Source organism: Photobacterium kasasachensis, assembly GCF_050336885.1.
GTDB lineage: Bacteria > Pseudomonadota > Gammaproteobacteria > Enterobacterales > Vibrionaceae > Photobacterium > Photobacterium kasasachensis.
Genome location: NZ_JAKJSH010000004.1, coordinates 576,715 through 692,057 on the forward strand (window position 1 = coordinate 576,715; position 115,343 = coordinate 692,057).

The 115,343-nt window shown below is 45.4% G+C and carries 93 protein-coding genes and 2 pseudogenes (1 of these 95 running past the window's edge); 40 read left to right on the plus strand and 55 right to left on the minus strand.

Annotated features, from left to right (window positions below):
- Positions 1-16: 16 nt before the first annotated feature.
- Complete coding sequence (locus L4D19_RS02435; protein ID WP_428451024.1) at positions 17-433, plus strand: universal stress protein; 417 nt, start codon at positions 17-19, stop codon at positions 431-433.
- A gap of 22 nt (positions 434-455) precedes the next feature.
- Here the strand turns inward: L4D19_RS02435 and L4D19_RS02440 are convergent, their stop codons facing one another.
- Positions 456-731 carry a nitrogenase-stabilizing/protective protein NifW gene (locus L4D19_RS02440; protein ID WP_160652885.1) on the minus strand — a complete coding sequence of 92 codons (276 nt, stop codon included), beginning with the start codon at positions 729-731 and terminating at the stop codon, positions 456-458.
- Between the two features lie 253 nt (positions 732-984).
- On the opposite strand from L4D19_RS02440, the gene L4D19_RS02445 reads away from it, so the two are divergent.
- Complete coding sequence (locus L4D19_RS02445; RefSeq protein ID WP_428451025.1) at positions 985-1,383, plus strand: NUDIX hydrolase; 399 nt, start codon at positions 985-987, stop codon at positions 1,381-1,383.
- A gap of 113 nt (positions 1,384-1,496) precedes the next feature.
- Here L4D19_RS02445 and L4D19_RS02450 read toward each other — a convergent pair whose 3' ends face one another.
- Positions 1,497-2,054, minus strand: a complete 558-nt coding sequence (locus L4D19_RS02450) for a TetR/AcrR family transcriptional regulator (RefSeq protein WP_428451026.1) — start codon at positions 2,052-2,054, stop codon at positions 1,497-1,499.
- A 140-nt stretch (positions 2,055-2,194) separates the two neighbouring features.
- Here L4D19_RS02450 and L4D19_RS02455 point away from each other — a divergent pair, with 140 nt between their 5' ends.
- Positions 2,195-2,539 (plus strand): hypothetical protein, encoded by a 345-nt coding sequence (locus L4D19_RS02455; protein ID WP_428451027.1) that lies wholly within the window; start codon positions 2,195-2,197, stop codon positions 2,537-2,539.
- Positions 2,540-2,706: 167 nt separating this feature from the next.
- Here L4D19_RS02455 and L4D19_RS02460 read toward each other — a convergent pair whose 3' ends face one another.
- On the minus strand, positions 2,707-3,612 hold the full coding sequence (locus L4D19_RS02460; protein ID WP_428451028.1) for a LysR substrate-binding domain-containing protein: 906 nt from the start codon (positions 3,610-3,612) through the stop codon (positions 2,707-2,709).
- 213 nt (positions 3,613-3,825) lie between these two features.
- On the opposite strand from L4D19_RS02460, the gene iadA reads away from it, so the two are divergent.
- Positions 3,826-4,962, plus strand: coding sequence for a beta-aspartyl-peptidase (gene iadA / locus L4D19_RS02465; RefSeq protein WP_428451029.1), 1,137 nt, complete (start codon positions 3,826-3,828; stop codon positions 4,960-4,962).
- A 10-nt stretch (positions 4,963-4,972) separates the two neighbouring features.
- A complete protein-coding gene (gene dcuC / locus L4D19_RS02470; protein ID WP_428451030.1) occupies positions 4,973-6,436 on the plus strand; it encodes a C4-dicarboxylate transporter DcuC in 1,464 nt (487 codons plus the stop codon).
- Between the two features lie 64 nt (positions 6,437-6,500).
- Here dcuC and L4D19_RS02475 read toward each other — a convergent pair whose 3' ends face one another.
- Both L4D19_RS02475 and L4D19_RS02480 read right to left on the minus strand, forming a co-directional pair.
- On the minus strand, positions 6,501-7,874 hold the full coding sequence (locus tag L4D19_RS02475; RefSeq protein WP_428451031.1) for an SLC13 family permease: 1,374 nt from the start codon (positions 7,872-7,874) through the stop codon (positions 6,501-6,503).
- Between the two features lie 22 nt (positions 7,875-7,896).
- Complete coding sequence (locus tag L4D19_RS02480; protein ID WP_075766609.1) at positions 7,897-8,541, minus strand: TetR/AcrR family transcriptional regulator; 645 nt, start codon at positions 8,539-8,541, stop codon at positions 7,897-7,899.
- A gap of 419 nt (positions 8,542-8,960) precedes the next feature.
- On the opposite strand from L4D19_RS02480, the gene L4D19_RS02485 reads away from it, so the two are divergent.
- Together L4D19_RS02485 and adeD are read left to right on the plus strand one after the other, a co-directional pair.
- Positions 8,961-10,349, plus strand: coding sequence for an NCS2 family permease (locus L4D19_RS02485; protein ID WP_428451032.1), 1,389 nt, complete (start codon positions 8,961-8,963; stop codon positions 10,347-10,349).
- Between the two features lie 14 nt (positions 10,350-10,363).
- A complete protein-coding gene (adeD, locus tag L4D19_RS02490; RefSeq protein WP_428451033.1) occupies positions 10,364-12,148 on the plus strand; it encodes an adenine deaminase in 1,785 nt (594 codons plus the stop codon).
- 129 nt (positions 12,149-12,277) lie between these two features.
- Here the strand turns inward: adeD and L4D19_RS02495 are convergent, their stop codons facing one another.
- From L4D19_RS02495 to L4D19_RS02505, 3 genes are all read right to left on the minus strand, one after another.
- Positions 12,278-13,837, minus strand: coding sequence for an alanine/glycine:cation symporter family protein (locus tag L4D19_RS02495; RefSeq protein ID WP_428451034.1), 1,560 nt, complete (start codon positions 13,835-13,837; stop codon positions 12,278-12,280).
- A 386-nt stretch (positions 13,838-14,223) separates the two neighbouring features.
- Positions 14,224-14,679: a methylated-DNA--[protein]-cysteine S-methyltransferase gene (locus L4D19_RS02500; RefSeq protein ID WP_428451035.1), complete on the minus strand. Its 456-nt coding sequence runs from the start codon at positions 14,677-14,679 to the stop codon at positions 14,224-14,226.
- Positions 14,676-16,052: an AlkA N-terminal domain-containing protein gene (locus tag L4D19_RS02505; protein ID WP_428451036.1), complete on the minus strand. Its 1,377-nt coding sequence runs from the start codon at positions 16,050-16,052 to the stop codon at positions 14,676-14,678. The genes L4D19_RS02500 and L4D19_RS02505 overlap by 4 nt, the downstream gene beginning before the upstream one ends.
- Positions 16,053-16,739: 687 nt before the next feature.
- On the opposite strand from L4D19_RS02505, the gene L4D19_RS02510 reads away from it, so the two are divergent.
- From L4D19_RS02510 to L4D19_RS02590, 17 genes and pseudogenes are all read left to right on the plus strand, one after another.
- Complete coding sequence (locus tag L4D19_RS02510) at positions 16,740-17,183, plus strand: PTS sugar transporter subunit IIA (RefSeq protein ID WP_428451037.1); 444 nt, start codon at positions 16,740-16,742, stop codon at positions 17,181-17,183.
- A 13-nt stretch (positions 17,184-17,196) separates the two neighbouring features.
- On the plus strand, positions 17,197-18,603 hold the full coding sequence (locus L4D19_RS02515) for a PTS mannitol transporter subunit IIBC (RefSeq protein ID WP_428451038.1): 1,407 nt from the start codon (positions 17,197-17,199) through the stop codon (positions 18,601-18,603).
- A gap of 46 nt (positions 18,604-18,649) precedes the next feature.
- Positions 18,650-19,921, plus strand: a complete 1,272-nt coding sequence (locus L4D19_RS02520) for a zinc-binding dehydrogenase (protein ID WP_428451039.1) — start codon at positions 18,650-18,652, stop codon at positions 19,919-19,921.
- Between the two features lie 58 nt (positions 19,922-19,979).
- A complete protein-coding gene (locus tag L4D19_RS02525; protein WP_428451395.1) occupies positions 19,980-20,498 on the plus strand; it encodes an MltR family transcriptional regulator in 519 nt (172 codons plus the stop codon).
- Positions 20,499-20,507: 9 nt separating this feature from the next.
- Positions 20,508-21,242 (plus strand): nucleoside/nucleotide kinase family protein, encoded by a 735-nt coding sequence (locus L4D19_RS02530; RefSeq protein ID WP_428451040.1) that lies wholly within the window; start codon positions 20,508-20,510, stop codon positions 21,240-21,242.
- Positions 21,243-21,280: 38 nt separating this feature from the next.
- Entirely contained in the window at positions 21,281-22,027 is a 747-nt protein-coding gene (locus L4D19_RS02535; protein WP_428451041.1) for a phosphatase, read from the plus strand.
- Positions 22,028-22,054: 27 nt separating this feature from the next.
- Entirely contained in the window at positions 22,055-24,061 is a 2,007-nt protein-coding gene (gene tkt / locus L4D19_RS02540) for a transketolase (RefSeq protein WP_428451042.1), read from the plus strand.
- A 552-nt stretch (positions 24,062-24,613) separates the two neighbouring features.
- Positions 24,614-25,504, plus strand: a complete 891-nt coding sequence (locus L4D19_RS02545; RefSeq protein WP_428451043.1) for a site-specific integrase — start codon at positions 24,614-24,616, stop codon at positions 25,502-25,504.
- Positions 25,501-26,554, plus strand: a pseudogene (locus L4D19_RS02550) (IS91 family transposase). The gene L4D19_RS02545 and the pseudogene L4D19_RS02550 overlap by 4 nt, the downstream one beginning before the upstream one ends.
- An 867-nt stretch (positions 26,555-27,421) precedes the next feature.
- On the plus strand, positions 27,422-30,901 hold the full coding sequence (locus L4D19_RS02555) for an nSTAND1 domain-containing NTPase (RefSeq protein WP_428451044.1): 3,480 nt from the start codon (positions 27,422-27,424) through the stop codon (positions 30,899-30,901).
- 97 nt (positions 30,902-30,998) lie between these two features.
- Positions 30,999-31,482, plus strand: a pseudogene (locus tag L4D19_RS02560) (transposase); the annotation flags it as partial.
- Positions 31,483-31,780: 298 nt separating this feature from the next.
- The gene (locus L4D19_RS02565) at positions 31,781-32,362 is read left to right on the plus strand and encodes a hypothetical protein (protein WP_428451045.1); all 582 of its coding nucleotides are present in this window, start codon (positions 31,781-31,783) and stop codon (positions 32,360-32,362) included.
- Positions 32,363-32,366: 4 nt separating this feature from the next.
- The gene (locus L4D19_RS02570) at positions 32,367-33,824 is read left to right on the plus strand and encodes a hypothetical protein (RefSeq protein WP_428451046.1); all 1,458 of its coding nucleotides are present in this window, start codon (positions 32,367-32,369) and stop codon (positions 33,822-33,824) included.
- A 21-nt stretch (positions 33,825-33,845) separates the two neighbouring features.
- A complete protein-coding gene (locus tag L4D19_RS02575; protein ID WP_428451047.1) occupies positions 33,846-34,625 on the plus strand; it encodes a hypothetical protein in 780 nt (259 codons plus the stop codon).
- A gap of 11 nt (positions 34,626-34,636) precedes the next feature.
- Complete coding sequence (locus tag L4D19_RS02580) at positions 34,637-35,275, plus strand: HNH endonuclease (protein WP_428451048.1); 639 nt, start codon at positions 34,637-34,639, stop codon at positions 35,273-35,275.
- Positions 35,276-35,930: 655 nt separating this feature from the next.
- Complete coding sequence (locus tag L4D19_RS02585) at positions 35,931-36,647, plus strand: hypothetical protein (RefSeq protein WP_428451049.1); 717 nt, start codon at positions 35,931-35,933, stop codon at positions 36,645-36,647.
- A 2-nt stretch (positions 36,648-36,649) separates the two neighbouring features.
- Complete coding sequence (locus L4D19_RS02590) at positions 36,650-37,219, plus strand: hypothetical protein (RefSeq protein ID WP_428451050.1); 570 nt, start codon at positions 36,650-36,652, stop codon at positions 37,217-37,219.
- A gap of 664 nt (positions 37,220-37,883) precedes the next feature.
- On the opposite strand, the gene L4D19_RS02595 is transcribed toward L4D19_RS02590, so the two are convergent.
- From L4D19_RS02595 to L4D19_RS02710, 24 genes are all read right to left on the minus strand, one after another.
- Positions 37,884-39,224: a hypothetical protein gene (locus L4D19_RS02595; RefSeq protein ID WP_428451051.1), complete on the minus strand. Its 1,341-nt coding sequence runs from the start codon at positions 39,222-39,224 to the stop codon at positions 37,884-37,886.
- A gap of 59 nt (positions 39,225-39,283) precedes the next feature.
- Positions 39,284-40,516 (minus strand): DNA/RNA non-specific endonuclease, encoded by a 1,233-nt coding sequence (locus tag L4D19_RS02600; protein ID WP_428451052.1) that lies wholly within the window; start codon positions 40,514-40,516, stop codon positions 39,284-39,286.
- 394 nt (positions 40,517-40,910) lie between these two features.
- A complete protein-coding gene (locus tag L4D19_RS02605; RefSeq protein WP_428451053.1) occupies positions 40,911-42,023 on the minus strand; it encodes an endonuclease/exonuclease/phosphatase family protein in 1,113 nt (370 codons plus the stop codon).
- Positions 42,024-42,842: 819 nt separating this feature from the next.
- Positions 42,843-44,354 (minus strand): IS66 family transposase, encoded by a 1,512-nt coding sequence (tnpC, locus tag L4D19_RS02610; RefSeq protein WP_428451054.1) that lies wholly within the window; start codon positions 44,352-44,354, stop codon positions 42,843-42,845.
- Positions 44,355-44,413: 59 nt separating this feature from the next.
- A complete protein-coding gene (gene tnpB / locus L4D19_RS02615) occupies positions 44,414-44,767 on the minus strand; it encodes an IS66 family insertion sequence element accessory protein TnpB (protein ID WP_428451055.1) in 354 nt (117 codons plus the stop codon).
- Complete coding sequence (gene tnpA / locus L4D19_RS02620) at positions 44,764-45,090, minus strand: IS66 family insertion sequence element accessory protein TnpA (RefSeq protein ID WP_428451056.1); 327 nt, start codon at positions 45,088-45,090, stop codon at positions 44,764-44,766. Before tnpA ends, tnpB begins: the two co-directional genes overlap by 4 nt.
- Before the next feature lie 949 nt (positions 45,091-46,039).
- Positions 46,040-46,639 carry a type I-F CRISPR-associated endoribonuclease Cas6/Csy4 gene (gene cas6f / locus L4D19_RS02625; protein ID WP_428451057.1) on the minus strand — a complete coding sequence of 200 codons (600 nt, stop codon included), beginning with the start codon at positions 46,637-46,639 and terminating at the stop codon, positions 46,040-46,042.
- Positions 46,640-46,642: 3 nt separating this feature from the next.
- On the minus strand, positions 46,643-47,671 hold the full coding sequence (gene csy3 / locus L4D19_RS02630) for a type I-F CRISPR-associated protein Csy3 (RefSeq protein ID WP_428451058.1): 1,029 nt from the start codon (positions 47,669-47,671) through the stop codon (positions 46,643-46,645).
- Positions 47,672-47,684: 13 nt separating this feature from the next.
- A complete protein-coding gene (locus tag L4D19_RS02635) occupies positions 47,685-49,760 on the minus strand; it encodes a type I-F CRISPR-associated protein Csy2 (protein WP_428451059.1) in 2,076 nt (691 codons plus the stop codon).
- Between the two features lie 2 nt (positions 49,761-49,762).
- A complete protein-coding gene (locus L4D19_RS02640) occupies positions 49,763-50,974 on the minus strand; it encodes a TniQ family protein (protein ID WP_428451060.1) in 1,212 nt (403 codons plus the stop codon).
- Between the two features lie 89 nt (positions 50,975-51,063).
- Positions 51,064-52,026, minus strand: coding sequence for a toll/interleukin-1 receptor domain-containing protein (locus L4D19_RS02645; RefSeq protein ID WP_428451061.1), 963 nt, complete (start codon positions 52,024-52,026; stop codon positions 51,064-51,066).
- Between the two features lie 20 nt (positions 52,027-52,046).
- Entirely contained in the window at positions 52,047-52,265 is a 219-nt protein-coding gene (locus tag L4D19_RS02650) for a hypothetical protein (RefSeq protein ID WP_428451062.1), read from the minus strand.
- 40 nt (positions 52,266-52,305) lie between these two features.
- The gene (locus L4D19_RS02655) at positions 52,306-52,683 is read right to left on the minus strand and encodes a hypothetical protein (RefSeq protein WP_428451063.1); all 378 of its coding nucleotides are present in this window, start codon (positions 52,681-52,683) and stop codon (positions 52,306-52,308) included.
- Positions 52,684-52,698: 15 nt separating this feature from the next.
- A complete protein-coding gene (locus L4D19_RS02660) occupies positions 52,699-52,908 on the minus strand; it encodes a hypothetical protein (RefSeq protein WP_428451064.1) in 210 nt (69 codons plus the stop codon).
- A 142-nt stretch (positions 52,909-53,050) separates the two neighbouring features.
- A complete protein-coding gene (locus L4D19_RS02665) occupies positions 53,051-53,917 on the minus strand; it encodes a hypothetical protein (protein WP_428451065.1) in 867 nt (288 codons plus the stop codon).
- Positions 53,918-55,582, minus strand: coding sequence for an AAA family ATPase (locus L4D19_RS02670; RefSeq protein ID WP_428451066.1), 1,665 nt, complete (start codon positions 55,580-55,582; stop codon positions 53,918-53,920).
- Entirely contained in the window at positions 55,579-57,261 is a 1,683-nt protein-coding gene (locus L4D19_RS02675) for a restriction endonuclease subunit S (protein WP_428451067.1), read from the minus strand. The genes L4D19_RS02670 and L4D19_RS02675 overlap by 4 nt, the downstream gene beginning before the upstream one ends.
- Positions 57,262-57,263: 2 nt before the next feature.
- Positions 57,264-58,772, minus strand: coding sequence for an N-6 DNA methylase (locus tag L4D19_RS02680; RefSeq protein WP_428451068.1), 1,509 nt, complete (start codon positions 58,770-58,772; stop codon positions 57,264-57,266).
- An 85-nt stretch (positions 58,773-58,857) separates the two neighbouring features.
- A complete protein-coding gene (locus L4D19_RS02685) occupies positions 58,858-59,457 on the minus strand; it encodes a histidine phosphatase family protein (protein ID WP_428451069.1) in 600 nt (199 codons plus the stop codon).
- Between the two features lie 17 nt (positions 59,458-59,474).
- Positions 59,475-60,815, minus strand: a complete 1,341-nt coding sequence (locus tag L4D19_RS02690) for an MATE family Na+-driven efflux transporter (protein WP_428451070.1) — start codon at positions 60,813-60,815, stop codon at positions 59,475-59,477.
- Positions 60,816-60,826: 11 nt separating this feature from the next.
- Positions 60,827-62,095, minus strand: a complete 1,269-nt coding sequence (locus tag L4D19_RS02695; RefSeq protein ID WP_428451071.1) for a hypothetical protein — start codon at positions 62,093-62,095, stop codon at positions 60,827-60,829.
- Between the two features lie 93 nt (positions 62,096-62,188).
- Positions 62,189-64,633 (minus strand): EcoAI/FtnUII family type I restriction enzme subunit R, encoded by a 2,445-nt coding sequence (gene hsdR, locus L4D19_RS02700; protein ID WP_428451072.1) that lies wholly within the window; start codon positions 64,631-64,633, stop codon positions 62,189-62,191.
- A 132-nt stretch (positions 64,634-64,765) separates the two neighbouring features.
- Positions 64,766-66,163, minus strand: coding sequence for a DEAD/DEAH box helicase (locus tag L4D19_RS02705; protein ID WP_428451073.1), 1,398 nt, complete (start codon positions 66,161-66,163; stop codon positions 64,766-64,768).
- Positions 66,157-66,705: a hypothetical protein gene (locus L4D19_RS02710; protein ID WP_428451074.1), complete on the minus strand. Its 549-nt coding sequence runs from the start codon at positions 66,703-66,705 to the stop codon at positions 66,157-66,159. Before L4D19_RS02710 ends, L4D19_RS02705 begins: the two co-directional genes overlap by 7 nt.
- Before the next feature lie 100 nt (positions 66,706-66,805).
- Between L4D19_RS02710 and L4D19_RS02715 the strand changes: the two genes are divergently transcribed.
- On the plus strand, positions 66,806-67,123 hold the full coding sequence (locus L4D19_RS02715; protein ID WP_428451075.1) for a helix-turn-helix domain-containing protein: 318 nt from the start codon (positions 66,806-66,808) through the stop codon (positions 67,121-67,123).
- Here L4D19_RS02715 and L4D19_RS02720 read toward each other — a convergent pair.
- The 6 genes from L4D19_RS02720 to L4D19_RS02745 all read right to left on the minus strand — a co-directional run bounded on the left by L4D19_RS02720 (position 67,112) and on the right by L4D19_RS02745 (position 72,933).
- Positions 67,112-68,173 (minus strand): ATP-binding protein, encoded by a 1,062-nt coding sequence (locus L4D19_RS02720; protein WP_428451076.1) that lies wholly within the window; start codon positions 68,171-68,173, stop codon positions 67,112-67,114. The genes L4D19_RS02715 and L4D19_RS02720 overlap by 12 nt on opposite strands.
- Position 68,174: 1 nt before the next feature.
- Positions 68,175-70,067 carry a Mu transposase C-terminal domain-containing protein gene (locus tag L4D19_RS02725; RefSeq protein WP_428451077.1) on the minus strand — a complete coding sequence of 631 codons (1,893 nt, stop codon included), beginning with the start codon at positions 70,065-70,067 and terminating at the stop codon, positions 68,175-68,177.
- Entirely contained in the window at positions 70,054-70,677 is a 624-nt protein-coding gene (locus L4D19_RS02730; protein WP_428451078.1) for a TnsA endonuclease N-terminal domain-containing protein, read from the minus strand. The genes L4D19_RS02725 and L4D19_RS02730 overlap by 14 nt, the downstream gene beginning before the upstream one ends.
- A gap of 125 nt (positions 70,678-70,802) precedes the next feature.
- Complete coding sequence (locus L4D19_RS02735; RefSeq protein WP_075766619.1) at positions 70,803-71,117, minus strand: heavy metal-binding domain-containing protein; 315 nt, start codon at positions 71,115-71,117, stop codon at positions 70,803-70,805.
- Between the two features lie 70 nt (positions 71,118-71,187).
- The gene (locus L4D19_RS02740) at positions 71,188-72,171 is read right to left on the minus strand and encodes a Gfo/Idh/MocA family protein (protein ID WP_428451079.1); all 984 of its coding nucleotides are present in this window, start codon (positions 72,169-72,171) and stop codon (positions 71,188-71,190) included.
- A 48-nt stretch (positions 72,172-72,219) separates the two neighbouring features.
- Entirely contained in the window at positions 72,220-72,933 is a 714-nt protein-coding gene (locus L4D19_RS02745) for a dienelactone hydrolase family protein (protein WP_428451396.1), read from the minus strand.
- A gap of 226 nt (positions 72,934-73,159) precedes the next feature.
- On the opposite strand from L4D19_RS02745, the gene L4D19_RS02750 reads away from it, so the two are divergent.
- The 4 genes from L4D19_RS02750 (at position 73,160) to L4D19_RS02765 (ending at position 77,252) form a co-directional block, all read left to right on the plus strand.
- Entirely contained in the window at positions 73,160-74,131 is a 972-nt protein-coding gene (locus tag L4D19_RS02750; protein ID WP_239412127.1) for a glycosyl transferase family protein, read from the plus strand.
- 186 nt (positions 74,132-74,317) lie between these two features.
- Positions 74,318-75,046 (plus strand): beta-ketoacyl synthase chain length factor, encoded by a 729-nt coding sequence (locus L4D19_RS02755; RefSeq protein ID WP_428451080.1) that lies wholly within the window; start codon positions 74,318-74,320, stop codon positions 75,044-75,046.
- Positions 75,047-75,195: 149 nt separating this feature from the next.
- On the plus strand, positions 75,196-75,456 hold the full coding sequence (locus L4D19_RS02760) for a phosphopantetheine-binding protein (protein WP_075766624.1): 261 nt from the start codon (positions 75,196-75,198) through the stop codon (positions 75,454-75,456).
- 248 nt (positions 75,457-75,704) lie between these two features.
- The gene (locus tag L4D19_RS02765; RefSeq protein ID WP_428451081.1) at positions 75,705-77,252 is read left to right on the plus strand and encodes an HAL/PAL/TAL family ammonia-lyase; all 1,548 of its coding nucleotides are present in this window, start codon (positions 75,705-75,707) and stop codon (positions 77,250-77,252) included.
- A gap of 127 nt (positions 77,253-77,379) precedes the next feature.
- Here L4D19_RS02765 and L4D19_RS02770 read toward each other — a convergent pair whose 3' ends face one another.
- The gene (locus tag L4D19_RS02770; protein ID WP_428451082.1) at positions 77,380-79,401 is read right to left on the minus strand and encodes a methyl-accepting chemotaxis protein; all 2,022 of its coding nucleotides are present in this window, start codon (positions 79,399-79,401) and stop codon (positions 77,380-77,382) included.
- Between the two features lie 554 nt (positions 79,402-79,955).
- On the minus strand, positions 79,956-80,714 hold the full coding sequence (locus L4D19_RS02775; protein ID WP_428451083.1) for a TIGR01458 family HAD-type hydrolase: 759 nt from the start codon (positions 80,712-80,714) through the stop codon (positions 79,956-79,958).
- A 118-nt stretch (positions 80,715-80,832) separates the two neighbouring features.
- On the opposite strand from L4D19_RS02775, the gene L4D19_RS02780 reads away from it, so the two are divergent.
- Complete coding sequence (locus L4D19_RS02780; protein ID WP_428451084.1) at positions 80,833-82,158, plus strand: tetratricopeptide repeat protein; 1,326 nt, start codon at positions 80,833-80,835, stop codon at positions 82,156-82,158.
- 137 nt (positions 82,159-82,295) lie between these two features.
- Here the strand turns inward: L4D19_RS02780 and L4D19_RS02785 are convergent, their stop codons facing one another.
- Positions 82,296-82,721 (minus strand): MerR family transcriptional regulator, encoded by a 426-nt coding sequence (locus tag L4D19_RS02785; protein WP_428451085.1) that lies wholly within the window; start codon positions 82,719-82,721, stop codon positions 82,296-82,298.
- Positions 82,722-82,770: 49 nt separating this feature from the next.
- Between L4D19_RS02785 and L4D19_RS02790 the strand changes: the two genes are divergently transcribed.
- The 3 genes from L4D19_RS02790 (at position 82,771) to L4D19_RS02800 (ending at position 88,123) form a co-directional block, all read left to right on the plus strand.
- Positions 82,771-83,673, plus strand: coding sequence for an oxidoreductase (locus L4D19_RS02790; RefSeq protein WP_428451086.1), 903 nt, complete (start codon positions 82,771-82,773; stop codon positions 83,671-83,673).
- A 164-nt stretch (positions 83,674-83,837) separates the two neighbouring features.
- Positions 83,838-85,310, plus strand: a complete 1,473-nt coding sequence (locus L4D19_RS02795; RefSeq protein ID WP_428451087.1) for a helix-turn-helix domain-containing protein — start codon at positions 83,838-83,840, stop codon at positions 85,308-85,310.
- A 134-nt stretch (positions 85,311-85,444) separates the two neighbouring features.
- Positions 85,445-88,123, plus strand: coding sequence for an alpha-amylase family glycosyl hydrolase (locus L4D19_RS02800; protein WP_428451088.1), 2,679 nt, complete (start codon positions 85,445-85,447; stop codon positions 88,121-88,123).
- Positions 88,124-88,211: 88 nt separating this feature from the next.
- On the opposite strand, the gene L4D19_RS02805 is transcribed toward L4D19_RS02800, so the two are convergent.
- The 8 genes from L4D19_RS02805 to L4D19_RS02840 all read right to left on the minus strand — a co-directional run bounded on the left by L4D19_RS02805 (position 88,212) and on the right by L4D19_RS02840 (position 98,725).
- On the minus strand, positions 88,212-90,542 hold the full coding sequence (locus L4D19_RS02805; protein ID WP_428451089.1) for an immune inhibitor A domain-containing protein: 2,331 nt from the start codon (positions 90,540-90,542) through the stop codon (positions 88,212-88,214).
- 512 nt (positions 90,543-91,054) lie between these two features.
- Positions 91,055-91,312, minus strand: coding sequence for a hypothetical protein (locus L4D19_RS02810; RefSeq protein ID WP_428451090.1), 258 nt, complete (start codon positions 91,310-91,312; stop codon positions 91,055-91,057).
- Between the two features lie 1,197 nt (positions 91,313-92,509).
- Entirely contained in the window at positions 92,510-92,722 is a 213-nt protein-coding gene (gene cspE / locus L4D19_RS02815) for a transcription antiterminator/RNA stability regulator CspE (RefSeq protein ID WP_005372751.1), read from the minus strand.
- A 254-nt stretch (positions 92,723-92,976) separates the two neighbouring features.
- The gene (gene cspE / locus L4D19_RS02820; RefSeq protein WP_428451091.1) at positions 92,977-93,189 is read right to left on the minus strand and encodes a transcription antiterminator/RNA stability regulator CspE; all 213 of its coding nucleotides are present in this window, start codon (positions 93,187-93,189) and stop codon (positions 92,977-92,979) included.
- A 599-nt stretch (positions 93,190-93,788) separates the two neighbouring features.
- The gene (locus tag L4D19_RS02825) at positions 93,789-94,295 is read right to left on the minus strand and encodes a GNAT family N-acetyltransferase (protein ID WP_428451092.1); all 507 of its coding nucleotides are present in this window, start codon (positions 94,293-94,295) and stop codon (positions 93,789-93,791) included.
- Between the two features lie 86 nt (positions 94,296-94,381).
- On the minus strand, positions 94,382-96,400 hold the full coding sequence (locus L4D19_RS02830) for a HAMP domain-containing methyl-accepting chemotaxis protein (protein ID WP_428451093.1): 2,019 nt from the start codon (positions 96,398-96,400) through the stop codon (positions 94,382-94,384).
- Between the two features lie 830 nt (positions 96,401-97,230).
- On the minus strand, positions 97,231-97,755 hold the full coding sequence (locus L4D19_RS02835) for a P-loop NTPase family protein (RefSeq protein ID WP_428451094.1): 525 nt from the start codon (positions 97,753-97,755) through the stop codon (positions 97,231-97,233).
- A gap of 70 nt (positions 97,756-97,825) precedes the next feature.
- Positions 97,826-98,725, minus strand: coding sequence for a LysR family transcriptional regulator (locus L4D19_RS02840; protein ID WP_428451397.1), 900 nt, complete (start codon positions 98,723-98,725; stop codon positions 97,826-97,828).
- Positions 98,726-98,830: 105 nt separating this feature from the next.
- On the opposite strand from L4D19_RS02840, the gene L4D19_RS02845 reads away from it, so the two are divergent.
- Positions 98,831-99,295 (plus strand): DMT family transporter, encoded by a 465-nt coding sequence (locus L4D19_RS02845; protein WP_428451095.1) that lies wholly within the window; start codon positions 98,831-98,833, stop codon positions 99,293-99,295.
- Between the two features lie 2 nt (positions 99,296-99,297).
- Complete coding sequence (locus L4D19_RS02850; protein WP_428451096.1) at positions 99,298-99,741, plus strand: DMT family transporter; 444 nt, start codon at positions 99,298-99,300, stop codon at positions 99,739-99,741.
- A 111-nt stretch (positions 99,742-99,852) separates the two neighbouring features.
- On the opposite strand, the gene L4D19_RS02855 is transcribed toward L4D19_RS02850, so the two are convergent.
- Positions 99,853-100,929: a DUF4331 family protein gene (locus tag L4D19_RS02855; protein WP_428451097.1), complete on the minus strand. Its 1,077-nt coding sequence runs from the start codon at positions 100,927-100,929 to the stop codon at positions 99,853-99,855.
- A gap of 203 nt (positions 100,930-101,132) precedes the next feature.
- On the opposite strand from L4D19_RS02855, the gene L4D19_RS02860 reads away from it, so the two are divergent.
- The 4 genes from L4D19_RS02860 (at position 101,133) to L4D19_RS02875 (ending at position 109,353) form a co-directional block, all read left to right on the plus strand.
- Positions 101,133-102,137: an AraC family transcriptional regulator gene (locus L4D19_RS02860; RefSeq protein WP_428451098.1), complete on the plus strand. Its 1,005-nt coding sequence runs from the start codon at positions 101,133-101,135 to the stop codon at positions 102,135-102,137.
- A gap of 275 nt (positions 102,138-102,412) precedes the next feature.
- A complete protein-coding gene (locus L4D19_RS02865; RefSeq protein ID WP_428451099.1) occupies positions 102,413-105,514 on the plus strand; it encodes a WGR domain-containing protein in 3,102 nt (1,033 codons plus the stop codon).
- A 2-nt stretch (positions 105,515-105,516) separates the two neighbouring features.
- Positions 105,517-107,160, plus strand: coding sequence for a hypothetical protein (locus L4D19_RS02870; RefSeq protein WP_428451100.1), 1,644 nt, complete (start codon positions 105,517-105,519; stop codon positions 107,158-107,160).
- Between the two features lie 375 nt (positions 107,161-107,535).
- Positions 107,536-109,353, plus strand: a complete 1,818-nt coding sequence (locus L4D19_RS02875) for a reverse transcriptase family protein (protein ID WP_428451101.1) — start codon at positions 107,536-107,538, stop codon at positions 109,351-109,353.
- A 97-nt stretch (positions 109,354-109,450) separates the two neighbouring features.
- Here the strand turns inward: L4D19_RS02875 and L4D19_RS02880 are convergent, their stop codons facing one another.
- Positions 109,451-110,437, minus strand: coding sequence for a zinc-dependent alcohol dehydrogenase family protein (locus L4D19_RS02880; RefSeq protein ID WP_428451102.1), 987 nt, complete (start codon positions 110,435-110,437; stop codon positions 109,451-109,453).
- Positions 110,438-110,552: 115 nt separating this feature from the next.
- On the opposite strand from L4D19_RS02880, the gene L4D19_RS02885 reads away from it, so the two are divergent.
- A complete protein-coding gene (locus L4D19_RS02885) occupies positions 110,553-111,470 on the plus strand; it encodes a LysR family transcriptional regulator (RefSeq protein WP_428451103.1) in 918 nt (305 codons plus the stop codon).
- On the opposite strand, the gene L4D19_RS02890 is transcribed toward L4D19_RS02885, so the two are convergent.
- The 4 genes from L4D19_RS02890 to L4D19_RS02905 form a co-directional block, all read right to left on the minus strand.
- Positions 111,447-112,253: an SDR family NAD(P)-dependent oxidoreductase gene (locus tag L4D19_RS02890; protein WP_428451104.1), complete on the minus strand. Its 807-nt coding sequence runs from the start codon at positions 112,251-112,253 to the stop codon at positions 111,447-111,449. The two genes, L4D19_RS02885 and L4D19_RS02890, sit on opposite strands and share 24 nt — an antisense overlap.
- Positions 112,254-112,467: 214 nt before the next feature.
- Complete coding sequence (locus tag L4D19_RS02895) at positions 112,468-113,772, minus strand: sensor histidine kinase (protein ID WP_428451105.1); 1,305 nt, start codon at positions 113,770-113,772, stop codon at positions 112,468-112,470.
- Complete coding sequence (locus L4D19_RS02900; RefSeq protein WP_428451106.1) at positions 113,773-115,152, minus strand: sigma-54-dependent transcriptional regulator; 1,380 nt, start codon at positions 115,150-115,152, stop codon at positions 113,773-113,775. It abuts the gene before it with no gap.
- Between the two features lie 29 nt (positions 115,153-115,181).
- Positions 115,182-115,343, minus strand: partial view of an ABC transporter permease gene (locus L4D19_RS02905; RefSeq protein ID WP_428451107.1) — the end only. 2,247 nt of this gene lie beyond the right edge of the window; only the last 162 of its 2,409 coding nucleotides appear in the window; its start codon lies off the right edge, out of view; it ends in the stop codon at positions 115,182-115,184.

The window sequence follows — 115,343 nt, forward strand, 5'->3', positions numbered from 1 at the left end:
GCCAGAGAGGTTGGTTATGTTTAGCAAGATTATGGTGCCTGTAGACTTAAGGCATGAAGAACAGCTCACTAAATCACTGGATGTGGTCACCAAACTGGCAAAAATCTATAGCGCCAAGGTTGTCTTTGTCGGTGTTTCATTGGCCGCTCCGACGGAGATATCTCGTAACCCCGAAGAATACAAAGCTAAGCTCGAACTTTTCACTCAGGAGCAATCTGATCTCCACGACATTGATGCCGAGAGCCACCCGATCTTCAGCGTCGACCCTACTGCCGACCTCAACAAGAAGCTCCTTGATGCCATCGATGAAATTGGCGCAGATCTCATTCTCATGGCAACCCATATCCCCAATGTCAGCGATTATATTTTTGCCAACCACGGAAACTACATTTCGGATCATGCCGATATCTCGGTGTTCCTGATTCGTGGCTAGCGTTATGAGAATTTAGCGACGATTATCGACGCTGACACGAGGTACAGCCTCGACAGGCGGATCGGGTATGTGGGTCCAGGCGACTTCGCTGTACCTTGCAATAGGCATTTTTGAGTGCGCGGCGGGCCGAAAACCAATCGTCCGGTTTTGAAATCAACAGGTATCCGTTAAAACGCTTCACCAACTGTGTACGGTACTCATTGATAAAACGACTATCAAAGTCGATTTCGAAATACTCAAGCGCCTGTTCTATAGAGGTAAAACTGGCTATTTTTTGATGAATGTCGGTCTGGCTCATGCTCTAAACAAGTGGAATGGTTTCCGCCAGTTTAGAAGAGCAGCCCAGTTCAATCATTGATGTAACACGGATTTTGCGCAGCTTTATCATCTGATGGGTTAAAAGAAATGTGGAGCAGACTCAGCACCTGCCACCACAGTAACAATGTCAGAAGAAGCGATTAAATACTGACAAACCTCTATAACTCATTGTAAATCAACAATACAAGCTGCAATACTACGTCACGCCATATACACCAAAAGGACTCTTCACAATGGACGTCAATGAATGTGTTTCATTCTTACTGGTTGACAGCAATAAGGTATTGCTGGAAAAGCGGGCAATGAACAAGGCCACAGATCCGGGGCTAATCACCATTCCCGGGGGCCATATTGAAAATAACGAAACCAGAGAACAGGCGCTGTTGCGGGAGATGAAAGAAGAATTGGACATCACTCCGGCCAGTTACACCTTCCTATGTACTTTGTACCATCCAACCGAAGAGCTACAGCTCATTCATTATTATGTTGTGGACGAGTGGACAGGTAACATCCAGAGCCAGGAGGCCGAGCAACTCCTGTGGTGCGACCTTGATGGTGAGCTTCCTGTCGGTATCGAGGCCGACAACGTGGCAATAGGTGAATATGCTCGATTATTAAATAGATTAAAGTGAAGGGCTGATTAATCGATTTGTTTTGCTATTCGCTCAAGGTTATTTCAAACACAGGTGCAAGCAGAAATGAGGGCATACCCTCTGAGCTCCTGCTTGCAAACCTGTTAATTGACTCAAAAGATTTCTTTTAGATACATTTCTTTCGCAATATCAATAAGCTGAGTGTCTTTGCTTATAGGTAGTGTCGCTATCAACCCACTGAAAATGAGTTCAGCTTTCGTTGCTTTCTGTTGAGCATCATCAACATCATGTCGAGCGAGCATTTCTACTATCAACTCAACCCGATCATGACTGTATTGAGTACATATCGACGTTATATCTTCATCCTTGTTACAAAATTCACTATAGGCAAGCTGGAAATAACACCCATAGAACTGGTTCTCTGTCACCAGCTGGCGAAGTTTTTCAAACCTCACATCGATTTTTTCTCTCAACGATAATTCCTTATCATTGATAAGCTCTATTAAAGCCTTCGTATGCATCTTCGAGTAATGTTCAAGAGTTGCAGCGATCAAGCACTCTTTTGACTTGAAATAGCGGTAAATCGTCGCTTTCGAGAAACCTGTTTTTGCCGTAAGTTCATCAACGCTCGTACCCTGGTAGCCATTTCGAATACAGAGATCAGCTGTTACTTCAAGTATCTTCTGTATCTTCTCGTCTTTCTTGCTCATGTTCAGTCTCCCGGTAACTCTATACCTAAAAATAAACTAAACCGTTTCGTATTAAAAGTGTTGACATATTATTTTTGTGAGCTAATCTTAACAACAAATGAAACGAAACAGTTTAGTTTAGAAGACAAAGGGGAAACATCATGACTATTAAAACTATCGCTCTATCTACATTGCTATTAGCTTCTGCCTCAACAGCTATTGCAGCACCTGGCAATGATCATGATCGCATTACTGACCGCTCGGCCAAAGAGCTACGTCTGCAAGCTTTAGACAATGCACCGGCTATTCACTCACAGGTCGCTCCGCTGAAATATATCGATCGAGACGAACCGACCTCAACACGACATGCGACTGAATTACGTATACAAGCCTTGTCGTCACCATCGCGCAATGCTGAACCATTTGTGCAACGTGATCGCGACGAGCCAGTATCCACCCAGCACGCAACCAAGCTACGCTTAAAAGCTTTGGAACAAAGCAGCTAAACACTAACAAACAATAGTTAAGTTAATTGAAGATAGACTTCTTCAAATACGGGCTTGGGGGATAGCAAGATCAGTGTCAATATTCATAGGACGAATTAAAAGGTCGCTTTTGGGCGGCCTTTTTATATTCAGCAACTTACAGTACTTAATCAGTCAACAATAGTGTTTCATTCTTGCTGAGCGACAACCTCGTTGATCCCTTGCCAGAACTGCTCTACTGCAGGGCGATTCGCCCCTTTTGAGCGGTAGCAGACAATATCCAGTGAAATAGCCAACTCAGGTCTTTCCGCAAAGGCTTGGACCAACAGGCCTTGCTCCAACTCTTCCTCAATCGCATGTAACGGCGCCCACGCGATCCCCATACCACTGACAGCCATTTTAATCAGCGACTCGCTCAAAGTCGTTTCAAAAACAGGCTCAAGCGGCAGCCCTACGCTTTCGGTTAGGGGTGCGACGACGTTAAACAAGAAAGTATGCTCGGAATAAGCCAGATAAGGGTAGCGACTCTCTTTGGGATGATTTTCCAGCAGCTCAGGAGAGATCACCGGAATGATCTTTTCCTTAAACACCAGGCACCGTTCAACCTTGTCTTCAAGCAAAAAGGAAGGGCGCATTCCCTTGGTGTTATAGGCAAATAAAATATCGTTTGAATTATCTAGCAGCGCCTGAAAGTGGTTATCAATTCCCTGCACCGAGGGATTGAGCGCGAGATTGAGCCCTTCTAATAACGAACCGGCCTGGCGAAACAATCGCGGCATCAAGTTCACGGCGAAGGAATGCAGACAAACGATACGCACCGTATTGTCTGTTTTAAGGGATTCGCGGGAGAAATCTTCCTTGGTAACTTTAACCATTTCGAGCAGATTTTCGACATAGGGAACAAACTTTTCACCCTGCTCGGTTAGCGTTATTGGATATGAGGTGCGGTCGAATAACGGTACTCCAACCCACAATTCCAATGCCTGGATCCGGCGGCTAAATGCTGACTGGGTAACATGCCTTGCTTTTGCCGCGGCAGAAAAGTTACCCAATTCCATCAGGCTCATAAAGTCATCTAACCACTTGAATTCCATGAAAATACCCTCAAACATCCCTATCTATGATCTGAGCGAATACTATCATTCAAAATCAGCAATGGAAATCAAAATACTCATAGGAAAAGTAGGGGTATGCTCATTTTCGTTGATTGACGCAATGTTAGGCAATGCTGTTTTACGACGTATTTCGACACCTTTTCAATGCGTATTACCAGTAACGATTATCCAATAAAATACCAAGAGGAAATCATGTTTACCCTACTGAAAAATACCGATCTCTATAGCCCGCACCATATTGGCAAAGCCGATATCTTAATTGGACAAGGAAAAATCCTCACCATTGAGCCTGAGCTGAATCTTAGCGGTTTAAATGATGTCACGATAATTGACTGCCAGGGAAAAATCGTAGCACCAGGACTGATAGACCAACACATCCACCTGACCGGCGGCGGTGGCGAAGCCGGGTTTGCCAGCCGGACGCCGCAAGTTACGCTGAAAAAACTGATCCAGGCCGGAACAACCACAGTTGTCGGTGTGCTAGGTACTGACGGGATCTCCCGCTCACCCAAAGATCTCTATGCCAAAGCCGCGGCCCTCACGGAAGAAGGCATCAGCGCATTTATGCACACAGGATCTTATGAGGTGCCGACCAAAACCATTACCGGGTCGATCCGCGATGATCTTGCTTTCATTCCTGCCGTGCTCGGAGTGAAAATCGCATTGGCCGATCACCGTTGTTCGTTCCCTACCCTCGAAGAACTGGCACGGATCGTCTCTGACATCCGTATCGCCAGCATGCTCTCAGGAAAGCGAGGGTTACTGCATGTTCATATGGGCGGTCTGCCTCAACCATTTAGCCTAGTCAACGAGTTACTCGATATGGGGCTGCCTATCCACCACTTCTCCCCGACCCATGTCGCCCGGACAGAAGCCCTGTTTGACGAAGCCATTGGTTTTGGCCTGCGTGGCGGGTGTATCGACATCACCTCCGGCGGCAGCCGATTTACGCCACCAGAGCAGGCAGCCAAAATGGCGCTCGAATCAGGGGTTGCAGCCAATCTAATCACCATCAGCTCCGACGGTAACGGTAGTTTGCCTAAGTTCAACTCACACGGGGAACTTACAGGCCTGACGGCAGCTAATGTTGACAGCAACCTGTTGTTGCTACCCAAACTGATCGATCAAGGAATAGCCCTGGAGCTGGCAATCGCCATGATGACCGCCAATGTTGCCGATTCTCTCGGGATCAACAAAGGACGCATCCAGCCTGGCAAAGATGCCGATATCTGTATCTTCAACGACGATTTCAGCCTGCATGGCGTGATTGCCAAGGGGCAGAGATTACAGCTGGACAACGAGCTTCTGGTCACCGGTAACTTCGAATAAAGGATTAATTATGAGTTTACTAATCGCCTTGATCGGGCTGGTGTTTGCCGGTCGCCTGATCCTCAAAAACTATAACCCCCAGGCAGTGCTGTTTCTGACCGGTATTGCCATGATGGCCATCGCCATCTTTACCAACAACGCGGTCTTTGTCGAAAAATCAACTGGCTGGGTCGGCTTTGATATCTTCGAATACATCCGCAATACCTTCAGCAACCGCGCCGGTGGGCTTGGTCTCAAAATTATGCTGATCGGTGGCTTTGCCATGTTCATGTCGGCCATCGGTGCCAGTCAAGTGATGGTTAAAGTCGCCGCCAAACCGTTAATGAAACTTAACTCGCCTTACCTGATGCTGGCCATGGCTTTCATCCTGGGACAAGCACTGTCACTGTTTATCTCCAGTGCAACCGGACTGGGGCTACTGCTGATGGCAACACTTTACCCGGTATTGATCCGCCTTGGTTGCAGTAAAGCCGCTGTTGCCGCGGTGCTCGCCAGCACATGTGCCATTGAATTCGGACCGGGATCCGGTAACTCGATTCTTGCTGCACAGACTGCCGGAATAGACATTACCGAATTCTTCATCCATGAACAGCTGCCGGTGATCAGTATTCTGATTGTTGCTGTTGCCGCCATCCATGCGTTGGTACAGCGTTATTTTGACCGTAAAGAAGATCAGGCCGAACAATCAGTTTCGCTTCAGGATGAAGTACAAGATACTGAGGCTGATGCACCACTTTACTACTTGCTGCTACCTATGCTGCCGCTGTTCTTTATGCTGACATTCAGCAAAATGGGCGTGGGTACCATCAAGGTGGGCATGGCCACAGCCATTTTATTGAGTATCTTTATCGGCCTTGTTTGCGAATACGCCCGCCATAAGCAAGCCAAGCCGGTTTTCGAAAAGCTACAGGGGATCTTCAATGATATGGGCAAAGTGTTCGCCACTGTCGTTACCCTGATCATCGCCGGTCAAACCTTCGCCATGGGACTTAAATCCATCGGTGCTATCGACGCCCTGCTACACATGGCCAGCAGCGCCGGCTTTACCGCCAGTGTGATCGTGCTCTTTATGGCAGTGCTGACCTTTTCCATCTCGGCCCTGATGGGTTCGGGCAATGCTGCCTTTTTCTCCTTTGCGCCTATGGTGCCACAGATAGCAGAGAAAATTGGCACCAATGTGGCTGACATGATCCTCCCTATCCAGCTATCAGCAGGCTTTGGCCGTACGATTTCCCCGATTGCCGGGGTGATCATCGCCGTGGCGGGTATCTCGGGCTTGTCACCTTTTGACATTGTTCGCCGAACCCTTATCCCAATGCTAAGCGGCTGGCTCATCATGCTGGTTATCACCTTTACTCGCAGCGGTCAGATCATGCAGCTGTTACCGTTCCTGGCCGGGATTATCGCGCTAATCGCCGTAATCACTGTTCTCATTAAAAAGAGAGCACAGCAGCAAATTGCTCGCGAGGCATAAACACAAGCAGTAACATTCAGTAAGCCAACTATCAATGAGTTGGCTTACTGTCTATTGACGCCAACTACTGCCAAAACAGCCAGGCGAAAATAGCCAGGGCAATGATACAGGCAATATTGACAATCACCCCCACTCGCATCATCTCACGCTGCTTTATGTAACCCGAGCCGAATACGATCGCATTGGGCGGGGTTGCCACCGGCAACATAAAGGCACAGGAAGCCGCAACACCAATCAATGCTGCCAGAATGACAGGTGGTATTCCCAATACCTCTGCGATAGAGGCAAATATCGGCACCAGCAGGGCTGCGCTTGCAGTATTACTGGCAAACTCTGTCAGGAATACGACGAAAGCAACCACAATAAGAAAGACGAAGAACAACCCAGCCTGTTCAAGTAGCCCACTCAAGCTGTGAGCCAGAAAGACACTGGTCCCGGTCTCCTTGAGAATATTACTCAAACAGATCCCACCGCCGAACAGCAGCAAGACGCCCCAATCGGTGGTTTTATCGATATCTTTCCATTCGACAACCCGGGCAACTCCCAGCATCACAATCGCCGACATTGCAACCAAACTATCAAACTTGCTGAAGCCACCCAAAAAAGCATTAAGCGGCTTACTGAAAATCCACAAGGAAACGGTAATTGCGAAAATAACCAGGGTAGTCAGCTTGGCATTATCCCACTTGACCGGCTCATGGGTGATCTCAAACGTATACTTCAGGTTTGGCTTTAACATCAGATAGAGCAGTGCCACCACCATCGGCAACAGCATCAATGTGATTGGCAAACCCAGCGCCATCCACTCGGTAAAGCTCAATCCGACCTCAGTAGCGGCAATCGCATTGGGCGGACTGCCGACAATCGTCGCGATACCGCCGATGCTCGCGCAGTAGGCAATCCCGAGCAGAATAAACACATAGGTATTATGCTCTCGCTTAGCATCCACCTTGTTCAGTATTCCCAGCACCAGAGGCAGCATCATGGCCGTCGTTGCCGTGTTGCTGATCCACATCGACAGCACTGCCGTAACCCCGAATAACATCAGGGCGGCAATGGCCATATGTCCGTTGGCCAGCAACAGAACCTTGTCGGCAATCGCCTTGTCCAGCTCTTGCCGATGCATGGCGGCTGCCAGCGCAAAGCCACCAAGGAAAAGAAAGATGATCGGATTGGCGAAATTGCTAAGGGCTTGCGGGGTCTCGAAAATCCCCAGCCCAACAGCCAAAAGAGGCACAAACAGAGCTGTAATGCTGATATGAATTGCTTCTGTCAGCCACAAAATAGCAATGAAGATTAATAAGCTGAGCCCAAGTACGACATCAGGCTCAAATGGCAGGGTATTTAGCATCAGCACCAACAAAGCCACATCGGCAAGAAAAATGATGCTGTTACGGTCAAACAACCATTTTTTAATGGCGAGGCTTAAGGTTGTCATACGCCTTCCTTACTGGTAGTCCTTAATCCACGGCGCAACCATAAAGAAACAACCGGATATTTTGCCGGTACAGACTTTCCAAATACCCAATGGTCTCTTCTTCCGATTGGCCTTCCCTTTTTAGCGGATAGAAGAAAAAAGGCATCATCACCAGCGCATTGAAGCTGTCTTTTAACAAGGAGACATCCAGGCTGGGATCAATAAAGCCTTTTTCCTGCAAAGTCGTAAATATCTTGATATGAAAAGCATCGGTATAGGACAGGATAGATTCATCAATATAGCTCCGGCGCGGTCCTTCATTAAGCACCAGCGTTTTATAGATGATACCCAGCAGCTCCGGATACTCGATATCCAGATAAAAGATTGTCATAAACAGCTCTTCAATCGTATTTCGGTTTGAAGAGGCTTTCTTGAGCTGGTCCAGTTTTTCAAAAAACGGGGCGTAAATATCGTCAAACACCGCTTTGTACAGTCCGGCCTTATTCTCAAAATAATAGCTGATTAAGGCGACATCGACCCCAGCTTCCTCTGCGATTCTCCGGGTAGTGACCTTGTTATAAGAATGCTTCATAAACAAACGCCTGGCTACATCAAGAATAACCTGCTGGCTACTGGGCAGCTCGGTTTCTTGCTTCGGACGACCACGGGATTTGGTTAAGGCATTCATGTTGTTACGTTTCCACTCAAATTTCAGGCACTACTATAATTAGACCTTAACTAACAATCCTAAAACTAAGGGGCTGTTCAAACTTCCAGTATTAAGTACCCAATTCTTCTAGAGAATTTGACACACATCAATGTTGCTATTTTCGTATTCATCAAAAGCCAGCCTTTGCGGAATAATTTACCCGGCCTAATGAGACCTGCATCAACCCCATCTCCCCACTTGCTTCCTTAGAATAAAACTGATCAAAAAACATACAACCCAAAAATCATAAGTCGTCCGCGCCTTGGAATCAGTCCCTTAGGGCTGTGAACTCCCTACAGAACAAAAGAAAGGCAGCACAATCGATTAGCAACACCTCGGGACAAGATGGTTACAACAGGCGCTCATCTACTGGATGGAAGACGGAAAAGGAATCATTTATGACTACACCGAGCAATGAAAACAGTGCCCCCATCAGCGATCTCCCCAAAGACTCGCTGACTCAATCTCAGCCCGTGCCCCAGCAGGGTTTCCTCGAGCGTTATTTTAAACTTGCCGCCCATAACACAACGGCGTCAACCGAGGTTATTGCAGGTATCACTACCTTTATGACCATGGTGTACATTGTGTTTGTTAACCCGCAGATACTGTCTGCCGCAGGGATGGATCCCAGCGGGGTCTTTGTCGTAACCTGCATGATCAGTGCCATTGGCTGTATTGCCATGGGCCTGATTGCCAACCTCCCCATTGCCCTGGCTCCCGCCATGGGGCTCAATGCCTTCTTCGCCTTCTCGGTCGTCGTCGGCATGGGCATCAGCTGGCAGGTCGGGATGGGAACCATCTTCTGGGGCGCGGTCTGCTTCACCCTGATGTCTGCACTTGGTATCCGCTCCTGGATCCTCAGCAACATTCCCACCTGCCTGCGCATAGGGATCCCCAGCGGTATCGGCCTGCTGATAGCACTCGTCGGCCTGAGCAATGCCGGTATTGTCGTTGCCAGCCCGGCTACCATGATCACTGTCGGCGATCTGAGCTCAATGCAGTGCGTGCTGGGTGCCCTCGGTTTCTTTATCATTGTGATCTTATCTTCACGTAACATTCATGCCGCAGTACTGATCTCTATTGTGGTCGTCACCTCCATTGCCGCCCTGATGGGAGATGTCGAATACACAGGTATCATCTCTATGCCGCCAAGCATTGAGAGCACTTTCGGCCAACTCGACCTAGCAGGCTCGTTTGATATCGCCTTGGCTGGCGTCATTTTCTCCTTCGCTCTGGTCAGCCTGTTCGACAGCTCGGGCACTATGATTGGCGTCACCGAAAAGTGCGGTATTACCGACGAACGTGGCCGTTTCCCGCGCATGAAACAAGCCTTGATGACAGATTCCATCACCTCTGTCACCGGCGCTTATATGGGCACCTCCACCGTGACAGCCTATATCGAAAGCTCCGCCGGGGTTGCCGTTGGCGGCCGCACCGGGCTCACCGCCATTGTGGCCGGGTTGCTCTTTATTGTAGTGATCTTCTTCTCCCCGCTGGCTGCAATGGTACCAGGCTACGCCGTGGCCGGTGCACTCATTTATGTCGGGATCCTGATGTCCTCCGGACTGGCCAAAGTTAACTGGACTGATATGACCGAAGCCGCCCCGGCCTTTATCACCACCGTCATGATGCCGTTTAGTTTTTCGATCACAGAAGGGATCGCGACCGGCTTTATCACCTACTGCGTTATGAAAGCAGGTACCAACCGCTGGCGTGAAATCCATCCCGGCGTCGCTATTGTCGCCCTGCTATTCATCATCAAATTTGTCTTTGTCGACGGTCATTAATCAGGAATAAAAGGATGTCAAACCTCCAACACAAACATACCCAGCAACTTGACCGGGAACAGCTTGTTCACCTGCTGGCCGTCTTACGGAAAGAGCAAACCGCCGATCTCAAGCTGACCAATATCTCGGTACTTGATCTCGTCAACGGTGAGTTATCTCCCGGCCCCATTGTGATCGATCAGGGCTATATTGCCGCTATCGGTCCTGAGGCTGAGGAGCTAACGGCTACACGAACCGTCGACTGCAAGGGTCAAATTGCCGTACCGGGATTTATCGACGGCCACATGCATGTCGAAACCTCTACCATGACGCCATTCGAGTTTGAGCGCACCACCTTGCCGCTCGGCACAACCAGTATCGTCTGCGATCCCCATGAACTCGTTAACGTAATGGGAAAACCGGGGATCGAGTGGTTCCTTCGCTGCAGCGAGATGATGCGACAGAACATGTTCGTTCAGGTGAGCTCCTGTGTACCGGCCGTTGCCGGACTGGATATCAACGGCAGCGACTTCACAGTGGAAGAAATGCGCGCCTACCTCGACCACCCGCATGTATTGGGGCTGGCCGAAGTCATGGACTACCCGGCGGTTCTTAATGGTAGTCCTATCATGCTAGATAAGCTTGAAGCATTTAGCTCGTTGAATATCGACGGGCATTGCCCCTTGCTCAGCGGACGGGAACTCTCGGCCTATGTCGCCAGCGGGATCCAGAACTGCCATGAAACCACCAACTTCCAGGAAGGAAAAGAAAAGCTGGCCAAAGGCATGGCGGTGATCATGCGCGAAGGATCGGTAGCCAAAAACCTTGATGCACTGGCCCCACTGATCACTGAGTTCAGCTCTCCACTGTGTCTGCTTTGTACCGATGATCGTAATCCTCACGAAATTGCCAAAGAAGGTCATATCGACTACATGGTCAGACGGCTTATCCAGCACCATAAGATCAAGCCTCATTTGGCCTACCGAGTCGCGTCATGGTCAGCAGCCCGGCATTTTGGTTTACAACGATTGGGACTGCTGGCACCGGGTTACAAAGCTGATATCAATTTGGTCAACACACTTGAGCAGGTTGATATTCAGCGGGTACTGATCGGCGGACAGTTTGTCAACGAGCTGCACCTGGCCGAGTCGGTGGCGGCCAAGCTTGATGCCTCCGCGCCCCCTTTGCAACCTACCCTGAAACATAAAGCGGTAGCGGATGACGAACTGGCAATTCCCCTGACAGAGGGTGACTACCATGTGATTGAGATCATCAAGAATGAGCTGCTGACCAATCACCTCGTTTGTCACTTTGACGGTCAGCAGTTTGATTATGAAGGCGTTAACAAGCTGGCTGTCGTCGAACGCTATGGCCACCAGCTACCACCCGCCAAGGGATTGGTAACAGGATTTGGCCTCAACCAGGGAGCGATTGCAACCAGCGTTGGCCATGACTCGCACAACATCGTTGCTATTGGTGCCGATGAGCGCAGTATGGCAATTGCTATCAATCACTTGATCGCAATCGGTGGAGGCTATTGTGTGGTGCAAGGCGGGAAAATCTCTGCCGATCTCAAGCTTCCGCTGGGGGGGATAATGAGCCTCGACAGCTCAGAGGTCATAACAACGCAGATTGTTGCCCTCAAGCAAGCCGCGCAAGCAATCGGCGTCGAGGTTGCCGAGCCGTTTGTTCAAATGAGCTTCCTCGCCCTGCCGGTGATCCCGTCGTTGAAGATTACAGTAAAAGGTCTGGTAGATGTCGATAAGTTCGAGCTCATCGACCTTCGACTGGAAGCACCGCAAACCGCTGCCACTCACTAGAAACATAAATCAGTGACATGCATTAATAACCTTCATAGAAGGTCGGAGAACAAGAAGCAGTAAAAGAAAACAGGTCAGCCAATATCATTGGCTGACCTGTTTAATACAGACTTCTAATTTTAGATTAGCTTAGTTTGTCTCAGTTCCTTTCGAGAAAGCCAATCCCTTCTCGCCTTCTTTGCTGAAATCCTTGATTTCACCCGACTGTACACGAGCAATGAATGACTGCAGCTCTTTCTTCACAACCGGCATCAGGAAGTACAGACCGATGATGTTGAAGATAGACATAGCGAAGATAGCCGCATCCGAGAAGTCGATTACCGCACCGAAGCTAACGCTGGCACCGACAACCACAAAGCAGCAGAACATTACTTTGTAAGCCAGCTCAGTACCTTTGCCTTCACCGAACAGGTAAGTCCAGGCTTTCAGACCATAGTAAGACCAGGAAATCATGGTTGAGAAGGCAAACATCACGACCGCTACAGCCAGAACATACTGGAAGATATCAGCCGTTTGGGTAAATGCCGCCGCTGTCAGGTTAACACCACTCAGCTCACCGTTATTCATACCCGAAATAGTGATAACCAGTGCTGTCATTGTACAAATCACAACCGTATCAATGAATGGTTCCAGTACCGATACCAGACCTTCAGTTACAGGCTCTTTAGTTTTAACCGCCGCGTGCGCAATTGCTGCCGAACCCACACCCGCTTCGTTAGAGAAAGTTGCACGTTTCATACCCTGGATAAGCGCACCGATGAAACCACCTGCTACACCTGCTCCTGTAAACGCACCTTCAATAATTTGACCGAAAGCATCGCCAATCAGTGAAGCATTGGCCACAAGAACAATCAGCGACATACCAACATAAATCAGGGCCATCGCTGGAACCAGCTTACCGGTTACTCGAGCAATCGACGGCATACCACCAATGATTACTGATGCCACCATACCCGCCATAATCAGACCTGTTACCCAGCCATAACCTTCCGGCACACCAAGCGTCTGGACAATCATGGCATTGGCCTGGTTACCCTGGAACATGTTACCGCCGCCCAGTGCGCCCAGAATGGTCATAATCGCAAAGCCAACAGCCAGGCCTTTACCCAGACCACCAAAGCCACGCTCTTTCAGACCTCGGCTCAGGTAGTACATTGGACCACCCGACACATCGCCATTTGGCAATTCATTACGGTATTTAACACCCAGGGTACACTCACAGAACTTCGAAGCCATACCCAATAGGCCACACAGGATCATCCAGAAAGTCGCACCCGGACCACCAATCGCCAGTGCCGCACCTACACCGGCAATGTTACCCAGACCGACCGTACCAGACAGTGCCGTTGCCAGCGCCTGGAAATGCGAAACCTGACCCGGCTCCTTGTTGTTCGGATCAGTAAAGTCTCCTTTGACGATTTTCACCGCCAAGCCAAAACGCTTGAACTGCACAAAACCGAAATACAGCGTGAAGATAATCGCAGCTACGAACAGCCAGCCAACGATGACCGGAAAGTTAGCCCCATTAACAGGCACCGATGTAAAAATTGTGTTCGCGAACCAACCGAGGTATTCGCTAAAAAAGTGATCGATTGCCTTATCAATTCCAACTTGCTCCCCCGCTGCGTACGCCGAAGAAGTAAACATGGTTAACGCTACAGCAAGATAACAACTAATTTTTGATATCATATTCCGTTCCACCTGTGTATTTATATTTTGTTGGCGGAACACAGCAGAATTTTTCACCATTCAGCACTGTGTTTACCTAATCACCAACATTTCCCTGTGGCGAAAAAAATTAGCAATAAGGAAACACGAACTCAACATACCGAGCACTTAGGAAACAGGTTTTCCTACTTCATAATGGAAAGCTTTGGAGATATATGACTGGTTTTAAGTAACCAGCCAGCCCACATTGTTATCTATTTGACTACAAGTAGTGATTACCGATCTAATTACAAAGCGTTAACATTTCGTTAACCCAGTCACCTTTTGATACAATTATCACTACTTCAACGTCGATGTAGTCAGTCACAAACACCAAAATATCCCTACTTTTTGGCAGACTTTTGTCCTCAGTCACCGCACTTTTCATGCTCCAGTAACCAGACTTTCAAATCCAGCCCGCCGGCATAACCGGTTAGCTTACCGGAACTACCAATAACCCTATGACAGGGAACAATGATCGGGATCGGGTTTCTACCGTTTGCGGCTCCGACCGCCCTCACCGCCTTGGGGTTACCGATGCGGTTGGCGATATCGCCATACGAACACGTTTCGCCATATGGGATATGGTTAAGCGCCTGCCAAACCTGACGTTGAAAATCAGTACCATTCATTTTAAGCGGCACGTCAAAATCTTGTATTTCACCGTTAAAATATGCCACTAACTGCTCGCAACATTGGCGAGAAACAGCATTGGGTGTTTCGCTGCTATCCGGATTGGCATCAAATTCAATGGCCACCACCGCCGATTCATCGGCAACGATATTCAGCCAGCCGATTGGTGTCTGCAACAGTTGGTTGTTCATGACAAAGTGCTCCATAAATACAAAGTTAAATAACTACGCCACGGGGCGGCGAGTGAATCGTCAATAGGGTTGGGTAATACGGCCAGCGCTTTCTTTATGCCCAAATCACTGACCAGATAGATATCAGGCTCGCTGAGTCCTCGCATCCTCATATAATCCACCGTCCACGGTCCGATACCCGGCAAGGCCAGCAAGCTTTTGGCGTCATCTAGCGGATTGCTTTCGGCAAAGGCCGAGAAATTCCTCAACGTATCCCGCCTGCGTTGTGGCATACCAAGCTGTTCCAAATCAAACTGGCTCACCTGGGCCGGTTCGGGAAAATAACGATAATCGCCATCATTGCGAGGATTAAAGTCCACGAACCGACTCACCAGATTACGTGCCGCCTTGACTGACACCTGCTGGCCGAGTATCGCCCGAATCCCTGCCTCATACGAACTCCAGATCCCCGGCAGGCGAACCCCAGTCATCTCAAGCTGTTCGCAATCCAGAGCCTGTAGCAACTGCTGCTCTATCAACAACGAGTCCGCATCCAAATCGAGGCAGCGGCGAATCGTCTTGATCACCCGGGGAAGGTATTTCAAATCGCTAAGGTGTATCTCGACATGAAATACCGATTTCCCTTCATCATGCGTTGCGGTGAAGCGACCGGTACAGTCATCGTATTGAAAGGTCCGGCCGTAGCTTTTCTCATCCAGCCACTCCAGACCGGGGATCAGACGTGATGCGTAAAACTGCTGCAGATAGTCCCAGTTATACGGCGGGCGGTAGGCAAGCGACAGGCAGATCCCTTTCCCCGCCTCAAGCGTCGACTTTTGCTGCTTGCGGATCTGGGACGGAGTCAGGGAAAACTGCTGCTTGAAGCAATCATTGAATCGACGAATGCTGTTAAAACCGCACGCCAACGCGACATCCGTTACCGGCATACGGGTATCATGCAACAGCTTTTTTGCCAGCAGGCATTGCTGATACAAACTGTAGGATTTGGGGGACAGGCCAACTTGCTCAACAAACAACTGGCGAAGATACCGCTCGGTGATCCCCAACCTGTCTGCAAGATGAGTCAGCGGTTGCTCCGTCAGCGCCCCTTCATCTATCAGGCGTAGTGCCCGGTTTAAGGTCGCATTCTTGCCCAGCCAGGCCGGCGAGCCTGGCGCACTGTCTGGTCGACAGCGCAAGCACGGCCGGTATCCCGCATTGGCCGCAGCAACCGCTGTCGGAAAATATTCGACATTCTTTTCTTTGGGTGCAGGAGCCGGGCAAATTGAACGGCAATAGATACCTGTGGTTTTCACGGCGGTAAAAAACAAACCATCATAACGGGTATCTCTTGCTAATCTGGCCTGCTGACATTGAAGTGGGGTCATATCCATGACTGAACTCTCGACGACTTATCTACTGCTAAGTCTAAAGACTTTCGAGAGCAAGACTAGCCAGAATCGGAACTGAACCCTGATTTAGTGCCTACGATGAAACACCAGCAAAATATACAACCAAACTCCTTTTTGAACATAAGCGCGTTATAGCTATTGCTCTATTTCGTTTCGCCCCCACTGTTATTTTCCCTTTGTCAGAGAATAGTGAAAAAGCTTATCAGGCAGCAGAACCACCTAGTTTGGCCAATTAGGTAGGGGAAGGGGCCATTTCGCCCTGCAGCTAAATAAATTTCACAAATTTGGTTATTAAATAACAGGTGATAATTTCCTCGCTGAACCTTAGCTAAACAGCATATGAAATCCGTTGAAAACTTCTAAAATCCGCAATAAAACAAATCGAACTACCTCAAACTTTCAACCTGCACAATTAGCAAAACAAGACATCAATCACATTGAGCGAAATAAATTAAATTCCCAGTAATTTGATCAACTTCTAATTTCACCTATTGATTTGTAACTCAGATAAAAAATGAAAATTAATTTCCTTGTCAATTTGAGATCAGACAAATAAAAGCCCTATTGACACCAAAATTAATTAGATCTGAGTCACAAAAATCGGCCATTTGCTTCTTTAATCCGCTTGTATTGATAATAACCCCAACAACGAAAAACAGGGTTAAAGACATGCTATACGATTTAATTGATCACGAATTAGTGGATGTCATCAATGACGGAACATACCAATGGCAAGAAGCTGTAAGGAAAACAACTGACTACCTTGAGCAACGTGGCTACGTATCTAATCAGTATGCCGATGCCATTATCCAATCGACAAAAGAAAATGGTCCTTACTACGTTTTATGCCCAGGCCTAGCAATGCCTCATGCCCGACCTGAAACAGGGGTATTGAAAACAGGCCTTGGTATTCATGTTTTCCCGTCCCCTGTTGATTTTGGCTCTGACCTCGGTCCTGCCAATGTCCTTATCACTTTAGCAGCAAAAGACTCTGATACCCACATTGAAGTGATTCAAGCCTTGAGCGAGATGTTTGTGGATGAAGAGAACATTGAAAAACTAGCCCAAGCTTCTTCCAAAGAACAAGTGCTGGACATAATAAAAGCGTACTAAGAAGGAACATAACGTGAAAGCAAACATGCGAGCTAATGTGCAAGCCTTTGGGGGTCACTTGACCGCCATGGTATTGCCAAACATCGGGGCCTTTATTGCCTGGGGCTTTATTACCGCACTTTTTATCCCGACAGGTTGGATGCCGAACGAAGCCTTTGGTGAACTTGTTGGCCCAATGATCACCTACTTGCTTCCCCTACTGATTGGTTACACCGGTGGTCAGATTATCGGTGACAAGCGCGGTGCGGTAGCCGGTGCCATTGGTACCATGGGTGTTATCGTCGGTGCAGACATCCCAATGTTTGTCGGTGCGATGATCATGGGTCCACTGAGCGCATGGGTCGTGGTGCAAATGGATAAGCGTATCCAGCATCGCATTCCTTCGGGCTTCGAGATGGTGGTCAACAACTTCTCACTAGGTATTGTCGGCATGATCCTGTGCTTGTTCGCCTACGAGATTGTGGGCCCTGCAGTCACAGCCGCTAACCTTTTTGTTAAATCAGGCATCGAAGCGCTAGTTGCAACCGGCTTCCTACCACTACTGGCGATTATCAACGAACCCGCCAAGGTACTGTTCCTGAACAACGCGATTGACCAAGGGATCTATTACCCACTGGGTCTACAAGCAGCAGCAGAAACCGGCAAATCTATTTTCTTCATGGTGGCATCTAACCCAGGCCCAGGTCTCGGTATGTTGCTGGCTTACGCGAAATTCGGCCAAGGCCTAAGTAAGCGCTCAGCACCAAGTGCCATCATCATCCACTTCTTCGGCGGTATCCACGAGCTTTACTTCCCATACGTGCTGATGAAGCCAATCATGATTGTGGCAATGATTGCAGGTGCTGCAACCGGTATCGCAACCTTCAACCTACTAGATGCAGGTCTGGTAGCGGGACCTAGCCCAGGCTCTATCTTCTCTTACTTGGCACTGACACCAAAAGGCAGCTTCATCGCAACCATTGCCGGTGTGGTATCTGCAACAGTGGTTTCCTTCCTAGTCGCCAGTGCGATTCTGAAGATGAGCAAGTCAGAAGATAAAGAGAGCGAGTTCGAACAATCTGTCACTGACATGAAAGACATGAAAGCTGAAGGTGCGGTAAAACCAGCGGCAACAGCAACAACAGCTCAAGCAGAAGCTAAGCCAATCCAGTTCGTCGCCTTCGCTTGTGATGCGGGAATGGGCTCCAGTGCGATGGGTGCCTCAACCTTCAAACGCAAACTAACCAAAGCGGGAATTGATATTGAGGTGAAGAACTTCGCTATCGAAAAAGTCCCAAGTGACGCTGATATCGTGGTGACCCACGAGAGCCTTGAGAACCGAGCGGTCAACGCAACAGGGCTACCAGTCATCACTATCAAAAACTTCCTGAACGACCCTGCTCTTGATGAGCTGATGGTAACTATCGAACAACAAGCTTAACAATTGCATTATAGGGCGGTCCGCCGCCCTACTTTGGAGAGAAATCATGGTACAAACAACGGCAGCGGTTATCTGTGGCGAAAAAGATGTTCAACTAAGAACGTTTGAATTACCAACCATTTCACCAGACGAACTACTGGTAAAGAACATTTCCAACAGCATCTGTCTATCGACTTACAAAGCGGCTCTACTAGGTACTAAGCACAAGCGTGTACCAGAAAATATCGCTGAAGTACCAGTGATGACAGGCCACGAATACGCAGGCATCATTGTTGAAGTGGGTGAGAACCTAAAAGACAAGTTCACTGCTGGTGACTCCTTTGTTCTTCAGCCTGCGATGGGCCTGCCATCTGGCTACTCTGCCGGTTACAGCTACGAGACCTTCGGCGGCAATGCCACCTACTCTATCATTCCGAAAATCGCTATCGACCTAGGCTGTGTCCTGCCATACAAAGGCGAGTACTTTGCTGATGCTTCACTGGCTGAGCCGATGTCTTGCATCATCGGGGCTTACCACGCCAGCTACCACACTACGCCGTATGTTTACGAGCACGAGATGGGTATCAAAGAAGGCGGTTCACTTGCCCTACTTGCCTGTGCTGGCCCTATGGGTATCGGTGCGATTGATTACGCCATCAATGGCCCGGTTAAACCAAGAATCATTGTAGTGACCGACATTGATCAAGCCCGTCTTGATCGCGCTGAAAGCCTGATCCCTGTAAGCAAAGCGCAAGAAAAAGGCATCGCGCTGCACTATGTGAATACCGCGAAAGTGGACGATCCTGTTGAGTATCTGAAATCGCTCAACGACGGTCAGGGCTACGATGATGTGATGGTATACGCCGCCGTTTCGCAGGTATTGGAACAAGCCGATGAGCTCCTAGGCAACGATGGCTGCCTAAACTTCTTTGCCGGCCCAACAGACAAGAAATTCAAAGTCCCGTTCAACTTCTACAACGTGCACTACGAAGCAACTCATATTGTGGGTACCTCGGGCGGTTCGACAGGCGATATGATTGAATCAATCGACTTGTCTTCTGACCACTTAATCAACCCATCATATATGATCACTCATGTTGGTGGCCTACAAGCGGCACCGCATACGATTTTGAACCAACTGGAGATCCCTGGCGGCAAAAAGCTTATTTACCCGCACATTGATCTTCCGCTGACTGCTATTGACGACTTTATGTCACTTGCTGATCAAGACCCATTCTTCGCTGAATTGGACGCTATTCTAAAAGCCAACAACTATGTGTGGAACGAACACGCAGAAAAAGCGTTACTAGAGTTTTATGACGTGAGCTTAGCGGTTTAGTTACAACGAATTTGTGTGGTAGCCTTTGCGCTGCCACATAATGAAGAGGTCACAAACGTTGTCACGTGAACATGAATTACTAAAGAAACTGGAAAAGTGCGATAACGCTACTTCGTTTCTTCAGATTTCGAACAAAATAATAAACCTCAAGTTAAAAGCATTGCTCCCTAAAGTCTTCGTCCAGGACGAATTAGTGATGGAGTATGCTGTGGAGCCATTACTACGGGAAGACGGCCCGTTGGTAACCACTGATGTCGTCTCTAAACTAATGTTCGCTATGGGTAAAATTTCTTTAGAAACCTATGCCGATATTGGTTTGTATAACCAAACCTTGGAGTATGCCTCGTCTGTTTCAGACAAAATCTCTTACGGTGATGATGTTATTTACGACTTCATAAAAAGCCAATCGGTGATCTCGACACAGCAAGACGGCTTTTATCTTGAGTCCATTAACAAATTAAAGTTTTCTTCTTTCGAAGCCTTTTCGCAGATGAGATATGAATCTCTGATCAAAACAGTGCTTAACCTTTCTTGTGAGCTGTTAATTGAAAATATCGAAAGAGAGATAAAACAGTGAGGCTTCACAATGAAAGTAAATTTAAACATCAGTGGATTCGACACCGAAGCCGTATTTCCCGATAAAGATATCGAAACCATCCACCAGCCACTAGTTGAAAAATTCACTCGCCTTTATAAAGAAACGCAACAACGCGTTGTTATTTTTCTCAGTGCGCCTCCAGGAAGTGGAAAATCAACACTTGCCGCCTTTTGGGAATATTTATCAGAACAGGATGAACACCTGGAACCCTTGCAAGTATTGCCTTTTGATGGCTTTCATTACCCCAATGAAATTCTCGACAACAACAGTATTGAGCGAAACGGAGAACGTGTTTCCCTACGCAGTATTAAAGGCTCATACGAAACCTTCAATTTGACCGAGCTTATCGACAAGCTGAAACAACTTAAAATCAACGACCCCAAGTGGCCCTACTACGACCGGAACCTGCATGATCCGGTTGATGATGCCATTGAGGTCACGCGTAATATCATTGTGGTGGAAGGTAACTGGTTGTTGCTGGATGAGCCAGTTTGGCAAGGACTGCATAAGTTCGCCGACTTCTCTGTATTCCTCGACACCAAAGCGGAATTCCTGCAAGAGCGCTTGGTCAACAGGAAGGTTCGAGGCGGCAGTTCGCCAGAAGATGCCTTGGCATTTTACCACCAATCAGATGCGGTCAATGTCGAAAAAGTTCTCAACCATTCCATCAAAGCCGATTTGAATTTGTTTATGAACCGCGACGGTTCATTTGAAATTCAATAAGCAGTCCACCTCTGAAAGCCCCGAACTAGGAGATCACTATGGATATCGTGATTGATAGCCACACCCATACCATTGCCAGTGGACATGCTTACAGCACCATTATTGAAAATGCCCAAGCCGCGAAAAATAAAAACCTGAAATTGCTTTGCACCACCGACCATGCCCCGGAAATGCCTGGCGCTCCCCACTATTGGCATTTCAATAACCAACGGATTTTGCCCCGCTTCTTGCATGGTATCGGGATCTTGCGTGGTGTCGAAGCAAATACTCTCAATATGAAAGGTGAAATCGACCTGCCACCATCGACAGACCAGCACCTTGATTGGGTTATCACCAGCTTCCATGAACCCGTATTCAAGCCAGCGACAGAGGCTGAGCATACGGCAGCACTAGTCAATGTAATCAAAAGTGGCCGAGTCGATGTACTGGGACACTTAGGCAATCCCAATTACCCATTCGACATTGAGCAGGTGCTAAGTTGTGCCAAGGAGCATAACGTGGCGGTTGAGGTCAACAACACGTCACTGACCGGCAAGAGCCGCAAAGGCAGCGACGTTCGTTGCAGCAACATTGTCGAGATCGGCAAAGAGATCGGCGTATATTTCACGACTGGCTCCGATGCCCACTTCAACGAAGAAATTGCCCGGCTCGATCTCGCCATCGCCTTGTTGGAAAAGCACGGTGTTAATGAAGAACAGATCCTGACGACATCGACCAGCCGCTTCCTGAACTTCCTTCTACTTCGCGGCAAACCAGAAATCACAGAATTCGCAGCTTTATACTAATTTAGATTGATCGATTGAGACCTAGAAATGAATAACACAAACAAACGTCTGGCTAATGCAGTTCGTGCCCTGAGCATGGATGGGGTACAACAAGCTAACTCTGGCCACCCGGGTGCGCCTATGGGTATGGCTGATATTGCCGAAGTACTGTGGCGTGGCCACATGAACCACAACCCGCAAAATCCTGAGTGGGCTGACCGCGACCGTTTCATACTATCTAACGGCCATGGTTCAATGCTGATCTACTCTCTGCTTCACCTTACTGGCTACGATCTGTCTATCGACGATCTGAAAAACTTCCGCCAGCTTCATTCGAAAACACCGGGTCACCCTGAATACGGTTATGCTCCGGGTGTTGAGACCACCACTGGGCCTCTAGGTCAGGGCATCACCAATGCAGTAGGTATGGCAATGGCTGAAAAAGCCATGACAGCCCAGTTCAACCGCGAAGGCCACGACATCGTCGACCACCACACTTACGTGTTTATGGGCGATGGCTGTCTGATGGAAGGTATCTCTCACGAGGCATGTTCGCTTGCCGGTACCCTAGGTCTTGACAAACTGATCGCGTTCTGGGATGACAACGGCATCTCTATCGACGGTGAGGTTGAAGGTTGGTTCTCTGACGATACGCCTAAGCGTTTCGAAGCATACGGCTGGCATGTGATCCCAGCAGTAGACGGGCACGATGCAGGCGCTATCAACGCGGCGATCATCGCTGCCAAAGCGGATCCTCGTCCAACACTTATCTGTACCAAGACCATCATCGGCTTTGGCTCGCCAAACAAAGCAGGCTCGCACGACTGCCACGGTGCACCACTAGGCCATGATGAAATCGCAGCGGCACGCGAGTTCCTCGGCTGGAACCACGGCCCATTTGAGATCCCATCTGATGTGTATGACCAGTGGGATGCCAAAGAAGCAGGTGCAGCCAAAGAAACAGAGTGGAATGCAAAGCTAGCAGCTTATGAAGCAGCTTACCCAGAGCTAGCGGCTGAGTTCAAACGCCGTATAAACGGTGAACTACCAGCGCAGTGGGAAGAGAAAGCGAACGCAATCATCGCAGATCTACAGGCAAATCCTGCCAACATCGCTTCACGTAAGGCTTCTCAAAACGCTCTAGAAGCTTTCGGTCAGATGCTTCCTGAGTTCATGGGCGGCTCTGCTGACCTTGCGCCTTCTAACCTGACGATGTGGTCTGCTTCTAAGTCGCTGGAAGCGAACGACTTCTCGGGTAACTACATCCACTACGGTGTCCGTGAGTTCGGCATGACCGCAATCATGAACGGTATTGCGCTGCACGGTGGTTTCGTACCATACGGCGCGACTTTCCTAATGTTCATGGAATATGCCCGTAACGCCATGCGTATGGCGGCACTGATGAAGGTGCAGAACATCCAGGTTTACACCCACGATTCTATCGGTCTGGGTGAAGATGGCCCGACTCACCAGCCGGTTGAGCAGATGGCATCTCTACGCCTAACGCCTAACATGAGCACATGGCGTCCATGTGACCAAGTTGAATCTGCCGTAGCATGGAAACTGGCTATCGAGCGTAAAGACGGCCCAACGTCTCTGATCTTCTCGCGCCAAAACCTAGCGCAGCAAGAACGTGATAAAGAGCAATTGGCGAACATCGCCAAGGGTGGTTACATCCTGAAAGACTGCGAAGGCAAACCAGAGCTTATCCTTATTGCTACTGGCTCTGAAGTGGAGCTAGCGGTAGAAGCGGCTGCGCAGCTAACCGCAGAAGGTAAGAAAGTACGCGTTGTTTCAATGCCATCTACCGATTTGTTCGACAAGCAAGATGCGGCTTACCGTGAAGCAGTTCTACCATCAGACGTCACTGCTCGTATTGCTATCGAAGCAGGTATTGCAGACTTCTGGTACAAGTACGTTGGCTTTGGCGGCAAGATCATCGGTATGACAACCTTCGGTGAATCAGCACCTGCAGATGAACTTTTAGAGATGTATGGTTTTACAAAGAGTAATGTACTAGACACCGCTAAACGGCTATTAGGCTTAAACCCCTAATTTAAAATATAAATATTACCTCGCATGAAGATGGCTAACTGATATACCGCCTTAGCCTCCCCTCGTCCAGTGCAACCAAAGCCCCCGGTTACCGGAGGCTTTGAAACGTAGTCTTTGCGTTATAACCGTGCGTGATTATTTCTTACGGCCTGCCCGGCAGGTCTTATTTCAGTGGTTGTGATGCGTGCAATAAAACATCAACATACTCCAATCAAACTATCAATAAGTTATGTCTAAAATTGCAGCAATAGTTAGCATAAGATTGCAGTAATAATTAGCAAAATGTTCATTCTACAAATAGAACTGTTGTAAATTTACCACTTTTAGAATTCATGCCTGAAGCTGTGATAATTTCCCTCAAGACTCCTCACATCTCAATTTGAATGAAGTAATTTAAATTAGAGCGATCATTGTCAACACTGCTCGCTTAACACACTTCTGGACATTTCTGCGCTGAACGAAGCCGCTGCGCGGCAGAATCAATGATCGCTGAAAGAACCTTACTCTTCAGTAACACCGCTATTCCAGCGGTGATTAACTGGAGACAGCATTATGACCCCTTCCGAAAGACAACGATTCGATGACTTATACCAACAACACCTCAACCAACTAAAACTGCAGAGCAAACGCCCAAAAACTATCGTAGCCTATTCCCTGGCTGTCCGGCGCATCACTGAGTATTTTGATCGCAGGCCCGACAAACTGACCATCGATGATCTGAGGCGCTACTTCAGCCAGCTCATCGGTACTGTATCCTGGAGCACTATCAAGCTCGACCGTTGCGGGCTGCAGTTTTTCTATAAACACACTCTGCATAAACAGTGGGAATGGATAGGTATTACCCCCCCCCCCAAAGTCACTCGGCTACCCAACATCATATCCCCAGAGCAAGTCGCCAGTGTGATTAACCACACGCGAGAGCCACGCTACCGGGTGTTATTCCTGGCCATCTACACCATGGGGCTACGGATCAACGAAGCGCTCAATATCACCATCCCAGATATTGATAGCCACACAATGCAAGTTCATATCCGCCATGCCAAGGGTGGAAAAGATCGGCTGGTGCCGCTGCCCACACGAACTCTTCATGCACTTCGCCGTTATTGGTGCACCCACCGCCACCCGACACTCATCTTCCCCAGCAAAGGGAAGTGCTGCGATAACGTCATGAACGACATGGGCCCCCAGAAAGCCCTAAAGCAAGTCCTCAAAGAATGCAGGATTTATAAGAGAATCACCCCACATTCGCTGCGACATTGTTTTGCCACCCACCTGCTTGAACAGGGGCTTGATCTCCGCTCCCTGCAAATCTTGCTTGGGCATAGCAGCCTGAATACCACAGCCCGCTACACACAAATGACCCAGCTTAAAGTGAACGATGCCAGGCAGGCCCTCAACCTGTTGGCTGACAGGCTCCATCTGGACTGGAAGCTGACACTATGAGCACCTTCATTGATTTACTCCGCCAATACCGCCATGAGCTCGAAGAGCAATACGGCAGTCGCTTCAGTAATGATATCCGCCGGGCTATCACCGCCATGCTGCAGTGTAAAACAGAGAAGCAGGGACTCTCCCAGTGGTATTGTTCACACTGCAATCATCATGACAGGCTGGCCTTATCCTGCGGCAACCGGCACTGTCCCCAGTGCCAGCACCGCACTACATCCGACTGGCTGGACAGGCAACAGCAGAAACTCCTGCCCGTTCAATATTACATGGTGACTTTCACCCTGCCTTATGAACTGAGGAGTCTTGCCCGATCTCACCCCAAGCCCCCTGTACCAGGCCATGTTCTCCGTTGCCTCAAACGTTTTAAAAGACTTCGCAAAAAGGCAGCGCAAAGGGGAGCTGGGGTTTACCATGGTTCTCCATACCCATAGCCGGCAACGCAACCTTCATCCTCATCTCCATGTTATCGTTGTAGGAGGACAATACGACTCAAAAAGATATCAATGGCATAAAGAGCAGAAGCGTTACCTGTTCAATGCCTTCGCACTGGCCAAGGTCTGGCGGGCCAGGTTGTTGGAAGTGATCAATCAAAATACACAAATGGCGTTGCCCCGGAACTTACCTGAAAAGTGGGTGGTTGACTGCCGGTGTGTCGGGTACGGTCTCCATGCGCTTCAGTACCTGTCCCGTTATCTCTACCGTGGCGTCCTACCAGACAAGGATATCAGCCGGATCAGCGATAGTGATGTCACCTTCCGTTACCTTGACGGTCGAACCAATGAAAGAAAGACACGGACACTGCCGGTACTGAAGTTCCTGTGGCTTATCCTGCAACATGTCCTCCCTAAAGGCATGCAGCGCGTGAGGGACTATGGCTTCCTGAGAGGAAACGCCAGGCAACTGCGCATCCAGATCCAGTTGCTCTTTTTACCTGGGCTATATCTCACCCCATCAATGGGGAAAACGGTGAAACAAAAAACAATGCGGCCGTGCCCTTGCTGCCAACATGATATGGCTTGCGTGGGGATCAGCCGACCGAGTTAGCCGAAAGGCAGGCATAATAAGAATAATGGCTTCAATATGAAACCTAGGAGGTGTACCAAATATGCTTAAAAGTCATAGCATTACGGGCGTGATACTACTCTGAATCACGCCAGGACTCTGTTCGTCCTTAAAAAACGGTTAATCCCGTCCCCACCCAGCAATCAAAACTGGAATTTACTATAAAGAAGCTGCTCGGGCTTGTTCAACTCTGAATAAAGCTGTCGGCTACGCGACAGCTATTCTTATTTGTTAGTGCTTTTGATCTAACTTGTCCACTACCGATGAGAAAAAGTATCTTGAAACCTAGCAACTCCCTTTTTCGATCAGTAAAGTGATAGGAAAATCGGGAATTGCAACTCTATAAGTCAAACATCGCATACCCCTCACCCTTGATGGGTTGACTACCAGCTGTGGCACTATTCGACTTAATTGGTTGTTTTTCGAACGAACACTTCTCTTCTCATTCGTGGTGCAATGTGGCAACGAAACCCTAAAGCACCATTTTTCCAAAATGATCGCGGAGAGCCTTACGGGCTATCTCCGAGAGTGAAGGGAAGTAGTGATTTTCTACCGCGCCCTATGAACGATAAATTTAAAAAATGGTCGCAAAAACATCGTTACATCAGTCGACTCTGATTAAGCAGAAGATATCTATCTAGAGCTAATTTCTGTTCTAAATCAATTAAATTGAATTCAGCTATGATAGTGTTTATTGCATAATTCGCTTTAGATGACGCTGTTACTTAACCATTCTGATTAAATTATATAAACGACAGATATAAAGTCTGTCAACATGGTTTCAGCGTTTAAAACAAAAAAGCCAGTTCGCTAGTTTTCTTATCTGTGAATAACCGGAAAGGAATAACGATGTATATCCTTCTGTCGAGCCTTAAGACAGTTTACCAGGTTACCACTCGCGGCCAGCGCCCATCAGGTAACGATGTTTCAACTCCAGCCCAAGCCAGCTTCTATCCACAACTGACAAAAGTATTGGCGCAGCAGCGGCAATTCGAATCACAGCAAACACACCTTAATGCTGCAGCTCAGGCCGCCTTCGCTGCACTGAATCCGCTGGATCGGTTAGTTCGTAAATTTAAAATCAGTCTGGACCTTACGTCATCCAATGATTCCGGTATTAGCTTTGAAGGATCAAGCAGTAGTGCTGGTCTGGGTTATGCCCTAGCTCTGGCTTTGGCTTATCGCGAACAGTTGGGTAAGACACATGATGTAAACCCTTTTGTGTTCGCCACTGGGGAGGTTTATGGCTCCGGTGAAGTTCATGCCATTGGTCATCTTGAAACTAAGGTGAAAGCGGCCTGCCACTTTATGGCTCAGCTTGAACACTTCGGAGAGACTTTTGTCATTACTTATCCTAAAGCTAATGATGCCGAACTTTCAGACGATCTCAGACAAATGGTAGAAGCACAAGGCGGTAAGTTACTTCCTATTACTCGTATACAGGAAGTGCTTACTTTCTTGCTAGGAGATGAATACGATGGTGAACCGGAAGGGCACTGTGAACCCTTTAAAGGTTTAGCCAGCTTTGAGTTTCGTGATCAGTTCCGATTCTTTGGCCGTGACCGGGCTATTGAAAAACTCAAAGGTGATTATGATACCAGTGAGGGGTTACTTATTGTCACTGGTGTATCTGGATCCGGTAAATCCAGTCTGGTTAAAGCCGGTCTGCTCCCTGCGCTGAAAAAAGAAGCCTCTAATACTAACTGGTTGATCACTGAACCTAAATTGCACAGCTCTAGAGTAGGTTTGCTCTCTTATCTGCTGGAAAGAACTCCTAAACTTGTATTGGAGCAAAAGCCAATGGAGTTAGCAGGGACTCTTCTGGAGCAACCAGAAAAAGCTCAAACGTTAGTAACATATAAAGACGTGGAAGAAAAAGCAGTTTCTCCCCTACTCTGGTACATCGACCAATATGAAGATACCCTGAATCTCTATCAGGATACATCCATTGATTTCACTATCTTCAGTTCAGTGTTAGATTCGCTGGCAAAAGCAGTTCCATGGTTAAGAGTAGTGGTTTCTATTCGTTCTGAATATTTTGAGCCTTTGGAGCAAGCAGGTAGTTATGCTTCCAGCTTGGTATCTAAAACCATAGCTGCAGAAGATTGGAGGGCTATTGTACATAAACAGGCCGCCTATTTTGGACTGAAATATGACGATGGCTTAGAAGAGCAAATTATTAATGAAGCGCTGAATGTTAATCACGCACTGCCAGCAGTGGAATACCTGCTGACCAGCATGTATGAGCTCGCAAAAGAGCAAGATCCTCACGCAAGAAAGCTCACATACGCACATTATGAACATTACACCATCAACTGTCTGCGAGGAGTTATTGCCGCTCAAGCTGAAAAAGTAATGGAGCGTCACGGCGGTTTATCCGATGAATTTTTTGAGTACTTCATTGGCAGTAATACTGAGGGCCAAGTATACGCACGGAGTGTACCATTGAATGAAATCAGGGAAAACCGACCTGAGTTATATAAGCTTGTCCAGGAGATGATTCAGGCTCAGTTAGTCATTGAAAGTCAGTATCAAGACCAGCAAAGCCAACCAAAATATACCACTTTCGTTAAATTGGCTCACGACTGTCTGTTTAACAATGAGTCCCAAAGTATAGAGAATTACAACGGATACTGGAAACGTCTGCAAGGCTGGCTTCAAAGCAGAAAAAAGTATCTGCTCTGGCTGGCGAATAATGAAAGTCGCTTCAATGAGTGGCAAAAAGAACGTAGATTTCAGAAAAATCCAGGTAGGGATTTAGACAGGATAGATTCGGATTACCTGCTCGATAACTTCGCTCTTGATGAGGGTAACAGCTACTTAAGTGACGACCTAATAGCCCGAAAAGAACTACGGCAATACATTACGCTCTCACAGCAGAATCATGCTCAGTTAGAAAAACTGGAATCTAAAAAGCAAAGGCGGCGTTTCAATATTGCATTATTTTTAATCATAATAGCTTCTGGTTTTGCAGTGCTTGCTAGGGTAAAGTGGATAGAAGCAGCAACACAGACACAGTTAGTTATAGAGGCGAAGAATCAAGAACAGAAAGAGAAAGAACGTGCTGAGCAACAAACACTGTTAGCAATAAAAGCAAGAGATCAAGCAGAAGCAGAAAGGAAGCGTACAGAAGTTCAAAAGCTGAAAGCTGAAGAGCAGACAAGGATTGCAAAGAAGCAGAAAAAAATAGCAGAACAACAAACTAGAGTCGCTGAGAAACAGAAAGAACGGGCTGAAGATTTACTAAGTAAAGTTAAAAATAATCTTGATTTTATGAACTTTAGTTTAAGAAATACACTCATTAAATATGCGCCTGTTACAGAAAGAAATAAAGTCATAAAACAAGTCGATACACTGCTTGACGCACTTAATGGTTACGGTGCATCTATTAAACCAGAAGATTACAACAGAAGTCGTGCAATAGCCTTGACTAATAAAGTAGAGCTAATGCTTAAGAATGGCAGCACAGATTTTAAGTCAGCTTTGCCATTAATTTTAGAATCACGTAAACTTATGAGAGAGAACGCGAGCAATTCTCCTGAAAATATAGGTTACCAAGCGGATCTTGCAATATCATGCGAAAAGGTAGGAGATATTTACCTTCTCTTCGGACAAGCTGATAATGCATTAAAATCTTACAGAGAGAGCTTAATTATACGTAAAAAAATCAATTCATCGCACCCAAATAATCGCAATTACTTGTATAGTTTGGCAATGTCGCATCAGAAGATGGGGGATGCTTATAATGAAAAAAAAATGCTAAACCAAGCACTATCCGAGTTTCGAAACAATTTAAGCATACGACAGAGCTTGGCTAAAGTTCATCCAGAAGACGTTATTTATCAACGTAGTCTAGTTGTAGCAAATGGTAGATTAGGTAAAACATATCTGAAACTAGGGCAAAATAATTTAGCGTTGGAAGTTTACAAAACAAATCTTGATACAATCAGTAATTTTGTCCAGTTATTCCCGAGCAATGTGCAGTACCTACGAGATCAGGCAGTAGCCAATATGGACATGGGTAAAGTATATGACATTTTTGGGGAAACAGAATTAGCATTAGCAAGCTATCAGCAGGCTTCTCATATTCAGAAGAAACTCTTAAAATCAGACCCTAATAACACTATGTATCAAAGAGACTTATCTGTTACAGAATATGCAATTGGTGATTTGCATACCAAACTAGGGCAAATAAATATAGCATTTTCTTATTATAAGAATAGTTTTCGTATTAGGGAAATGCTTGTTAATACACATCCAAATATTCTGAAGTACAAATATGACTTAGTAAACATTACTAAACGCATGCAAGAGTTGAGGCTAAAGTAAGTTACCAGCTTGATGATTACCCCTATAAACACTCTGAATCGATTAGCCTTCTCTAGACACGAATTTGCTTTACAATTCTGTGTCCTGAGGAGGAACAATGAACAAGCGATTTACCGAAGAATTTAAGATCCAAGCCGTCAATCAAATTACCGAGCAAGGCTACTCTGTCTCAAGCGTCTCTAAGCGCCTTGGTGTTTCCACTCATAGCTTATACGCTTGGATAAAGAGCTACAGGCAACCGGCTATATTCAAGGAAGAATCGAATCAACAATCTGAGATCAGTCGCCTAAAGGCTGAACTTAAGCGAGTCACTGAAGAGAGGGATATTCTAAAAAAGCCGCCGCGTACTTTGCCAGGGAGTCAGGCTAAGATACGCATTTATTCGAGAGCACTCAGATCATTACCCTGTTTGACGCTTATGCCAGATGCTCAAAGTCCACCATAGTGGTTACTATGCTTAGCTTAAAGAATCGGTATCAGCTCGTTCAAAAGAAGATCAGAGGATAACGGGACTTATTAAACAGGCATGGCTTGAAAGTGGCTGCGTATACGGTTACCGCAAAATTCATGATGACTTACGTGTGACCTAAGAGGTTCGATGCCTACTCATACCGGTTCTACTTGTTCTAAGGTGTCTCATGTCTTTTAAGGCACTTCAGACATCGACTCGAATGCTGTAAGAGGTCCCCTGCTATTTTCATTAGTATTTTTATTTTTTATCACCCTCTGTTCGTTTTTCAATAAAAAGAGCGTTTATCTAAGTAAGGGGGTACCAACCTCCCTTGCATACCTAAATCACCATTCAAGAATAAGCCACACTGCCCAAGTACTAAGTGGTGCATGTGAGCTTACTCGAGTCTACTTAATAAGGAAGAAACTATGTCTTACTTTGACAAAGTAACCAACGCTGCCACGCGTTGGTGGTTCGCTTACAGTGAACCGTATCAGAGGCTTCTAGCACAGGTCAAAATTATCTGGCAGTTTTCATCGTTGCTAGCTATTTATATTAGTGTTGTAGGGATACTACTTACATTACTTTGCTTAGGAACAGCCATCATTCTTGCCGGTGACCTTAGCTACTTTTTGTATTCTGCAGCAGAAGATCGCAACCTGATTGATGTAGTACAGGCTCTCGGTATTGCATGGATCGCTCTCGATTTTCTCATCAACATATCACTTATCACCTTGCTCGTGTTTATCGTGTACTCACTAAGAATCGGTATTTCACCTATGTGCTTAGTGATTGACGATTGCATCTACCGAATGAAGCAATCTATTTATATGCCCTTTATGTACTTTGCACCTCTGTTCGCTTTCTTGCTGCTCCTCTACACAGCAGGGGATGGCCCCATGTTCACCTTTTCTGATTACTGGTATGGCGTAGTAACCATTGCCCTTCTAACTACAACCATCGGTTATGTCGTAGGCATCACCGCTTTAGTTCAAAAAGTTTGGAGATAACACTATGAAAGGAATAAACAACGAGATCGCAAGTGAACTTGAAATTGTGAAGCTAAACCACAATCGCAATCTGTTGCTCGATGAACAAAATCTGAGTGCAGAAGCCGATCATACTGCAAAAGATCTCTTTGGTTGCAACACAGTGAAATCCGTACATGCAACCATTGAACTAGTAGAAGCTGAGATTATTAGCAGTGTGCATGTACAAGCGCACCAAAGTCAGAGAGAGCTACTTAGTCAAAAAGCGGAAATGAAGAAAAGTAATAGCGCTGGAATTCATGATTTGAAGCGAGAAATAGCTAAGTGTAAGCACACTATGAATGACGAGCTCTTTAAAGTAGGACGGCAACACGAAGATGGTTATGAGAAATGTCAGCAAAAAGAGCGCCAAACTGGAGACGTATTTTCCAATATGAAAGAGCTCTACGAAAAAGAACTACCTAGGGAAAACGGAATGATCCAGTGGATTTATGTACTACTGGCGGCGGTCATGATTGGCGACTGGTTTATTGGCTCACGACTCTTAGTAAAGTACAACGCAATGGGTAAAGAAGGCAGCGTTATTATTGCTGCAGCCGTTACTGTGCTAATTATGGGCTCCGGAATCCTGTTTGGGCTGAGTATGAGGCGATTCCACACACGGAATAAAAATGCGCAGAGAAAGAGAAGCGTTAGAAGAATATGCGTTGACTGCTTCTTAGCTCTAGTTACGCTCACCATTGTCTACGCAATCATAATGATTCCTTCATGCTATGTGTATTTCTCTTGGGCTATGGAGCAAATAGTATATGAGAATGCAGCCTTGCCCCTTGGAGAATCATCTTGGTTTCTTTGGCCATTTCATTGGATCAATGGTGATGCACATATACCCTTCGAACATATTCCAGAATTGTATTTAATTGTAGGGTTCGGCGCTACTGAAGCGGTACTGAGCGCTATGAAAGCCTACTACTGGTCTGGTGACCCTATCTTTGGCTTTAATCGAGCTTACAAAGAGTGGCTTACCGCACAAGATGAACTCGGAGAAACTCGTTGCAAATTTCTGAGTGACTTGGAAGTGGTTGTCGACAAGCATGAGGATGCAATTAGTCGTTTCGCGAATGTGCTCAGGGAAGGTAGAGACAATGCCATTGACTACGATGAAACTTTAGTCACGTTTAATCGTAGAGAACAAGAGATTGAGCTCGACTATGTCGACACCTGCCGCTCATTACTTTTGAAATATCGAAAGAAAGTCCATCAAAAAGTTGGGAAAGATTTTAAGTTGAGAAATGAAATCTTAGCCCGACCGTTTCCCACGTCATTTCCATATCACCAAATTAGCGATCTAAGCAGCGAGATTACGAATAATTGCAAGCTACTCGATGAAATTGAGCAGGTTGAGAAGCAGTTATATGACGAGATCAAAGAGTTTGGCCAACAGAAAGAACAAGTGTTTCACAACCACAGTAATGGCTATTAATACTAACTAGGGAGTTTCAATATGAGTAAGTTAAATAAAGTCGCGTTAACGTTGGGTTGGGGGGCTGTAGTCTTTGCTGGTTGTGGCATCTTATATTTTGGCTTTAGTGGCAGTATTGAGGGTAAGCTTGACTCTCAAGGTTGCCTACCTCCCGAGCTGGTCAGCAATAGTATGGCATTTGTCATCGATAAAACTGATCCGTTTTCGCTCCGTTATGGGATGTCTATTAAGAAAAACATCCTACGTGAAGTGGAACGTCTTCAACGAGGGGAACCCATCAGCGTTTATGTCCTTACAAACAAAGTTGATAGTAACGTATCTCCCATATACAAATTTTGCTATCCAGGTAAGCCATCAGACAATATTGCTTCACAAAGTATTACGAAGGCCAAGTATGAGTACAAAGAAAAAATGGCTCCGTTTGAGGTATATCTAGAGTCACTGGCTAAGGCAGAGTCTTATCACGGCTCTCCAATTCTCGAATCGATGAAAGGCATTTCTTACTCGAAAGAATTGAATGAAGGCCATCACACAACCCTCCACATCTATAGTGATTTTAGACAGTACAGTCACGAGCTTGGGATCAAGCTAGTCCGCAAAGCTAACTCTGCACAGATACACAGATTTAAAGTTCATGCTACCGAGCGTTTGGATAACTTCAGTGGTAGAGACGTTCACATGCACTTTATCCCGATAAAAATCACAAATGGGACGTCTCCTAACGTTCTACGCGAGTTATGGATGGATGCTTTTACTGACGCTGGCGCAAATGCAGATTGGTCTCACTTAAGTAGTTATTAGGGAGCAACGATATGAAAAAAATACGATTTGTTATCCTGGTTTGTCTTAACCTGGCTCTGGTAGGGTGTAAAGGTGGCATGGGGCTTAACTGGCAAATTGGTGCGGGGGCGAAACTAAGCAGTTTAAACACTCACTTAAAGGTTGCTCCAAGAGTGGGGATGATCCGCCTTGGGGGCATGGTCTCAAGTGTAGGCAGCAAGCTTCGCATCGGCACTCTGGTATCCAAAATCAGAACGTCCAAGGTGAAAATCCGAAAACCTAAAGCGGTTGAAACCTATTTAGCGAGAAAGCAGGACATCCGAAAAAACGGTATCAAGAGTCAGTCCGGTCGAAAGTTGGTTAACAGCCACTACTCAGGTAAGTGGTTTAAGTCAGGTGTGACTTTTAAGAAAAGCGGACATCCAGACTTCTCTCCCTATGCTTACAAAACCTATGTTGCCCCCAAAAACATCAAATTATCCGGTGACAAGAAGGATTTCGTTAAAGCAAATAGAGCAGTTTTTGGTAAAGATGTGAAGCCAGAAGGCTTTACCTGGCATCATGTCGAAGGCAGTCGAAAACTACAACTTATCCCAAGGTGGCTACATAACTCGACACGTCATACCGGTGGAAGTTTCGATATACGATTTCAGGCTGCTCCTGCTAAATAGTACTACGTGCGTATTTCGATGATTCCATTCGGGGAAATAAGTGATCGGATAATCCAGAAATGAGTAATCGGAATACTATGAAATACGCATTATTCCCCCATTAAGTCAAAATTTTAACTTAGTCTCTGAGGGAACTTGAATTGCTCCCTTTTTACGATGGTGAGATATATTGTTCACGAATCTTAAACGTTAATATGTAAACCTCAGACTCAGTTCGTAATATTCACATCAATAGTTGAGACAAAAAAGCCTAAGGCTATTTCTATAGAGGAAATTGATCAATTCTATGACAAGAGTAACTACTACACTGAACTTTATTACTTCTAAGTGAGTCTAACGGTTGTTCTGAGATGATTAAAAACTGTGGCCAGTTTTCGTTAACTATATACGCCCCCTCCAACGGTGTCAATGAACCAGAACTATGTTGTTACCGCTTAATACAAAAAAAGGAGCGTTCATTGCCTCACTACAGTGTGTGGAAATTACCTACCATCTAGGATAGATTACTTTATAGTCATCAACAGTTGGGATGATGAGTTCGCCAAAAATAACCCTCTTGGTTTGCCTAGCTATGTATTAATTGCAAGCGAATTTATTGCCAAGCTAGGATTAGTCGGAGAGCTGATTATGCCCATACAATAACAAGGGACAATGGATGTGGTTTAAAAACAGAGAACAAGTTGAAGAGGCAATCCGACGGTTAACATGTCTTGCAAAATATTCAGGTATGTCAAAAAAGGATGTTAGAGAAGATTTGGTACATCAGGCTTTAATAAGGCTACTTGAAGTGAAGAAGTTCTCGAAAAATGAGACGTTTACTGCTGATATGTATGCGTATTGCAACTTGGTAATCCAAAGAGCAAAGAGAGATATTCTTGAAAAAAGCGAAACAGCAAAACTAAAATCCAGGAGTAGGTATAAAAAAGAAACTTCAAACTGGGAAAAAGATAACAAAAAAGATAAAGACAAGCCAACAAGATACTTTCAAAGACGTTCAAACCAAGATGTCTTGACTGTAAAAGCTAAGCAACAACCTGATTTAAAACCTGATGAGCTAACGGAAACTGAGCTAATTGTTTATGCTAAGCAAGTGTTCCCTGTTTTGCTTAAAGTGATTGAGGAATTAATTGCCGAAGAACGTGTGGTTGACCCTATCAAGGCAGAATTTTTATACCTCCTCATAACAAACAATACCACACTGACCATTCCAAAGCTTAATGAATCTATTGGGTTGAACTACTCAAGCCCACAAACACTTTTTACCCGTTTCTGTAAGAAGGTAGAAAAAATAATGGCTAACGAAGGCTATTCGCTTGAAATAGGGGTCAATCGCCACACGCTAGAGGTCCTCGAAACAGAAGCGGAAGGATAAAGATGATGAAAGATAAGATAGATATTACAAATGAAATAACCGCTCTATTTGAAGAAGAGTTGTTCCAGAAGGTCTGTATTCGAGGTGAGCTTTTAGAAGAGTCGGATGAGCAGCTTGTAGAAGACATTTTCAGTATGTTTAAAGAGCATGTTGCTCAGCATGAGAATCAAGTTAACCCAGTAAGCTTCACCACTCCGGCCGCCAACGACAGCTTTTTAGAAGCCTTTGAACTTAAAGCCGCTGGCAGCAAGGATGATGAAACACTTTGGTATAATCAGTGCATTTCTGTTTCTGAAACATATAACCTCATTCTCACGCCCTTTGAAGACTGTGATGATGAAGTAGATATTGAGATTGAGCCTTTTGAAGGAAAAGAAGCTGAGCTTCAAAAACTTCTCAAACCCTTTGAGAACCAAACCATTCAAGTTTGGTTGATCTGGAATGAGGAGGCCGTGCTTAAAGCCGAAATCTACGTTCACCCAGAGGGCTATCGAGCCAGTGGTGAGGGTGTTGTGCTCAGACAAGAAAGACCCGGTGAAGGCCCCTTGTCGTTTAAAATTGATAAGAAATGACATTCACTTCTGAGGCCCCTTAAAGAGGGGCCTTACTTATAAGCGATTCAGAAACTCTAGGGGGCATCCATCACATCACACCCTAGGCATTCCAATGTAGATTTCTACTAAGTCTCTACTAGTAGTGGAGATAGCCTAACTATCGAAAATACGTTTCAGTGTATGATTGGCGAAATCACCTGTAGGACGAAATTACTTTGATCTGAACCAGCAGAACTGGACACAGTATTAAGCGACATTTTATTTTTCGAAGTTAACAGGGCTTAACTCGAAAAGGGGCAAAGGTGTGTTACGCCTACAAGTGCCACAGTCCCTCGCTGGTATTCAACAACAATGATTTTAAAGGAATGACATTGGTTCCACTGAGCCAGCGCGAAGATAAAAGAGGCGGCGAGCAGTCCCTGGACGGTCAGAAAATAATGCTGCAGCCAACGATAGAAGCTGCAGGCTTATACAAAAGGCGAAAATATGGCCAAGTGCACCTAAGCCACTGGCGCCACGGGATTCATGATCTGAGAAGGAAAGAAAGTCAAATATTTTGTCATTGTCCCCGATAAGAAAAGAATTACTGAGCTTCGTGTTATCTATCATCGAAAATACAGAGGGCCGTACCATCGTACGATGGCAATTTCGCGGCTCAAGCTCTTCAAGTCAACCCTGTCATTTAATCCCTCGCCTGAGGCTCTTTCTTTTTCTTAATCTCAGCCCTTTTATCGAACATTAAATCCCTGGTCTCATCTAGCGCTTTGCAATAAAAAAGTGCCAATAGGAAGCCCGCAAAAAACAAGATCCATCCAAAGCCACCTATTAACTCAAAACCCAACGTGTCACTTATTGCAAGTGCTATGAGTGGTAATATACTGGCTACAACAGTTATCGCTGCCGTGACTTTAAAGCTGATATGGTTATCGTTCAAAATCGCCGCGGGATAATAGAGATCTTCAACTTCCTTAGCCATAGGCACGACTTTTCTAAAATTGTCCAAGTGCACATAAGCATAATAAACCAAAGCTATGAAAATGGCTGGAAAGTAAATGAACAAATTAGCAATGGACAGTTTAATACCAAAAGGCAATGCGGCTTGATCAAGCGAAGATGGCTTTAATCCGTTTTGATTTTGAATAAATTCATTCATCGTGAGATCAGCGTTAGCTTTGTCCTCTAGCAAGGCATTGATGGCATACAACCTTGTTAGATACATTTGACTTTCACTAATAATACCAGTCTCTTTAACAACCTTCTCAAGCAGTGACAGGTGGGAATTGAATTTGGACTCAATGCTGTCGTAGTCATACCGTCGCTCAACCAGTTCAAACTCACTTTTGTCACCACCGCCAATATGGTATCGATAAGTCGTATTATACAAGGGGAACGTTTCTGATACTGGGAAGGACTGCTCTGGTCCCATAACAGATACTAGGCACATAGAGAGGTAAAAACCATCATTCACCTTAAAACGCCCTTCGGCCTTACATTCAGAAACTTCAACATCATAACTCTGACGAGTCATTTCACCCGTCAGTATAAATGACTCATTATCGCCTAGATCTTCAAATGCGGCGTTTAACCCCGAATCAGACAGTGTGCCATACAAACCTGCTAATTCATGCCGGATGGAATTGACATAAACATCCAGATAAAAGTAGTTTGAATAATCGGCTACAGCCGACACTTTACTGTGATAGAAGTTTGGCCTTACAACTACAATAGGAAACTCAATTTCGCTACTACCAACCCAGCTTTTACTCACGGCTTGAATGCGCTCATTGAGCCTTTTCGTAGCCTCTTCTGCATCGTTTTTAATAACAACCGAAACATGCTCAGAAAGTACCTGCAGCAGCTCCTTGCCATGTTCCTGATAAACTTTATCAAGTACATAAAGCTCTCGGTTAACATTGTTGGAAGTTGCACTAACAGAGAGAATAATTACTGAAACCAAACAAGATGCGAGAATAAACAACCTATGTGATTCCCGAATAAACTTCACAGACTGCTCAAATATCATTTTCTAACCCCTTAATTTGGAAAATAGAAAACCGCTCAAGTTAATGAGCGGCAATCCAATCACAGCGTTGCCGGAGTCAAAAACATTACAGGTCGGCCTTCATGCACTTCTTTCTCTTGGTATTCAACAAAGTCAATGCGCTCACTATCTGGTGTATACAGCTCAATAGCATCACCATCATTATTCAGCCTGATCGTACTCAAACTGTGTACATAAGCTTCTCCGGGCTTTAGCTTTGTTGCCTTCTTAATTGCTTCCTTCGCACCTGAGCGGTCAATGAGCTCCCAACCCTTGAGATCGATTTCCTCAACACCAAAATTGGTGATACTGACCCATTCGTTACCAGCATCCTGACCTACGGGATTGACCAATGCGGCAGTCAGGTAAACATCAACATCATCATCAAGCACGACCTTGCGAACTTCGTTTTTTTTAACAATATCCTCTTTACGTACAATCTCGACTCGTTCAGGGGTATTGGTTACTTTTAGGGTGTTATCAGGCTGCTCGTTAAAATATAAAGGGTTTGCATCGTACAGTTGTTGGTCAAATATCAACCCTGTCAGTTCCTCTACTTCCATGACACTAACTTGATAGATAACGTTGTCATAGCCCTGACGTTGACTACCACGCTTATCCCTAAGCTCTTCTTTATCTTGGTATTGAATGAATGCCTGAACCTCAAGCTCTTCATCTTTGTTGAGAAAGGCCAAAACCTTGAAAAACCCCGCAGGCACCTTCGCCATCGGTTCACCTTCCGGAGTTACTGAGCGATCGAACTTACCGTAGATACAGCCGTTAAAACTCAATACACGCCCATCGTGTGTATCAAGATCTCTCGCATCGTCTTCCAGAGATAGCCACTCATCCTGGTTTAGGTTTTCATGCTGTAGCGCCGCATTCGTATAATAAAAGGTTTCATCAGAATTCCTCTGAGCCTCTTGCTGGGTATGGCCATAAGCTGCGGTGTGCCTCCTTGCCATATGGCCACGGTTCCATGTCTGAGAGTAATAGGATGAACCAAGCACATCTTCCCTTCGATATCGCCTATCATTACGCCAATTGTTTTTTCGTTTTGTTTTCTTAAATAAGTCTTGGTCAAACATGAATGCAACAAGGGCAGGGGATCGCTTATCCTCATCGCCATTTATCATGACACTATAATTTGGATAATCAGCGATATATCCTTCCCTCAACTTATCAGAGCGTGCCAATGCTACATCAAGGTTAGTTTTTGGTCTTGGTAGTTCGATATTGAAACCACTCAAAAATTCGGGATCATAACCAGCCATAATCTTTGCCTCCTCATTTTGCACAACTATTAAGACCCGGATGCCCAGATAAACTATAGACAATGCAAATTCAGTTGATGACTGTGATATGAGAAAGTCTGATAACCGCTTGCAAGTATTCGATTCCCCCACTCCTTGTCCATCAACCCTGTGAAGATTTAGCTTAAGCTGGTGAGGTAAAAGGAGCGAAATATGCAGGGCTGTTGAGTTAGCATTAAGCGCAGTCACGGCACTAATAACCAGTTGTCGCCTGTAGAGTAAGAAAAGCGGTTTATTAAAAAGGTTAACTAGTGCCTATTGAACCAGTGGCAATTTATACTGTTGATTTCCTTGGTGATAGTTTACCAAGGAAGCTCAGCATACATTGATATGTCATGTACGCTGAGCTTTGAGTCTATAATGGTAGCTCTAGGGTGATAGGGCAATGGTCGGAAGGTCTGACTTTATCTCTGCCAAAGTCTGGGTAATTTGTCCCAATGGCTTCCAGTCCCAACGCCGGAGTTTTCCACATGAGTGTTTCAGCGAAAGTTCGATTCAGGAAAAATCTATCTATCTTTTCATAACAGTTCCAGTCGGAGTGCTTTCTGACGAAAACATTTGGGGCATAGTAAATCGCTACACTTTCTGGCTTGCCATCGTTTATTTCATGCAGAAATGATCGTGTTTGCGATTCGTCTGTCGGTTTATCCTTTGCGTTTCCGCCGTCGGAGCGAGCTTCAAATGACCAATCTAAGTCAAAGACACGATTAAAGTCGCCGAGTAAGACGAAGTCTTTTTCATTTTTAACCATTCCTTCAATCCACTCTTCTAATACATAAACCTGATTAGCGAAGGTTTTACAATCTATTTTGCTATTATCTAGCTTCAGTTCGTGACAGGACGATTTCATATGTAGGTTCAAGAACGTGAGCTCTTTTCCGTTGATTGACCCATTCAACTCTATCCCGGGGCGAACCGGTCTCTCTTTTCCATCCATATTTTTGTGTAAAACCATTACATCTTTATTGACTGTAATGAAAGGCTCCTCATCGAATAAGTCTTTCCTGTAAGCGATGCCAACATTTTGTGGCATGATTGTATCTTCCAATAGTTCATAAGAACTTATCGAAACGTAACTGCTATTGTTTAGGAGTTCATCAATTGCTTTAGCGTCAGAAACCTCTTGAAAAAAGTAGATATCAGATTGCAAGTCATCGGCTAAAGCTCGAAGAGAGATTATTTTCTTTCTATGGTCATCTAGAGTTCTAACAGCCTTGGGCCAGCTAAGTGCGTTGCAGTAAGTGAGTCTAGGGGGTTTTTCTTCATTTTTATTTTGTGTATTAACAGAAGACTTTTTGTCACTCCAATCTAGTGGTTCACAATATGCTTTCCATTCCTTGAACCTATCTTCTGACATTAGGTGTTCAGCATTCCAAGTTGTGATTTTAAGTGGTTTGGCTGCTACTACTGATGCAAAACCATAAAACGCTAGCGCTGTAAGCACTATTCTGATGCATTTAGTCTTCATTTTTGTTCCCATACCAATTAGTTAGTGGGTTCTTATATGATTTCTATGAATTAATTATAGGAAACAGTATTTACATACTGTCGGCAAAATAGATTTATTTTTGAATAAATATAGTGCCAGTGAATTTACTCCGGCTTTCACAATTAGCATGGTCAATTCATGACAGTAACATTGAGGTTCAAGCTGGAGAATACGCCTTATATTTTATAAAAACGCTATTAATTGAAAGTAATAATTAATAGCATTTAACTCAATCACAGTACAGACTGGAACGAAGTATAAAGTGGGCTCGAGTGATAGGAGTTTTGCTCTTCTTGAGAATCATATAATTACAAGTGAATTCAATAAAACGGTGATACTGAAAGGTGGATAGTATTAATGAGAGAAAGGTTTTTGCTTTAGCATATGACAAACTATGACTATTCCCCGAAGAGAAGACGCACACTACCCATACCAATAATGCTGGAAGGTAGTGCATTCGACTAAAAGACGAATATACGGAAGCATCTAAACTTTTCGATTTGTCACTTTGTAAAGCCATGGTTCCCGTATCAGAAATAGAGCAGAAAACAACGACTGAAGACTACGCTTAGTTAAAAAATATGCTCAGTTAAGAGTAAAAAGCTACCAAACGGTAGCTTTTATCAGTCGCCTATCTTATTTTTTTGAGGATTTACTTGGCTTTAACGACGGAGTATTTCCCGGAGTGTTTTTATTGTCACGTCGGCGTTGATCTGGTTTCCCTGTTGATTTAGCAATTGGTTTTGGACCAGGCTTAAGACTCATAAGTATCCGCCCCATGATCCCACGGGGCGACTATCAACGAGAGAAGTTCCAGGGGAGTAGAGAGTCGATATCAGGTTCGGGCTGGGCTAGCTCTTCCATGCACTTAACCAGATAGTCGTACAGGATTAGCCCGTTAGCTTTAGCAGATTCGATAATACTGTAAAGCATAGCACTGGCATCAGCGCCCTTCTGCGTATCGGCGAAGAGCCAGTTCTTCCGGCCTATGACCAGTGATTTGATTGCGCGTTCCGCTCGGTTGTTGTCGATTGATAAGTGGCCGTCCTCCGCATACCGCTCGAGCTTGGGCCATTGGCCCACTGTGTATTTGATAGCTTTGCCCAACTGGCTGGACGCCACGACCTTCTGTGATATCAGCCACTGGTACAAGTCATCCAGCATAGGCTTCGCCAGTTTCTGCCGTTCGGCCAGCCGCTCTGCTGCGGGCAACCCTTTCAACCGGGTTTCCAACGCATAGAGCTTTTGGATTTTCGCCAGGGCCACATCGGCTTTCCCGGCCTTGCCTTTACCCTGCAGCTTTTTGGCATCCATGAACTTGCGGCGGGCGTGAGCCAGGCAACCGAGGTGTTTTACCTGCGTTAGCCCATCATAGGCCTGGTAGCCGTCGGTCTGCAGATAGCCGCCATACTCACCAAGGAAGGCAGCAGGACAAGCCCTCGCACGACTATTTTGATAGTCGAACAACACGATATTTTTCATACCTTCCAATGCGGCTTCTGGTGAGTCAGCGCCAGAGCAGTACACCCACATATAACATTGCTTGTCTTCCTTGAGGACATTGAGCGGCGTTTCATCGGCCTGGATAACCACCTGTTCATACAAGTGCTTCTGTAATGCTAGGTAAAGTGGTGTGAAGTGTGTACTGGCCTGCATGACCCAGCGCGCCATCGTCGTTCGGGATAACTCTATACCCGACTGCTTGAACAGGGTCTCCTGACGGTAAAGTGGCAGTGCATACTGGTACTTACCAAGAATAATGTTGGCCAGTAGACTTGGGGTCGCGAAGCTCTTGGGGATAAGGCTTGCAGGAGCTGGCTTCTGACTGATACTGACGTTATCCGCTTCCTTCTCGCATTGGCGGCAACTGTACTTGGGACGGACATATTCCAGCACCTTCAGTACTGCCGGGGTGAACTCGAGCTTTTCACTGCAGTCTTCACCTATTTTATGCAAAGGGTGCTGGCAACACGCGCAGTGTTTTTCTTCTTCATCCAAGTCCAGGACTATGCGCTCGCGCGGCAGCTCTCTGGGAAGCGGCTTGCGTTTCCCCCGTGCCTTCTTGGTGGTTGTCGTTGCAGCAATGTCTTCCTGTTCAGCAGCATGAACTTCACACTCTACTTCATTGAACAGGTCACCCTGTGCCTCGTCATATGGCTTGAGTGCTTCGGCACGCTTAGCGAACTGGCGGTCGATGGCCAGTTTGAACTGCTCGAGCAGCGAAGCTTTTTCAGCCATCAGGGCTTTAACCATCGCTTGAAGCGCGGCAACATCTTGACTGTCAGGGTTGATTTCAGGCGTCGTTTTCATGGTATCCATTATATCAAAACGGTTACATAACCACCTGACACATCTGACTTTTATCGGAATTAACACATTGTAAAATCGTGTATTTCAACAGGCTTGTGGCCAATAATTGTGAAGCCCGCAAGTAGCCTATCCAGCTCAGATTGACTGAGGGTAAACACCTGTTTTTTCTCCCTGGCGGGCCATTTGAACTTTGCTTTTTCTAACCGCTTGTACCAGAGAGCGAAGCCTGTGGTGTCCCAGTAAAGGATCTTTATTTTGTCACGCTGCTTGTTGGTGAACAGGAACAGCGCGCCGGAGTTCAGAGGTAGGTCGGTCTCGGATTCAACCAGCGCCGCCAGGCCATTGATGGATTTCCTGAAGTCGACAAACTCCCGGTAGAGGTAGATAGCCGGAGGATGCACTAACCCTCTCATGATGACAAGGCACCAATAAGCTCGGCGACATACGAAGCCGGTGTCCCCAGGGGAATACTCAGTTCGACATCGTTGACGCTGAGTGTCATGTTGGATGCAATAGGCTTGGCGACTTGGTAATGGGTAGTCTGCTCAACCACTTCCGCCCGGACAAACCCGCCAGCTTGATTTTCACCAGTACATTCTAACAAGCGCCGTTTTGCAAAGAAGGTTGAAGTGCTTATGTCATGCCGACGGCAAAATTCCCTCTGGGTCAAGGTGCTGTTTTCAAATTGCTGGAAGATCGCCAGCCATTCTTGGTTGCTACGTCGTTGATGGGCCATGGTGTTGTCTCCATTTGGATGAAAACAACATCATATGTCTGATGTCAACTTAACTGAATGTGGGGTTCATGGGGCGCTTACACTCATAATAGTTATCCTTAGATATTTAAGTGTGGGTAATAGGGTTATAAAGTACTCTCCTACATTAAGAGGAAAGCCCTCACACATAGACATATGGACAGCGATGCATACTTTCAAGAGTTACATAGAATTTGAGGCATTGTATTGAAGAGAGAACTTGCGTTAACGGCTGATGAAAGAACTTTTATTCAAAATTACCTTAGGGAAAAACCGTACCAGTTAGATCCTGTTGGACAATTGAAGATCGACATCTAACCCATTAGCCCGCTTTATCGCAAAGAAGACGCACACTAAAGCAGTTTAGGGAAAAATCCAGATTAGAACCGCCACCCAGGGCCCTTAATCGGCAAACAAGCAGAAGATACTAAAACAAAGCCCCTGATTAACGGAGGCTTTGATTCATACTGATTTTCGATATAACTGCCAGTACGGCAGGTTTCATATCTGATGCGCCTTGCATCATAGCACTCGTTTCACTAACTGCCAGTACGGCAGGTTTTATATCGGATACGCCTTGCATAATTGCACTGGTATTACTAACTGCCTATACGGCAGGTCACGTAGCTGTAACCAAACATTGCATTGGGATTAAATCACTAACTGCCTATGCGGCAGGCCACGCAGGACTCTTTAAGGGCGATAATCTTGAACTATTTTTAGCTACCTATACGGCAGGTCACTGGCAACCTTATACGGCAAACAATTCATTTATGTTTTTAGCTACCTACTCGGCAGGTCACTGTTAAAGATAGTTTGAATGTACTTATTTATCAATGCTATTGCTTAACAACATTTCAAATATCCTTTTAGTTTAACTATTCGTAATACACTGATTTTAAAGACCAAAAAATCGTCCCATTAAAAAAAGTTACAACGATATGTCTGGCACTGTGCCACGTTTTTCTTTGTTCGTCGCAAATCCATAACTATTAAAGACAGGCTCATCCCTACTTTCTACAGCCTCCTTCTGAAGGTGTAAAATAAAATCTTGCTCCGATGAATCACTTGAAATCGGCACTCGATGAAAGTGGTCTAAAACTCGATTCTCTTCTGCCACGGGTATGTGATCTGAACCAGATGCATCAGCTCTTACCAAACTGCGTTTTATTCTACGCTTTTTAGAACCCAAAAAGCTTTTACCGATCGTCTGGTTCCGAACAAACCGTACTTCAGGCAAAGAATCAGGAACATCTGTTACGTCTGATATCTCAAATAACCCTTCACTTTTCATCACGGTTAAATAGGGCTGAAAGGACAAGCCGATTAAGAGCTCTTTTTCTTCACTAATAAATGCTATGCCGCCCCCAATTGACTCCAATGACCACTTTGGAAAGCTGATAGCAATGCTTCCCTTTACCTTATTACGGCTCGTGAAACCATGCATTGTTGATATACAGCGACCAGCCAATAAACTACAATCTGCATGCTTTGGAATAAAGCGTATCGAGAAAAAATACCGTTGTTTCATCTGCTAACCTTTAGAACGGTTGAACAAGCCGCCTTTGATAAGCACGGACATCATGTAGTGAACTTGGTTAGGAATCGTTTGAGATTGATTCATCTCTTCAATCCACTGTTCTGTATCTCTAATCAACTGGTAAAAATCATTACCAAATTTAGTGTGTCGTCTGGCAATAACGTATTCTCTGTCTGCACCATACTCATTTACTCGAAGCGGCTTATCGGCATCTTCATGCCACCAGTCATCAATCATTTGCAGTGCTGCACCTACTTTCTGAGCATGAAATGCTACCGTTTCTTGACTATTGCTCATTTCAACAGTGGCTAACTGTTTCGTCGGACGCCCTTCCTCTTTTTTATCTAAAAACTCCTGGCTTGGATAGATTTCATCCCCCCAACCAACTTTCAACTGAGCCTTCACATCCATGTAAAAATATTCCGTTGGCTCAGCTAGAGCTCGGGTTAGATATGCCGTCAATCTTTCAAGACTCTCTGTAGAATCCGCATCCCAATGACCGTACCAAGAAAGCTTCTGAGCACTTTTGACCGCTATGGATTCATCGTCATGCGTCTGCACTTCAATAGAGAGCCCTCGACATTCTTTATTCCGCCAGAGCCATGTCCCTAATAAGATATTCTTAGCAAAACGCTGAGCAAGCTCCTGGTAACCATTTAAGCGCTTATAAGTATCAGCTAACAACGTTAGCTGATTGCGTACAGAACCATCTGAACAGACATCAGGGCTTAATGAATTAGCATGGATACGTAAAGAGAAAGCGCAGTAGATTTCACTAATACCTGGTGGGACATAACACTCCTCAATAAATTGAAGGTTGGCATAAGCTAAATATTGTGGCTCCAGATTCTTTCGTTTAAAACTGTTCCCTTTGTATGCTTCTGCGTAGCCACCTTTCGGGGCCCTCAGATGAGTTCGATCGACCCTCAGCGGGCACATTTCTCCATTAACATCCAGATGGTAAAAGTAAGCTTTACCGGCAGAAAGAGAACGAATGTAGTTCAGTTGATTACAGAGTTCCATAAGCACCTAATTCTTATCTTTTTTTTATAAGAATAGTTTCGCTAGTGCATTCTAGCGACCAAAAAGCATGACCAAAAAAGTGATCTCTTCCACTAAAACGTATTTCTATTGGATTAACTCGCTTTGCCAATCCCAATGTATTTTCGGCATATGCATGTAATCCCGTTATCGAACTTTTCCGTGAAAGGGGAACTTCTAATAAATGGTACCCATTTGACACTGGCATTAACGACTCGTCTTCTTTTAAAACAGATTCCAATTCACCCAATGTTATTGGTTGTTGTTCTACAGGAGTTAACCATTCACCATAGCAGGGTAGCCCTTTCACAACCTGAAAGAGATCTGTTCGATTGCTGAAAGTTCGTAGCCAATTTTTGTTTGAAGATAACAACGGTTGAAAAACAGAACCGCCAGCAAATGATACAGGCAATGCGGCTTGTAATTTAGAGTGATAGTCTGAAAGACGCCCTCCACCACAGACCCTAATTACCAGATCAATTTCTAGATCAGAAAGCATTTCACTGCGTATTGTTGACCGTTTGGCTTTAGATACTTGAGTCTTATGAACTAATGAATTGAACTCAGTGAGCTTTGCCGTCTTTCGAATATTCTCGTCTCTTACGTAAAAGGCAAAGCTTGAAAACTCGAATCTTTCAGTATCACCAAGTAACTCATTAAACTCTCTCTGATACCGATGAACAAAGCCCCATATGGCAGTTAAAGAAGGTACACCACACAAATAGGGGCTGCTCATTGCCACAGCATCTTGGATACGCAAAGAAGAAAGGGAAACATACTGCTCATCGCCAATATTATCGACTTCTTGTTGAGGGCAACTGAGACGATTCAGGATCCACACAATTTGCGCTTTGAGTACTTGTATAAGCTTTGGATGGTAAGCAAATTTTCGAGTGTATCGATTGTTTTGGAGCGTAAAGTGTAGATGCTGGTTCAACGATGCCGCCAATAACGGAAAATCCACTTCAGGTGTACTCAAAAAAGCCTCAACCAGAGAATCATCATATTCAATTTGAAAAACCTCATGCTCGGAATCTGCTAGGTCTCTCAACTCTATTAACGGCAACATCCATCGTGCAATTTGCTTACATATTATCTTTGTTTGGTCCAGACGTGCTTTCTGTCTCTGTTTCTCTGTTTTAAGTGGTGATGCCCCGGTCAAGTGTTTTAGTATCTGACAGGTTTTAGCGTTGGTTAACTGATAATCATCAAAGTAGCAGCGGCTACGTTTTCGGCTCGAAGGTAAAGTCTGTCCTACCTTCGGCTTAACTCCAACCGGGTAGTTCAAAGCCTTCATATTGCCACCTAAACTACCGCATAAGTTACCGATGCTTGCAGAATTTGGAAATTTTAAATTCACAAACTTCAACTGACAGCTTTTATCTCTCGATTTGAGCTCTAGCATTTGTTGTAAAGCATGATTAACAACAGGTGTGATTGATAAATAATCGTCCAGCCACGGGAATCGAAGTTGCTTGCTATAAGGGCTGACGACATCAGGAAAGACTAGTTCTGGTATAGCTGAATCTATAGTATTTTTCAGGCGCTCTAGAGCTCGCGAGCTTAAACCAAAATCTTGAAGCAACGCTTGCCAGAATTCTGAACCATGTTGTAGAAGACTAAGTAAATTAACACTCTTACCTTGCCAATTGAACTGATTCAATAACCAAACAGTATGACCATAAGCCGCAGAATTATGAGCCCAACCCAATACCGGTTCAGATGAATGACTTGAAATAACAGACTCAGTAGTCGATAACGGCTTTGCGATAATACGTTGATCCTTTACGCGGCAATCAGGAAACTTCAGGTTATGGGTATGAAACCACTTCACTTCAGCCAGAACCTTCGTAACATTTTTATCATCTTGAAAATATGATGAAGCTCTTCCTTCATCTAGCCAGTTTTTACATTTTGGTTTAGTGAACGATAAATTAAGTAATATCGTGAGTGCTTCTTTTTCGATACCATCAACATCAACGTTTGCAGTATATGGCATAAATACTTTTTTCAAAGCTGCCTGCTTTTCTTCTTTGGATGCGATATCTAATATGTCACTGAGCCTACTCATAATCACCACTCTGGCAGATAAATACTAAGCCCATCACTTTCAGAGCTCATTCTGGTTAACTTAATCTCAATGATGCTTCTTAGGGTAAAAGCCGATTGATGACTAGCAATCTTTGTATGCATCCGAGGGTGAATTGCCGCCTTTATTTCACCAAATTCATACAGTCGGTAAACTTCATCCGTAGTACACGAAAGCAGTGTCGATACCTCTAAAGGGCTTAGGAGAATATCGCCAATGTTCCCTTTCACATTTGAAGGGTTATTCGCCACCAGTTTTGTAAAGAAAGATAATGCTGCCCTGAGAACAATATTTTTATCCAGTTGCCGACTTGGTAAATATCGACAGTCATTAAGTAAGCTTCCAAAAGCTTCGTTAAAAAATGTTCGACGCCAGGTTTTAAGCCGAACTACATCACCATGTTCTGCAATACAATCTAAGTCACGATGGAAAACCTCTGGCCATGAAGCGCAAGATTCGACAAAAGCATCAAAACTAATGTTTTCACTCTCACCGTACCGATTGACATACCACAATAAAAAACCATAGCGAGCTGAGCGCGTCATATCTTGCGCCATCACACCACGGTGCTCAAACTTTTCTCCCATCAACCATCGCGCCGTGAGCCGCTCTGCTTCCGAAGCACTGTTCGCTACACTCTCTGTTAGCCTATAACCGCACTCACAGTGCTCAATGCTTTCTGTTGTTTGGTACTCAAGCCTTGATGCACACTCAGGACAATGATGGATAAGCCTACAACCGTGAATGTGGCAAGCTTGATGAGGAATAAAGTGCCATTGCTGACGAATATAAGGCTTTTCATCAAGGCACTGCGGACAAATAGGTGTGAATCGTTGTCTGATAAACGCATGAGGATAGTCAACCCCGCTGCGGTTAAGTGCTTTATAGTTAGGGGAGAATTGTGATTTGGAATGCGCTAACGGAAGCCTAAGCACTCCAAAGTTGTTGAGCTTAAGCTGTTTTTCCAAATGGATAAGAACGCGCACGCGCATCTGGCTTGTTGTCTGTGCGTGATACAAATTAACGCGGTTGAGCTCCAGAGGGAAAGCACCAGCCATCGCTTCATGCTGATCTAGCGTTTGATGCCATATATCTTCCGCAAAATGAGAGTAGCGCTCGTAACCTTGATAAAGGCTCAAGCGCAGCAAGAAGCTTTCTAGCGACTCATCTTCATATAGTTCAATTTCAGGATTCACAACTCACCACTAAAACTTAGAATATCTAAGTTTTAGTGTTACCCAAAACCCTACCAATTCAAATAAAGAACATTAAAATGCGACAGAACTCACTGTAAAGGCTGGATAAAAGTTGTCCAAAAGTATTCCGCGGCTCCTTGTTGGGTTAGCTGAGTCTCATTACTTTCTTGTCGATAAAAGTTCATGCCGCTACCCTTTAAGTACAGTGACAGACCATCATCTTCTACACTCAACCAATCATTCATGCTATTGCTGTTGTCGGTTTCAGAGCTTAAATAACAGATACTATTGGTACCAAAATTTCCGCCACCATACCAAATAGTACAAACACTTTGTTGAGTCCCATTTTCATAAACATAGGCACAAAAACGTGTTGTGTTTATCGGCTTATATCTTACCTGAATGTGAGCATTGCGGTTTTGTAGCTCTTGTAAAGAGCCCTCAAAGAATCTTGCTATATAATTAAAACTCTCTTCTAGGAAGCAATCTTTATCATGATCGCTATATGTCTGTTTCAATCTCATATTGCTCGAACGTGGTAAAGCCGTATGAGACGGATTTGATACCGAAGAAACTGTACTCGCCCGTACTAGTGAAGGTGAGGAAATAGGGCTAGGCATGGTATCAATTGCGCATCTAACATCTTTTGCAACAATAGAAAGCGCTTCTTGTTGATTAGCAAACATTGTAACTGCTTTGCCATCAGTTGGTGTTGCCAATAGCTTACCAAAAGGAGCTGAATGCCAATCGCAAGGTTGAAGGATCACCGGTATCACCTTTGCCTCACCAGCATTATGCTTTTCGATAGCTCTAGCCATTTCTTTTTCATAGCAATAGTTAGACGCTAAAAAGTGGGCACTTATCAATAGCAAGATGATATCGGCATTTTCTAAGTTTTGACTTATCTCTTGATCTATTTCAGAACCAACAACGATTCTTCTATCATGCCATGCAGAGATGAGCCCTTGTCGCTTCAGCATTGATAAATGAACTTCTAGTTCATTACGTAAACCTTCATCTGTATGACAGTATGAAAAAAATACACTAGCCACTTAATACTCCAATTTGTAAATTAGTTAACCTTTTCTACTACAAAATCATCTCTCTTCACTCGCTCAATGAGATTGAGAGTATTACCAATACTCCATTGATTTGAAATTGCAATCAGCTCACCTGAAGGCAATTCAACTAAGTCGCCTTCCTTAGAGTGGAAACGCTTAAGATTATTCTCAGGAATATCATCAAACCGTTTGGCAATCCGACGACGGATAGAATTATCAAAAATACTCAATAACACATCTAATGACTCAGGCTGATACTGATCAATCCAGTCAGTCAGTCATCAGGACCAAAGCCAAGTTTCGCTTGTTGTACACCACACCTTTGTATTCAAACTTAGAATAGTCTTTAGAACCAACTTGGCCTTTACGCTGCTCCGCACGCTTTTCACGGAACTTCACTTGGTACTCTTCCAACTCTTGGGTTGGGATGATTTGTTCCGCGTTAATCAATACGTCTTCTTTGTAGCGATAAGGCGTTAAGCGAACACAACTGATATCAATGCCTTTATCACGCAACCAAATAACAGAAGTCGTTAACTCCTTACCGAAATCAGCAGATGCCAGTACGACACGGACGTCATTGCCAAAGTCATCGAGATTGCTTTCATCGAGTTCGACGAAGTCCAAAATGGCTTCTCTGGCGTTCAAGTCTAAGCCTTCTTTCTAGATGTATTGCTCAAAATAGTCACAAGCCTTATCAAACGTCATGGTCGAGATCATCGCCGCATAGCGCAACGCTTGAAGCTCCATATGCGCACCAACTTCATCACGCTTTAGCTCAATAACCACCAGATTAGCGCTTTTATCAATAGCCAGAAGATCGATACGGCGGCGGCTACTATCTTCCCAATCAGTGAATTCCTCAGAAATCACCAAACAATCAGGAGCAATGGCATCAATACAGCCTTTTAATGCTAGCTGAAGGTGTTAGCCCTCTTGCAGCCCTTCGGCTGCAAAAGTGGTTAACGTCAGAGCTGTCAGGTTCTTATTAGCAGCGATATTGTATAGACTCATTCTAATTCTCGATTAGCGAATTGTGCTTTTGGACTATCCACTCCTTGGCGCATTCACTTTTCAAAATTGAAAATACAAATATTGACTCCCAGTTATTAGGGGTCGTTTTTTGTCTGTCATGCCTTCGTAACACACTTTCTAAAGCCAAATTTAACCCCTCTATATCAATCAACTTATCTTCAGGTAATGTATGGATTTTATCCAAAGGGTACTCAACTAAGCTCGTCCACATATCTTCCATTTCGTTTACAATACCTGAAGGAATCACGACTTTTTCAACATGAAATTTAATAGATGAATACTCATTACTCGCTTGATTAATATAAACGATATTAAAAGATGCCAATGGGTAATTTGGATTAGGCCGTATTGAAAAATATATTTGCCTCTCTGAAAGACAGTTATCAAAGTACGGATGTAAAACACGCACTTCTTCTTGCGTGTCTTCATCAACACCACAAACAACATCTTTACGTTTACTGTTACAGTCACATGCAGGAACCAAATTCTTAGAGAATACAGAAAATTCTGGAAATTTCGCCTGCGGTAACAGGTGATCCAGTGTTCCTGTTCCTAAAGAACCACACATAGGGCAAACACGTCTAGAGGAAGCTCGCAACTCAGGGATAAAAGAAAAACAATCTGGCTCACTCTTGTAGTGAACTTTTAGTGCAGAGGACAACGCTTCATTGATCTGAATAGCTCTAATATTTAGAACATTTCCTGACATTATTTCATATTCTTGATAAGCATGAATCACATCTTCTAACTGGTTTTTGAGCAAAGGGTAGCTCCCCATGCTCTTATTTTCAGATGCTTGCCTTGTCTTCTCTATATCTTCATAGTCAGGGGCCGGAAGCTTTTTCATTTATATTTTTTCCATCTTACGGCGTAGTTTCATCAACGCAGCTATAGAAATATCGTCGCCAAGCTCTTCAACAACTTCGTTGAAAGACTTTTTACTTTCAACAACACGTCTATAAAGCTTGTCGGAAAGTTTATTTTCCGCGTCATCATCAAATACAAATCTAGAAATTGAATCAACAGGAGATCCAAATGTAGTTAATCGAGGTTGAACAATAGCGATCTGATTTTCATTTTCTTTAAAAACATGAACTTGCTCTTGAGTTACCTCTCGAACAAAGTATGCGGAGTGAGTAGCAATCAACGCTTGTGAACCTGTTAACTCTAGTAAAGAATCCAACAACCCAACAAAGTCAGAAATCATATTTGGGTGCATATGTGTTTCAGGCTCATCCAATAATACAAACGAACCGTTTTCTATATACAAACAACACAGAAGAGCAAACTTAAAGAAAGTAAGCTGACCGCTACTCATCGAATACAGCTCATCAGCATACTTAATTTTGGGTTCAACATTCGTGTCTATCTTAGACCAACGTGTTAGATATTCTTGCTCCCCACCTCCATAAAAAATCCTCTTTAGAGGTATTGTTGTTTTATCCTTTAGCTGAACAACAATGGTTTGAGTACGCATAACGTTCTGAAGAGAATCAAAAAACAGTGACCATCTTGACAGATCACCTATCTTCTCCTCGCTTCGAGCTAGTTGAATAAGTAACTCACTAATTGATTTAGTCGTTTTCGTCCGAGTATTTCTTGTTAGTGACAACCTACGATAGTAGAGTTTCTGAGTTTTTCTTCGCTCTGCTGGAAAGGTATTTTGTGTTTCACCAGGGGTAGCGATAGCCAATAACCTATTGATCATTGGTCTATCACCAGAGATATCATCCGACAAAGAAATCGATTTATCTTGATATCTCAAAGCTGCTCGACAAAAAGCTTTTAGGGCTTGACTTTTCCCCAAGCCATTCTTACCGATTAATATATTAATTCTTTTGGGAATATAGCTTGCAGAATCATAATTCAGCTTAATCTCATGATCATTAGTTACCCCTTCAAGGGAGTACTTCAATGTCAGTTTCTGAGATATACCATCAAACACCTCTTCTTCGACACCACCCAAAATACTTTCTGCATTGCTGAATGCGAAGAATGGCTCAGAATTACGCATAAAACCTAAGCTAAATACATCTGAACTAATTGCTTCTTCAAACCAACTCGCCTTTTTGTCTTTGTAATAGACCAGATCATTTATTGCTTCGAGCACCTTAGCTAGCACATCAGGGCTAAGTTCTTCAACTGCCTCCCTGTAATCCCCCATGCTAGGAAGCATTGTAAAGAAACGGAAGTAGTGAATCGAATCATTAACCTCAAGATGTTCTATGTACCCCATGATTTCAGCCAGAGATGTTCCATTTTTACTAAAGTATTTTAAATAATCCTCATAGATTTCGCTTTCTTCTCCCTTCTCAGGGGGGAGAAAACCGATAAAACTATCAAAATAAAAAGGCTGCTTAGATAAAGGATTTAAAAGCTTACATCGACAACGAATCTTATAGCCAAAATCGTTCCAACTATCGAACGAAGCAATCAGTTGAATTTCATTAGGAACAAGCTCTTGCTCAGTTTCTGTAAATCTTACTCTGAAGTTAATGCTCTCTTCCATCATTTAACGGCCTTATCAATAGTTGCGTCAGCAAGTTGAAGTTGAGTTTGTTTACTGTTCCCTACACGAACTCTAAGTTGTTCACAAATATCGAAGAGTTCTTCAACTACACTAACAATTTTCTTTTGTTCGTTCAGAGGAGGGATCGCCACAACAACACCCCAGAGTTTTTCAGAAATTAGTTTACAAGTACCATGAGAAGAGCGGTCAACCAAATTCACCATCTGTTCTTTTAAGCCTTGCATCATTATGAGGACATAATTCGATTCCATTTTACTAAAAACAAGAGCCTTCATATCCTGATTTATAACTACTGGTTTCTGAGTAAGAGCAACAGGGAAAGAGTGCGCGAGAATCATTCCTCTAACAACCATTAAGAGGCTGTTCACAGGTATGAGCTTAACCGTAGTTTCCTCAACGGCTTTTGATGTAACACTATCAATCGCAGAATCTATGTAACTTCGTTTCATGTCCTTTGGAGAAACCCATGGGATATCACCTTCCCAATATTCTGGATTAGCCTTAGATGGTGTACCCCCACCTAAGTCATATCCGAGTTCACCCAAACGACACCACTCCCACCCATTCGGTAGTTCAAACGGCTTTTCTTCATCCATTATTGGCGGCAAAGCTTTCTGCTTTTTGATTTTCTTCTCTTTGATAAGCTGCGCTTTTTCTTCTGCAATACGCTCTAACAGTACAGAAGCAGGCTCATCATTCGGGTCTTGCGGTACCAATTTACCCATCACAGCTAATTGCAGAATCGTCTGTTTTAGCTGGTCGATGCTCTCTTCTGTGGTAAACAGGGTATCGAAATGCTCACTAATACGTGTCCAGTTTTGCATTAACTCGTCGGCATCCGCACTATTGGTTAAGGTGCCCAATAGGGTTGTGACGAGTACCTGATGCGCCTCAATACTCGCTTCGGTTTGTTGCTCTAGTTGGTCGCAGAGTGCCATTAGCTGGTCGATTTTAACAGCAATACGCTCTTGCTCTTTTTTAGGTGGTAGGGCAACAACTATTGGATATACTTTTTTACCAGAAATTACTGGTTGGGCTGTTGCACTATCATTCTCACTCAAGTTAGTCGCTTTAAGTAACCAAACTAAAAAGCTTTCATCTATGTTTGCATGAGAATATTTAGTAATAAACGCATTATCTGTAACCCAGGCACTATTTGGGGTTAAGTGTACAGAACCACAGTAAAAACCAACACGACCGATAACAATTGTTTTATTTGATACATTGCTCTCACTGTGAAAGCCTGTGATACCATTTCCACCATATACTGGTATTTTTCCTGAAGTATCCATTTTCTTGGCAGTTAAGTTCTTACCTGATGAAATTTGAATAATTTCTTCCAAGCGAACAAAAGTCCAATTGATTGGCAATTGACATGGAAACTCAGAGTCAGAAATCGGTTTTATTGCCTTTAGTTTTTTATTTTTTGCTTCTGCCCGCCTTTCCTCTCTAATACGCCCTAGTAATACAGAAGCAGGCTCATCATTGGGATCTTGAGGTACTAACTTACCGCGCACAGCTAATTCCAAAATTAGCTCACGCAGCTTTTTAACACCATATAGTTCAAGCTTTTTGCTGCTACCACGACCTGATGCTGATTTAGTTTTGACTGCCGAGGTCCAAATATCAATGTTGTCGGTAATTAGCTTTTCTACAGACATGATTACACCTCTGCCTCACATTCTGGTTGAGAGACTGATGATTTCAGGGCATCACCCAGAATGTTTTTCAGCTGGTTGCGCAGTGCTGTAATCTCTTCCTGCTGCTGTTGGTAGCTTGCGAGCAATTCTTCCGGATCATGGCTAATCACTTCACCCTGATACGGGTTCTTAATATCCAGGTTGAAATTACGCTCGATGATCTCGTCAATCGATACTTTCCATGCGTGGTTGTTCTCTACACGGCTGGCAAAACCATCGTCCTCATTACCCCACCAATCGATCTCTTGCTGGAACTCTTCAAACTTCATCGGTTTGGTTTTGCTGTAGTTCTTCACACCCTCTGGGTATGGGTGCTCGTAAAACCAAACATCTTTGGTTGGCTTGCCTTTGGTGAAGAACAGAATGTTGGTTTTAATGCCTGTGTACGGGTTGAACACACCATTAGGTAAGCGGACGATAGTGTGCAAGTTACACTCTTCAGTCAGCATCTTTTTGATTTTGGTTTTAACGCCTTCACCAAACAAAGTACCGTCAGGTAGTACAACGCCTGCGCGGCCCCCGCTCTTGGTAGCAGAGCCTTCATCAAGCACTTCAATAATCAGCTGTAGGAACAAATCCGCCGTTTCACGGGTTTGCATTTCCGCAGGGAAGTTCTTTTCAATACCGTCTTCTTCTGTACCACCAAACGGAGGGTTGGTCGCAATCACGTTGATGTTGCTGTCCCAGCTTGAAAGCGGTTTGTTCAGCGTGTTGCCGTGCTTGATTTGCACTGGCACCTCAATACCATGCAACATCATGTTGGTGATACAGAGCAAATGCGGCAACTGCTTCTTCTCGACACCGTGTATCTGCTTTTGCAAAGTCTGGTGATCAGTTGCGTTCTTCACATAGTTGTTTTTCACATGATCAAACGAACAAGCTAAAAAGCCACCCGTACCGGTTGCAGGATCCATAATAGACTCACCCAGTTGTGGGTCTAAACGGTTAACGATAAAACGAGTAACCGCACGTGGTGTATAGAATTCACCTGCGTTACCGGCACTTTGTAAGTCTTTTAAGATCTGCTCGTAGATGTCACCAAACAAGTGACGTTCGTTGGAGTTGGTAAAGTCGATTTCATTGAGCTTGTTAATCACCTGGCGCAACAGTGTGCCGTTTTTCATGTAGTTAAAGGCATCGCTAAATGCTTCTTTCACCACAAAACCACGCGGGTTCAAATCTACGGGAGCTGTCAGGTTTTTCAGTTTGTAGAACAAGTCGTCGTTAACGAATTCAAGTAGCTCGTCACCCGTAATGCCCTCGGCATCTTGTGCCCAGTTACGCCAAAGATATTTTTCAGGAATCGGCGCTTTGTAATCGTCCAGTTCTAACTCTAACTCTTCTTCCTGCGCATCAAACACTTTAAGGAATAACAGCCAAGACATTTGACCAAGACGCTGCGCGTCACCATCGACTCCGGCATCTTTACGCATGATGTCTTGAATGGATTTGATAACAGAACTGATAGACATACTTTTCTACTATTAAATAACAAATAATTAGAGCGGATTATACCGCAGTTAAACAACGGGTTCAGTGAACATATTCCACTACAATCTAGCTTCCGAAAGGCTCTTGGGAGTATCGGAACAAAAGCTCATCATTATCAGATAATGTGATTGCCAAGTGACCGAGAAAACTTGGCCATCGTGATATTGAAAGAGGAGTAGGCATCACTCTGGAAGCCAATGTTGCCAACATAACGTCATGAGTTACCCATACATGGTAACCCACGTCTGCACTACTAAGTGAAACGCGTACTTGCTGGAGAAATGATTGCACGGCTGGTCCAAATTCAGCGAAACCCGGCATAGGTGAAGATGCAGAAAGCAGATGTTCATTCACCGTGGCATGCCCTTTCGTTTGCCACTGCTGCCAGGCCGCTTTGCCGTTTTCGATGATAAACCCGGGATCACCAAGCAAGCGGCTATGCTCAATATCATCCACTGGGTATCCATGCACCTTGGCAATAATTTCTGCCATTTCCAGGCATCGACCTATCGGGCTACTCTTTACCGACACAACAGGGCCTGCAATTTGCGAGGCAAACTCCGCTGTGTCTTGCTTGCCTTTTTCTGTCAGCAAAACATGGTTACCGACTTCTGTCGGTTTAATTTCTGGCCGCTCTGCGTGCCTGACAACAATCAGTGTTTTCATCGCGTATTCCCCTTTAATCATGACAGGCTCTGCGAACATTCAAGTTTCGAGGCTGAGGGCTGTGCGCTTTTCCTGAGCATGATATACAAGCCCCAAGTAATTAACGCATCGAAGGTAATGCCCAAACCGAACATCACAGCAACTCTGGTGAGCGTTGGCTCAAACCAACCGATTTGATAAAGAACAAATGTCGTGCCATAGAACAGGCTGTTGACTATCAGTGATTGATACAACATAAGATCTGTGCGACCAATCCCATAGAAATAACTATCTATGACATTGTTCAGGGCAAACACGACGTAAAAACCGATCATGATAAACACAAGCTTCGCCACTTGCTCTGCATCGTCTATCCCCATTACTGAGCGGATAAATTCTTCCCACTGTGGGGCTGTAACAAGCCAAGCGAGCACAATGCCAGCAGTAAGCCATAAGTAGCTGTTAACTCGCTGGCTAGTTAATCCCCCATTGGTTGCGGCATCTTGCTTTACCAGCTGGCCTAAAGCGAGCACAGGAAGTAACAACCATCCCCAGATAAACTGGTTGGCAACCCAGAATGTACCTGCGTGCTGTAGCTGGTTCATCAGTTGCAGTATCATCACGATAAACGCAGTATTACGCACCAGCGATTCAAGCCCCGACTTCCAGCCAATCTTAAACCACTCCATCAGCCAACTTTGGTTTCTGAACTGAATATCTCCCAATAGTATTCGGATACCATTATTGCTCATAAACTGAAATGCAATGACAACCAATACCAAGTTAACAATGATATTGGTGATGGCGATGCCGCTAACGCCTAGCTGGAGTGAAAAAGGCAGTTGGCTGACCAGCAAACTATCACAAGCTACCGTCAAGATAGTTTGTGTTATCAGTAGTCCATACAGCGCCTTTTGTTTGTTTTTCAACACTAAAACCAAGTTGAAAAACGCGTAACCGCTGGAGACAAAGATGGCGATAGATTCCAGTCTTATATATTGAATAGTCTGCCCTAGCAAAGCTACTTGCTGTTGCATGGCTCGAACCATTTCTGGTGTAAACAGCAAGACTACAAGCGTCACTGCCGCATAACACATCACAAGAAAGCTGAGCGATGTTGCTGCCCGGAGCCGAAACGCTGCCGACTGGCTAATCGCTTGCCCCAGGATAAACGCCAGTGGGATTAATAACGCTTCACTGATCACTTCATAGCCTACATTTAGCCACGCAACCTGAGCCGCAATACTAAACGCCCAGGAGTCAGGCATACTACCGAGAAAATGTATCCTGGTTGTGGAATACAACAGAGGAATAAAACTGGTAAGGATCAATACCATCCATAGTTTATAGTTGATGGCTTTGAAGTTCTTCTGCAACACAATTTCTTCCTTTACTCGATAAAATGCAGTTTTATGGTTTCGCTGGTGAAGTATTTCCCTTGTTCAATTAAACCTTGTGACTCTAACCGTTCGAACAACGTTTGCAGGTAGTCATACAGGGAAAAATACTGCGCTTTGTCTATTGCGGAGCCTGATGCAGAAAAGCAGTGCCAAGGGAAATCTGGCAGCGTCTTACCCGCTTGTTTTGGCAGGTAATTATGCTCAGTTACCCCAAGCAGAAGGTGCTCCAGCTGCACACAGTAATGTTGAATAATCATGGTATGAAAGGTGTACTTGTAGGTATCACACGCTCTTATCAGCCTGGGTAGCGAGCAGAACAAGAAAAAGGTTTGGGCAGCGATTTTCTGTGTGCTTACCGTACAATCTGGCGACTTAGAGATGATGGTTTGCAGCTCTTCTGCCAGCCCCTCTCTGTCTTTTAACACGGTAAAGACCGGGTTATAGATCTGCGATTCCCGATAGTAGAGAGCGTTATCAGAGACGGTTTGCCCAACTGACACTTCAATGAGAATACAGTCTGTCGTCCTTAAGGTGATCTTTTCGTCCAGCAAATCCACATGAAGCAAAGTACTTGAGAATTTAAGAGAAAACACCTGGTACCAATATGACGCAGGGAGAGCCGATTCGATAAAGAGATCAATATCTGAATCAAGACAAATCCAATTTGCGCCCATAGAGCCATACAACACCGCAGCACCAATCGCACTCTCACCCAAGATCAAACGGTAGAGTTTTTCCACCCATAGGTGATGTTGCAGCGCAAATGCTTGCCAGAACTCATCGAAGTCCTGACCATACTGAAACGAATATGACTGCCAGATCTGCTGTTGCCATTTTTGCTCTAAAGATGAAAGCTGTACCTGATCAAACAAATTACAAATAGTCTCTTCGACAGACTGCAGTTGCTTGTACTCCTCTGGATAAGGAATAGCGGTATACTTTTCTTCATCAATAGCTGCAATGGCACCGCTCATGTCTCGTTCGCAGCAAATCAACACCCCGCGTTTTTCTGGTAGCAAAGCTTGCAAGAGGTTTGCCGCCTTACCGCAGCCAGTAAAATCCACGATTGCATCGGGGCTCTTTGCCACGGCATGAACAAAGTGATGGCAAGCCAGTTCTTCTCCAGCCAGGCTACCATCGCCATATTCACAGCGAAAACTGTCTATCGATAGGTATTGAAATGAAGGTAACTTATCAGCTAACTTGCGGCAAAGGTGCGTCTTACCGCCATTAAGATTACCAAAAACGTATATGTGCACTTACTAACCCTAAGAAACTAGGAAAAACAAGGAACCGGGGGGGAACGAGGAACCGCCAGGAGCAGGCGCTTCATGCGCCTCAATGAAATAGCACTAAGCTGACTCGTAAATGGCAGCTTCCAATTCGTTTACCGCTTCTAAGTATTGAGGTTTACCACCAAAGCCTTTCTTGATGATTTCAGCCATGCTGCCAATTTCGTTAAACGGTGCAACTTTTAATACCGTGATATTTTCAACTTCAGTTACACCTTCATCGGCATACTTATCAAGTAGGTTATTCAGTACTTGCTGCGCCGTTTCGCCATATTTAGTGAAGTAATTACGTTTTTTAACGTTATCAGCACGCTCTTTACGCGTTAAAGGCGGCATGTCATAAACGACATGACAAATCATATCGAATGGGTCAAGCTCTTTGCCTACTTCTACCTCAAGGGCTTCCCAAAGGATGCCCGCTTCCGCCAATTCATCAATAATGGCTTGCTTACGCTCTGACTCATTCCAGCGCTTAGTAAACTCGTCTAAAGACACAAACTGCTTCACCATGGTCTTACGGGTGTAATCTTTGAATGACTCCGTCACCAATTTGCCATCAGAGTCGTAGTATTGAACACGCTCAGCGAGCGCTTTAACTGCAACACCATTTACGTGAAACTTGCGAACTTTGTTTTCGTCATCCCAATTGTCACCACTTTCGCTACCTGACGGTGATTCTGAACCAGCGTCATAAGGTATTTCTGGCTCCTGAATTGACCCTGGGTCGATATCTTCATCATCAAATGGGTTTCCATTCTCGATATCATCAACCCCATCAATGATGTCATCTAAGCCCTCTTCAGTACTAAAGTCTTCTGGGGTAGATTCTTTCACTCGCTCTGGTTCACCATCAAAGCGTTCATCAGCAAATAGCTCTGTGGCTTTTTTAAAGTCAAGGATGGTAAACCATAGCTTGCCGTAGCGGTCATCAATACGCGTACCCCGACCAATGATCTGTTTGAACTTGGTCATCGATTGAATACCCTGATCTAGTACTACGAGCTTACAGGTTTTGGCATCGACACCAGTTGTCATCAGTTCAGAAGTCGTTGCGATGACAGGATATTTCTTTTTCGGGTTGATGAAATTATCAAGCTGGGCTTTACCAATTTCATCATCACCCGTTATTTTCATCACGTACTTTTCATTCTTCGCCACTTGCTCAGGGTTTAAATTCACCAAAGCACGGCGCATACGTTCAGCATGGTCAATGTCGTTACAGAAAACGATCGTTTTCGCCAGCGGATCGGTACGCTTTAGGTAGTTAGTAATGGTTTGAGCAACCAAGTCGGTACGCTCATCTATCACCATAGTGCGATCAAAATCTTTCTGGTTATAGATACGATCTTCAATCACTTCACCGTTTTTATCGACTTGCCCCTTGGTAGGACGCCAGCCCTGAACATCGACATCAATATCAACACGCACCACTTTGTAAGGGGCTAAGAAGCCGTCTTCAATGCCTTGCTTCAACGAGTAGGTATAAACAGGATCGCCAAAGTATTCGGTATTAGACACGACATCCGTTTCTTTTGGGGTCGCGGTTAAACCTACTTGAGAAGCCGAACTAAAGTACTCCAGGATTTCACGCCATGCGCTATCTTCTGACGCACTGCCACGGTGGCACTCATCGATAATGATTAAGTCAAAGAAGTCAGGATCGACCTGCTTGTAGGCTTTCTGATACTCTTCAGGCCCAGTCAGGGCTTGGTAGAGTGCTAAATGGATTTCATAAGCAGGGTCAACATTACGCCCTGTAATTTTGGTCATCGCTGGGCCAAAAGGCTGGAAGTCATTGGTTTTGGTTTGATCGACCAGAATGTTCCTATCGGCAAGAAAGAGAATCCGCTTTTTAGCTTTCGACTTCCATAAACGCCAGATGATCTGAAAGGCAGTATAGGTTTTACCCGTCCCCGTCGCCATGACAAGGAGTACCCTATCTTGTCCAGCAGCTATCGCTTCAACCGTTTTATTAATAGCTTGTAGCTGATAATAACGCGGAGACTTTCCACTGCTATCGTCGTGATAGTCTTGGGTAATCACGGGCAAATGTTCAGCTTTATAACCTTTCCAAAGACAATACTTGTCCCACAGCTGTTGTGGTGTTGGAAAGTCTTCTAAACGGATTTCAGTCTCTAGCTGGGTCGGGTTAGTTTTGTCATGAAAAACAAAACCATCACCATTAGAGGCAAAGATAAAAGGCACCTCTAGTAGGCTGGCATAATCTAAGCCTTGCTGCATCCCTTTACCGACTTCGTGCTTATTGGCTTTCGCCTCAATCACCGCCAATGGCATGCTGGGCTTATGGTAAAGCACGATATCTGCAGATTTCACCTTCTTACGAGCAGCTGCCTGACCACGAACAATGACTTTGCCATCACGCAACTTCACCTCTTGGCGAATTTGCGTCATATCATCCCATCCAGCGTCTTTGATAGCAGGAAGGATGAACTTCGTGATGATGTCTGTTTCAGATAGCTTTGCTTTATTGATATTCGTGACCATACCACTGACTCAAAGAACTATTTAGCTGGTCATTATATAACAATGTTCATATTAAGCCGAGCACATTGCCTTTACTATCATAGGGTTGTTTTCTATTAATCATCACATTTTAACGTTAATGATTGGCGATCTTTACGGATAACTATTCTGACTAAATACTGAAATCACTCTTTGTCTAAATCGCCCTAACCGCAGCTCATCTAAGGCAAAAAAGGTGTCTGATATATGATCAACTGAGTTCGTTCCGCTCTCACCCCACTCTATACTGCCCATAGATTGATTCGAGAAACTACCGATACTCGAACCTGATAGTTTTATCGTTGTTTCTAATTGAAGTGGGCCAAACTCTTCATCCATTTTTGAGTTGATGAACATGCAAGTTTCTGGAATATCTTGCTCTATCCGCTCGGCAAAACCGACTAAGCTTTCCTCTGCAAAAGTGAATAACCACGCTTCCTGGTTCGGAGAATCATTGATTCTGAGTATCCTTCCTAGTACTTGTCTGAAGTACAGCTCTGTTTTCACAGCACTCATATGACAACATACTTGAAGCCGAGGAATATCCGTCCCCTCACTTATCATTCCCACACTCACTATCCACTGTGTGTCAGACTGTCGAAAAGACTCAATCTGCTCCAATGGATTTTCATGACGGTAAGTCACAATACATGCAGATTGACCAAAGCTATTGATGAGCAAAGACTGGATAGTTTTGGCATGCTGGACAGAGGCTGCAACGACCAAGCCACCTGCTTTTGGGGACTCCGCTCGGATCATTCCCAATTTTCGACAAGCGAGTCCGAGTAAATAGTTCATCGCATTTTCGTTATGAATAACGCTTTGATAGGACACATCAGATTGCTTTAACAACTCTAAAATTGATGTAAAAGATTTTGTTTCATTTCCCTCAGAGACAGAAAGATGCTCATTATCAACAAGTACAATCTTGGGGGAGCGGCAAACATCTTCCTCAATAGCCTGTTTTAATCCGTAACTATAGTCACACAGCACTCTCCCTTCAGGATCGGTGTATGTTGCCATCGCGATCGGTACTGAGTCCGAACGCCAAGGCGTACCTGATAGCGCTAAGGTGTATTTGGCTACATTTTGCAGTTTAGTAACTATTTGCTCTCCCCAAACATTAGAATGTCCCTCCTCATCTGCAGAACAGTGGTGAACTTCATCAAATACAACTAAAAAACGATGTTTCTTCACCGTATTCCAGAAGCTCTCATCAAAAAAACGAATCATCTGATATGTATATGAAGCTCCTACGGAACCCAAACCGCCATTAAAAGAACATTCTAACTTCCAAGAAAAAGTACTCTTTATTCCTTGCGCGACTGTCAACGAGGGTGAAAAACAAAGCACTAAATCAATCTCTTCTTGCTCAAAAAGACGCTTGGCAAGTTCAGCTGCCATTATCGTTTTTCCCGCGCCAGGTGTTGCTTGGCAGAAAAAATGTGTTTGCCCGGAGAGATACTTAGTTATTGCCGCTTCAACACATTCAGATTGCCACTCCCTTAGCATGACACAGCCACCTGCGTTCTCAACATTTGTATAGCGTTGGATAGTGCGTTCATTTTCCCCAAAAGCTTTGCAGAACGCTCTTTCGCCTCACTAAACAAAGGAAAAAGAGCATCTCGATTCTTAGGAAATCGTTCCATCAAAGACTGATATTCTTCAACTTCACCAAGTGTTATTGCCAGCTCACCTTCATACTGTTTCTTCTCTTTGGCCAATGCCGTCAAAGAACAATGTTGGGTACTGTAATCACTATCTCGAGGTAAAGAGACTTGCTTCCTTGATGCCTTTGGCTCCACGGATAACTGTTTAAACAACTCGGTTTGTGAATACCTTTTATCTCTGCCATTTCCGCAATGCACAAGCCAACCCTTACGTAGAAATGAAAGGATCTGTCGATATATTACTCGGCGTGCCTCATCCAAATCAGTCATGTGCTCAGTTGTAGATACCAACTCATCACGAGCCTCTAACACAGAAAAGTCATCCATCTCTTTCTCTATCAATAGCTTATACATATATGGATTTATGGCTTTAGTTTGTTTCATTGAGACATTATTACACTTAAAAACTTAGGATTGCTAAGTATACAAAAATCAGTAAAACTTAGACAATCTAAGTTATCAATAGGTTTGTTAGAATGAATCAGTGCAAAACTACAACCCAATCCCAGAAAGGCTCAAAGCTGCGCGTAAAAAAGCCAAAATCACCCAGAAGGATCTGGGCGTGAAGATAGGCATGGAACCCAGTTCTGCCAGTGGCCGAATGAATCATTATGAGAAAGGCCGACATACGCCTGACATAGGCACGCTTCGTCGTATGGCAGAAGAGCTTGATGTCCCGTTAAACTATTTTTTCTGTGATAGTGAGCTAAGTGCTGAGTTGGCGTGTTTAATTGACAAGATGAGTGATGAAGAGAAAGAGCGATTATTGGCTTCATTGGAAGGCAATAAATCATCCCTTTAACGGTCTTTTGCTTAGAAGCATATGCACGGGCAGTAGGTCAGTGAATGTTCTATCCACAAGTTTGTCTTCTTTGTACTGCGCATCCTTGTCATATTTACTTTCCGTCGCCAACTCCCTAATCTCAAGTTGTTCCAGTGAACAATTAAAAGGGTTTACGTCAGCGTACGGATACTTGTTACGAAATGTCTTTTCTAGGATAGCCTTATTAACTGTGTTGCTTGAATCGCAAAGTGCATTCAGTAGTGCATCCGAGAGAAAGTGCTTCAAAGGCCGGCATTCACCACAACAAAGTGAAAATAAAGGCAGCAAAATATCGTCAGAAGTTAAGTTTGGGCGCTCATTGAACCCCATTCGCACGGCAAGTCCAGACACAAATTTCGCAAAGTGAGTTTTTCCTTGTTTATCAGGGACTAACTTTTCACTATTGCCATCTTTTTTGTACAGGCGAAAATAATCAAGATGCCTGCGCCAGCCCAAACGAGAATTCCATTGGGGCTCATCAGCGAGTAAATTCGAATACGGCATCCCAACTAAAACGAAAGAGACTTTTCCCTCTTCGCTTATCATCTTGAAAGTATTGGCTATTGTCTGCCTTTCTTCTGCATCTTTAAATTCTATAAGCTCTTGAATTTCATTAACAATGATGAGTTTGACGTTTTTTCTAATCAAGGTTTTAATTACGCCCTCTGTTAATGCTCCTTCAGCTTTTCGTCTTCTCGATCTGTTGGAACCTTCACTATCAAGGTCTAATAAAAATCGTTCAAGGGTGTTTTGCTCTCGAACCTTGCTAGGAATACGCGTTTTAAGTATTGGCATATCAGCCCATCTTTGTCTTTTTGACGCATATCTTCCAACATAATTATCTATCAAAGCGGACTTTCCACATCCAGCATCCCCTGTTAGTAACAGGGATTCTTGTTCTCCTCCAACGGAACCATTGAACATTAACCTATCAAAAGTACTATAGATTTCCGTAAGCTGAGGGTATTCAACAAAACACTCTCTAAACGCACTATATTGTTTTAATTGGGAGTCTGTTAGATCAAACATATTAATACCCATCGATATCACTCAGATCAATATCCTCCCCAGTATCATGAGCTTTAGGACTATTAACCAAAGAGTTATTTCTTTTCTTCTTGTCCACTATTGAGCCTGGGCCGTTACTACCTACATTACTGTATTTTGCAACCTTTGAAACACTACTTGTCTTAGGTATAGCTGTGTTGTTACGGTTTTTCTTGGTTATGCGTTCAACCTCATCATCAATCTTTCTGTCGATGTAGAGATATGTATCCGAAAGCGACTCTTCATTTTTTTGCAAACGAGTGTTTAATGCTCGCACGGAACAGATACGTTTGTGCTGATACAACGACAACCCGTTTGTATACCCTGAATTGTCGACTGCAGGGACTTTTAAGTACTTTTTATCGTCTTCTAGGTAGACATATATGTGGCTAATATCATCAGGATCTGTCTTTACTTTTAGCCTAGCTCCCTTTTTAATCGCCGATGCAGAGCGCTTTTTGTAATCTACAAGCTCGTCTGACTGATATCGAAGATTATGTAGTCGGATCCCGTCCCTTCCCAGTGTTCGCGAATTAACTATACCGAGTTCAATTTTAAGCTGCTCAGCTTCAATACCTTCATAAAAGTTAGGGCGCCATTTTAATTCAAACCATTTGTGATAAGGAATACGCCGCTCGTTTGAATCGGGCTTCATGTGATAGTAGTCGATAAGCCATTTGTAAAGTAGCTCAAGGAACACTGACATACGAACAACTGCATCTTTTTTGGGGTTGTAATCTTTGAGCTGAGTAATATTACTGAACGTTTTCCCTGGCAAGCGGCTAAAAAGCATTTTGTAAAAGGAGTCAAAAGCTTTCTCAACGTGCGGTTTCTCCCACGGTTTTGCAGCTTTACTATATAGAATATCAGAAACTAATGGCTTGAGAGCTGATTCCAAACTATCACTCCAAAATTCAGCTCCATTGTCTACTACGAGATAAGTAATTTTACCAAAGCAAGGCCAATCATTTTTGATTGAAGGGTAGGACTCTTTCACCCAACTCTTTTCTAGAGTGGCGTTTAAAAAGGCAGACCGAACAGATTCAAAGCTAGGATCACGAAATGCCACATACAGCCCTACGATACAATCACTAAAGCGATCATATAGAATTGTTAGGTACGGACGACCGAGTGGTAGATCTAACTGGTCATCAAGTAGGATTATAGGGGCTGGGGTATGATCGATTTCAACATACTCCATTGGACAAGTAGCGGGAATAATTTGCCCCACCATGCGAAATTCACGATCAGCATACCTTTTTCCAAAGCGCGCGACAGCGACATCATATGGCGGCAGTTCATTAACTCGGTTATAAAAAGTTCTTATGCTGATCGGTTTTAACTTGTCTCCAGCAATAGAACGATTTTCTTCAATAACTCTTGCTCTGTAATAATCATAAGCAGAAGATACGGATGGCCTTTCTTTTACTAAATACTTTTTATTGATAGCTTCTTCAACCAGTCCCATCGGATCAGAACACTGCTCTCTGTTTCCTTTTTTTGAGTGCTTTGGTGCTAATGAGAATATACTTTTTCCTGACTTCAGATACTTTGATTTCCATTCAGCCAAAGAGCGCCAACTAGGTACCGAATGACCCACCTCATCTTTATATGCCTCAAGCAATGGTACCAAGTTACGTTCGGTCCACCCGCCATCAAGGCGTTTTTCAACATAATTCAATATGTCTAACCGTCTAAGTGCTTCTTTTTGAGTTTTTTCAGGAAGACTGTCAAAAGAAGGGGCAAAATTGCTTTCGATGACATCGAATACTTTGGAATAATCATCACTTGGTAACTCGGCTTCTCCAGATATGAATTCATCTATATAACCGAATAGATCAATTTCGGATTCAAACTCACCATCAGCACCAGACATAATTATCCAACCCAAAATCTGAATTTTTCATGTCAGTGTTGATATTGCCAGACGCTAACCAACACAAAGAGCTAATCAATGTTTCATGTTCACACAAACCTAAGGCACCTGATACTTCACGAAGTTGTACTTTTTTCTTGCGCTGAATGAAATTCAGTACAAGCTTTTCGGCTTCCGTTACTGTGTGTAGACCTGAGTAACGATGCAGCAGCTTCAGATTATTTAGTATTGGATTGATGCGTATTTGTTTTTCCGTTATCAAACGCAACTCAAGGCCATATTGCTCATTTGCCACTTCTCGCTTCTTGGCAAACCTTGATCTAAAGTAAGGCTTTAATATTTGACTGGAATGCTTTACTTCTATTAAAGACGAACGCCTGTTGACTCCTGTTACCAAAAAATCTGGAGTATAACGGCAATTGCGACCGTTAAACGTATAATAAAGGCTCTCTGGTTGAGAAATAAATGACTGTACGCCTGGGTTGTACTCTAGGTGAAAGCAAAAGTCGAATTCGAGCACTGACATGGTTCTAACAACAGCATCATTCTTTAAGCTCATAAACTTGCGAATGTTGTGTACATAAGATGATTTTTTGGTTTGATCATACATAGCAATGCAACTTTGTTGTAAACCTACAACAAAAAATAGGCTATGCAGACTTATTTTTCAAACATGCAAAGTTTTCTGCATTTTATGCAGACTAACTTTGCACATATCAGGTTTTTGAGAATAAACTACTTCAACTTCACCGCAGTGCCATAAACCAAGATTTCAGAGGCGCCCTGCATAATCGCGCTGGTTGTAAAGCGCATATTTACGATGGCATCGGCGCCCATGGCTTCGGCTTCTCCGATTGCCCTGCTCAATGCCTGTTCGCGCGCTTCGGTAAGCATTTCAGTGTAGCCGCGGATCTCGCCGCCAAAGATGGTTTTGAAGCCCGCCATGATGTCACGACCGACATGCTTGGACTGGACCACGTTCCCTGTGACGGTACCTAAAACTTCCTTAATCTCTCGATGGGCGACATCCGGTGTAGTAACACACAGCATAAATCCATTCCTTTTAATAAAAACAGTGTTTAAATTTTTTGACTAGCAGCAAACAGAAAGGTTCAGCCTCTTATTGGCCCCGGATCTGTTCCATCACCCAGCTCGTATGGGTTGCGGTCTTGCCAGTTGACGGGTGACAACTCTGCTCTCGCAAATCCCTGTCGATGGCAGCCACATGGTATTGCTGAATATGTTTAGGATTGTCGATAAACCGGCTCTGTTCACCATCTTGGTTGGCAAGACACACTGGCGCTTCGTCGAAGACAGAAAACATGATTTTTCCTTGGCTGCCAATGATCTCTACCCGATCTTCTCGCTTCGCCGAGCCAAAGTTCCAGCTTCCCGATCCCGTGATGCCATTTTGATGCACCCAGCACCCCGTTACGGCATCACTGGCGGAATACAGCCCCTGCTGATTGACGGCAAATCCGGAGGCGTGTTGTATCTCTCCCAGCAGATAGATCAGGAGATCAAGCCCATGGCTGGCCAGATCATCGAAATAGCCGCCGGCAGCAATAGCGGCATCGGTGCGCCAGTTATAGTCTCCGGATAAATCAAGAGGGTTGGCCGGCTTGCTCAGGTGCCAGCTGACATGGCGGATATCCCCGATTTTCCTGGCCTCTAGCCATGCCTTCACTTGCTGAAAGCGCGGCAGTGAACGACGATAATAAGCCACAAACAAGGGAAGCTGTTGCTGCTCAAAAGCGGCAACAATGGCCTGGCAATCCTCATGTCTCGGTGCCAACGGCTTTTCGATACAGCACGGCTTGCCTGCCGCGGCAACCTTCTGGGCATAGTACCGATGGCTGTCCGGTGGAGTGGCAATATACACGGCATCGACCTCGTTATCGGCGATAAGCTGTTCGGCGTCTGTGTAGTATTTTTTTACACCATGGCGCACGGCGTAGTCCCGGGCCTTTACTTCATCACGGCGCATAACAGCAACCAGTTCGAACCCTTCGGCTTGCTGATAGGCCGGGCCACTTTTTACCTCGGTCACGTTACCGCAGCCAATGATCCCCCAACGTATCGTTTTGTCTTGGTACTTGTTCATCTTACGCTCCTTCTATGACATACAGCATGCAGAACAAGTACCTATAAATCAATTAATTACTGTGTCAAGGTAGGTCAGAAAACGCTGCCACGACTTATAGTCGGCCTTCTCGCGGTAGTTATCCGAGCCGTAGACGGTGAAGGCATGGGGTGCGCCACTATAGACAATCATCTCATTATCGAGCGAGGTCTTTTCCAGCTCTTGGGACAAGGCGGCAAAATCACTCATCGGAATCGCCTGATCGGCTCCACCATGCATGATCAACAGGCTGCCTTTGGTGTTCGAGTAATCCTGCCCCTTGGGCGTTTTCAATCCTCCGTGAAAGGTAACGAACCCTTTCATTTCGGCACCAGAGCGGGCCATTTCCAGCACAGCTGCCCCGCCAAAACAGTAGCCCATGGCAACGGCATTATCAGTATTGCCCCCGAGCGAGTCGGCCATTGTCATGGCACCAATGAGTAATTTCCGCATTTTATTCCTGTCTTTATACAGTTCACCGGTATGTTGACGCTTATCCTCAACCTTGGTCGGCCTCACCCCGGCACCAAACAAATCAGCGGCAAATACCGCATAGCCTTCTTCGGCCAGCATCTGGGCCCGCTTGACCTCGTAATCGGTCAGGCCGTCCCAATCATGTATCAGCAGTACCAGAGGGGCCTTGGCATCAGGTGAAATATAATACCCTTCGTAATCCTCACCATTGACCTTGTAGCTAACGGCACGCCCTTCCGCCCAGGCAGGAAGAGAAAACAACAAGGTCATCACTATTGTCACAAGTTTGAGATTCATCGGCTCACCTTCTGTCAGTCCTAAATTCAGCACAGTTCTTTCAGTGTAGATGATTGGCAGCAGACGAATTGAAGTTGCCGAAGCGGATATCCCCCACTTCCACCTTAGACAGAACTTACTGATATCACTTTCAAAACCTGCACCTTGGCGGTGTTTGGGTATACTATTATTCGAATAACTCAAAAAATCAGGGATTGAAATGCCAGCCTTTTCAGAATTTATCAAACATGTCGGTCGCGGTGAGAAGGGCCGTCGACCGCTCACCCAGGAAGAAGCGCGCGAAGCGCTGTCTATGTACATTGACGGGAAAGCAGATCTGTTGCAGCTAGCCGTTCTGCTGATGCTGCAACGTGTTCGCTGTGAAACCGGCGAAGAAGCCGCCGGCTATATACAGGCACTACGTGAGCATATTGATGACGACTGGCAAGATCTCGATATCGACCTCGACTGGCCGTGTTTTGCCGGTAAACGACGCCAGCCGCCATGGCTACTGCTAGCTGCCAAACTGCTGGCTCAAAACGGTGTCCGGGTGTTGTTGCACGGTCACGCCTCAGTCGACGCGATTAAGTACCAAATAGAATCAGCCTGCCCGGCATTAGGGATCCGGCAAGCCAATACCCCCGAAGAAGCCAAAGTCATCCTTGCCCACGATGATATCTGCTATGTCCCGTTGTCGGCCTATTGCGAGCCACTGGTCGATCTCCTGGCGCTACGGAACAAAGTTGGCCTGCGAACCCCGCTCAATACGGTGGCCCGCGCCCTGAACCCATCAGCAGCAACCTTTGCTATTCACGGTATTTTTCATCAGGGTTATGAAAAACTCCACGCCCAGGCAGCAGCATTGGTCGGCGATGCCAATATGGTGGCCTTCAAAGGCGAGGGCGGGGAGAGTGAACGCAGCCCACGTACTGCCTGCCGGATAGCCGGTGTCTCAAGCGGGCAGATTTATGAGGAGGAATGGCCGACATTTCTTGAAGGCGCCTCGGGCAAACACGGGGAAATCAGCGGCGAGTACCTGCAGAAAGTCTGGAGTGGCGAGGTGGAGAACAACTACGGAACCCATGCCGTCGTATCGACCATGGCCATTGTGCTGAAAATGATGCAGGTCTGCCCTAATCAACAATCGGCCCTCATTCAGGCACAGCAATGGTGGGATACCCGCCACCAATAATTTGCCTTTCTATTACCCGCCCTACCTTTAGCAAGAATAGGGCGGGTTCACTTTATTCCCCGTAAAATGCCAACCAAATCAACAAACAAACAGTGAGGTGACTCATAATATAACCAGCATCACTGGGAACGCGCCCACATCATATGCAACTATAGCCATAATTTTATAACCAACGGCTATATTGTCATGAACACCATCTCTTTTAAGCTAATTGACTGGGAAGCTCTATCGCCCGGTCTAACCGATCTCGATAAATGGAAAACCTGGGCCGAACTCGATATGACCTGGCCTGAAGATCCGCCTGCCGCCCCGGCCAATCTGATCCCGCCGATGATGCGGCGACGCACCAGCAGCCTGAGCAAACTGGCGTTGCAAACCGCTCTCAGCCTTACCCAGGACAAGGACATCGACTACATCATTTTCGCCAGCCGTCACGGAGAACTCACGCGCTCAATTCCATTGATTGAGGAAACGTTGCAGGGAGAAAGCCCGTCACCAACCATTTTTTCCCAGTCAGTACATAACACGGCTTCCGGGTTATTCACCATTGCCGCCAAACGTCCGGTTCCGGCCGTTTCGCTGGCATCCGGCGCGAACACGCTGCATAGTGCCCTGATTGAAGCAGCTGCCTACCTGGCTGAATTTCCGAGCCATACCGTACTGGTCGTTGATTTTGACGAGCCGCTCCCCGAGCCATTCCGCGATTTTGACCATGGCAAGTACCATGGCTATGCCTTAGGGCTACTGTTGACTGGCGGTAACGACTACCAGCTAAGCTGGGAGCCCCAGAAAGCGCCAATGTCCCCTATCCATCCGCAAACACTCACAGTGATCAACCAGCTGGTCGGTAATGACTCAGCCTGGACGATAGCGACCGGATCACAGCTGTGGCACTGGCAGCGATCCATTGCATAAATCACGATATACAACAATGACTATCAACATTGTTAATTGACTCGAATTTATTGCCTCTAGCGGTTTTGAATTTAAGTCGTTATGGCACAATTTGAATGCGATACACATTAAATCAACAACTTAAATATATAATCAGGAATCAGCTGGCTATGGAACAACTACATACCGAACTCAAGAAACTCATCATCAACTCACTCAACCTTGAAGACATTACCGTCGATGATATCGGCACCAACGACCCTCTGTTTAATGACGGCCTGGGGCTGGATTCTATTGATGCGCTGGAACTCGGGCTGGCTATCAAGAAGCGCTACGGCATTGCCATCAATGCCGATGATAATGATGCGCGACAGCATTTTGCCTCGGTCGCCACTCTGGCAGAATTTATCTCTGCAGCCAAGGTAGCTTAATAAGCTTTGCAGCAGGAATGCCGTTAGGTAGTCACTCTCCCTGGCGGTATTCCTCATCGTTATTCTTTTTTTTCCAGAACTTCCCCCAAAACATCCTGTTGATTACTTAAACAACCAAACTTCTCCGTGACAAGACTCGAAAAACACTCCCCAACCAATACGCAACCTAACGCATAACATATACGATGTTCGAACCGTTAATATCGCTATAAGCGCTTAATATTCTTACACTTAGGTGGAAAATCAACATGACTGTACATACTCAAGACTCTATCCTCTTTGGAGCCGATCGTCTGACTATCGAAGATGTTATCGACATTGCCAACGGGGCACCGGCAGCATTAAACAGCTCGCCAGAATTTACGAGCAAAATTGACCGGGGAGCGGCTTTTCTTGAGCGCCTACTAAAAGAAGAAGGAGTGATCTACGGTGTCACGACAGGTTACGGAGACTCCTGTACCGTCGCGATCCCGCCCGAGCTGGTAGACGAACTGCCGCTCCACTTAACACGTTTCCATGGCTGCGGACTGGGTGAACACCTTGACCACCAGCAGGCCCGTGCCGTACTGGCAACCCGTCTGTGCTCACTCTCGCAAGGCGTTTCGGGCGTCAGCCGTGATCTGCTGAATCAGATCGTGGCTTTGGTCAATCATGACATCTCACCCCGTATTCCGCAGGAAGGCTCGGTCGGCGCCAGCGGCGATCTGACTCCGCTGTCCTACCTTGCCGCTGCCCTAATCGGCGAGCGTGAAGTACTCTATAAAGATGAAGTCCGCCCGACGGCAGAAGTCTATGCCGAACTCGGTTTGAGCCCAATCAAGCTCAAACCCAAAGAAGGGCTGGCATTAATGAACGGCACATCGGTCATGACTGCACTGGCCTGCCTGGCTTACAAGCGTGCCGAGTATTTGGCCCAGCTAGCCACCCGTATCACCTCTATGGTTACAGTTGGTATCCAGGGGAATGATTTCCACTTTGACGAAGCATTATTTGACGTCAAACCTCACCCTGGACAGCAACAGATTGCCAGCTGGTTACGTGCCGATTTGCAAGCAGCCAAGCCACCGCGCAACAGCGACCGCCTGCAGGATCGCTACTCGCTGCGCTGTGCACCTCATGTCATCGGTGCCCTGCAAGACAGCCTGCCATGGATCCGCCAGCTGATTGAAAATGAACTCAACAGTGCAAACGACAACCCGATCATCGACGGTGATAACGAGCGCGTCCTGCACGGTGGTCATTTCTATGGCGGTCACATAGCGATGGCGATGGACACACTCAAGACAGCCATAGCCAACATTGCCGATCTGCTCGATCGCCAAATGGCTCAGCTGATGGACTACAAGTTCAACAATGGCCTGCCATTCAACCTGACGGGCGCGACCGGCAGCCGCAAGCCAATCAACCATGGCTTTAAGGCCGTACAAATCGGTATCTCGGCGTGGACGGCCGAAGCGCTTAAACACACCATGCCTGCCAGCGTGTTCTCGCGCTCGACAGAGTGCCACAACCAGGACAAGGTCAGTATGGGCACAATTGCCTCCCGTGACTGCCTGCGAGTGCTTGAACTGACTGAACAAGTTGCATCGGCCTCTCTGCTAGCCGCTACCCAGGCACTGGAGATCCGCAAGCAACAGGGTGAGCTGGATGACAGCCATCTAAGCCCTGCACTACAGGCAATGCAGAGCGCTATCCTCAAGGACTTCGAAGTGGTTAACGAAGACCGTCCGCTAGAAGGCGATCTACGCTTGTTCATCACCAAGATCCAGCAGCAGTCATGGAAAATGTTTGACTAAGTAACTACCCACTCACTTTGTAGTTAATGTCGATGCGGCCTTTCAGGTTGCCAGACATAAGAAAACACCGGGCAAATGCCCGGTGTTGGTTTACTCAAAATATGCCTTGTTCAAGCAAGTAACAAGGTTACCTTCTAATCTCGACACTCGGATCGTCGATCGTAAACTTGTTCACTTCATCCACCAGCTCGGTCATCCGCAATTTCACCAGCTCCATCTCCTGCTGAATATCTACAATCGTCTTCTTGGTGTTGTCGGCCATCTCCAGCAGATCATCGACATCGGTATCGACACTTTTCGCCGTCTGCGATTGCTCGTTGGAAGCGGTGGCAATGCTAGCGTTAAATTCTGCTATCTCGTTCACCGTCACTATCAGGTTTTCAACCAACGACTTGGTATCAGACACCACTTCCTGAGTCTCGTAGCTGGCCTCACGGCTCTGCTGCATATTATCAAAAGAGTCCTTGGCATTTTGTCCGATACCGCTCAGCAACTGGCGAATGTCCTCAGTCGACTGCTTACTGCGCTGGGCCAGGGTACGTACCTCGTCTGCCACAACCGCAAAACCACGACCCTGCTCACCCGCACGTGCCGCCTCAATGGCCGCATTCAATGCCAGCAAGTTGGTCTGCTCAGAGATAGCATTAATGGTATCGAGAATTTCCGACACATTGCCCATCTGCTTCTCCAGTGTCTCGATACAATCGAAGGTCTGGTTGACACTCTCAAGCAATGTGGTCGTCGACGTAAATGATTGCTCACTATGTTTATGGCATGCCTCTGCATTGTTTTTCACCGAGTCCGTTCCGCGTTGAGCGTCAACAGTGATCTCGGCAACCTGCTCGCTGGTCTGGGCCATTTCTGTCATTGCGGTTGCGATGTTATCGCAGCGCAAGTGAGTCTGCTCGCTGGCATTGTGGGCTTGGTTGACCAGCTTCACCATCGCCACCATTTCTTTCTCTGTCTGGCTGGCCACCTGGTGGGCCTTATTCAGCGTCTCACCCAAGCTTACCGCCAGATGGTCAAAGTGCTGGGCAATTTCACCAAATTCATCCCGGTTTCCATCCGACAGACGGATAGTCAAATCTTTGTTGGACGCCATCTTGTCTAGCTGTGCCGTAAAGCTCTCGACCCTACGGCGCACATTGTTCACCACCCGAATCGTCAGCAAGATTAGCGGCAATACAATCAGCAACGTCACGGCGATATATACCATCCGCATCATGTTAGCATCGGCACTGTCCTGAACCGCTTTATCATTGATGGCCGCTGCTAAACTGTCACGTACCTTTTTCACCATACCGATACGCTCTGTCGCCAGCGCAAACCAGGCTGATGCCTCCGGGCCCTTAATTGCCGACAGGTTGCCTTTCTGAGCCAGATACTGCTGCTGAATATCCATAACCTGTTGCCAGGTTGAATTACGAGTACTTTCCTGCAACTGCTTAAGATGCTCTCCGGACAGCAACATCTCCGCCTGTCTTAGCGCATAGCTTTCCGCTTTAATGTAGGTTGAGATTTGCGCATATTTGTCTAGTGTTGATTTTTTCCCTGCGAAAGTACCATTTAGCGCACCTCGCGCCATACCGGCCTGCTCTTTGATAACCAGCAAGGACAGCAAACCTTGTAGCTCTTGCTTGAGCTCACGGTTACTCACCAGCGACATCACAATCGCTAAATTATCCAGCGATAAACGGTTCACATTCGAGTAATACGCGAAGGGAGAATCAACTAGGTTAAGGCTATCTACCTGAGAGCGAATATTTTGCCGCTTGTCCAGCTGTGCCTTGACCTCGCTTAGCAAAGTCGATACCACAGCAGGATCCAGACTTTCAGGGCGAAACGCCAGCAGGCTATTGTAGGCATCATCTGCGACACCACGCTGTTTTTGCAGAGCGTCACGCTGCTTGCCTTGTCCTTTTGCCGCAATCACACCGGCAGTGAGTCCACGTTCGACCGCAAACTGGTGTGCGACATTATCGTAGAGATTAAACAGCTCAACCGTTTCTTGGGAAAGCTCAGCATTGACTAGCTGTTCATTGGCATTTTTAATTTGTATCCCAATAAAAATGAGTAGCAAAAGTGTAGGAATAGCGAAGACAGTAATCAGCGTCGTCCGAATATTCAGAGCACGAGTAGGGTTAAACATGATGCAACCTTAACGTTATAATTATTTTCATTTCTTATACAAAATAGCAAAGGCAACAACTATGCCAAAATGCTTTTAGCGCATACTATAAGGAATTATGACCCAGCTCAAACCATACCTCTTGGCTTTAGCAATCCTTTTCAGCAAAGTTCTGTAAACCACTTATAAAACAGATCATTAGATGCAATGAATATGCATATTTAAGCTTATGTGGCACATAGTTTATCAATACAGGCGAGTATGCAATTTAAGTCAGTGCCCTGTGTCTAGGATTTGCATGTTAACACCGAGATAAATCAGTGTTAAAACACCCTAAGAAAAAACCATATAAATCATCAATACTATTATCGCCTGCCAATACTGCGCTACCTGCAACAAGCTAGCTATAGTTTGCCGCTGTTTTAAACGCTCAATAAACCATCAACACGCTGTGACATTTACCATAAAGTTACCCACTGTTTTTGTGGATAAACTTATTTATCATATAAAAAACATGAGCTTATCAATTGCAATGTTAATAATGGGATTTTTTTACCCTTTGTCATGGAATGAAATCATGCCACTCGCAGGGCACAATCTACCGCTTCAACCACCGAGTCGACACAGAGAAACGGCGCTTTGACCAATTGCTCATCATTGGGCTGATACTTGCCTGTTTTCACCAAACACGCTTGCAGCCCGGCCTTCAGCGCTCCTTCGACATCGCCGAAGACGTCATCACCTACCATCAGCATCTTATCTGCCGGTGCTGCTACTGACCTCACAACCTGGGCAAAGAAGTCAGCCGATGGTTTGCCTACAATAATCGCCTCGGTAGCAGCGGCATATTCTATCGCCCGGATAAACGGCCCGGCATCAAGGTGTAGCTTTCCTTCTGACTTGAAATAACGGTTCAGACCGATACCGATGAGCGGCGCTCCCGCATGACACAACTGGAAGGCCTTATCCAAGGCATGATAGTTAAAGCCTGCTTCGGCATCACTGATAAACACAGCATTAGGATCGGACTGATCGAGTTCGGCAAATTCAGATCGAATGTTGTCATGAAGCAAGCAATACGGTCGCCAGTGATGTTGCTTGAGCAATGCTTTGGCTGCCACTGACGCAGTAAAAATCTGTTCCAACTCCAACGAAAAGCCAAAGCGGATAAGGTCACGATAGATTTGCGTACAGGTTTTGCGGGAGGTATTGGTAACAAAGCGCACCTCGAGATCACTGTCTTGCGCTCGGGCGATCGCTTCTACAGCGCCGGGAATCTCTTGCTCCCCGTCATACAACACACCACTGATATCAAAAAACAGTGCCTTGTACATCCGTCGCTCCCTTTGCTTTAGGGTAATTATAGCCACGGCGCGATTCGACTACACTTAAGCAATCCCAATCTGTGGAATAGCACCTGCGAGTAGAAACACCACTCAGGAGGATTCCGCTATGCTATCCGATCAACAAGGTAATCATTTATCAGGCGCAACACCGGAAACGGTTGAGCTCTATAATCAGGCTGTCACCACCTTCAATCTTTATCGAGGCGACCCTTTTGCCCTGTTAGACAGTGCCACTGAACAGGCCCCGGGGTTCGGGATGGCTTTTATTCTCAATGCGTATCTGTATGCTATGGCGACAGAGCCAGCCGCTAATGCTGTGGCTCAACAATACCTTGAGAAGGCAAAAGCGCTCTCACTCAACAAAAGAGAGCACTCCCATATTGCTACCCTAAACCAATTACTCAGCGGTAACTGGACCGCCGCGGCCATTGCTCTGGATCACCATAATGCCGCTTACCCGCAGGATCTTGTTGGCTTACAGGTTGGCCATTTAATCGACTTCTACCGGGCTAATGCCAGGAACCTGCGCGATCGTATGGCCCGGGTATTAAAGCACTGGTCTCCAGATATTCCTGGCTACTCTATCGTACTTGGCATGTATTCGTTTGGCCTGGAAGAGTGCGGCCATTATGCAAAAGCAGAAGAGACCGGACGACAGGCTATTGCGCTGGAGCCCCTCGACTGCTGGGCACACCATGCTGTTACCCACGTGATGGAGATGCAGGGGCGGGTTCAGGACGGTATTGGCTGGATGACAACCAGAGAGCCTTACTGGTCTGGAGATGATAACTTTTTCAAGGTCCACAATTGGTGGCATCTGGCTCTCTATCACCTGGATCTGGGCCAACCCGAGGCCGCACTTGCACTCTATGACGGGCCGGTTCGCAAAGATCGCAGCAGTGTTGCCCTGGATATGGTTGACGCCTCAGCACTGCTATGGCGACTGGAATTGTCAGGCTGCGAAGTGGCAGACCGTTGGCAGGAACTGGCAACAATGTGGGATAAACACGCCGACGGCAAACTCTACCCCTTTAACGACTGGCATGCCGTAATGGCCTATCTGGGTGCCGATCGGCATGACGAAGTCGAACGGCTCCTGACAACCTTCCGGCAAGAAAACACCCCACGAAACGAAGTGGAGCTATGGGCACGACAAACTGGATTACCATTGATTGAGGGATTCAAGGCATTCTGGCATGGCGATTATAAAACCGCGACAGATCACCTCTACAAAGCCCGTTATATTGCCAATAGCTTCGGGGGTAGCCATGCCCAGCGAGATATCATCGACTGGACGCTGACCGAGGCTGCTCTGCGAGGTGGCTTAACGGATCTTGCAGAAGCACTCGCTAACGAGCGTTTGGCACTAAAACCCCACAGCGTTATGAACCTAAGCTTTCTTTCCAGGGCTTTATCCGCTCAGGAAAACTAGCGCACATTGGTTCAGTCACAGCCCGAGAAACCTCTCCAGGAAAACGAACAATGCCGCCCACTACTGGGCGGCATTGGATATGATTCATTTAATGTAGATGCTCAGTCGATTACCAAATATTGGTTTGAATCAAAACACTACCTATCACTCAGCTTAGTCAAACAACCAAGCAGCTCTTCTTCCTGAAGCTTGAGCAAACTCTGGGCAATCCGGGCTCGTACCTCCTCAGCATTATGGATTATCTCCAACATATGCTGGTCCCGTTTTTCTAGCAGCTCGATAGCCTGGCTTCTCAACATTTCTCCTCCGACAAATGCATCCAGTAATGGCCTGATCTCTTTGAGAGAGAGTCCAAGCAGCTTTGCTTTTTTAATGAGCCTCAGCCGTTCGACCGTTTCCTCTGAAAACTGCCTGTAGACTCTTGAGCCAGCCTGTTCCTCGCAGGAAGAGATCAAACCTATGGCTTCGTAATGTCTCACCAGTTCCTTTGAAACATCTGCCCTTTTACATAGCTCACTTACCCGCATTGATGAAAAAGCCCTTGACTGTGTTGTATACCACACAGTTTATCCTACCCATCCCACAACTTCACTTACTTCCAAGGGGACTCTCGTGACAAAATGTTGGTCTACGTCAGATATTTCTAAGCTCACAGATAAAATAGCTATTGTAACTGGTGGGAACACAGGATTAGGGTTTCAGAGCGCTTTAGAGCTAGCAAGAGCAGGTTGCCATGTCATTATCACTGGCCGAGATGAAAAAAAAGGCCAAGATGCCGTAAAGAGGCTGATAGAGCAGGTACCTCATTCACGAATAGAGTTTGCTATATTGGACCTAACGAGCCCGGATTCAATTGACCAATTTGCCTGTGATTATATCGAACGATATCGCCGTCTTGATATTCTGTTAAATAACGCGGGCGTGGTTAATCTTGAAAAACTACAGCGAACTCCCGCTGGTTATGAAATGCACTTCGCGACTAATCACTTAGGCCACTTTTCTTTAACTGGCCGACTACTCCCAGTTATAAAAAACACACCAAAAGCCCGAGTGGTTACAGTCAGTAGCGGTGGTCATAAAGTTGGTGAAATTAACATTGAAGACATTCATTGGCAAACACGCTCGTACAACAGAATAAAAGCTTACGGCGATAGTAAATTAGCCAATCTCCTATTTTCCCAGCAACTTCAAAGATACTTCTCGAAATATAATATTGATGCTTTATCACTGTCTGCCCATCCAGGACTCACTGGCACCGAGAGACAACAAAGTATTGGAGTGGGAGGGGTTATCTCGAAATATTTGGCATCCTCTGTTGAAACGGGCGTGTTGCCTCAACTTCGAGCGTGCTGTGACGACGAATGCCGCGGAGGTGACTATTTAGGACCGCGATTTGGCATCAGAGGTGCGCCAGTAAAAGCCAATCCAGATCCAAAAGTCAGCTCAATCGAACTGGCCGAAAAGTTATGGGCGCTCTCTTCTGATTTAACGGGAATACAGTACGACTTTGATTGATTCTGGTTTCGCGTATCAATTGCCGCCCTCTGATGGACGGCATTTGATTCGGCTCAGCCCTGAATTCATCCCATCTTGGCATAGGGAAATATTGAAACAAAGTCATGCTTCAGTGTTATGGTTTCGCTAAAATGCACGCATGTAATCCTGACAAGGGAAAAATCGTGAGTTCCAATAAGTCTTTCTCCGTAATGTTTTCTCAAGCCGTTGGCAGTTCCTATTTTCGTATTGGTCATGATCATTGGCACATTGAGGAATTACTTTCCCTGCAACACCTCTTGCTGTTAACAGCCCCAACAATCAAAGAAGGATTACTTTGGTGGAGCAAGTCGGTGTCATTGTACGACCGTTCAATCTATGTTGAACCAACCTCGCGATTCGACTGCCTATCGCTACACTTTCAATCACGAACAAACACTGAATTGCCTTTGTGGGTTCACTACCTGACCCAAGATTTACTCGAGCACATCTCCTCATTTACTAACTTAACGCATACTTGGCAGCAAACCCCCAGCAAACGCAACTCTTTAATTCGCAGCGAATACGGAGAGTCGCTGCTACTGCATTTTGACCATCAAGAAATTCAGGTTGGTGCGACCCCCGATCCCAAATTATATTCTCTCGCCAAACAGTTTTTCTTACTGCTACAGCACGTCCGTATTGAGAAAGAAGATCTGGTCTGTCGATTGAAAAAACATATCCATGATGACATCCGTTCACCTTTACGTTTATCCGACTTAGCGGTTCATCTCGGCTTATCACCCAGAACACTGCAACGGCGCCTACAGGAAAAACAGATCAACTTCACCACACTGGTTGATAACGAGAAAAAATCTATCGCTTTACGCCTGCTTGCCGATACACAAATAAGCGTTTCCAGTATCGCAAACCAGCTCGGTTATGATGACCCTTCGAACTTCCACCGCGCATTTCGAAAATGGTATCCATTTTCGCCCCAAGTGTACCGTGAGCAATGCCGAACCAATCGAGTCATCCAACAAAAGAATCCCATCAGGTTGCACTATGCGACAGCCGTGGTCGAATCGAGTACAGGCAAACAAGGCCAAAGTGGTCGAGTCTGGATTGAAGTTGATAACATCGCATTTGAAAAAAAAGTTGCGGTAGAATGTGAAGACAGAGATGGTGTCTGGCGCCGATACCCGGCCTTTTTTGATTACTTTCTGGCTGATGGCATAGAACTTTGGTCAACGGCAAATCTACCTGTCGCCCATCCATTGCGTTTTCGCTTATGTTACGAAGTCGACGGCAATCAATTCATCGATGATAACCTTCAACGCAACTTTCTTGTCGACGAGCCTATGTTGTTAGGTCATCCTATTATTGTCGTTCCAGTCCTTGTCGTGGTTCCCGAAATGAACGGTTTTCGTGTTGTTATACAGCTCGCATGCCGCCTGCCAGATATTGAGACCATCCATTGCCATATTGATACTCAAGAAAACAACCGCTGGGCAATGACAAAATCGGCCCAAAACCGTCACTTTTCATCGTGGTCTCTATCTACCTTTCTGACCGCCCCCCCTCAGAAATGTCATTTTGAATTCATTTCACAGCAAGGCGAACATCTACGCTGTGATAATTATCAACAAGGCTACCTATTCAACTCACCGCTGTCATAGCCACATTAATGATAACAAGCTCAAAATTATCGTCAGATGACACGCCACAACCAATAACTTGGCGCGAAGTGACACTCTCATCGTATTAAATTTCCATTACTGTTTACGCAGATTTGTAGACGGGAAATTTAAACGTGAAACATAACAAACATAATTCATTGAATAGTATTAAGTTTTTGTCATTATCGATAGCACTTGCTCTTACCGGTTGTCACTCAGACAGTAAGGCCATCGAAAAAGACAATAACACTGTGGCGCCAGTTGATAGTCATATTGCATCACCTGACTGGCAAGACCAGATCATCTACTTCTTGATGATCGATCGATTTAACGATGGTAATAGCCAGAATAATGACCAAGGCCAGAATGAATATGATCCGGCATCAGACAAGAAGTTCAGCGGTGGCGATCTACAAGGCGTAACCGAGCAACTTAGCTACATCCAAGATTTAGGAGCGACCTCTATCTGGATCACTCCCCCGGTGGCGAATCAATGGTGGGATTCTGAACAAAACTACGGCGGTTATCATGGCTACTGGGCGCGTGATTTTCAAAAAGTGGATGAGCATTTCGGGGTCCTAGAAGACTATCAAGCGCTTTCTCGTGAAATACACAGCCGAAATATGTACCTCATTCAAGACATTGTAACCAATCATGTTGGTAACTTTTTTACCTACGATAACCCGTACAATTATGATGCTTCAAACCCTTGTACCGGTTTCCGTCTCATTGATAGTGCATTGGCTGCGAACCAATCCCTACCATACCCATTGAATCAGAATCAGTGCAAAGAAGACGGTACAGGTAGTTATCATTGGACACCAAGCATTACCGATCACAATAATCCGATACAAGAAAAAACATGGCAACTCTCTGATTTGGATGATCTCAACACCTCGGATCCAGAAGTCAGAAAATACCTAAAAGAAAGCTACCGCAAATGGATCAAAGACGTCGGTGTAGATGCATATCGAGTGGATACCGCAAAGTTTGTCGATCACGATTTCTGGAATGATTTTTTCCACAGTGAAGACGGCGTCTTATCGCAAGCCAAAGAAACAGGTCGTGATAATTTCCTGACCTTTGGTGAAGTCTTTGAAGCCTCGACACCGTACCAGACAGAAGGAGAAGAAAAAATGCTCACCTATATTGGTGAAAGTGGCTCTCCGGCTCAGTTAACATCTGTTTTAAACTTCCCTCTGCAGACCACCATGACCCGTGTTTTTGCCTCAGGCCAACCAACGGATTATTTACGCTTTCGTCTAGAGCGCATGATGGAAATGTTCCCTAACCCTTACATCATGCCTAACTTCATCGATAACCATGATATGCCGCGCTTCTTGTCCCAGGCTAGCCCGGAAGATATGAAGCAGGCTTTGATTACCATGATGACAGTACCCGGTATCCCGGTTATCTATCAGGGTACTGAGCAAGCCATCGTCAACAGCCGCGACAGTATGTTTAACGGCGGCTACCGTACAGACGGTCAACTTACCGATTCTTTCGATTCAGACAATGAAATGTACCGATTTATACAATCATTGGCCCAGCTTCGTACTGACAACAAAGTCTTAACGCGAGGTGAATTGAAAGTCATCGCCAGTGATAAAGCGGGAGCCGGTATATTCAGTTTCACTCGCCGTCTAAATGATGATGAAGCGTTCGTTGTCATGAACACCTCTTCATCCCCAATGTTGTTAAACCAGCTAGATCTAGATCAAGGTGCAGGAGCGGTTTTTGAACGGAGAATTCAATCTAACTGGCAAGCCGCACCAGAAACACTCACAACCAATAGTCATGGTGAAGTCAGCCTTGAACTTGCACCAAAATCTGCAGCGATTTATTTCAAAACAGCCAGAGCAGGTAATGCCGACACCCCGAAGGCAACCGTCGAGCTAAATGACGACTGGAAAGATACGGTAATAACACAAAACACCGAAATTACCGGGACAGCCACACCCAATGCGATGTTGAAACTGGTCGTCGATGGTAACCTGGCCGTGGCAAAAGACATACCTGTTGATGCTAACGGAGATTGGAAAACGACAATTTCAATCCGTCATTTTGCCATCGGAGAGCAACAGCACCGCTTTGCGATTTACTACCCAGAAGCGAAAACTGGAACAAAAGATATTGCGTTTACTTCTGATCTGTCATGGGCAGACACACCCAAGAAAATCATTGATGATGCAGGCGATGCCCAAGATGGAAGTGGCGGACCATACGGTTCATATTCTCTACCCACAGACCCCTCTTTCAATAAAGACAAGAACCAACTCTCGATTGAAAAGGCAGAGGTTTATACCGTAGGCAGCAACGTTCGCTTAAAAATGACCATGGATAACGTCACCAACAGCTGGTTACCGCCCAATGGCTTTGATCATGTCGGCTTTTCTGTTTTTCTTGGCTTGCCTGATGAAAGTGAGAAGGGCTTAACCACTCTGCCTAAGCTTAATGCCGAAATACCCACTGGCACTTGGAACCGAAACGCCGTGATATTTGGCTGGCAAAGCTCAATTTATAATTCAACCGGAGCAGACTCACTAACATGGGGAGAAGCAGTCTCACCCGCCCCTGTTGTCACGGTCGATAAGGCTAACAGAGCCATTTATCTCGATTTTGCCAGTGATGCGCTTGGCCGCCCCGATTCGCTAGACGGTATCACCATCTATGTCACGACCTGGGATATCGACGGATTATCGGCCGTCTACCGTCCGCTGGATACCCAAAAAGGACCGTGGAATTTCACTGGTAACGATAGTTCAGAACCCAAGATTTGGGATGACCTCCCCATCATCACTTTAAGTGAGTAAAAACTAGAACCTTTGCTATCAAATAAGAAATGCCGCCCCTGACGGGCGGCATTTGATAGTGCTTCTTTGGCAATAGAAGCTTGGTTGTTTACCAGATCTTAGAGACGTTAATCGTCACTGTATCACCGTTTTCAGACTGATCGGCCACCTGGAACAGGATGCCGTAATGCGGCGTCAAACGACCTGTCGCAGGACGAAGCGGGTTGGAGTAATCTTCCCAGTCAACGAACATCGGATTAGCAACAACGTATGGGTCGGTCAGTGTTCTGCCTTCCCTGTCGACAAGATCGATTTGCTGCCCCGGCTTGCTGTTAAAGGCCGCATCACGCACCTGGTAGCGCGACGTTGCAGGTGTGCCGTCACTCCAGATCTGCGGATTACGGTCAGCATCAACCACGCCTAACCAGCCTTCGCCCGGATGCGAGGCAACGCCGTTGTCAGTGTGCGACGTATCGACATACCAAACCATCATACCGGCATCAAACGTCATGATGTGATTATTACGGTTGATCCGGCTCAGCCCTAAATCGACACCTTTGTGCTGGCGCCACTCGACAAGATAATAGTGCTCATAATCAAAATTACCGTCATTAAGTTCGACACCGGCATAGGTCACTTCCGGGTGCACGCTTTCAGCATCTAGCAATAGGGTATTCTGATCGTCCGCTGCGACAGTGATGTTATCAACCCAGAAACCGTTCTTGATCAAACCGCCATCCGTCATGTACTGAACGCTGATCTCAATCTGCTGTCCGGCAAAAGCGCTCAAATCGAAGGTTGCATCAGTCCAGCCATCGGACTTGCCGGTAAAACCAATTCCGAATCCGATTTCATTCGGATCATTGGTGGTTGTGATCGAGCCGGCTATAGGCTGGCCATTAACCAGGATCCGGCCATAATCGAAATCATCTTCGATATCGTAGTGGATCTTGAACGACAACGCCGCCTCTGCCGCTGCAGTCAGATCAACAGCAAAAGACATCACATTGTTCAGGTTATTGCCTCGGCCCGAGTAGAACGAATTAGTGCCGATCGGCGCTATCAGGTTAATACGCTTCGGAGGCAGATTGACCCGCAGGTAATCATTGTTAGGTCCTTTCATTGCAGCCTGATCTAGCACATATGGCTTCGGTGTTGCCGCCAGATCCGCAAACTCAATGGTTTCACCGTGTAGCCAGTTACCCCCAAGGGAATTTTGCAGGAACTGACGCGCCCACGGGCTAAACCCTGTCGGTTCTGTACCCGGGATCAGGCCAGCCCATGAACCGGATGACATAATAGACCAGTAGGAAACCGGCTCTCCTGGCGGCGTGCCATACTCATCCTTGCCATAGACAGTATCATATTCATCAGGCAAACCCAGATCATGGCCATATTCATGCGCGGCAACTCCCGCCGCGGCATCGATTGGCTGGATGGTGTAATCGTAAGCTGCCATTAACCCGCCCCAGTTTGGTACACTGGCTTGGGTACCTTCAATCGCAAACACGCCCCCCAGATTCCAACGATGCGACCAGATTGCATCAGATCCCAGGTTACCGCCGCCGGCTTCCTGTCCGACACCAGAATGGAAGATCATGATGTGATCCACCAGGCCATCCGCTTCGCGATAATTACCGTCTCCGTCGAGATCATAACGGTCTTCAAGGTCATAGTCAGCCAGGTTAACCGACGGATCAGCTGCTGCGGCAACCAATGCCTCACGTACCAGTGCCCGTGCATTAACATCATTATTGGAACCCTGCTGCGCACCATAGAATGCCGCCGGATGCTGTGCCTTGTACCAGCCAGCCACATCTCCAATCTGGGTATAGGAACCACCACTTTGCTGGTTATAGAACTGCACCATGGAAATCAGGTTCTTGCCGTTACTGCCGGTATAACCATCCGGGCCAAACAACATGTTCTGATAATGGCTTGGGGTATAGTCTTGGTAATAATTCGACGTTTCTTCCGGCGTCACCTTATTCGCCGGGTAATCAGGAAACTCAATCAAGATAGCTAAGATTTTGTCCTGAACCACAGGGCCGTTCCAGGCACTATCCGGGCTAAACGCAGACTCTCCGGCGGTCTGAGCCTGGCCCGATACCTGCTGATGCCCGCTGCTCATCAACTGAAGCAAGCGATCTTTGCGCTTTTGCTCAAACTGAGCCAGCTCACCCGGTTCACCACTATGGGTATGGTTCGCTTCAAGATACAGGTGAAGGGCTTTTACCGCCTCCGTTTCATTGGCATCCGCCGGAATTTGCCCACCCGCTTTGAGCATGCTAATGAGCTTATCCTGATTGACGATACCCAGGTCAACAGAGTGGTGATGCTTATGTGGCGCGCCGATAGCAGTAGCAGAAACGCCTGCCAGCAGTACACCGAGCGCTACTTTATTTAGCGCACTGCGAAAAACGCTGAATTGAGTGATCATTATCTAGTCCTTTATGTAATGAAGACAATCGTAAGCAGCTTCTTGCCAACCAGGCTGGAATACGCTGACTGCGAACGAATGCTTTTTCGAAAGTACTTGATATTGATCTTTTTTTTCAAAGCCTTACACAGAGTTTGCGATGAGTCAGAGAGTTTTAATGAACTAGAATGTATCTTAAAATCAAGGTGTTAACGAAACAATACTTTACTGTGAAGCAATATCGCAGCATTTATTTCCAAACATACATGCAATCAATGAAATTAGAGAAAGATAAAACAATGGAAACTTAGTCGATAAAACTGAATAGGCATTCCTTTCCCAACAATCACTCCGATAAAAAACAATCTATAAGCAATTGATTTAAAATAAGTAAAAATTAAATCACGAGTAAGCATCGTATCATAAGTTCATTCTTCACCTTGTAACTTTAGACATTAGGTAAGCTTAAGTATTATGCAGTCCATTATTCTGGTTTTGAATGTATTCACAGTCAAATCTCATCAACACAATTTTTAGAGGCATTCTACATTTTGAGTTGTCATTTGATATTCTTGATCATTTACTGAAATACCTAAATACAATCCGTACTCACGCAGACTATCAATACTTAACGCAGTAAAGTTTAATACCTGCTTAGTGTTAGCTGCTTTCTCGCAATATTCCTGAAAAACAACACCTGAAATTTTAAGTTGATGTGCTAAATCTCGATCCGATTTAATAAGTAAAGGATCATGCTGAGGACTCACCGAAGCATATTGCTGGTGTAGCATTTTTTCGACCCTGCAAGAATAAGATACCATGCTAAATCATCTTACCGTTATCACTGTTCTGGACAAAACTAAGATAGACTAATTACCTAAGCTTGGCTGATTTAGATAAGAAAAACCATCTCAAAGCACTTTAAGCTTAATGTACATACCTTAATCCCCTTCCTCTCAAAAACGTTCCTAGCTATCAGGATGTTTTATACAATAAGTGTATTTCGATTTGTTAAGAGTGAGATCGGGTAGAGTCTAATTTTCAGCATTCACTACGTATGCAGCCCATAAAATGAAATACTATTTCAGCCAAGTTTCGTCTTATATCACCTAAAGACATGCAGTGCAGGAGGCATATTCTCCAAGCGACAAAATGGTTACTTTGAGCACGAATAGATCTATTTATTGTATAGGGCACAATGACTACTACTGTCATTCAAGCTGTCGATACGGTTGATACTAATGAAAGAACTTAGAGTTCAATAAGCATCTTATTGAGTTGGCTAAGAATATGGAGTTCAGCCAACCATCTATTGCGGAGATAAAACAGCGAGGTAGTGAAGATTTCTACTATCAAGCGCTATGTTGAAGCTATGGGGGGAAGAATGAGTGTCGGTATCAAACTTCCAGCGGTAAAGCATGTTGGCTGTACGTTTTAGGGAGATCACGATAGCATTCTTTTCTTAAGAGGAAATAGAGAATGAGCCAATTACATCATCTTGATTATTGGTAATTGCCCCTTCCCTTGTTTCTTCGCAGAAAGAGAAACTGACACCAACATTATCGACATTGCCTTTCATAAGGACATGCCTTGTTAAAATATCACTGTTTAATTGATGGATAACAGAGGTCCATGAATAATTGCTTTTGAATATGCTGAAGTTAACTATCACTATATTATGCCTACCTATTATTTGTCTAAAGTTAATTTATTTCTATTTTGTCGAAACCAAAAACGTTTGCGACCAGTTGAACGAGACATTGCTACCCTTAAGATGTTTATCTGCCAATTAAATTAGTAGGAAGTAAAATATTACAAATCTGGTTGATTGGCTTTATACATGGAGGTTACTTATCGAGGTTTATATAGTATTAGGAGAAGTTACCAATAAATATTGGGAATACTTAATACTTTCTAATCGATGAATAAATGAAATTTATGGTGTTTAGTTGGCGCAAACCTAAAACCATTTGCGCAAACCTTTTAAATTACAGTGCTACTACATTAGCTGCTTGCAGACCTTTCTGGCCTTGCTCAACTTCGAAAGATACTTTCTGGCCTTCAGCCAGTGTCTTGAAACCTTCAGAAGCAATAGCGCGGAAGTGAACGAATACGTCAGCACCGCCGTTGTCTTGAGTGATAAAACCAAAACCTTTCTCTTCGTTAAACCACTTTACTAGGCCAGTTGTTTTATTAGACATTATGTGTCCCTTATATATTATTTCATTAAGTTATCGCCACATGCGATAGGCTGAAATGAAGATTTTTAATTATCAATAAAGCAAAGGGAAACACGGATAAAACAACACAGAATGCAGCGATAAACAGTTTTCTTTTACGAAACGGATGACAAATAACATTTTCAGCAGGATAAGATATTTAACTAAAGTATCTTTTAGTTAAACACCCTAAAGAGGTGCTTAGGCAGCGGCATACCGCTACCTAACTGTCGGCCTTATAGACTAACTACATTCGCAGCTTGAGGGCCTTTTTGGCCTTGCTCGACATCGAAAGATACTCGCTGGCCTTCAGCCAGTGTCTTGAAGCCTTCAGAAGCAATAGCGCGGAAGTGAACGAATACGTCAGCACCGCCGTTGTCTTGAGTAATAAAACCAAAACCTTTCTCTTCGTTAAACCACTTTACTAGACCAGTTGTTTTATTAGACATTATGCGTCCCTTAATTAATCATTATAAAATTTATCGCAGTTAAATTGCGATGCGCTGAAAGCTTGAATTATTGAATGTGACGATAAAGCTAAGGGAAACACTGAGGATTGCAACAATTACGAAGATATTCTGAGGGTTTTACTTTTACTTGATGTTTCATTAATAACTCTGAACAACAGAGCGACGCCATTATTATGTGTAAACACAACAATGTAAAGTTATTTTTTAGAACAAACACAGCTAACAACACTTAAGCAACTGATAATTAAGGCTTATTCTTTACTTGGTGATTTTTGCCCCGTTAAACCTGAATCCGTCCTAATTCATTCTGAGCTATCCACAATCTGTAATCGGAAGCTCCCTAATTTCCCTACTCTAGAATCAGCATTAACAGGCTGTGAATGAGCTTTAGCACTAACATAAAGGTGCAAAACCTTGATAGCGGTTCGCTCTCCGACACCGGGACATTTCCGAGTTAGACTATTCACTTACCAATTTCCCCCCTAGGTGCTCAACTTGAGCCCTTTTAAAGTTCGACCAAGTCTTAATGCACTAGAGTCCTGTCGTTGTTTTATTCAAGGTTTACAGAGTATGCAAAATTACAGCTGTTTGTAGAAATACACTGTAGTTTCTAGCTCTCCAGATGAACTCCTTGCAAACTTTGGAATTTGGCCTGCTTCAATGTAGCCAATTTTCCGATACAACTCAGCAGCAACATCACCTAAACGAGTATCGAGCACCAACAATGACAGACCTAACTCTTTGCTAACACTTTCCATAAATGACATCAGTTTTTTGCTGATGCCACGCCCTCTAGCCGTTGTTCTCACCATAAGCTTTTCCACTTCACCACGGTGCGAGCCATTTGCTTTGTGGCAAAGAGATAACTGCACAGAGCCAAGAACTTGTCCATTTTCCATTGCGACAAATAGTTTGCGAGAAGATGATGTTAAATCGCTAGTAACAGCACTCCAATAACTAACAATCTCATCTGTCTTGACCGGGTTTAAAAAACCAACTGACGCTCCACTTTCTACGCTATCAATAAGCAATGATTGCAACTCATATTCAATATTCGTAACTGATGCTATTTCTGTTATTTCCACTGTAACGCCTCACTCTTGAGAACCTTGTTATGAGCTGCTCGATGCGGCTACTTACCCGTTACAAGCCTCAATTATCATATATCTACTTATGCCAACATCTTCCTCAGCTCCTGAGCTTTATTTCGCGATTCTTCAAGTACGTTGTTGGCCGTATTGACGACTTCAACCATCCCTTCTTGCGTTCTTTGTGCCGCGTCAGAAACAAGGCTAACATTTTCAGCAACTTCATTGCTGACTTGTGACTGCTGCTCAGTAGTTACCGCTATCGTCTGGATATTCCGATCAATATCAACGGCACTGGCAATAATGCTTTTCAGCACGACTGCGGTTTCTTCCGTTAATCTTCCGTTCGTGACGACCTCTTGTTGGCCTTCGGTCATAACAGTTACGGCCTGCTGAGTACTAGTCTTAATAGCCAGAACAGACTGTGTCACTTCCTCCGTCGCTTCGGCGGTACGTTTTGCAAGCTGACGAACTTCGTCTGCAACCACAGAAAAACCGCGTCCCTGCTCACCGGCCCTTGCAGCTTCAATCGCTGCGTTCAAGGCCAGTAAATTTGTTTGATCAGCAATTCCCTTGATCACCTGGATAATACTTTGGACCTCCTCGCCACGTACACCTAGGGCATTGACCGCATCAGCGCCTTCTGTAAAGGCCCGATGTACACCCTGCATGCTGGTTTGGAGTTGTTCTACTGTTTCTCCTCCGGCCCTAGCCTCTTTGAGCGCGCTAGTCGTACTTAGTGATGACTCTTGTATATTACGAGCCACATCCTGTATCGAGGTGGTTAGCTCTTCCACTGCCGTTACAACCGCAACAATCTGCTCACTCTGCTCGTGAATATTGCTCTTCATTCCTTCATTCACAGTATATATTTCTTGTACCCCCTCAGACACATCATCGATTGTATGGGTTGTGTTAGTGACAACTTGGCGCAGAGAGCCAGACATTCCGTTGATGGCCAGAGTCAACTGCGCCAATTCATCATGCCCCTGTACCTCAATCGTCTTGGCGCTAATATCTCCACTGGCAATGGCATTGGCGCGAGTGAGTATTAGATAAAGACGGCGGCTAATGTTCCGGGCAAGTGAAAGAGAAATAGCCACGCCCAAAATCACTGATATGATGCAGCTAAGCAACGCAACTTTTTGTACATCGGTCAGGCTTCCCTCCAACAGCGCTTGGTCTTCCAACATTAATCGCCGCTGTGAAGCCGCCATTTCTGCCTGAATATCTTTGATTTCTGCAGCTTTCGGGGCTGCACGGGTAGCTAGCCAATAATTAGCCGTATTCCAATCCTTAGCACTACGAGCAAGAAACATACGATTCGGCAGTTCTGCAAATAAACCATGATCTTTAGTAAATTGCTGCCAATATCGAGTTTGTTCTGTACTCAACAGGTATTGCATCTCATTAATCTGCCTAATGCGCTGGCTGTTAAGCTGCCATGATGATTCAAACTTCAGTTGAAACTGGCTATCACCAGAAAGGAGGTAAGCACGGATGTTGGCAAGTCCAATCGCAAAGCTACCACGGGTATCTGCTAAATATTTGAGCAATTGTTTACGTTCAGGAGTAGCCGGCAGAGATTCTTCCTTATCAATGATGGTGTTTAATGCCGTCATCATCTTTTCAGCCAAAGGCGCAGCCTCCGTCAGTAAGATATTGTAGGAAAGTATATTTTCATTGGTATGGGATATCGCTTCGACCTGCTGCTGCGCTTGTCGAAACCCTGCTACCAGCACCTTAAGTTTATTGAAGCGCTCGATATTCTCAGGATCGGTCCAGCTTCCTGAAATTGCTTCATACTCGACCATAGCCGTTTCAATCTGTTGCCAGGCCTGTGCTCTATCTTGTTTCATTTGTTCAGCTTTGACTGGATCGGCTCCCAAAATCATATAACCACGAAGTGCAGCCAAGGAGGAGTTAATACCATTTACCAGATCTTTCCCGCTTATAACTGTCGGCACTCGCAACTGTACTAAGCTATTTACACGTTGCTGGGACTTTTCAATAGACCAGTTAATGATTACAGTATTAATGATGAACAATAGTAAAACTACCGTAAATCCTGCCAATAACTTATGACTCAGGCTCCATCGCATATTTCACTCCATTGCTTTTCTCATCCATTATATTTTTCAGAGTCTAACAACTCATACATAAAACCTAGCACATAATTAGAGCAAATATCCCACAATAATTGTGGGTCAAATTCCCCTTAATAGAAATTGAATGATTCCATTAGACTTAATAAGTTATCAACAATCAATTGCAGCTCGATAAATACGACATATTCATCTGCCAGGCTCTATATTTTACCTACAACAGTTAGGATATCGACTAGAAAATGATATTAATCAGCTATAAAAAAGTAAATGATAAGCTAGTCATGACAGCAAAGTGTCGGCGAGTAACCATAGAAAAACACCAAAAAAAATACCTATAAAACAACAACATAAAATCAATAGCAAGATAGCTTTACTTTCTTACCAGTCTAATATCCAGATAAATCATCACTTATAAATGAGATCCGTAATTCTATTTACAACATATATACCTATAGATATATTTAATTTATTTTTTGTTTTAGTGACATTGATCATGATTTATATTTATAAAAATAGGTCTCATGAAGAAAAACAATTCTGTATGACTTTTTTGTACAACACAACCAATATGAACACAATTGCATTTGTGTTGAGTATGAAAATTTCCCTTTTATAAAGGTTGATTTGTTTATATCTGTATTAGTGTTAAGTATATCAAAGAGTCATATTTAATCTCTACAACATCATAAATGACCTCACATTCATTAATGTTTACAAAAACTAGATGTTTCTTCTCCTAGACCCAATCACTTCAAGAATCATACAGCCACAACCTATTGATCGAATTAATAGCTATCACATTCAACTAATAGGCTGGCAGCTCATCAAGAGTGATTCTGCATACTGCTTGCTGAGACAACAAAAGCATTTACCTCATCGCGGGTAGACAAATAGATTTTATCCCCCGTAAATCCTGCGAACAGATGACTATGATATTGATGTGAACTCTTAGATGATCGCAAACCGTATTCCGACGCCCACTTTAGCAACTCCTGGAAATTCTTTTCCGCTAATTCGCTATCCAGCTGTTTTGAACTCTCCGAGCCTCTCAATAACAGCGATTGCTTGCACACAGACCATTCAATATCCAAAAAGATTAGCGTATCGGCTACAGGGACTAATTGATCAGCTAATGCGCCAAATACACCTTCGACAACCCAGCTCGATTGCGCGGAAATCTTATCTAGCTCAAGGTCTATCGACGCTTGGGAACGTTTTTGGTTATACCCTCCCGGCTCCCACACAACGCTATCGAGATTCACTTCTTTGACTTGCAATAATGATGACAAACGGGACGACAACCAACTCTTCCCCGAACCAGAATTACCAATAACTAATACTCTTTTCATGCTTATACCCAACGATTCACTCAACCAAACAGGCGGCTCAACTGCCGTCTGCTTAACCCTATTATTGTGTTTACCAACTTTGGTTTTTCAGGCTCAATTTTTGTTCCAGAAAATCCAGGAAGACCTTTAGCTTGGCTGGCATAAATGCCTTTTGCGGGTAAACCGCATAAATACCGTGCTCAGGCAGATGGTACTGTTCCAGAATCGGTACCAGCTTACCGCTGGCTAATTCAGATTCAACCAGAAAAAGCGGCATTTGGCAGATCCCCACATCATCGAGCATCAGCTGCTTGAGCACCTCGCTGTTGTTAACCTGGATATTGCCCTCTGGCTTGATACGCTCTAAGCCATTTGGGCCATCAAAGACCCACTCCATGCCAGCCCTGAAGTAGGAGTAATATAAACAGTTATGCTGTTTGAGCTCGGCCAGGGTTTCGGGCGTACCATTTATTTCCAGGTATCCCGGTGACGCGCAGACCACACTGCGGCACGGCGACAGCTTGCGGGCTATCAGGTTCGAATCCGACAAGGCCCCAATCCGCAGTACCATGTCCAGTCCCTCTTCCACCAAATCAACCAGCCTGTCATCCAGCGACAAGCTTAATTTAATGTCCGGGTATCGGCGCAAGAACTCACCGAGCAGAGGCGCAATATGGCGTTGGCCGAATACCATGGGAATACTGACCTTCAAATGCCCTTTCGGCGATCCCTGCAGGCTGCTGATCGCATCCTCTCCTTCATTGACCAGTACCTTGGCCTTTTGGATATAGCTGTAGTATTGCTCTCCGGCTTCGGTCAGGCTGAGCTTGCGCGTTGTCCGTTGGATAAGCTTAACGCCAAGATAGGCCTCCAGCGTGCTAATCCGCTTACTCACTGCCGACTTGGTGATCCCTAACTGACGGCTTGCCTCGGAAAAGCTGCCCAATTCAACCACTGCCGTAAAAACAGGTATTGTAGAAAAAGTATCCATTACCACCGTCAACTTGAGAGAAACAAAGAGTTCAAAATATAGCGGGTTATCAACAACAGGGAAACTAAATATATTACTCGCCAACAAACATTCGTTGGAAAAAACATGAAGGCTCATCCACTTAACTTATCTCTGGCGCTTGCAGGCGGGGTAACACTCGCCAGCATGATAGCTATCAACAGTGAACTTGCAGCGTACAGTTCCCCTGTACTAGCCTCATGGTTTGCTCATGGCATAGGCGCGATAACGTCCTTGCTCGTATTAATAACAGCCTCTTTATTAGCTGGAAAAAAGCTAACTATATTGCCAAAAGTCGGGACGCCTTTCTGGGCCTATCTGGGCGGCATACCGGGTGCATTTACTGTGGTTCTGGCAGCAATCACAGTCAACAGTCCGCTCGGGCTATCAGGCTCACTGGCACTCATTATGGCGGGTCAGGTGTTGTTCGGTCTTGTCTGTGACGGCTTTGGCCTGTTTGGGTTAACCAAGCGTCCATTTACGCTCACTGACGGCATAACACTGGGGCTCATGGCGACTGGCTGCCTTTTGACGTTATTCGGTAGGGGATAATAATGACAACAATAATTGTTCTCGCACTATTAAACGGCTGTTGCATCAGCTTCTGCAGGATCTTGAATGGGAGGCTCAGCCAAGACGCCAATGCCTTTACCGCCTCGCTCTGGAACCATGCGGTGGGCTTTATTTTTCTCAGCTTTGTGGTTTATTTCACCGCCTCCGAACCGGTTGGGTCGTTAGCAAATGCAGCTGCAGCCACCTGGCTTGGCGGTGTGATCGGCGCTTTGTTCGTCGCGCTCAACAGCTATGTATTAACAAGGGTAGGAGCCACACTGACCGCGTTGCTGGTCATCGGAGGGCAATTAATCACAGGTGTTATCTGGGAGGCTGTCAGCCATGGTGCCGATCTCACACAGGTGGCTGGCGTCATGTTTATATTGGCCGGGGTTGTCGTAGCCAAGTTCGGTAACATTCCGGGCATTAAGAGCAAGGCGATCTAACCAATACAAAGCGAGGAGTTATGCCAATCATAATCTCCCCCGCTTTATTTCACGCGCGATTACAATACCCATATTGAGTGCGTCATAATTGATTATCGCCCCCGCTATAGATTATTTTTTCACTCGAACTACATATGGAAATGCCTTCGGATGACGATCGAAAGTATTAGCATTGTCGGTAATTTCCCTGCCAACAAACAGGCTTAATACGGCATCCATTGCATCATCGTTTGGCTTACGACCATTGATCGATTTGAAGGTGTAAGCCGCTTCACTACCCACTTTATAAGGGATCATATCCGGTAATAACTTAGCTGCGACAGAGTCTGCGTAAGCAACCGGCGCTGGCAACTTATTATCCAGCACAACAGCACGCAGCACTGTACCTGAGATAGCGTAAGCGCGCGTTAAATCAGAATCCGGACGATGCTGAATATGCTCAGACACTTCCATTTTATTGTTAGCCATAAACATATGGGTAACCAGAGGATGAGCAAGTCTGTTTACCTGCACCCATTGATCGGTGTTGTACATGGCACTACTGGCGTAAACATAGATAGTCTCTGGCAGCATCTTGTTTGGAACTTCGACAACAATCACACTGCTTTGGAAGTCTTTGAATAAATCGACACCCTTACTAAACGTCGACAAATCGAACTTGCCTTCACCAAGCAGTTTGGTCATAAATCCGATAATACCTTCAGAGTTTCCGACAAAAGTATCACGCGCAGTTCCCGACCAGACACGCATTCCATTATCAAACCTTGATTCCTTTCCGACACCAGCCGCTCCAATCGTCTGACCTTTGGTTCCAATGGCCTGGTTAGCTCCCTCAGCAAGACCAAAAATCAATTTGCCACTCTCAAGATAGGCAGTAATTGTCAATCCGCCGGATTTAAGATCTTTGCTGCTCGCAATATGAAAGCTATATATCCCATTCTCGCCAAAAGCCGCTTTGCCATCTTTAGCCGTTGTCGGATTGATATTCATCATAAAAGCGGTATAGCCACTTTGTTCAGCGTTAAAGACAAACATATCGGTGAGATCGAACTGGGGATACTCTCTTGACAGATCAGTCTCAAAGTGGTGGCTGGCGATTACAGGGGCAGATAGGACGGCAAAACCTGATAATAAAACAAGCACACTCGTGAATACTACGGCTTTGAATTTGTTTATATAAACGGACATATTATCTTCCTCTTCTTACTGTTTGAGCAAACAGATAAACAATTCAACTTGGCGCGAAAACACCGGCTCACAACGACAGTGTTTTTCTGATGACATAAAATAAAGTATTGAGGATTTATCAGTCCTAACCATGATATTTAATTCGACTTTTATGTCAGATCGTACATTTCGAATGAACTTTTAATACAAATAATGAGGTTAGGATGTCCCACAATAATCCCGGCCACAAAGACGAAAACAGTCTCAGTGTCAGTGTCAGTGTAGAAGAAGGGCCATGTATTGATGTGTTGTCCGATGTCCTGCGGGCTATACGGCTCTTTGCCGGCAGCTACTACTGCGTAGATTTTTCTTCGCCCTGGGGAATTGATGAACCCCAGGCTGATTGCGGGATCTTCCATGCCGTGATTCGCGGAAGTGCCTGGCTGACAATACCGGAACAAAACGACCCCATTTTTCTGTCTGCTGGCGATATTATTGCCTTCCCCACAGGAACACCGCACCAAATAAGCGAGCAGCCAGACAGCCGTACGACTTCCGGCCGGGATCTGTTAGAGATGATTCGTCACAATACAAACCCGTATTCTGACGGACAAAGTGTTGTGACCCTGCTTTGTGGCTATTTTCAATACAGAAAGCAAACGTATCTGCCTTTATTGCGGGATATGCCATCCATGCTTCATGTTAAATCCGGTGACGATCCTAAGCTCGATTGGCTCAATAGCCTGGTAAAAACACTCGCCTATGAATCCCGTACCCTGCAGCCCGGAAGCGAGGTAATGGTGGATCGCCTTACTGAAGTCCTCATTATCCAACTGCTTCGATGGCAAATGCGTAACCAATCCAGCCCCCCCGGATACTTACAGGCGCTGGCCGATGATCGCCTCAGCCGTGCTCTGAGCCTGATCCACAAACAGCCATCAAAACCCTGGACAGTTGAAGCGCTGGGACGGGCTGTATCTATGTCTCGTACGGCTTTCGCCAATCATTTTCAGGCCACCGTAGGAATGACGCCATTGGCATATCTAAGCCAATGGCGAATGCACATTGCTTATGCACTTCTTACCGAAAATAACGAATCAATGCTTAGCATAGCCGAGCAAGTAGGCTATAAATCCGAGGCTTCGTTTGGCAAGGCATTCAAGAAAATTATGGGCACCAGCCCCGGACAAGTGCGCAAAAAACACTCAAGTCGCCCCCACCCTATTTAAAAATAATTAATTAAAATATAGCGTTTTTATCTCTTCATTTTCTATCAACAATAACATGAAAAACCCGTTATATAATTTATAAAACTACGTTCACTTAAATGATTTCTTGGGATTTCTGATCGTTTAGCACGTATGAGTGAGCCGAGATAAACCAGCTATCAAAGTGCAGCTCTTCTTTTTTTGTCACACCTCAAAATTCCACTTTCAAACCAAATTAAACCACTGATATTTATGTTAAAGTGTGCCAGTCACAGCAAGTCTAATGAGACGAGATAATGAAACTCATCAGGAAGTCACAATTGTATTTCCAAGAAGGAAACTCAGATAAGGTCTATGAAGTCGATTTGGTTAAAACAACCAGTCTCACTGAAGACAAATACCTGGTTAACTTCAGATATGGCCGCAGAGGAAACAACCTCAGAGAAGGTACTAAGACCCCTCAGCCAGTAAATAAAGAACGTGCAATCAAGCTATTTAACTCTGTTGTCGTTTCCAAAATCAATAAAGGTTATAAAGAGTCAGGAACATCCAAGGCTCCTGTAAGCCTGTCGACAACCTCCACCCATGAGTCAGCTATCAGCCTGATTAATCGCATAAAAATCGAGAAAAACGAAAGCGATCGCGCCCGGCAGATTTGGCGGCTACCACCGGAAAAAAATCCTGATGCAGCAGCTCTGATTTCCGGTTATCTTGGTCACAATATTTGGCAATATGACTACAGTATTTTGTGGGTTCTGGGGCGTATTGGCTCCGATAAGAATATTCCTGATGTAGCTCCCTTTCTGAGCGACGCTAATCAGGTAATAGTCAACCTTGCCAGAGAAGTGATTCTTGCGCTAGCTGAGCCGATTCAGCGTAGAAATATATATTTAAAACTCTTCGGCTGTGACTGCCTTTTAACTCCCGAACTCATCAAAGAAGAAATCGCTAAATTCCGCATTTCTCATCGCCGTTCAAAAGGGAAGCATCAAATTAACTCTTTACTAAAAGATGCTTATCTTCAGTCTCTTTTTGAACCGTCAATCAGAGAAACACTCATTAGTGTACTTCCTGATATCCCTTTTGCTCCAGGAGCATTTAAAGGCCTGCGCTATTTGATAAAAATGAGTGAATTCCGTTTAGATACCGAAATTTACACTTTACTAAACATTCACTTTGAAGCCAGCCGCCCTCATTTCTTCAGAGATTGGGACCACATTTATGCCCCGGGAGTAGGCAGGCTTGATGTTCAGAAAGAGCTAACATCGGACAATGCCCGCCTGGCTCATTCTCATAATACACACCGCTATTTTATCGCACGATTCTGGCGCACACTAAAACAGCTTGGTGTTACGGAAAGCGATCGGTACATTCAGATGGCAGAGCAAACCCTGCTTAAATATTCCGAACAAGATGCCAAAAAGCCCGGTGTTTTCCACGATTATGAGTATGATGATCAATGGCGACAGCAGCTCAGTCGTATTCGCCATTATGACGAATATGCCCATTGTTCGGCACTAAACAGCATTATCCGTTCTAATCACCCGGGGTACTGCAAAAACCGTCGTGGCATCTGGAATTACAGTCCCGATGTGGAATTTAATGGCCGCGGCGAAGCCTTCTCGCACCTTTGGGACAATGAACCTCAATCTCTGCTGAGAATCGCAGTTGCAACAAATTGCGCTCCTGTCTCAGATTTCGCTATTCGTGCGCTGGAAGACAATTCGGACTTCTGTGATGCCCTACCAACGGACAGCCTCATACAGCTTCTGCTCAAACCGTTCGAAATGTCTCAGCATCTTGCGCTTCAGCAACTAAAATCGAAGCAGTCTGTACTAACCGCAGACCATATCATCAAGCTGCTCTCCAGCACAGTTATTGAAGTCATCGAATTTGCCATTGAGCAGTTAAATAAAATTAATGACTTACACTCTTCGACCTGGTTACTCGCTCAATTGTTGTGTATTGACAACGAAAAACTGCGTAACTGGCTAAACAGTTCAGAGGCCACAACCAAACTGCATTTGTTAGATCAACCGAAACTACTGGCTGATGCGATTGAAGCTTTCCAAACACATGAACTGGACAACCACAAAGAATTAAACTGGGTTTACAAATGGTTAATCAAACACTGCGGCACTTCGATGCATCGACTTGCTTTAGAGCCGGTAGAACAATTAATCCAATCCCCATCTCAGGTAAAAGTATTACTGGGTTGCAAACTATTGGATGCAATGCCGATAAGTTACAACCATATTTCAAATGATACACTTGATGCTATTAACTCATCACCATCCAAAGAGATTCAGTCTTACAGTATTTTGTTGTTCAAGAAATTGAAACCTGAAGATCTGACAACCAAACTGGATTATCTACTGAAGATCCTGATCAAATGCTCAGCTCAAAAACAGGCTGCAATCATTGGTGTGCTGACCGAAGCCGTAATATCACATGCACAGAATCGCGAAAAAGTATTTAACCATATAATTAACCTTCTCCATTCAAAAGAGCTGGAACAGTCTCTTCAGCAAAAACTGATAACATTACTGACACAATGTTTTGAAAGGGAAATCTCTGACAATGACTCTGAAGCAATATGGCGACTGGCATCAGCACGTTCAGAAATAGCGCACTCACTGGCTGCAGAATATCTTAACTCCCATACCTCGGGAGCCGTATTAAACTCAGGTGCACAGTTCTTACCTGCACAATGGCTTTTGCTGCTATCAAGCCCTACTGTACGATTACGTGAATCAGCAAGAAGCTATTTCAACCAAAATCCTGCTGAACTGATCGCTCAGATGGATAGAATTCTTTCTGTAATGGAGAGTCCATGGCCCGATACTCAAACCTATGCTTTTGAATTTTGCCACCGGTATATGGACAAGGACAACTGGCAAGCAGATCAAATTGTCGCAATATGTGACAGTGTCCTTGAACCGGTTCAGCGATTTGGCCGTGAGCTAATCCAAACCTACTTCAATGACGGAGACGGGAAACAGTACCTGTTGTGGCTCAGTCAACACCCTTCGCCAGACGTTGAACTGTTTGTCAGCCAGTTTCTGCCGCAATATGCAGCCGGTGACGAAGCTGTGATTCTGGCTCTAAAGCCTTATTGCCTCTCTGTACTCTCCCGTGTCAACAGTGGAAGAACAGCCAAAGATCGAGTGATCCGCTTCCTTCAAGAACAGGCTCATACCAGCAAGAAAACGCTCGATATGGTCTGTGACCTCCTTACCCGAATGTCTCTGACATCTGTAAAAAAAGACAAAGCAGCATACATCAAGCTCATGTTGAACCTGAAAAGCCATCATCAAAACCTTTTCCTGCCGATCACAAAGAAATCGGTGAAATGTAAATCAAGACAGAGAAAAACACTGACCGGGGTTGAGGAATAAACATGGAAGTCACCTATCGTTACGCTAACAAGTCCCAGGTTAATTCAGGCAGCAAGCAAACCGATATGTCTTTCGCTCCGGATATGTCGCGCTCGCCAACCTACTTTATCGGCGAACTAAAAGACAAACGACGTTTTCGTGAAGCAATGTCATGCCTGCATAATGTCGTAATTTCTGACTTGCGATTTCAGCCCAGAAACCGTGATGATTACGAACGCTGGTTAGAAGCTGAAGAGCAAAGACTACTGGCAGAATTTGTCAGCCAGTCCGGTCACGTACAAAAAGAACTGGAAGAGGTCAAAGCTGAACTGGCCAGCATGGGCAAAATCGCCAATGACGTCATGGGCCCTTACTACAAAGCACAGGCCCAATACTTCAAATACCTTTACAAAAACGACATTGATGCCTGGTATGTACTGGATCCTGTTATTACCGTTCACCCGGATCAGGTCTTTTTTGAGTGCTTCTCGGAGGATGAATCGAGCTATGGCAAACTAAGCTGCCAATATGACGTTTTTGAAAACATCTCAGAACAGGCCTACGGTACAACCAACATTGATTATTCTGCAGGTCTTTACAATGAATTCCAAAAAATTCGTGACTATCGCACTACCTTCCTGAAAATTGATCCGGAGGGCTTTAATGTCCAGACTTCTGGTCACGAGGTGTTCGACGAAAAGAAAATTGACCTGCCGGAAAGCTGGGTTAGAGGATTCCTTCAGGTCAGCTCAGCCATGACATTACCTATGGTTAAACTGCGTTTACAACCCATGGATATCCATAACCTCTGCCTACATCTGAAATGCAATAAGGAACGAGTAGGACCGCGGTCTATGCGTTTTGAGCTCATCCCCGGGCAACCGATCCGGGTTGTGATGGAGCCATGGAATGAAATTATTCGTTTCGACCGCTCCATCTATCAGGGAGAAACAGAGCGCTCAATCCGAGTATGGGGACGCCGCAGGCTGCTGATTCTGGAACGACTACTTCCTATTGCAAATTCTTTTGATGTATTTCTGATGGGTGACGGCCTGCCGTCGTTCTACACTGCCAACATGGATACCATGTCCTTCACTCTCGGATTGTCCGGCTGGAGTGCTAATGACTGGTCTCAAGCGGGTAATTTCGACCTTCTGGCACCAAGAGAAAGTGTTGACCAGAGCACCTGCCAACAAGTTCTCTCCGCTCTTGAAGAAAACCACTACGAGAGTGCACTCAGCCTATCGACTCGGCTGAGCTTAGACATCAGCACGGTAAAGTCTGCCCTTGCGCTATACAGTCAGTCAGGACAGGTCCTGTACGACATGGAACTGGACGTCTACCGCCTTCGTCATTTGTACAATGAGCCCATCAGTATTGATGACATTCGATTCGATAATGAACGGGAAAAGAAAGCAGCCAATTTTGTTCAGGCCGACCTGGTATCAGTCAACAACGTAGAAACAAATAAAAACGGAACTCAAATGTCCGGTGAGATAATAGACAACGGCCATGAACATCAGGTCATTCTGTCTATCGACCAGGATCAACGATTAATTGCCGGAGAGTGTCAATGCCATTTCTGGCACCAAAATAAGCTCCGCCAAGGTCCATGCGAACACATGCTGGCCTTGAGGTTAAAAGTATCCGGGGAGCGACTAAAATGAGACAAATTACTGGTTTGAGTTCACTGACCAAGAATATTTTCCTTGAACTACAGATACTTAAGTGTACAATTCGGTCTCATGGTAGCGCGGCTATAGAACCTTGCATCGCGAATGGTGGATCACCATTCTGGTTTAAAGGCTACCCACGCGTCACTGATGCAATCTTAACTGGGCCGCACAGTCACCCATATCGCTATTTCGGTATGACTTCGAAGAAGTCAATGAGCGATATGGGTAACGTGCGGCATCGAGTTGATTGCCCCAGTACTGAGAACTCTTCGAAGGATTATGCCGCGCTACCAGCTTTTCCTCAGTTCTGCTTCCAACGCCCTTTCCAACTGAACACTTTATTCCTGCTACAGGCGGGGCTTAACTATGTTTAATTCAAATTCAACCAATCAGAACAACAACGACGATTTGATTCAGGAACCATCGCCGAAATTAACTCGCCAACAAATATATGATCGTATTCGTAAATCGAGTAAAGACGAATATATTCTGAGTGAAATGATACGTCTCGGATTCTGGAAAAAAGATGAGTCTAAACCCGGCTTAACCGAACAGTTCATTGATAAACGCGCCAAACTTCACGCTAGACTAAGGGAACTGACTCAACTTAACCAACTCTACAGCAACCCGCTGGAAGCTCTTAAAGCCATGCATAAAGAGCGCAAAAAAGTCGCTCTTGATAAACGGGAACAGACCCGTATTCATCGCAACAAGAATAAATATGAAAAAGCGTTGGCCTGGCATGAAAGGCAAAAACAAGAGTTTACTTTTCTGGGTGATGCGGTTTCTGGCGGACTACAAAACAAAGCATCTGAAACGACTCAACTGAAATCACGTAATCTGCCTGTTTTTCAGTCTATCGGTGCAGTAGCCGAATCCATGGGGATCACTGCTGGCGAACTACGTTTCCTCTGCTACCAAAAAGATGTATCGACTGTGAGCCATTATCAGGATTTTACCATCAGTAAGAAAACCGGTGGTGAACGGCTGATTTCAGCTCCGATGCCTCGAATGAAAAGGGCACAGTACTGGCTACTCGACAATATTTTAAACCAGCTTCCAACCCACACAGCCGCACACGGTTTTGTTAGCGGGCGCAGCATCGTCACTAATGCTCAACCTCATACAAAAAAAGAGGTCGTCATCAACCTGGATTTAAAGGACTTCTTTCCAACTATCACATATAAACGAGTCAAAGGCCTGTTCAAACAACTCGGATATAGTGAAGAGCTGGCTGTTACTTTTGCGCTGATTGCAACTAAAGCAGAAACGCAGGCACTGGATATGGATGGGAATACCTGGCACGTTGAACAAAGTGAACGCGTACTTCCCCAAGGATCACCTTGCAGCCCGGCTATAACAAACCTTCTGTGTCGACGCCTAGACGCTCGACTCCAGGGCATGGCTGATAAGCTTGGCTTCACATATACCCGGTATGCAGATGACCTGACTTTCTCCGCCAACGAAACCGATAAAGTCCAGTCTCTATTATGGCGATGCCGGCAGATCGTCTCGGATGAAGGTTTTGAGCTTCACCCAAATAAAACCCGGGTAATGCGCCGGCACCAAAAACAAGAGGTAACCGGTGTCGTCGTCAACGATGGATTATCTGTTGATCGGAAAACACTTAAACGCTTCAGAGCAGTCATTCGCCAAATTGAATTGGACGGCCCTGAAGGCAAGCAATGGGGTGTCGGTGAACTATTTCAAAGCCTGGCAGGCTATGCGAATTTCGTGGCTATGGTTAATCCCGAAAAAGGAATACCACTGCAGAAAAAGCTGATTCACCTCAAGCGCCAATACAATATTTCCGTCCCTCGAGGAAAAGTAACCGAGCTAAATAAACGATTGTTCAGGCTAAAGGCCGCCAAAGGTGAAGCCCCACGAGAAGACTGGTGGCAACCGACGGAAAAACCGGCTCCGGTTCTTGAACTGACTAAAAAACAGCTAGAGGAACAGAAAAAACAACTGGCTGGCAACTCTAACAATACAAGTAACCAAATATCAGAACTCAGCCAACACACTGATAGCAATGAGCCCCAAAACCTAACTACAACCTTTTGGGTTAAGCTGGTATTACTATCTCCATTACTACTTATTGGGTTGCTACTAAGAGCCCCACTAAAAATAAAAGTGAGTATAGGGCTTGGTGTTTTGCTGGGTTATTTATTCTACCTAGCCTAATTATTGTCAAATACTTTCAGATAACCAGCACCAACAGGCTTATCCTAAAAAGGTAAGCCTGTTAGTTGTTTTTGCAGTAACAGCCATTACTGACGAACTAAACCTCAACAACTACCTTACCGGTTGCCAGGCCGCTTGAAAGGCGAGCATGAGCCTTTCCGACGTCAGTCAGCGAATAAGCATTGTCATCCAACACAGGACGCAGTTCTCCGGCCTCTGCAATTTCAGCCAGCTTAGCGAGTATTTGACCGTGCTCCTCACGCTTATAGTTGTGAAGCATTGGAATAAGCATAAAGACGACATGCAAAGATAATCCCTTGAAGTGAGCAACCGACAAGTCCAACTCCACCATAGAGACAGTTGTTGCGACCTGCCCATTCAAACTTGCCGCCTCAAACGAGTTAGCCATATTGGCACCGCCCACGGAATCGAAAACAACATCAAAGCCGGCACCTTGCGTATACTTGGCAACGTAATCAGCAACCGCCTCCGTTTTATAATCGATCCCCTGTGCGCCTAGCTCTTCGATTAAAGCCAGGTGCTTTTCACTTCCGGCTGTCGCGTAGACATCAGCCCCAAAGTGCTTTGCCAATTGCAGAGCAACATGACCCACACCGCCAGCACCACCGTGAACAAGCACTTTCTGGCCTTCGCTGATCCCTGAACGGATCAAACCTTCGTAGGCAGTAATACCAACAAGAGGCAGTGCAGCCGCTTCGCGCATTGACAGGTTCTTCGGCTTACGGGCGATCAGTTTGGCATCGGCCAGCATGTATTCCGCCAGGCTACCCTGGAGATCGGCCAAGCCACCAGCACAACCATACACTTCGTCCCCGGCCGCATACTCGGTCACTCCCTCACCGACGGCTTCCACGGTTCCGGCAAAGTCCATACCCAGTACAGCCGGCAGTTCGGGTGAAAGCGGCAGTTCCTTACCCATTTGGCGGATCATCGTATCGACGGTATTGACGCTGGTAGCAGCAACACGCACCAACACATGACCAGGTTTGACTTCTGGTGTAGGAAGCTCGGCTGGCTCAAAAACTTCCGGACCGCCAAAACTGTTAATAACCATTGCTTTCATGAATAAACCCTCTGCTTGATTGACGGGTTAAGTATAATTACCGAACCAAGAGTTGATAATCAGGCAAAAGGTATAATAAGTTTATAGCTTTCATTGATAATCAAAGATAGAAAAGATGAATATTGAGCACCTAAGGCTATTTGTCCGGCTATCCTCAACCCACAACATCAGTTTGGCCGGCCAGGAGCTCGGGTTATCTCCCGCGGTCGCAAGTTCGCATATCAATAAGCTTGAGCAGGCACTCGGGGTACGCCTGGTGCATCGCACTACCCGAAAAGTCTCGCTGACCGAAGAAGGAGAGGCTTTTCTTCCTCACGCCGAGGAAGTGCTTTCAAGTGTCGAGGCTGCAAGAGCATCGGTAGGAGTGGGAAGCGCATCGCCAACAGGTACCCTGAGAGTGTCTGCTCCCGCATCGTTTGGCCGGATGCACCTGATCCCAGCCTTGAAAGGCTTTTTGTCCCTCTATCCGGGATTGACGGTCGATTTTCGCTTTTCGGATTCGATTGTTGATCTGGTCGAAGGCGGGTTTGATATTGCGATTCGTAATTCCGAACTGAAAGACTCCACCTTAATTGCGCGCAAGCTGGCTCCCGATCACCGGATCATCTGCGCCTCGCCAGACTATCTCACCCAATTTGGCCAGCCAGACTCGCCGCAGGAATTAGGCAATCACCAATGCCTCAACCTAATTGGTCTTGAAAACTGGGGCTTTGATACCCCTCAGGGGCGCATCAATGTCAAAACAAAAGGGTGTTTTCGGTCAGATAACGGTGATGCGATCCGGGATGCCTGTGTCGACGGACTGGGGATCGCAATGAATTCTACATGGAGTGTGTATAAGCACTTACAACGAGGCGAGCTTGTTCAGGTACTCAAAGAGTACCCGTTTGTGTCTGATACCGCGCTCTGGGCGGTGTATCCCAGTTCACGACTGTTGGCCCCCAAAGTCAGAGCTTTTATCGACTATTTCGCCGACTATTTTGGCAATCCAACCTATTGGGACCAGCAACTAGGCAACTCTGTCGAGTACTGACTCAATCGCAGAGACAACATCCTGTGACTTCTGATCATTCAGCGCATCAGGATGTGGCGAGCTAAAACGGCCGATATCATTATCGAAATACAGCCCGGATGCAGTCGCGAACTCGTCTGACAAAGCGGCACGGCAGAGGATATCGGCACCGATCTTGATGTCTCCACCCGCCACGCCGAAAGCATCTTTGACCATTTTACTGCCAAGCATAGAAGCTGGATTGACGGCAACAATCACCGGGCCGTCGCCATTAAGCGATTGCGCCATGCTGCGCGTCCACATAGTCAGCGCCAGCTTGCTTTGCGCGTAGGCTTCACCGTCTGTGAGCTGTGCTTTACCAATCAAGGCCTCTGTATTCACCGGTGCCTGGGCGGCTGACGAGAGGTTGATAACCCGGCCCGATGACCCGAGCAAAGGAGCAAGTTGCTGTGTCAGCAAGTAAGGCGCAATGGTATTGACCGCAAAGCGCACATCCAGCCCATCCTGGGTAACGGTGTTGGCAGTGCTATACACGCCCGCATTGTTAATAACAACATCTAGGTTCGGATGATGCAGGGCAATGGTCTTGGCAAAAGCGCTAACATCGGCGAGGGAAGAGAGATCACACGCATAGCTGTCAATCTTGCCGCTGCCCGGTAACGCCTTTAGCTTGTCTTCGGCATCTTTCAGTTTGCCCGGATTACGCCCGTGCAACAGCACATGATGCCCCTGCTCAACCAGCATTTTGACGGTTTCAAACCCGATGCCATCGGTCGATCCTGTCACTAGGATAGTTTTCTGCATGCTATATTCCTCCCTATTCCTCAATTGACGACAATAACTAGCTGTTTTTAGAAAATCCGCCATAAGGCTTCATATAGGCAGGGTTAAAGCAAGCCATTGCCAACTGAGATATAGATTAGCAGTACTTGTTTATGTTGATAATCAAGGGCAATAAAGAAACAGTTTAAAGGTTTTATATATAATTAGACGTTCAATAACATAACAGTACAAATTGCTAACTGACAGATTCAGTAAAGAGAATCCGTACCGTCACGCCTGCTTCATCAGTGTTATTCTGCAGGCTCAGGCAAGCATGGTGGGCTTCCAGTACCTGCCTGCATAAAAGCAACCCGATGCCGGAACCTTGCTTTTTCGTTGAATAAAAAGGAACAAATAGGTTATCGGGATTACTGATCCCACAACCATTATCGACAATCAACAGTTCCGTACCGTTTGTCACCTTGTTCCACGATACAGTAACCACGCCCTGCTGCTTGCAGACCGCTTCGAGGGCATTCTTGAGCAAATTGATAATAACCTGCTCAATCTGCACTCTATCTAGCATCAAGACAACCGAGGGGGATGTGATCAACCGAATTCGATTATCCGCCATCAGCACCATACATCCTCTCACCAGTTTTTCTAACTGAACGTCAGCCTTATTAGGAGCAGGCAAATGAGTTACATGACGATAGCTTTTGATAAAGGCTTCCAAACCCTTAGCTCGTTGGGAGATCAATGTCAGCCCCTCTTGCAAGTCCTCATCTCCCAACGGCGCCGTTTCGGTTCGCAAAAAGTCGCTGATGGTCGCAATAGGTGTCAGGCTGTTATTAATTTCATGGCTCAGCACCCTGAGTAAATTCTTCCACGCCTTAAGCTCCTCCTCCCGCAGCAACAGGCTGACATCGGTGATAAAAAAGAGCTGCTGGCGTTTTCCCTGATCGTAATAGTACTCATCAACCAGCTGCCAGCGACCTCTTTTGGCCGGAAAGGCATAGTCAACCGGCGAACGGCGATTCTGCTTAAACAGGGTATCCAGTCCAAGCTGCACACTGGACTCACCCACCAGCCCTTCTGGCAGCGAAAACAAGTGTTCAGCCTGCGGGTTCGCCCAGGTAATTTGCTGCTTGCCATCAACAGCAATGATTGCCACATTGATATTTTTCACCACCTTTCGCAGCAATAAAGGCGTGGATTGCTCGACCATTTGCTGATGGTGAATACGGTCTGCCAGCTCATTAATCGCCTCAGCAAAATGTCCCATTTCATCGTCATACTGATATCGGGCTCTGTGGGTACAGTCCCCTCTTGCCATCGAGTACAAAAGATTGCTGTACGAATTCAGCCTTTTGCTCAGCGTCTGATAGACAGAGCGGCTCAGTAACAAGGCAATCCCAACACCGAGCAGCGTCGCAATAACGATGAGCGGCGCGGGGATTGCGTAGCTCCACAACAACCAGGGCAGCATGATTAGCCCGGGAGCAGCTAGAAGAGTTTGCACCAAGACAAATTGAAAGAAAAAGCTTTTATTTTCTTTCACTTACAGACCAAACTTATCCAAACGACGATAGAATGCGCTGCGACTCAATCCCAACGAGCGACAGGCCGCCATCACATTGCCCTTGTTGGACTTCAAGCGCTGGGCAATCACATCTTTTTCGATCTCACTCAGTGTCATCTCTTCAAAACCCGGGGAACCGCTATCGGCCTCAGGGGCAATATCCCCCATCAGCATCAGGTGCTCTGGCTCAATCACACTACCGGCAATCAGCACGGCCCTTTCGATGGTATGGCTAAGCTCCCGCACATTGCCGGGCCATGAATAATCCAGCAATGCCCGCAAGGCCTGAGGACTGAGTTCAGCATTGGGCTTTTTGTACTTTTTCGCCGTTTGGGCAATAAACTGACGACAAAGCTCGGGGATATCTTCCACACGTTCTCTGAGACTTGGCAGCCTCAAAATAAGCGTATTGATCCGATACAGCAAATCTTGTCTGAAGGTACCATTGACAACCATGCCATTGAGATCGGCATTTGACGCGCAGATCAGTCTGAAATCAGCTTGCTGCGTCTTGCTCGCCCCAAGCTTTTCAAACTGTCGTTCCTCTAACACGCGTAGTAATTTCGCCTGCTGCGAGAGCGGTACATTGGCGATTTCATCTAAAAACAGTGTTCCTTTATCTGCGAGTTCAAAACGGCCAATTCTCTCTTCCCTGGCATCGGTAAAAGCACCTTTTTTATGGCCGAACATTTCGCTCTCGAACAGCCCCTCGTTAATGGCGCCCATATTAACGGAAACAAGCAAGCCATTCCGGCGTGACGATAGCTGATGAATATAATTAACCAGCAGACTTTTTCCGGTGCCGTTTTCCCCCAACAACAATATACTGGCATCCGTCGCTGACAACTGATGGATCTGAGATAGCAATGCCTGCATCGCGGCAGAATGGGCCACAGGCTGCGTCGGGTAATTTAGCCCTAACTCTTGCTTTAGTAGCTCATTCTCTTCGGCAAGGGTACGCGACTTGCGCTTTTGATCCATCAGCTGGCACTGGTGCTGCAGTACTGACACTAATCGCTCATTGTTCCACGGTTTTTCAATAAAGTCGCCAGCCCCTTTTTGCAAGGCGGCAACAGCCAGCTCAATACTGGCCCACCCCGTCATGACGACAATAGCAAGGTTTTCATCAACCGATTTAAGCCAGGGGATCAAGCTCAGTCCTTCCTCCCCCGACGTGGTATCTTTATCATAATTCAGATCCATCAAAATAAGATCGAATTGCTCTGTTTTTACGAAATATTCAATTTCCTGAATATTATTTGCAAATGTTAACTGATAATCCTGATGCTTTAATAGCATACGTAAGCCAGCAAGTATTCCGGCATCATCATCAGCTATTAATAACTTTTTTTCAGTCATAGCTTTTCCTCGGAAAAATACTTCCACTCTTATTCTTCACGTAATGCAATTGCTGGCTCTAGCCTTAATGCACGTTTAACCGGAATTACTGTTGCTATCATAATCACAACTGCGATCAGACTGGGTATAAGAATAAAAATCAGTGACATCGTCGTCATAGAGCCGACAAATAAATACAGCACTTGATAACA

Excerpts from the sequence above, each read along its gene's own strand:
- L4D19_RS02435 (WP_428451024.1), top strand. The coding sequence starts at position 17 with ATGTTTAGCAAGATTATGGTGCCTGTAGACTTAAGGCATGAAGAACAG.
- L4D19_RS02440 (WP_160652885.1), bottom strand. The coding sequence starts at position 731 with ATGAGCCAGACCGACATTCATCAAAAAATAGCCAGTTTTACCTCTATA.
- L4D19_RS02445 (WP_428451025.1), top strand. The coding sequence starts at position 985 with ATGGACGTCAATGAATGTGTTTCATTCTTACTGGTTGACAGCAATAAG.
- L4D19_RS02450 (WP_428451026.1), bottom strand. The coding sequence starts at position 2,054 with ATGAGCAAGAAAGACGAGAAGATACAGAAGATACTTGAAGTAACAGCT.
- L4D19_RS02455 (WP_428451027.1), top strand. The coding sequence starts at position 2,195 with ATGACTATTAAAACTATCGCTCTATCTACATTGCTATTAGCTTCTGCC.
- L4D19_RS02460 (WP_428451028.1), bottom strand. The coding sequence starts at position 3,612 with ATGGAATTCAAGTGGTTAGATGACTTTATGAGCCTGATGGAATTGGGT.
- iadA (WP_428451029.1), top strand. The coding sequence starts at position 3,826 with ATGTTTACCCTACTGAAAAATACCGATCTCTATAGCCCGCACCATATT.
- dcuC (WP_428451030.1), top strand. The coding sequence starts at position 4,973 with ATGAGTTTACTAATCGCCTTGATCGGGCTGGTGTTTGCCGGTCGCCTG.
- L4D19_RS02475 (WP_428451031.1), bottom strand. The coding sequence starts at position 7,874 with ATGACAACCTTAAGCCTCGCCATTAAAAAATGGTTGTTTGACCGTAAC.
- L4D19_RS02480 (WP_075766609.1), bottom strand. The coding sequence starts at position 8,541 with ATGAATGCCTTAACCAAATCCCGTGGTCGTCCGAAGCAAGAAACCGAG.
- L4D19_RS02485 (WP_428451032.1), top strand. The coding sequence starts at position 8,961 with ATGACTACACCGAGCAATGAAAACAGTGCCCCCATCAGCGATCTCCCC.
- adeD (WP_428451033.1), top strand. The coding sequence starts at position 10,364 with ATGTCAAACCTCCAACACAAACATACCCAGCAACTTGACCGGGAACAG.
- L4D19_RS02495 (WP_428451034.1), bottom strand. The coding sequence starts at position 13,837 with ATGATATCAAAAATTAGTTGTTATCTTGCTGTAGCGTTAACCATGTTT.
- L4D19_RS02500 (WP_428451035.1), bottom strand. The coding sequence starts at position 14,679 with ATGAACAACCAACTGTTGCAGACACCAATCGGCTGGCTGAATATCGTT.
- L4D19_RS02505 (WP_428451036.1), bottom strand. The coding sequence starts at position 16,052 with ATGGATATGACCCCACTTCAATGTCAGCAGGCCAGATTAGCAAGAGAT.
- L4D19_RS02510 (WP_428451037.1), top strand. The coding sequence starts at position 16,740 with ATGCTATACGATTTAATTGATCACGAATTAGTGGATGTCATCAATGAC.
- L4D19_RS02520 (WP_428451039.1), top strand. The coding sequence starts at position 18,650 with ATGGTACAAACAACGGCAGCGGTTATCTGTGGCGAAAAAGATGTTCAA.
- L4D19_RS02530 (WP_428451040.1), top strand. The coding sequence starts at position 20,508 with ATGAAAGTAAATTTAAACATCAGTGGATTCGACACCGAAGCCGTATTT.
- L4D19_RS02535 (WP_428451041.1), top strand. The coding sequence starts at position 21,281 with ATGGATATCGTGATTGATAGCCACACCCATACCATTGCCAGTGGACAT.
- tkt (WP_428451042.1), top strand. The coding sequence starts at position 22,055 with ATGAATAACACAAACAAACGTCTGGCTAATGCAGTTCGTGCCCTGAGC.
- L4D19_RS02545 (WP_428451043.1), top strand. The coding sequence starts at position 24,614 with ATGACCCCTTCCGAAAGACAACGATTCGATGACTTATACCAACAACAC.
- L4D19_RS02555 (WP_428451044.1), top strand. The coding sequence starts at position 27,422 with ATGTATATCCTTCTGTCGAGCCTTAAGACAGTTTACCAGGTTACCACT.
- L4D19_RS02565 (WP_428451045.1), top strand. The coding sequence starts at position 31,781 with ATGTCTTACTTTGACAAAGTAACCAACGCTGCCACGCGTTGGTGGTTC.
- L4D19_RS02570 (WP_428451046.1), top strand. The coding sequence starts at position 32,367 with ATGAAAGGAATAAACAACGAGATCGCAAGTGAACTTGAAATTGTGAAG.
- L4D19_RS02575 (WP_428451047.1), top strand. The coding sequence starts at position 33,846 with ATGAGTAAGTTAAATAAAGTCGCGTTAACGTTGGGTTGGGGGGCTGTA.
- L4D19_RS02580 (WP_428451048.1), top strand. The coding sequence starts at position 34,637 with ATGAAAAAAATACGATTTGTTATCCTGGTTTGTCTTAACCTGGCTCTG.
- L4D19_RS02585 (WP_428451049.1), top strand. The coding sequence starts at position 35,931 with ATGTGGTTTAAAAACAGAGAACAAGTTGAAGAGGCAATCCGACGGTTA.
- L4D19_RS02590 (WP_428451050.1), top strand. The coding sequence starts at position 36,650 with ATGATGAAAGATAAGATAGATATTACAAATGAAATAACCGCTCTATTT.
- L4D19_RS02595 (WP_428451051.1), bottom strand. The coding sequence starts at position 39,224 with ATGATATTTGAGCAGTCTGTGAAGTTTATTCGGGAATCACATAGGTTG.
- L4D19_RS02600 (WP_428451052.1), bottom strand. The coding sequence starts at position 40,516 with ATGGCTGGTTATGATCCCGAATTTTTGAGTGGTTTCAATATCGAACTA.
- L4D19_RS02605 (WP_428451053.1), bottom strand. The coding sequence starts at position 42,023 with ATGAAGACTAAATGCATCAGAATAGTGCTTACAGCGCTAGCGTTTTAT.
- tnpC (WP_428451054.1), bottom strand. The coding sequence starts at position 44,354 with ATGAAAACGACGCCTGAAATCAACCCTGACAGTCAAGATGTTGCCGCG.
- tnpB (WP_428451055.1), bottom strand. The coding sequence starts at position 44,767 with ATGAGAGGGTTAGTGCATCCTCCGGCTATCTACCTCTACCGGGAGTTT.
- tnpA (WP_428451056.1), bottom strand. The coding sequence starts at position 45,090 with ATGGCCCATCAACGACGTAGCAACCAAGAATGGCTGGCGATCTTCCAG.
- cas6f (WP_428451057.1), bottom strand. The coding sequence starts at position 46,639 with ATGAAACAACGGTATTTTTTCTCGATACGCTTTATTCCAAAGCATGCA.
- csy3 (WP_428451058.1), bottom strand. The coding sequence starts at position 47,671 with ATGGAACTCTGTAATCAACTGAACTACATTCGTTCTCTTTCTGCCGGT.
- L4D19_RS02635 (WP_428451059.1), bottom strand. The coding sequence starts at position 49,760 with ATGAGTAGGCTCAGTGACATATTAGATATCGCATCCAAAGAAGAAAAG.
- L4D19_RS02665 (WP_428451065.1), bottom strand. The coding sequence starts at position 53,917 with ATGAAAAAGCTTCCGGCCCCTGACTATGAAGATATAGAGAAGACAAGG.
- L4D19_RS02670 (WP_428451066.1), bottom strand. The coding sequence starts at position 55,582 with ATGATGGAAGAGAGCATTAACTTCAGAGTAAGATTTACAGAAACTGAG.
- L4D19_RS02675 (WP_428451067.1), bottom strand. The coding sequence starts at position 57,261 with ATGTCTGTAGAAAAGCTAATTACCGACAACATTGATATTTGGACCTCG.
- L4D19_RS02680 (WP_428451068.1), bottom strand. The coding sequence starts at position 58,772 with ATGTCTATCAGTTCTGTTATCAAATCCATTCAAGACATCATGCGTAAA.
- L4D19_RS02685 (WP_428451069.1), bottom strand. The coding sequence starts at position 59,457 with ATGAAAACACTGATTGTTGTCAGGCACGCAGAGCGGCCAGAAATTAAA.
- hsdR (WP_428451072.1), bottom strand. The coding sequence starts at position 64,633 with ATGGTCACGAATATCAATAAAGCAAAGCTATCTGAAACAGACATCATC.
- L4D19_RS02705 (WP_428451073.1), bottom strand. The coding sequence starts at position 66,163 with ATGCTAAGGGAGTGGCAATCTGAATGTGTTGAAGCGGCAATAACTAAG.
- L4D19_RS02710 (WP_428451074.1), bottom strand. The coding sequence starts at position 66,705 with ATGAAACAAACTAAAGCCATAAATCCATATATGTATAAGCTATTGATA.
- L4D19_RS02720 (WP_428451076.1), bottom strand. The coding sequence starts at position 68,173 with ATGTTTGATCTAACAGACTCCCAATTAAAACAATATAGTGCGTTTAGA.
- L4D19_RS02725 (WP_428451077.1), bottom strand. The coding sequence starts at position 70,067 with ATGTCTGGTGCTGATGGTGAGTTTGAATCCGAAATTGATCTATTCGGT.
- L4D19_RS02730 (WP_428451078.1), bottom strand. The coding sequence starts at position 70,677 with ATGTATGATCAAACCAAAAAATCATCTTATGTACACAACATTCGCAAG.
- L4D19_RS02735 (WP_075766619.1), bottom strand. The coding sequence starts at position 71,117 with ATGCTGTGTGTTACTACACCGGATGTCGCCCATCGAGAGATTAAGGAA.
- L4D19_RS02740 (WP_428451079.1), bottom strand. The coding sequence starts at position 72,171 with ATGAACAAGTACCAAGACAAAACGATACGTTGGGGGATCATTGGCTGC.
- L4D19_RS02745 (WP_428451396.1), bottom strand. The coding sequence starts at position 72,933 with ATGACCTTGTTGTTTTCTCTTCCTGCCTGGGCGGAAGGGCGTGCCGTT.
- L4D19_RS02750 (WP_239412127.1), top strand. The coding sequence starts at position 73,160 with ATGCCAGCCTTTTCAGAATTTATCAAACATGTCGGTCGCGGTGAGAAG.
- L4D19_RS02755 (WP_428451080.1), top strand. The coding sequence starts at position 74,318 with ATGAACACCATCTCTTTTAAGCTAATTGACTGGGAAGCTCTATCGCCC.
- L4D19_RS02760 (WP_075766624.1), top strand. The coding sequence starts at position 75,196 with ATGGAACAACTACATACCGAACTCAAGAAACTCATCATCAACTCACTC.
- L4D19_RS02765 (WP_428451081.1), top strand. The coding sequence starts at position 75,705 with ATGACTGTACATACTCAAGACTCTATCCTCTTTGGAGCCGATCGTCTG.
- L4D19_RS02770 (WP_428451082.1), bottom strand. The coding sequence starts at position 79,401 with ATGTTTAACCCTACTCGTGCTCTGAATATTCGGACGACGCTGATTACT.
- L4D19_RS02775 (WP_428451083.1), bottom strand. The coding sequence starts at position 80,714 with ATGTACAAGGCACTGTTTTTTGATATCAGTGGTGTGTTGTATGACGGG.
- L4D19_RS02780 (WP_428451084.1), top strand. The coding sequence starts at position 80,833 with ATGCTATCCGATCAACAAGGTAATCATTTATCAGGCGCAACACCGGAA.
- L4D19_RS02805 (WP_428451089.1), bottom strand. The coding sequence starts at position 90,542 with ATGATCACTCAATTCAGCGTTTTTCGCAGTGCGCTAAATAAAGTAGCG.
- L4D19_RS02810 (WP_428451090.1), bottom strand. The coding sequence starts at position 91,312 with ATGCTACACCAGCAATATGCTTCGGTGAGTCCTCAGCATGATCCTTTA.
- cspE (WP_005372751.1), bottom strand. The coding sequence starts at position 92,722 with ATGTCTAATAAAACAACTGGCCTAGTAAAGTGGTTTAACGAAGAGAAA.
- cspE (WP_428451091.1), bottom strand. The coding sequence starts at position 93,189 with ATGTCTAATAAAACAACTGGTCTAGTAAAGTGGTTTAACGAAGAGAAA.
- L4D19_RS02830 (WP_428451093.1), bottom strand. The coding sequence starts at position 96,400 with ATGCGATGGAGCCTGAGTCATAAGTTATTGGCAGGATTTACGGTAGTT.
- L4D19_RS02835 (WP_428451094.1), bottom strand. The coding sequence starts at position 97,755 with ATGAAAAGAGTATTAGTTATTGGTAATTCTGGTTCGGGGAAGAGTTGG.
- L4D19_RS02840 (WP_428451397.1), bottom strand. The coding sequence starts at position 98,725 with ATGGATACTTTTTCTACAATACCTGTTTTTACGGCAGTGGTTGAATTG.
- L4D19_RS02845 (WP_428451095.1), top strand. The coding sequence starts at position 98,831 with ATGAAGGCTCATCCACTTAACTTATCTCTGGCGCTTGCAGGCGGGGTA.
- L4D19_RS02850 (WP_428451096.1), top strand. The coding sequence starts at position 99,298 with ATGACAACAATAATTGTTCTCGCACTATTAAACGGCTGTTGCATCAGC.
- L4D19_RS02855 (WP_428451097.1), bottom strand. The coding sequence starts at position 100,929 with ATGTCCGTTTATATAAACAAATTCAAAGCCGTAGTATTCACGAGTGTG.
- L4D19_RS02860 (WP_428451098.1), top strand. The coding sequence starts at position 101,133 with ATGTCCCACAATAATCCCGGCCACAAAGACGAAAACAGTCTCAGTGTC.
- L4D19_RS02865 (WP_428451099.1), top strand. The coding sequence starts at position 102,413 with ATGAAACTCATCAGGAAGTCACAATTGTATTTCCAAGAAGGAAACTCA.
- L4D19_RS02870 (WP_428451100.1), top strand. The coding sequence starts at position 105,517 with ATGGAAGTCACCTATCGTTACGCTAACAAGTCCCAGGTTAATTCAGGC.
- L4D19_RS02875 (WP_428451101.1), top strand. The coding sequence starts at position 107,536 with ATGTTTAATTCAAATTCAACCAATCAGAACAACAACGACGATTTGATT.
- L4D19_RS02880 (WP_428451102.1), bottom strand. The coding sequence starts at position 110,437 with ATGAAAGCAATGGTTATTAACAGTTTTGGCGGTCCGGAAGTTTTTGAG.
- L4D19_RS02885 (WP_428451103.1), top strand. The coding sequence starts at position 110,553 with ATGAATATTGAGCACCTAAGGCTATTTGTCCGGCTATCCTCAACCCAC.
- L4D19_RS02890 (WP_428451104.1), bottom strand. The coding sequence starts at position 112,253 with ATGCAGAAAACTATCCTAGTGACAGGATCGACCGATGGCATCGGGTTT.
- L4D19_RS02900 (WP_428451106.1), bottom strand. The coding sequence starts at position 115,152 with ATGACTGAAAAAAAGTTATTAATAGCTGATGATGATGCCGGAATACTT.